The sequence below is a fragment of the Cellulosimicrobium sp. BMG9.23 genome (genome assembly GCF_059159985.1).
The window spans coordinates 57,672-167,762 of record NZ_JBZGBZ010000003.1 but is presented as its reverse complement, the minus strand read 5'-3'; the positions used below and the strand labels follow the sequence as shown (position 1 = coordinate 167,762).

Here is a 110,091-nt window from a genome sequence, read left to right as displayed (position 1 = left end):
AACGTCTCGACGTCGTATCCGTCCTCGGCTTCATCGGCCCAGGCCTGGACCCGCGCGTCGTCGACGTCCTTCCCCCGTACCTTCTTCTCATCGCCCATGGGAATAGCGTATACACAAATCTTTCGGTGTGGCGCTTCCGTCAGCGAGACGCCAGCATCGTGTCCACGACGTGCTCGGCGATCGCGAGGCTCGAGGTCGCGGCGGGCGACGGCGCGTTGCGGACGCTCGTGACGCCGTCGGCCCGGTCGATGCGGAAGTCGTCGACGAGCGTGCCGTCGCGCTCCACGGCCTGGGCGCGGATGCCGACGCCCGCACGCCGCACGTCCGCGGCACCGATCGCGGGGACGTACCGCTGCGCGGCGCGCATGTACGCCCGCACGGACAGAGACCCGAGCAGCTCGCGCGCGCCCGTCCGCCAGTGCGTGCGGGCCATGTGCCACGCCCCCGGCCACGAGGCGATCCCCGCGACGTCGCGCGGGGAGAGCGCGAACCGCCCGTAGCCCTCGCGGTCCAGGGACAGGACGGCGTTCGGCCCGACCTCCAGCCCGCCCCCCACGCGGCGCGTGAAGTGGATGCCGAGGAACGGGTACCTGGGGTCGGGCACGGGGTAGACCATGCCACGCACGAGCTCACGCTTGTCGGTGCGCACCGTCATGTACTCGCCACGGAACGGCACGATGCGCGGCGAAGCCTCGCCGCCCACGAGCGCGCCGAGGCGGTCCGACTGGAGCCCACCGCACAGCACGAGCTCGTCGACCGTGACCTGATCGTCTCCGGTCACCACGTGGACCCGTCCGCCGCGCCGGACGACGCCGGTGACTGGTGTCGACAGCCGGACCTCGCCACCCGCGGCGGCGATCTCCGCGCCGAGCGCCCGGCACACGGCCACGTAGTCCGTGATCGCGGTGCGGGGCGAGTGCAGTGCCGCGATGCCGGCCGCGTGCGGCTCCACCTCGGCGATCTCGCGACCGTCGAGCCGCCGCAGGCCGGGCACGCCGTTCTCGGTCGCGGTCCGCTCGAGGGCGTCGAAGCGCCCGGCCTCGGACGGGTCGACGGCGACGACGAGCTTGCCGCACTCGACGTACGGCACGTCGTGCTCGGCGCAGTAGTCGCGCAGCAGGTCGCGCCCGCGCGTGCACAGCAACGCCTTGAGGCTCCCCGGGCGGTAGTAGATGCCCGCGTGCACGACGCCGGAGTTGTGGCCGGTCTGGTGCGCCCCGAGCCGGTCCTCCTTCTCGAGCACGACGACGCGCGTCCCGGGCCGTCGTCGGATCACCTCGCGCGCCACGGCGAGGCCGACGATCCCCCCGCCGACGACACCCACCGTGCCGAGGTCACCGCTCGTGGCCACGCTGCTCCTCCCGATCGTCGTGCGTGCCCATGCTCCCGCGACCATGCCCGTTGCGCGAGGATGAAACGCGGTGCTCAGTCCGCGACGGTGATGCCGAGGTCGCGCGCGAGGAGGTCGGCGAGCTGCGCGAGCTGCGGCGCACTGATCGTCACGCCGCGCAACGAGCCGACGCCGGCGAGGTCGTGCAGCTCCGCCCCGCGCAGGTCCACGTGGGCGAGCGTCGACGACTGCACGTCGAGGCGCCGCACTCGGGTGTCCGTGAAGGAGACCCGCGTGGCATTCGCCTGCACGAGGTCGAGCTCGTCGATCGTGCAGTCCGTGAACCTGACGTCGTGCAGCACCGTGCCGCGCAGGTTGACGAAGCCGAGCTTGCACCCCACGAGGTGGACGCCCTCCCACGTCGACTCGTACAGCTCGGCCGACCCGATGCGCGCCCCGCGCACCTCGACGTCGCGCCACCGGCTGCGGACCCCGCGCAGCACCGGCACGTCGACGCGCTCGAGCACGACCTCGGTGAGGGTCGCCGCGCGCAGCTCGGCCTGGTCGGCGCGCACGCCCTCCAGCCGCGACCCGAACAGGCTCGCATGGGTCAGCGACAGCTCGTCGAGCTCGAGGTCGACGAACCCGAACCCCTCGAGGTCGGCCTCGTCCTCGAGGTCGTAGCGGTCTCCGGGCGTCAGGTCGGCGAGGACGACGGGGTCCAGCACCGGCGGCTCGGTCGCGGGCTTCTTCGGCGGCATGCCCCGATGGTGCTACAGGCCGCCGACACCCCGACTCAGTCGAGGCAGAACTCGTTGCCCTCGACGTCCTGCATGACGATGCACGACTCCTCCTCGCCGTCGGCGAACATCGTGCGGACGTGCACCGCACCGAGCGCGACCAGCCGTGCGCACTCTGCCTCGAGCGTGGCGAGTCGCTCCTCGCCCTCGAGCCCGGTGCCGGCGCGCACGTCGAGGTGCACCCGGTTCTTGACGACCTTGCCCTCGGGGACGCGCTGGAAGTACAGCCGCGGGCCCGCGCCGGTGGGATCGCTGCAGAAGAACCCCGAGTCCCGGTCCTCCGGCGGGAGCGAGGCGTTGTAGTCGTCCCACGTGACGAAACCCTCGGGCGGCGGCGGCACGACGTACCCCAGCACCTCGCACCAGAAGTGCGCGAGGCGCTCGGGCTCCGCGCAGTCGAAGGTGACCTGCACCTGCTTGACCTGCCTCGTCGATGCCATCGGTCCACCCTAGCGGCGCCATGCTCGGGTGCCGCGAGGGGCCACCACCCAGATTCATGAGTACAAGCACGTATTTGTGTTAAGGTGGCGACGTCTCTCTCGAAGGAGCCCCATGGTCGCCGAACCAGCACCCGATCTCGACCAGGCACTGCGCGCGCTCGCGGACCCGAACCGCCGAGCCATCCTGGCCGCGGTCCGCTCCGGGCCGATGCCGGTCGGCCAGATCGCCGAGAAGGTCGGGCTGTCCCAGCAGACGACGTCCCACCACCTCGGCGTGCTCCGTGCGGCGTCGCTCGCCAGCAGCACCCGCGACGGCACGCGGCACCTCTTCACGGTGAGCACCGACGGGCTCGCCGCCGTGCGCGCGTACCTGGACGAGTTCTGGCCGGCGAGGCTCGCGGCGCTCAAGTCCGCGATCGAGACCGGGGAGGGTGGCGGCGTTGGCTGAGTACGAGACGTCGGTCGAGATCGCGGCTGCGCCGGGGGTCGTCTTCGACCACCTCGTGACCGACGCCGGCATGACCGCCTGGATGGGTCAGCACGCCACGCTCGACGCGCGTCCCGGCGGCGGCTTCGCCGTCGACATCGCCGGGCACGCGGTCCGCGGGGAGTACCTGGTCGTCGAGCGGCCGCGCCGCGTGGTCGTCTCCTGGGGCGTGGCCGGCAGCCCGGACCTGCCGCCGGGCGCCTCGACGGTCGAGTTCAGGCTCACGCCCACCGCGGACGGGACGCGCGTCGACCTGAGGCACTCGGGACTGCCCGACGCCCAGCTGGACGGTCATGCCGACGGGTGGTCGCACTTCCTGCCGCGCCTGCGGCTCGCCGCACCCGGAGGGGACCCCGGTCACGACGACTGGGCGCCCGCCCCGGACACGACCTGACCGAGCACACCGACAAGAATGGAGCGCACCATGACGACGACTTCACGACCGACCGCTGCGGACACCGTCCTCGACTTCCACCGGGCGTGGACCAGCGGCGACATCGACCGTGCCATGACCCTCGTGTCCGACGACGTCGTGTGCCACGCGCCCGGGGAGGACCTGGCGGGCAAGGACGCCTATCGCGGCTACCTGGCGGGCTTCGCCCCCGCCCTGACCGGCCTGAGCGAGGTGACGAGCTTCGCCGACGGCGACCGCGTCGCCCTCTTCTACCACCCGCGCACGGCCGTGACCAGCACGGCGCCCGCCGCCGAGCTCTTCACGGTCCGGGAGGGGGTCGTCGTCGACAACGTGCTCGTGTTCGACCGCCTGTCCTTCGCCCCGAGCCCGGCCTAGCAGGGCCGGTCACCGTGGCGACGGGTCGAGAGACGTTGGCCGCCCGTCTCCGCGCCGCGCTCCCGGCCGGGCGGACGCTGCGCGAGGTGCCGATGTTCGGGGGCATCTCCTTCATGGTGGACGGCGCGCTGCTCCTGGCCGCGGGGCGCGACGGCGATCTGCTCCTCCGCATCGACCCGGCGCGGCGGGACGAGGTGCTCGCCCGCCCGGGCGCCGGCGCGGCCGAGATGGGCACCGGCCGGGACATGGGTCCCGGCTGGCTCCACGTCCGGCGGGAGTCGATCGCCGACGACGCACAGCTCTCCTCATGGATCGACATCGCCCTCCGCTCGTCGCGGTAGACGAACGCCGTCAGGTCGACGGATCAGCGCGGTCCGGACACCCAGCGGAACCCGTCCGGGTCGGTGAAGGTCCCGGTGTCGCCGTGGACGACCAGCCGGTGCGAGCCGGACCCGTCGGCGTCCACGCCGGCGTCCTTCGCCGCCGCGCGGCGCGGGTAGAGCGCCAGCTTGAGGGCCGACCCGGGCGTGTCGAGCTCGACGTACCTGCTCCCGAAGCTCTTGCCCACCGCGAGGCCGTGGTCGACGTAGAACTGCCTGGTCGCCCTGACGTCCTGCACGCCGAGCAGCAGGACGACGTCGTCGACCTCACGCGTGGCCGGGCCGCTGTCCTTCTTCGCCGTCGACGCGACCTTCCAGATCGTGCCGTCAGGCGCGCGGACGACACCGCCGTAGCCCCAGAAGCTCTTCACCACCGGCTTGAGCACGGTCGCCCCGGCGTCGAGCGCCGTGCCGACCAGGCTGTCGACGGTGCTCGGCTGCCCGACCACGAGCGACAGGGCGAAGCCGCGGAAGCCGGACGTCGGTGCGTCCGACTCCCGGACGCGGACGGTGTCGCCGAGCCCGAAGGCCTTGTCGTAGAAGGCCTCTGCGGAGGCGGTGCCGGTCACCTCGAGGGTGACGTGGTCGATGGCGGTGCGGTACGTGGTGTCCATGTATGGAACCGTAGGAGCGGCAGGACGGCGCACGCTTCTCGATTCCTGACCGGTTGCGCGGTCCCGATCGTGTGGGCCTCACCGGCCGGGAGCTTCGCCCACCAGTGGTCTCGTCTGGCGGGTCCGGGCGGCCCGCGTAGCGTGGCTCGTCCACGGGAAGAAGCCCCGTGCCCCTCCTCCGAGGAGGATCGCCATGAGCACCAGCACGAGCGTCCAACCCGCCGGCCGCACGACCGCCGACCCACCCAGCCTCGCTCTCCCCGGCATCGTGCTGGGCGTCGGGCTCGGCGGCTTCGTCGACGGCATCCTCCTGCACCAGATCCTGCAGTGGCACCACATGCTGTCGAGCGCGGGCACCGCGAACATCGACGTCGGCAGCTACCCGCCGACGACCGTCCACGGCCTCCAGATGAACACCCTCTGGGACGGGCTGTTCCACACCGTGACGTGGGTCGCCGTGCTCGTCGGTCTGGGCCTGCTCTACTCGCGCGTCACCGAGGCGCGCGGGCGCGTTTGGACCTCACGCACGCTGTGGGGCTGGATGCTCGTCGGCTGGGGGCTGTTCAACCTCGTCGAGGGCGTGATCGACCACCATCTCCTCGCCATCCACCATGTCGTCAGCGGTCGGTACCAGACGCCGGCCGACGTCGCGTTCCTCGTCCTCGGTGCCCTGCTGGTGCTCGGGGGCTGGCTGCTGCAGCGTTCGGGCCGTCCGGTCGAGCCGTGACGAGCCACGGCGACCACGGGGGTGGTGCGGCGGCCGGTGCGACGGGACTCGACGGCGAGTCGTTGCTCGTGCTCGTCGGGCTGGGGCTCGTCGCGTGGGTGTACCTCGTGCTCGCGCTGCGTCAGCACGGGGACCCGCGCGGCTGGAACCCGTGGCGTACCGCGAGCTTCCTCGGTGGCGTGGCGCTGCTCGCGGCCGCCCTCGTGCCGGCGCTGTCGCCGCTGCCCTCGGGCTCGTTCGCGGACCACGCGTACCGGCACCTCGTCGTCGGCATGTACGCCCCGCTCGCCCTCGTGCTCGGCGCTCCGGTGACGCTCCTCCTGCGGTCCGTCGGCCCGCGGACCGGGCGCCGCGTCGGGCGGCTGCTGCGCCGTCGTCCCGTGCAGGTCCTCACCCACCCGGTGACGGCCCTGCTGCTCAGCGTCGGCACCCTGTACGCGCTCTACCTGACCCCGCTCTACGTCGCGACGACGCAGGACCCGGCGCTGCACCACCTCCTCCACGTGCACTTCCTGGCCGCGGGCTACCTGTTCGCCTCCGCGCTCGCGGGCCCGGACCCGGCCCCGCACCGGCCGTCGGTCCCGGCCCGGCTCGTCGTGCTCGGCGTCGCGATCGCCGCGCACGCCGTGCTCGCCCAGCTCCTGTACGCCGGGGCGTTCGTCGCCGTGCCCGGCCCAGCCGCGGACCGGCAGACGGGAGCGGAGCTCATGTACTACGGGGGCGACCTCGCGGTGGTCCTGCTCGCGCTCGCCCTCGTCTCGACCTGGCGCCCGGTGCGGGCGCGCGCGGCCGACGCCACGGACCAGCTGGTGGCCACGGCGACATCCGGTCCACGACCGGTGCATCCGAACCCGACCTCCCAGGGGAAGTAGTGGTGTCAGCAGCACTCGCGCCCGGCAGCAGCGCCGGGCCGTCACCTGGAGGACACCATGCACCGCACCGCACGACGCAGCGCCGCGCTCGCGGGCGCCGTCGGACTCGTCGCCCTCGGCGCGTTCGCCGCTCCGGCCTCGGCCGACACCGCCGAGAACGCCAGCCTCTCCGTCCTGCACGGCGTCCCGGACACGCCCGTCGACGTCTGGGTGAACGACGAGCTCACCCTCGACGACTTCCAGCCGGGCGACCTCGCCGGGCCGCTCGACCTGCCCGCCGGGACGTACAGCGTCGCCATCACCGCCCCGGACGCGACCGACACGAGCGCGCCCGTCATCGGGCCGATCGACCTGCCGCTCGAAGCCGGCGGGAACTACACCGCGGCCGCGCACCTCGACGCGGCGGGCCAGCCGACCGCGACCCTCTTCACCAACGACACGTCCCCGACCGCCGCGGGCGAGGGCCGGCTCACGGTCCGGCACGTCGCGGCCGCACCCGCCGTCGATGTCCTCGCGGGCGGAACCGCCGTGGTGTCCGGTCTGGAGAACCCCGACGAGTCCGTGCTGAACCTCCCGGCGAGCACCGTGTCCGCGGCCGTCGCCGCGGCCGGGACCACCGAGCCGGTGCTCGGCCCGGTCGACGTCACCGTCGCCGAAGGCGTCAACACCATCGCCTACGCGTGGGGCAGCCTCGAGGCGGGCAACCTCGCCCTCGCCACGCAGACCGTCGAGGGCCTGCACTCCGCGCCTTCCGGCGTCCCGGGCGGGCAGTCCGGGCTCGCGGCGGAGGCGTCGACGTCCTCCGTCTTCACCACCGTCGCCATCGCGTTCGGCGCGAGCCTCTTCGGCCTGCTGCTCGTCGCGGCGGCCGTCATGGGCACGCGGGCATGGCGCGAGCAGCACGTGGCCGCGACCGACCGGACGACGCGCGGGCACCGCTCGGCATGACGTCCCGGCACGCGACGACGCTCGCTCTCCTCGTGACAAGCGTCGTCCTCCTCGTCGGTGGGTGTACCCCTGCGCCTGCCGACCAGCCCGCCGCCGGAGGTCACGTCCCGGCGGCGGGCGCCCCCGCCCGGACCGCCCCGGGTGGGGGCACCGGCGGGACGGACGCGGCGACGTCGGGCCCCGTGCCCGACGTCCCCGTCCGTCCCGCACGGGACCGACCGGCGGAGGCGCCACCGGCGGCCACGCGGGTCGTCGTGCCGTCAATCGACCTGGACATGGCCGTGGTGCCGGCGGGCGTCGACGGCGGAGGCCAGATGGCCCTGCCCGACGACGCGCGCTCGGCGGCGTGGTACCGGTTCGGGCCGGGGCCGTCGAGCACCGCGGGGGCCGTCGTCGTCGCCGCGCACGTCGACGACCTCGACGGAGCAGGACCGTTCGCCCGGCTGCCCGACGTCGCGGCCGGCACGACCGTCGACGTCGTCGACGCGGCGGGCACCACCTACACCTACACAGTGACCGACGTGGAGGACATCGCGAAGGCAGACCTCCCGATCGACACGGTCTTCGACCGCGGCGGCCCTCCTCGGCTCGTCCTCGTCACGTGCGGGGGCGAGTGGGACCGGGAGCGGCGGTCGTACACCGAGAACGTGGTCGTCACCGCAGAGCGGACGGGCGGTGCGTGACGGGCTACGATCGCCCCACGCGCACACGGCCGGCGACGACGAAGACGGCCCCGAAGCACGGAGGACCCGAGCTGAGCTCCCCCGACACCGCGGTCGACGACGCCGACGTCGCCCTCCTCGGCCGACGCTTCGCCGGCGGTGACGAGGAGGCGCTCGCGGAGGCGTACCGCCGCTGGTCGACGCTCGTGCACACCATCGCCCTGCGGTCGCTCGGGAACCGGGCCGACGCCGAGGACGTGACGCAGCAGGTCTTCGTCGGGGCGTGGCGCGGGAGGCACCGGTTCGACCCGGACCGCGCGCGGCTCCCCGCGTGGATCGTCGGCATCACGCGGCACAGCGTCGCCGACGCGCACGAGGCGCGCTCCCGGGTCCGGCGCTCAGAGCAAGCCGTCGCGGCGTCGGCTCCGAACCCTGAGGTGACGGACGACGACGTGCGCCAGGTCGCCGACCGGGTGCTCGTCGCCGACGAGCTGAGACGGCTCGGAGACCCGGGGCGGACGATCCTGGAGCTCGCGTTCTTCCGTGACCTGACGCACGTGCAGATCGCCGAGGAGCTCGACCTGCCGCTCGGTACGGTCAAGAGCCACGTACGACGGAGCCTGATCCGGCTGCGCGACCGATTGGAGGTGGACGGTGCAGCACATCGATGACGAGACCCTCGCGCTCCTCGCGCTCGGGGAGGACGTGCTCGACGACGCCGCGCGCGCCCACCTCGACACGTGCCCGGACTGCGCCACCGAGGTCGACGGGCTCCGGACGGTGGTCGACGACGCGCGGGACGGCGGTCCCGAGCTCGTCGCGCCCGGCCCGGACGTCTGGGACCGCATCCACGCGGAGCTCGGGCTGGGTTCTTCGTCGTCCTCGACCGACCTCGACCCGGCGGGTCCCGGCGTCGCGACCGTGACGCCGATCGCCGGAAGGCGGCGCCGTGCGTGGCTGCCGGTCGCCGCTGCCGCGTGCCTCGCGCTCGTCGTCGGCGTCGCGGGCGGCGTCTGGTGGGAGCGGCGTGAGCTCACGCCCGCGGAGACGACCGTCGCGACGGCCGACCTCGCCCCGCTGCCCGGCTGGGACGACGCGAGCGGCGAGGCACGGGTCGAGGAGACGTCCGACGGTCGGCGCCAGGTCGTCGTCTCGCTCGACGCCCCCGCGCCCGACGGCACGTTCCGCGAGGTGTGGCTGCTCGCGGAGGACGTCAGCGGGCTCGTGAGCCTCGGGGTGCTGGAGGGTTCGGAGGGGCGGTTCGACCTCCCCGCGGGCCTCGACCTCGCGGCGTTCCCGGTGGTCGACGTCTCGGAGGAGCACTTCGACGGCGACCCGGCCCACTCGGGCGACTCCGTCGTCCGCGGACCGCTCGACGTCTGACCCGACGCAGCGCGTGCCGTGAGCGCGAGATCGACCCGCCCGTCCCGAGGTCGACCCTCTGAGGGTCGATCTCGGGACGGACGGGTCGATCTCGGGAACCCGTCAGGACGACGACGGCGACTCCGCGATGCGCCGGATCGCTGCGAGGCGGCGGTCCCACCCGGCGCCGATGGCGTCGAGGGCACGCGCGGTCTCGGAGAGTCGTGCCCCCAGCGCGCGGTACCGGATCTCGCGACCCGCGCGCGACGCCTCGACGAGGCCGGCGTCCGCGAGCACCGCGAGGTGCTTCGCGATGGCCTGCCGGCTCACGGGCAGGCGCTCCGCGAGCGCCGACGCCGAGAGCTCGGCGCCGCCCAGCTCGGTGAGGATGCGCCAGCGCGTGTCGTCGGCGAGGGCGGCGAAGACGGGCGTCAGCGTCTCCCCCGCGGACAGGTCGCTCACGCCGACGCGCCCGACGGGGGGACGGTCGCCCCGTCCGGCAGCTCGAGCAGCTCGACGAGCTCGTCGAGCTCGCTCGTCCAGCCCTGGCGGTGGTCCTCGAGCGCGGCGCGGGTGTCGGCCAGGTGCTCGAACCCGGTCTCGACGACGGTGAGGACGGTCGAGCCGCCGTCGGGCTCGAGCGTGAAGCGCGCAACGGTGGAGTTCTCCTCGGTCAGCGGCTCACCGGCAGGAGCGCTCCAGCGCAGCGCGAAGACGGACGGCTCGTCGTACTCCTCGATGCGGACGGGCGCGTCGGTCTCGCCGTCCCAGCCGAAGACGCCCTCCCCGCCGACGCGCAGGTCCGGCAGCGACGCCCGCTGCCCGAACCACTCGCTGATGAGGTCCTCCTGGGTGAGCGCCGCCCAGACGCGGTCCACGGACGCGCGGACGTGCACCGTGCGGCTCACCGTGAACGTCTCCTGGTCGACGACGGCCGGCTCGTTGGTCGTGGTCATGGTCGTGCTCCTCTCGGAATGGGTTCTCGAACTTGTGCAACTCCACAGTTGCACACACCACCTCGTGAGCGCAACCCCTCGGTTGCACACCGTGCGCATCGAGCGACCCCTGTTGTTGATACAGCGTTCCGTGTACTGTCGTGATCATGGCCGAGACCGTCACCCTGACCCACACCGCGGCGCTCGCCCGGCTGGGCCACGCGCTCTCCGACGAGACCCGCGCGCGCATCATGCTGACCCTGCGCGAGGCGCCGGCGTACCCTTCGGACCTGGCCGACGCGCTCGGCGTCTCCCGTCAGGTCATGTCGAACCAGCTCGCGTGCCTGCGCGGCTGCGGGCTCGTCGAGGCGATCCCCGACGGACGGCGCACGTGGTACCGGCTCGCCGACCCGCACCTCGTGCCCGCGCTCGACGACCTCCTGCGCCTCGTCGTCACCGTCGACCCCACGTGCTGCGCGCCCGAGGGGTGCACCTGCTCATGACGTCGATCTCCCTCGGGCCCCGCCCCCTGCCGGCCGCCCGCCGGACCGTCCTCGAACGCAGGATCCGCTGGGTCGTCGCCGCGACCATCGCCTACAACGTCGTCGAGGCCGTCGTCGCGATCACCGCCGGGCGCCTCGCCTCCTCGGCCGCGCTCGTCGCCTTCGGGCTCGACTCAGTCGTCGAGGTGCTCTCGGCGGCGGCGGTCGCCTGGCAGTTCGCCGCCCCGGACCCGCGCCGCCGCGAGCGCGTCGCCCTGCGCCTCATCGCGGTCTCGTTCTTCGGCCTCGCGGCCTTCGTCACCGTCGACGCCGCGCGCACCCTGCTCGGCGCGGCGGAGCCCGACCACTCCACCGTCGGCATCGCCCTCGCCGCGGTGAGCCTCGCCGTCATGCCGTTCCTGTCGTGGTTCGAGCGACGCACCGGCCGCGAGCTCGGCTCCGCGTCGGCCGTGGCCGACTCGAAGCAGACCCTGATCTGCAGCTACCTCTCGGCGGTCCTCCTCGTCGGGTTGGTGCTGAACTCCACGCTCGGCTGGACGTGGGCGGACCCCGTCGCGGCCCTCGTCATCGCGGCGTTCGCCGTGCGCGAGGGTATCGAGGCCTGGCGCGGCGACGCGTGCTGCACGCCGGTCGGGGCACTCCTCGCGACCGACGACGAGGACGGGTGCGCGGACGGCTGCTGCACTCCAGCACCTCCGGCGCACGAGAAGGGGTGAGCCCAGCTCACCCCTGAGCAGTCTCCGTGAGCACCGCGGCCAGCGCGGTCAGAGCACCGGGGACCACCGAGTAGTACGCCCAGCGGCCGCGCTGCTCGCGGGAGAGCAGGCCCGCCTCGACGAGGATCTTCAGGTGGTGGCTCACGGTCGGCTGCGCCAGACCGACGGGCGCCGTGAGGTCGCACACGCACGCCTCTCCCCCGTCGTGCGCGGCGACGATCGACAGGAGCTGCACCCTCGTGGGGTCACCGAGCGCCTTGAACACCCGCGCGAGGTCGCGCGCGGCCTGGGGGTCCGCGGCGGCACGGACGAGGGGCACGCAGCACGCGCCGGACGCGGGTGCTGTCGGCGCCTCGCGGGCGAGGTCGACGGTCGTCATGCGCCCCATCTTGCCACGCATCGAAAGATGTGGATACGTTGTCTCCTGACGTCGATCGACGTCTGTCGATACGAGGAGTGGCGATGAGCGTGGATCGTGCAGTGCTGCCGGTTGTGGTGATCGGTGCGGGTCCGGTGGGGCTCGCCGCGGCGGCCCACCTGCTGGAGCGCGGCCTGGAGCCGCTGGTGCTCGAGTCGGGCGACGGGGCGGGCGCCGCGATCGCGTCGTGGGGCCACGTGCGGCTGTTCTCGCCGTGGCGCTACGACGTCGACGCCGCGGCCCGGCGCCTGCTCGCACCGTCGGGCTGGGTGGAGCCCGAGCCGGACACCCTGCCGACCGGCGCGGACCTCGTCCGGCGGTACCTCGCACCGCTGGCCGCGATCCCGGCCATCGCCTCGCGACTGCGCACCGGGACCCGCGTGCTGGCGGTGGCGCGCGACGGCGCGGACAAGACCCGGTCCCTCGGGCGCGAGCGGCAGGGCTACCGGGTGCGCACCCTCGGTCCGGACGGGCGGGTGCAGGACGTGCTGGCGCGCGCGGTGATCGACGCGTCGGGCACCTTCGCGACGTCGAACCCGCTGGGCGTCTCCGGGCTCCCGGCGGCCGGTGAGGCCGAGGCGGCGAGCTTCGTGACCGGCCCTCTGCCGGACGTGCTCGGGACACAGCGTGCCCGGTTCGCCGGTCGGCACACGCTCGTCGTCGGGATGGGCCACTCCGCCGCGAACACCCTGCTGAGCCTGGTCGAGCTCGCCGAGGACGTGCCCGGCACGACCGTCACCTGGGCGATCCGCGGCGGCTCGCCGCGGCGCCTGTTCGGCGGCGGGTCCGACGACGAGCTCCCCGCCCGGGGTCTGCTCGGCACGCGTCTGCGGGCGGCCGTCGACGACGGGCGCCTCACCCTCCTCACGCGTGCGTCGATCGAGGAGCTCGTCCCGGGCGAGCGGTCGGTGCGGGTGCGCGGCACGGCTCGGCACGCCGGCGTCGACGGCGCGCTCGAGCTGGACGTCGACGCGATCGTCAACGCCACTGGCTTCCGCCCCGACCTCGACATGCTGCGCGAGGTGCGCCTCGACCTCGACCCGGTGGTCGAGGCCCCGGCCGCGCTCGCCCCGCTCATCGACCCGAACCAGCACTCGTGCGGCACCGTGCCGCCGCACGGCGAGCAGGTGCTGTCCCACCCTGACGACGGGTTCTACCTCGCCGGGATGAAGTCCTACGGCCGCGCTCCGACGTTCCTCCTCGCCACGGGCTACGAGCAGGTGCGCTCGGTCGCCGCCGCGCTGGCCGGCGACCGGGCCGCGGCCGACGCCGTCGAGCTGGACCTGCCCGCGACCGGCGTCTGCTCGAGCGACCTGGCGCTGGAGGCCGAGGGCGAGAGCGTGGGCGGGTCGTGCTGCGGGACGACGTCGGCGGAGCCGCAGCTCGTCACGCTCGGGGTCGGGGTTCCTGCCGGCGCCGGGTTCGCAACGGGCTTGGCGCACGGGCGTTCGGGTGACGGTCACGACGCGTGAGAACGATGCGGACGTGAAACTCACCGGCCGGGACCCCTTCGGGGGTCCCTGGCGGCGTCACGGTGCGGGTGTCAAGCGGTGGCCACCTGCACGGGCGTGACGCCGAGCTCGTCGAGCAGGGTGAGCACGCGGGTGCGGATCTCGTCGCGGATGGGGCGCACGGACTCGATGCCCTGCCCGGCGGGGTCGGCCAGGGCCCAGTCCTCGTAGCGCTTGCCGGGGAAGATCGGGCAGGCGTCGCCGCAGCCCATGGTGATGACGACGTCGGACGCCTGCACGGCGTCGGTGGTGAGGATCTTGGGCTGCTCGGCGCGGATGTCGATGCCCTCCTCGAGCATGGCCTCGACGGCGACGGGGTTGATCTGGTCGGCCGGTGCGGACCCGGCGGAGCGGACCTCGACGGCGCCGCCGGACAGGGCGCGCAGGTACCCGGCGGCCATCTGGGAGCGGCCGGCGTTGTGGACGCAGACGAACAGGGCGGACGGCTTCGTGGTGTCGGTCATGGTGGTCTCCGGTGGCTAGGTCGGTCAGCGGGAAGAGAGGTCGAGGTCGGGCAGGAGGTCGGTGAGCAGGGCGCGCACGCGGGTGTCGAGCTCGGCGCGGATCGCGGCGACCCCGGCCGGGGACGCCAGGGCGGGGTCGCCCACGAGCCAGTCCTCGTACCGCTTGCCGGGAAGGACCGGGCAGACGTCGCCGCAGCCCATGGTGATCACGACGTCCGCGGCGCGGACCGCGTCGTCTGTCAACGGCTTGGGGAACGCCTCGCCGTCGGTGGTGCCGAGCGCGGCGAGCTCGGGGCGCACCGCGGGGTGCACGTCCGCGGCCGGGGTGGAGCCCGCCGAGCGGACCACGACGCGCTCCCCGGCGTACCGGCGGACCAGGGCCGCGGCGAGCTGGGAGCGGCCGGCGTTGGCGACGCAGACGAACAGCACCTGCGGTCGCGCGTCGGCCTCGCGGGACATGTCCGCGAGGCGTTGGCGGGCGAAGCGGTCCGTGAGGGTCAGCAGGTGCGCCGAGACCGTGGCCGAACGGGCCAGGGCGGTATAGGACTCGCGCACGGTACGCAGCACCACCTCGGGGCCGACGTTCGGGTGGCGGGTGGCGAGGTCGGCGGCGAGGTGGTCGAGCGCCGCGTCGACGTCCTCCAGGTCGGTCAGCTCCCGGGGCGCGACGAGGGCCTCCAGCGCGGCGGGCGCGAAGGACTCGAGCAGGGTGGTGACCGCAGCCTTGTACCCGGGGGCGATGCGGTACCAGACCCAGGTGCCGCGCCGCTCGGAGGTGAGCACGCCGACGTCGCGCAGCACCTTGAGATGGTGCGAGACCGTGGGCTGGGAGACGTCCGTGAGCGCGGCCAGGTCGCACACGCACGCCTCCCCGGCCGGGGACGTCGCGATGAACGACAGCATGCGCAGCCGCAGCGGCTCCGCCAGCGCCTTGAGCGTGACCGCGACGGTGCCGGCGATGGTGACGTCGATCGCGTGCGCGGCCGTGATCGGCTGGATCGACATGCCTCTATATTGACATGGATCTATGCGCTCCCCTCACGACGGCGTCGATCGGACCCCTCAGCCCGTCGGGGGCAGCACGACCTCGCGCGTGCTGGTGAGCACCGTGACCGGCTCGTCCGCCGGCAGTCCGTCGACGTGCACGACGCTCGTGCTCGGGGCGACGTCGAGCGTGCAGGGTCGGGTGTCCGTGGCCGCTCGTCGGCCGAACGTGAAGGCGAGCGTTCGCTCTGCGGCGTCCCACTCGACGTCGACCGGGGTGAGCGGGCACGAGCTCGACCCGACGGTCACGACGTTCACGGTCTGCGGCTCGCCACCTCTCGCGAAACCGACGCCGTGCTCCTCCGGGTCGACCGCGGGACGGAGCTCTCCACCCTCCGCGGGGAGCCCGAGGTAGGTGACGTCGGCGACCGACCTGACGTGCACCGCGGGATCCGCCACGCATGCCGTCAGCCCGAGTCCCGCCACGAGGGCGACAGCCGCGCCGACGGCGGTGCGCGCCGTCCGGCGGCGGGTGGTCCGGGTCATGGCTCGTCCCTCCTCGGTGTTCACTGACCGGGCGACGCCCGCCGCGGTCGGTACGGCTCACGCTCGTCCTGAGGACGGCCCCGCCGCATCGGGCGACCGCGCACGACCCGAGCGGTCGCCGCCTCAGCACCGCCTCGGCACCTCCTCAGCACCGCCTCAGCCGAGGGACTGAGTGCCTCAGTCGGGGAGCAGGTCGAAACACGTCGGCCGGTGGTGCATCCGCCCGGCACGCACGGCCGGAAGAGAGGGTGGACGCCGACGTGGCGTCCGGCGGCCCCACGGGGTCGTCCGTGCTCCGACGATGGGACTCGACGATGAACCCCCGACGCACACCCCGACGCACGCTCCGACGCACGACCGCCGCCCTGACGGCAGCCCTGCTCGCCTCGACGGGCGTCGCGGCCACCGCGACCTCCGCCTCCGCGGCGCCCGGGACGAACAGCCTCGCCGCGGTGCTCGCCGCCGACGGCGACACGTTCGACCGCAACTGGTACGACTTCGACATCGTCGACCAGGCGGTCGCGGCCGTGCTCGCCGCGAAGCCGGACAGCCCGGTGGCCGTGCTCGCCGACGGGACCGTCCCGCTCACCGCGTTCCTGCCGAACGACCGCGCCTTCCAGCTCCTCGCGCTCGACCTCACGCACCGCTGGCAGCCGACGGAGGAGCGCGTGCTCACGTCGATCGCCGAGGCCGCCGGCATCGACGCCGTCGAGCAGGTCCTCCTCTACCACGTGGTCCCCGGCGCGACGATCGACGCCCGCACCGCGCTCGCGTCCGACGACGCCGCGCTCACCACTGCGCAGGGCGGCACGTTCCGCGTCGACGTCCTGAGCAAGCGGTTCGCGCTCGTCCGGCTCGTCGACCAGGACCGGAACGACCTCAACCCGTTCCTCGTGACGAGCAAGCTGGACCTCAACGCCGGCAACGTGCAGATCGCGCACGGGATCTCGGCCGTGCTGCGACCGCTCGACCTCTGAGCCCTCGCTCGCGCCGACGGTTCGGCACCACGCGCACCGTGCGGCACCTCGTGCGCTCCTCGGCGTCTGCAGCTACCGAACGAGCGCACGAGGTGCCGAACCGTCCGTCCGCGGGTCAGTCCTCGTCGTCGAGCCAGTACCGCCGCAGCTCGATCCGGCCTCCGCGCGCCATGGGGTGCGACGCGGCGACGGCCACCGCCTCGTCGTGGTCGGCGACCTCGATGACGTCGAAGCCGGCGATCCACTCCGCCGTCTCGGCGAACGGGCCGGCGGTGACGAGCAGGTCGTCGCCCCGACGCCGCACGGTCGTCGCCTCGGCCGCGGGCCGCAGCCGGTTGCCCGTGACCCGCGCGCCCGAGCCGTCGTGCGTCCGGACCCAGCTGTCGGTGTCGGGCTCGCCGGGCCCGGGCCGTTCGCCGGGCACCGCGTCGTCGGAAGTGCACACCAGCATCAGGTAGCGCATGGTCGTCTCCTCGTTCTCGTTCTCGTTCTCGAATGTCGGTCCAGGTCGGCCGGCCCCGGCGACAAGCCGAGGCCCAGGCTGACGCCGGCGCGGTGGCCCGCCCGACACCAGATTGACGCGCGACGACTCCCCGGATCGACAGCGAGTCACCAAGATGCCGACGAGATGCGAGACATTGTCGTCGTGAACCCCCGGTCGACGACAACGTCTCGCAGCTCGCCGGCGATCGCGGCGGCGACGTGCCGCTAGGCGTCGTCCCCGCGCTCCGGTCGGCGCACGCGGTAGCGCAGGTGGGTCACGCGCTCGCCCGGGGTGACGTCCGGACCGTCGAGCACGTACGGGTCGGTGCCGATGCCGTCGAAGAACCGTACGCCGTCGCCCAGGAGGACGGGGACGACGTCCAGCACGACCTCGTCGAGGAGACCTGCGGCGAGCGCCTGGCTCGCCATCTCGCCCGCGTTGACCGCGACGTCGAGACCGCCGGCGAGCTCGTGCCCGGCCGCGACGGCGTCCCCGATCCCCGTCGTCACGAAGCGGAACGGCGCGTCCGGGTGGGCGTCGACCCACTCCTGGGGGACGGAGTGCGTGAGCACGACGACGGGCTTGTCGAGCGGGTGCGTGCCGCCCCACCCGTCGGTCATGTCGAACAGCCGTCGGCCGACGACGAGGACCCCGATCTGCGGCATCACGGTGCTGAGATAGCGGTGGTCGGCCGGCGACAGGTGGAAGTGCACGTCCGGGTTCGCGCTCGGGAAGTCCTCGTCGCCGCCGTCGTACCAGGCGAAGAGGTGCTCGAACCCGGTGCCCTGCGGTCCCGCGATGAATCCGTCCAGCGACACGCTCGCGCTCGTGGTCACGATGCCCATGCCGTCCGCCTCCGTCCGTCGTCGACGGCCCGTGCTCCTGCACAGGCCCACGCGAGGACCGACCGGCCGCGGGTCGCCGACTCATCGGCCGGACTACGGTGGGGGGCGACCCACCCGACTCCCGGAGGCCCGGATGCCCGCGCCCGTCGTGCTCTCGCTGCCGTTCACCGGCCGGTGGCTCGTCCAGAACAGCCCCGCCCGGCGGGTCCCGAGCCACGGCGTCGAGCTCTACGGCATGCGCTACGCGATCGACTTCGTCGGCGTCGACGAGCGGCACCGCACGAGCCCCGTGCGCGACTGGCGGACCGCCCTCGCCACCGAGCCGCCCGAGCGGTTCGTCGCGTTCGGGCGGCCGGTCCTCGCGCCCGGCGCGGGCGTCGTCGTGCACGTGCACGACGGCGAGCCCGACCACGAGGCGCGGCGCTCGCCGTTCGCGCTGGTCCCCTATGCGTTCGGGCAGGCGGGGCGCGTGCGGGAGGGTCGCGACGCGATCGCCGGCAACCACGTCGTCGTCGCGCTGGGCGGGCAGCGCGCGTGGGTCACGCTCGTGCACCTGAAGGCCGGTTCCCTGCGCGTCCGGCCGGGCGACGAGGTCGCCGAGGGACAGGTGCTCGGCGAGTGCGGCAACTCGGGCAACTCGACGCAGCCGCACGTGCACGTGCAGATCACCGACAGCCCTGAGCTCGCCACGGCGAGCGGCCTCCCGACGGCGTTCCGCGACTTCCGCGAGTGGCCGCACCGGGGTGGCCCGGCGGTCGAGCGCGACGTGGGCGTGCCGGACGAGAGGTCCGTCGTCGCGCCGCTCGTCACCGGTCCGGCGCTCTCCTAGCGTGGGTCACGTCTGGCGCAGCTCGTGCGCGCGCTGCCAGGAGCCGACGAGGCGGCCGCCGTCGGTCACGAGCCGGAACGGGGCGAGCGGCAGGTTCCCCGCCCGCAGCCGGGACCGTAGGACCTCGAGCGCCGCGGCGTCGTCGACGGCGCCGAAGACCTCGCCGCGGACCGCGCCGCCGGCCGTGACGACCTGGTAACGCGTGCTGCCGTTGTCGCTCACGTGCACCTCGTGCGCGCACTGCGCGACCTCCTGGGCGACCTCGCGCGTCGGGAGCTCGTGCCACGTGCGGTCGTCGGTCTCGAGCACCCACGTGCCGTGGGCGGTGTCGGGTCGGACGGTGTACGAGCGCTCCGCGGAGGCAGCACCCCACGTGTCGTCGTCCCGCGCGGTCCAGCGCAACGTGCTCATCACTTCCCCCGCCGACGGTCCGTCCTCACCACCGAGCGCCCGACCAGCCGGGCCCCGAACAGTGTGACCCATGAGCGCGCCGGGACGAACTCGACCGGACGGTCGGCATGCGCGACGTGCGTGGGGTGCCCACCCTCTCGTCACGGTGCGCGCGCTCAGGAGAGCCGCGCCTCGAGCAGGTCCGCCGCCGCGCGCGCACCGCCGAGCGACCGGAGCTCCGCGCCGAGCCGTGCGGCGGTCTCGCGGTAGGTCGGGTCCGTCGCGACCGCCCGGTAGGCGTCCCGGACCGCGGCGGGCCGCGGCGTCCCCGTGCGGAGGTTCACGCCGGCCCGGTGCCAGCCGATGCGCGCCGCGATCTCCGGCTTGTCGAGGTCGCCCCCGGCGACCACGAGCGGGACGTCGTGCCGGAGCGCCTGGAGCACCCCGCCGTAGCCGCCGTTCGTGATCATCACCGACGTCCGCGGCAGGAGGTGCGGGTAGGGGACCATCGGCGCGACGCGAGCGTTCTCGGGCAGGGGCCCGGGCAGCGGGTCGGTCCGGTGCCCGAGGCCGACGACGACCAGCACGTCCTCGTCCGCGAGCGCCTCGAGCGCCGGGAGGATCAGGTCGTGCGGGTCGACGTTCGCGGTGCCCTGCGTCACGTGGACCACGGGCACCTCGGCGTCGACGACGTCGCCCCACCACGAGGGCAGGGCTGGCAGACCGGGCAGCGCGGTGGGCGCTGCGGCCGGCTCGGGTGCCGCAGACTCGGGTGCCGCGGTCTCGGCCCCGTCGTCGGTGAGGTCCCCCACGAAGCGGATGTGTCCCGGCAGGTCGTCGCGCGGGTAGTCGAGGCCCGGCGACCCGGCCGCGACGACGAGGAACGGCGAGTACCACATGGTGGCGAAGGTCGCGGTGTCCGGACGGAGCCCGGCGTCACGACGCGTGCGCTGGTAGAGCCGGGTGAGCGCGGCGGTCCCGATGCCGGAGGCGGCCCCGAGGACCGCGTCGCGCGCCCTGCCGAGGACACCTTCCCCGGGGGTGAGCCCCAGCCCGGTCGGCGGGATGCCCTTGCCCGGCAGCCACACCGCGATCGGCGAGACCGACGCCCAGGGCGAGCGCAGCCGCTCGGCCGCGAACCGGGTCCCGAGCGCCATGGGGTCACCGGCGAGGAGGTCCCAGGGTTCGTCGTCGTGCAGCGCGACGAGGTCTTCCGCCTGCGCGGGCGCCGTGCCGAGGAAGAGGTCCTGGAGGTTGACGAGCACCTGGCGGAAGCCCTTGCGGCCCTGCAGGCGCGGGAACGTGGCGGCGAGGTCGCGCTCGTCGAAGTCCGGCGCGGCGTCCCACGGCACGCCCCGGGCCCCGACGTCGTCGAACAGGCGGACGTACGACCTGCCGGTGCATGCGCGGACGTCGTGACCGCGGCGCACGAGCTCCGCCGCCACCGCGCGGATCGGCCGGGCGTGCCCGGCGAACGGCATCGCCGTCATCATGATCGAGGCCATGAGCCGAGTATGGACCGCCGATCACCGCGCGGCCCGTGCCAGCCCGGACCGCGTCCGCGCCGGACCCTCGACAACGGACTGAACACCTGGTTAGCATGCTGAACATGCGTTCAATGACGGGCGAGCAGCCGAGCGGCACGACCTCCGACCTCACGACGCGCGCCCGGATCCGGGACGCCGCGGTCGAGCGGTTCGCGCGCGACGGGTTCGGCGCCCCGCTGCGGGCGGTCGCGACGGACGCCGGGGTCAGCCCCGCGCTCGTCGTCCACCACTTCCGGTCCAAGGACGGCCTGCGCGCGGCGTGCGACGAGCACGTCCTGGAGCAGATCCGCACGGCGAAGCGGGACACGATCGCGCGCACAGACCAGGGCGCCTTCCTCCAGTACTTCGCCACGGCCGACCGGTACTCGACGCTCGTGGCCTACGTCCTGCGCTCCCTGCTCGACGGCAGCCCGCTCGCGCGCTCGTTCGTGGAGCACATGGTCGACGACGCCGAGGGGTACGTCGGGACGGCCGTGGCCACCGGGGTCGCCGTCCCGAGCCGCGACGAGCGGCGGCGCGCGCGCTACCTCACGCTGTCCGCCCTCGGCGCGATCCTGCTGTCGATCACGATCGACCCGCCCGAGGACCTCAGCGACGTGAGCGCCTCCATGCGCCGCATCTTCGACGAGATCATGCTGCCCGCCCTCGAGCTGTACACCGAGGGCTTCCTCACGTCCCGCCGCATGCTCGACGAGTACCTCCTCTACGTGGGCGACCCGCCCGCCGGGCCCGGCGCGCCGTCGGCCTGAGCCGGCCCGAGCCGGCCTGGGCTCAGCCCGTGCCGGTACCGCGCGCCGTCCGCCACGTGCTCCCCCACCGTCGCGAGAAGAGGAACCATGACCACCAGCACCCGGGCCTCCCAGGCCCCCGCCATCGAGGTCCACGACCTGCACAAGTCCTTCGGCGCCGTCGCCGCCCTCGACGGGCTCGACCTCACGGTCCGGCCCGGCGAGGTCGCGGGCTTCCTCGGCCCCAACGGGGCCGGGAAGTCGACGGCCATCCGCGTCCTGCTCGGGCTCCTGCGGGCCGACTCCGGCTCGGTGCGCCTGCTCGGCGGTGACCCGTGGCGCGACGCCGTCGCGCTGCACCGCCGGCTCGCGTACGTCCCTGGCGACGTCACGCTGTGGCCGAACCTCACGGGCGGCGAGGCGATCGACCTCCTCACCCGCCTGCGGGGCCGCGGCCGCGGTGAGAGCACCGCCCGGCGACGCCGGGAGCTGCTCGAGCGCTTCGAGCTCGACCCGACGAAGAAGGCCCGCACGTACTCCAAGGGCAACCGGCAGAAGGTCGCGCTCGTCGCCGCGTTCCTTTCCGACGTCGACCTCCTCGTGCTCGACGAGCCGACCTCGGGCCTCGACCCGCTCATGGAGGCGGTGTTCACCGAGCACGTGCGCGAGGCGAAGGCGGCGGGCACGTCGGTGCTGCTGTCGAGCCACATCCTGTCCGAGGTCGAGAAGGTCTGCGACACCGTGACGATCATCCGCGCCGGCCGCGCGGTCGAGTCCGGCACGCTCGCCGAGCTGCGGCACCTGACCCGGTCCACGGTCACCGCCGTCGTCGACGGCGACCCGGCGCCGCTCGCCGCGATGGACGGGGTCCACGACCTCGCGGCAACGCCCACCGACGCCGGGACGCGCGTCGGGTTCGACGTCGACGACGCGCACGTGGGGCGGGTCCTGACCGCGCTGAGCGCTCTCGGCGTGCACAGCCTCACCGCGACCCCGCCGTCGCTCGAGGAGCTGTTCCTGCGCCACTACGGCGACGACGTCTCCGGCGACGGTCCGGACGGCACGTCCGACGGCGCGACCGACGACGGCGCGCCCGGCCGCCACGGCGCGCGCAGCACGGCAGGTGCGCGATGACGACGACGCTGACACGACCCGCGGCAGCGGGTCCCGTGGACCGCGCCGCCGGGGGGATGACGCTCACGGGCACGTGGACCCTGGTCCGGTCGATCCTGCGGCGCGACCGGGTACGGCTCGCGGTGTGGTCCGGGTCCGTCGTGCTGTTCTACGCCTACTTCACGTTCGCCCTCGACACCCTGTTCGCCGACCCCGCAGCCCAGCAGGGCCGCGCCGCCGTCATGGAGACACCGGCCGGGATCGTCATGGGTGGGCCCGGCTACGGGATCGACCACTACACGACCGGCGTCGCGATGGCGAACGAGGGCATCACGTGGGTCGTGCTCGCGCTCGCGCTGTTCAGCATCCTGCACGTCGTGCGCCATACGCGCGCCGAGGAGGAGTCCAACCGCGCGGAGCTCGTCCGCGCCGCCCCCGTGGGCCGTCACGCGCCCGCCGTCGCGGCCATGATCACGCTCGTGGCCGCCCAGCTCGTCATCGCGACCCTGTCCGCGCTGACGATGGTCGGCACGGGCGGGCTCGCCGTCGTCGACTCCTTCGCGATGACCCTCGGGTCGGCGCTCAGCGCCATGGTGTTCGGCGCGGTGGCCCTGGTGCTGTGCCAGGTCAGCGAGCACGGGCGCACCGCGACGGGACTGAGCCTCGCGGTGTTCGGGATCGCGTTCGTGGTCCGCGCCGCGGGCGACATGCGGGAGCTCGGCGGGAGCGCGCTGTCGTGGTTCTCGCCGATCGCGTGGGCGCAGCAGATGCGCGCGTTCGTCGACCTGCGCTGGTGGCCGGCGCTGCTGAGCGTCGTCGCGATCGCGCTCCTCCTGTGGCTCGCGGCCGTGCTCGCGTCGCACCGCGACTTCGGCGCGGGCCTGCTCGCGGCGCGGGGTGGCCGGGCGACGGCGCGCGCCTCGTTGCGGGGTCCCGTCTCGCTGGCGTGGCTCCAGCAGCGCTCCGCCCTGCTGTGGTCGTGCCTCGGGCTCGGTCTGATGTGGTTCGCGTCGGGCACGATGCTCCCCGACATCGACGAGATGGTCGGCGGGATCGCGCAGGACAACCCCACCGTCGCGGCGATCTTCGGGGCGGACCCCGACCAGTTCACCCTCGGCTTCCTCGGCGTGATGATGCTCTACGGGGCGCTGTGCTGCGCGGCGTACGCCGTCGTCATGGGGCTGCGGCCGAAGGCTGAGGAGTCGACCGGGCGGGCCGAGGTCGTGCTCGCGCTGCCCGTCTCCCGGCCGCGCTGGCTCGGCGCGCAGCTCCTCGTCGCGGGCGTCGGCACGGCCGTCCTCCTCGCCGTGAGCGTCTACGCGGTGTGGCTCGGGGCGGTGGCGGTCGACGGTGGCGGCCCCGACCTGGGTGCGTACACGACCGTGCTCGTGAGCTACCTCCCGGCCGTCCTCGTGTACCTCGCGCTCACCGCGGCGCTCTACGCCTGGGTGCCGCGCGCGACCGGGGCGGGCTGGGCGCTGGTGGCCTACACGTTCGTCGTCGGGATGTTCGGCGGGCTGATCGAGGACCTGCCCGACGCCGCGCGCTGGGTCTCCCCGTTCCACTGGGTCCCCACGGCGTTCAGCGAGGACCTCGACGGCGGCTACCTGCTCGGGCTGTCCGTCGTCGTGGCCCTGCTGCTCGTCGCCGCCCTCGCGGGCTTCCGACGGCGGGACGTCGCCTCGACCTGACGCGCCGCCAACGCGTCCCGCTCGTCGTTCAGACCTGTACGTCGAGCGGGACGTCCAGCGTGAGGTGGTCGGACAGGGCGGCGAGGAAGTCCCGCGCGTCGAAGGCCGCCCCCGCGGAGGCGACGCCCGTCGCCCTGGTCCGGCCCGTGACGAGGCGTTCGACCGCCTCGACCGCGAGCGGTGCGGTGACGGCGTAGATGTCCCGGCCGCTCGCGACGGCGCGCCGCTCGACACCGCCCCTGCGCACCCGCGCGTCGACGACGAACGTCTGGTCGGAGCGACCCTCCGCGTCCACGGCGACCGGGGAGGACGCGCCGGGGGCGGAGAGGTCCGCGGCCGCGACCGCCGCCATGGAGGTGCGCACCTCGGGGACGTCCAGGTGGCTCGGGACCGTCACGACGTCCGCCATGGTGAACTCGCCGATGACGGCCTGTGCACCGAGCGGCTCCGGGAAGACCCACTCCAGCGTCGGCAGCGCGTCGTCGTGGTACTCGAGCCGCCCGCCCGTGTAGCGGACGCGACGCCCACCGCGCCGCCGGCCCGAGACCGCACCCGCCGCGAGCGTGCCCGCCGTCGGGTGCCAGCTGCTCAGCCCGTAGGCGACGTGCACCTCGTCCGCAGAGTCCCAGTCGCCCGCCGCCGTGGTCACGAGCAGATCGCCGAGACCGCCGAAGAACGCCATCGCGGGGACCACGAGCGCACCGGCGGCGCGGGCCTGGTCCCCGAAGTGCGCGAACGTGTCGACGTTCGCCTCGATCTCCGCCGCCACGTCGACGTACGGGATCCCCGCGCGCAGCGCGGCCTCGACGAGCGGGGCGGCGGTCGTGGCGAACGGGCCGGCGCAGTTGATCACGGCGGCCGCGCCGGCGAGGGCGCGGTCCAGCGAGGCCGGGTCCTCCACCGACGCCTGTCGCGCCTCGAGGCCCGGTCGGTCCTGCGTCAGTGCCGCCAGCCGGTCCCGGTCGCGACCGAGCAGGAGCGGCCGGTAACCGCGCCCGGCGAGCTCCGCGACGACGAACCGTCCCGTGTGCCCGGTGGCGCCGTACACCGCGACGACCTGACCGGGACCCTGGCTGTGACCTGCGCGTTCGACGTCGACCATGACGAGGATCATGCCCGATCACCGCGCCGGCTCCCAGGGTCCGGAACGACAGGAACCGTCCATTTCCTGCCAACGCGGTGTCGCGCGTCGCGACGGCGTCCCGCCCGTTGCTACGGTCGTGCGGACGTGCGCCGGGGACCCGGGCGCCGAGGACCATCCCGCACCACCACGGACCACCTGAATCGAGCAGCCATGAGGATCGTCGACGCGCAGGTCGTCGTCACCAGCCCCGGACGCAACTTCGTCACCCTGAAGCTCACGACGGACGACGGCGTCACGGGCCTCGGCGACGCGACGCTCAACGGCCGCGAGCTCGCTGTCGTCTCCTACCTGCGCGACCACGTGGTCCCGCTCCTCGTCGGGCTCGACCCGCACCGGATCGAGGACACGTGGCAGTCGCTCTACCGCGGCGCCTACTGGCGCCGCGGCCCGGTGACGATGGCCGCGATCGCCGCCGTCGACGTCGCGCTGTGGGACATCAAGGCCAAGGTCGCCGGGCTCCCGCTGTACCAGCTGCTCGGCGGCGCCTCGCGCGAGCGGGTCCGCACCTACGGGCACGCCAACGGCCGCGACGTCCCCGAGCTGCTCGACTCGGTCCGCGCGCGGCTCGCCGAGGGCTACCAGGCCGTGCGCGTGCAGACCGGTGTCCCCGGGCTGAAGGTCGTCTACGGCGTGCACGACGGCACGGCGATCGCCGCGGAGTCCGACGGCGCCCGCCTGGACCAGCGGGTCCGTCCCGTCGTCGAGGACTGGGACACCGCCGGCTACCTGCGGCACCTGCCGCGCGTGCTGGAGGCCGTGCGGAACGAGTTCGGCCCCGCGCTGCCGCTGCTCCACGACGCGCACCACCGGCTCACGCCGCAGCAGGCCGCGCGGCTCGGCAAGGAGATCGAGCAGTACGACCTCTTCTGGCTCGAGGACTGCACGCCCGCGGAGAACCAGCAGGGCCTGCGGCTCGTCCGGCAGCACACGACGACGCCCCTCGCCATCGGCGAGGTCTTCAACTCCGTGCACGACTACCAGACGCTCGTCGACGAGCAGCTCGTCGACTACGTCCGGTCGGCCGTGACCCACTTCGGCGGCGTCACGCCGCTGAGGAAGCTCTTCGACTACGCCGCGCTGCGGCAGATCAAGAGCGCGATCCACGGACCCGAGGACATCTCACCGGTCGGCATGGCGGCCGCGATCCACCTCGACCTCGCCATCCACAACTTCGGCATCCAGGAGTACTCCGGGTACACCGACCGGACGCACGAGGTCTTCCGGCACGCGTTCACGTTCGCCGACGGCCACCTCCACCCGGGCGAGACGCCCGGGATCGGCGTCGAGCTCGACGAGGAGCTGGCCGCCGCCCACCCCTACGCGCCGGCGTACCTGCCCGTCAACCGCCTCGCGGACGGGACGGTGCACGACTGGTGAGAGGAGCCGTCCCCGGGCTCGTGCGGTCGGCCGGCGAGGTCAGCCGAACTGCTGCATCGACTGCACGGCCGTGACCGCGCCGAGGATGAAGCCCAGCGCCGTGCAGCCGATCGCCACGCCGAGGGCGATCTTCGCCGTCTTCTCGTTCCGCTTGACCGCGAGCGCGGAGAACACGATCGCGAGCACGCCGAACACGATGGGCAGGAAGAGCACCGCGATCGGGCCGAAGACGTACGCGAGGATCGTGCGCCAGGTCATGGGCCGAGGGCCGGCGGGCGCGGCGTACGGGGCGTAGCCGGCCGGACCGCCGTAGGGCGACCCGTACGGCTGGCCCTGTGCCGGGTAGGCACCGTACGGCTGACCGGGAGCCGCGGGCGCCTGGGGCGCCTGGGGCGCCATCTGCCCGTAGGCCGGCTGCGGCTGCTCGGGCTGCGTGGGCTGTCCGTAGCCAGGCTGCGGCTGTCCGTAGGCGGGCTGCTCGTAGCCCGGCTGGGCCTGCCCGTAGGCGGGCTGCCCGTAGCCCGGCTGAGCCTGCCCGTACGGCGCGGGCGCCTGCGGAGGCTGAGGGGCGTCGCCGCCCTGGTACGGCTGGTACGGGGGCTGGCTCACGGCGTCGTTCCTTCGTCCCGGTGGGTTCTGCGGCAAGCAGGGCAGAGTGCGCCGTTCGGCGCGCTTCGAAGGGTAGCGCCTCCCGGCGTCGCTCCGCGGCCCCCTTTCGCGCCCTCCGGCGCCCGCTCGAGCAGACGTCAGGTGAGCAGCCGACGGCGGTAGCCCTCGCCCACCGCCGAGGCTCGGTCACGGACGCCGAGCTTGTCGTAGATGTGCTGCAGATGGGTCTTGATGCTCGCCTCGCCGATGAACAGCGCCGCGGCGGCCTCGCGGTTGGAGCTGCCGTTCGCGACCAGCTGCAGCACCTCCCTCTCGCGCTCGGTCAGCGTGCCGGCGCCGGGCCTGCGGACCTGCCCCATGAGGTGCTGTGTCACCGACGGCGCGAGCACCGGCTCTCCGCGCGCGGCCGCACGGACTGCTCGCATCAGGTCGTCGGGCAGCGCGTCCTTCAGGAGGTAGCCGATCGCACCCGCTTCGATCGCGGGCAGCACGTCGCTCTCGCTGTCGAAGGTGGTGAGGATGAGCACCCGGGTGTCCGGGGCTCGCGCGCGCAGGGCCGCGGTCGCCGTCACGCCGTCCGTCCCGGGCATCCGCAGGTCCATGAGCACGACGTCCGCCGTCAGCGCCAGCGCACGGTCGACGCCCTCGGCGCCGTCACCGGCCTCACCGACCACGACGATGTCCTCGGCGTCCGCGAAGGTGTCGCGGAGGCCACCCCGCACGACGGGATGGTCGTCGACGATCACGAGTCGGATCATCCGTCGGTCTCCTCTGGTCTCGCACCCGCGCGGCCGATCGCCGGGACGCGCGCGCTGACGGACGTCCCGTCGCCCGGTGCGCTCTGCACCTCGACATGACCGCCGACGCCTCGGATGCGCTGGCGCATGCTCGTCAGGCCGAAGCCGGTACTGCCCTCGTCCGCGAACCCGCGGCCGTCGTCCCGGACGTCCAGCAGGACCTCGGTACCCGTGTAGGACAGCGTGACACCCACGCGCGAGGCCGCGGCGTGCTTGGCCACGTTGGTCAGCGACTCCTGCGCCACCCGGAAGAGCGACACCTCGATCGCCGGGCTCAGGGGCTCTCGGGTGCCGGTGACCTCCATCCGCGTGGCGATCCCCTGGTCCTGCGACCAGCGCTCGGCCAGCGTGCGGAGCGCATCCGGGAGCTGCGCGCTCCCGAGCTCCTGCGGAGCGAGCGCCTGCACGGACCGTCTGGCTTCGGTCAGGCTGCTGCGCGCGAGCCGCAGGGCGCGCGCCACGTGCTCCTCCGTCTCACCCTGCACGGTCGCGGAACGCTCCGCGGCCTGGAGCTGCGTGATGATGCCCGCGAGACCCTGGGCCAGGGTGTCGTGGATCTCGCCGGCGAGTCGCTGCCGCTCGTCCTGGACCCCGGACTCCCGGGCCTGGGCGACCAGCTGCGCATGGAGCCCGGCGTTCTCGTGCAGGGCCGCCTCGAGCCGCTCGACGAGCTCCTCCCGCTTGCGCTCCTCCGGCTCGCTGCGCGCCGTCAGGACGATGCCCACCCCGATGGCCGCGGTCTGCACGGCCACGATGAGGAGGAACTCCGCGAGCACCTCCGAGCTCGGGTCGGCCCACAGGCTCATCGCCGAGCCGTTGAGGACCACGGAGGTGACGAGGACCCCGAGCACCCCTACCGGCCACGGCCTGAGCAGGTACGCCTGGAAGAAACCCGCGACGGTGAAGACGAGGAACACGTCGGAGTACGTCATGAGGGCGACGCACAGCGCCAGCAGCCCGACGAAGTAGACGCCCGCCGCCACGGGCCGGAGGGTTCTCCTCCTGAGGGGCAGCGTCTGGCGGAACAGCACCCACAGCGCCGCGACGGCGACCAGCCCGAGGACGGTGGCCCCCTCGGGCCAGAAGGGCTCACCGGAGGCCGGGAGGACCCGCGAGAAGTAGATCCCCGCCGAGATCGTCAGCAGCAGCCACGGCGTGAACAGCTGCAGGAGGTCCCAGACCCGCAGCTGTTCCTGCTTCCAGGCCAGCCGCGAGCGGTGCGCGATCTCCGCCTCTTCCGTGACCGCGGACTCGAGCGCCCCGGAGACCGGGCGCTCGTCGGCCCCGGCATCCCGCGTCATCGACACCTACTCCCAGCGGAAGAGCTTCGCGGCGATCGCGCTCGCACTCACCGCGATCCCCGCCATTATGGCAATCTGCAGCCAGAACGGCTGGCCAGCGGCGGTGGCCGTGACCTCCCCCGCCTCGACGGACCACGCCGCGGTGAGGGCCTGCAGCCCGGGCGGGACGAGCTCGCCGATCTCGCGCAGCACGTCGGGCATGAGGACACGGGGCAGGAAGGCCCCGCCGAAGAACATCAGCGCGACGAACAGGACGGTGCCGACCTGGTTCGCCGCACTGCTCGTGCGGACCACGGCCGCGGAGACCATGCCGATCCCGAGCAGTGCCGCGTAGCCGACGACGAACGCGACGACGAACTCCAGGGGCCGCTCGGGCGGCGCGATGTCCAGCACCGCCCACCCGATGACGATGAGGAGCACCGCGGAGACGACCACGGAGGCGAACGCGACGATCATCTGCGCGAGCAGGACGCTCCGCGGGTGCGCCGGAGTGGTCGACAACCTGCGCAGGATGCCGCGCTCGCGATACGTGGCGATCACCGCCGGGACGTGCTGCACGGCGATCATCACCATCCCGAACACCAGCGCGGTCGGCGCCCAGACGTCGATGGCCCGCAGCCCGCCGGTCTCCGGCGACGGCTCCCTGAGTGCCGGGATCGCACCCAGCCCGAGCAGGAGTCCCGCCGGGAACAGCACGCCGAAGAGGACGGTGGCGGAGTCCCGGAGGAAGAGCTTCGCCTCGACCGTGATCATCTTCAGGCGAGGACGCGATCCGAGTCCGTGGGTGGTGGACGCGGTCATCGGTCGGCCTTCCGCTCGGAGGGTGCTGCGGACTCCAGGGTGCGTCCCGTGAACGCCACGAACGCGTCGTCGAGGTTGCGCTGGTCGACGCGGAGGTCCTCCGCCACGACCTGCGCCCTGGCGAGCGCGCCCGCGACGCCGCTCAGGAGCTGTCCGGAGCCGGTGACCAGCCAGCGCCCCTCGGTGATCTCGACGTCGGACACCTCGGGGAGCGCGGTGAGGACGCTCCGGTCCAGCGGCCGGCTCACGCGGAACCGGATCTGCTGCACCGCGCTCGACCGCGCGATCAGTCCTGCCGGTGTGTCCACCGCGGCGACCCGGCCCCTGTCGATGACCGCGATCCGGTCGCTGAGCCGCTCCGCCTCGTCCATGAAGTGCGTGACGAGGACGATCGTGACGCCGGTGTCCCGAACCCGCTCGACGAGGCTCCAGGTGTCGCGCCTCGCCTGTGGGTCCAGTCCCGTCGTCAGCTCGTCGAGGATCGCGACCTGCGGGTTGCCGACCAGTGCGAGCGCGATCGAGAGGCGCTGCTTCTGCCCGCCCGAGAGCGCCTTGTACTGCGTGCTGCGCTTCTCGGTGAGACCGAGGAGCTCCATGAGCTCGCGCCAGTCGGCGGGGTCCCGGTAGAACGAGCCGTAGAGATCGAGCGCTTCGGCGACCGTGATCGCGTCGGGGAAGCTGCTCTCCTGCAGCTGCACGCCGAGCCGCTCACGCAGCTCGGCCCGGTCCGTGATCGGGTCGAGTCCCAGCACGGAGATCGAACCCGAGTCGGGCGTGCGCAGGCCGGCGATGCTCTCGACGGTCGTCGTCTTGCCGGCACCGTTGGGCCCGATGATGCCGAAGATCTCCCCCTCCTCGACGGTGAAGGAGACGTCGTCCACGGCGACGTGCTCCCCGTAGCGCTTGTGCAGGTGTCGTACGTCCAACGCGGTCATGCCACGACGCTACGAAGGCACCGTGCCTCGCCACATCGACCGTGGCGTCTCCACCACGGTTGATCCGCATGTCCACCGTTCGGTGGACCTGCACCCTGCGGACCGCACGAACGCTGGTCAGGAGGTCTGGACGAGGCCCGCTGCGTCGACGGCCGAGGGCGAGGAGGGTGCCGCCCGGCACCCTGGGCCGGGCGTACGGACGACACGGAGCAGGACGCCCTGCTCGGGTGCGAGAGGCGGGAGGGGCAGACCCGTCTCCACCAGGGCCGATCCGGGGAGCTCCACCGACCCGCCCTCCCACCACGGTGGTGGCACGTCGCCCACGACGAGCGGCGGACCGGCGAGGTCGACCCGTTCGACCCGGTAGCTCCGCTGGGCGTCCAGGCCCGGCAGCAGCACGGGCGCGGGGACGGCCGCCGGCGACGACGCGAGGGTGACGACCGCGTACAGACCCTCCCCCTGGTCGGGTGCGACGACGCCGTGCACCCAGCAGCCGTCGTCGGGCCGGTCCGCGCGGACCGTGCGGCCGGTGGCGATCAGCCCCCGGGTCTCGCGGACGAGGTGCGTCCACCGAGCGATCGCCGCCAGCTCGTCGGGCGCGAGACGCGTCAGGTCGGACTCGATGCCCGCGTGCCCGAAGGTCGCGGTCAGCAGGCGGAGCCCGAGGGAGTGCGTGCGCCCGGTGGTGTGGGACCGCGCGTCGCCGACGTGGGAACCGACGAGCTCCGGCGGGACGAGGAGACCGGTCCAGCGCTGCACGGCCTGTCGCTCGAGCGCGTCGTTGGTGTCGGACGCCCACACCCGGTCGGTCCGCTCGAGCACGTCCAGGTCGACCCGTCCCCCGCCGGACGAGCAGGACTCGATCTCGAGGCCCGGGAACCGCGCACGCAGCTCGTCCATCAGCCGTCGCGTGGCCAGCACCTGGCCGCGCGACGGTGCGTCGAGCACGTCACGGTTCTGGTCCCACTTGAGGTACTCGACCGGGTACTCGTCCAGGAGTGCGACGAGGGCGTCGCGCACGTGGGCGTACGCGCCGGGGTTCGCGAGGTCGAGCACCTGCTGGTGACGCCAGGGGATCGGTTCGCGGTCGGCCGCTCCACGCAGCACCCAGTCCGGGTGGGCGCGCGCGAGCTCGGAGTCGGCGTTGACCATCTCCGGCTCGACCCAGAGCCCGAAGCCCATGCCGAGACCGGTCACGTGCCGCACGAGCGGGTGCAGGCCGTCCGGCCAGACGACGGCGTCCACCGTCCAGTCCCCCAGCGCCCGCCGGTCGTCGCGGCGCCCGCGGAACCAGCCGTCGTCGAGCACGAACCGCTCCACGCCGACGCCGGCCGCGGCGTCCGCGAGCGCCCGCAGCCGGTCCAGGTCCTGGTCGAAGTACACGGCCTCCCAGGTGTTGAGCGTGACCGGCCGCGGCCGCGTCGCGCGCCCGGGGCGGTCGCGTGCCCACCCGTGGAAGCGTGCGGAGACGCCGTCGAGCCCGTCCTTGGACCAGCACGCGAGCGTGCGCGGGGACTCGTAGGCCTCGCCCGGCGCCAGGACGACGTCGCCCGGCCCCCACAGCTCGCCCGCACCGACGAGCGTGTGGCCGGTCGGCAGGTGCTCGACGCGGACGACGGTGTCGCCGCTCCAGGCGTGGTGGACGGCCCAGACCTCTCCTGTGCCGAAGGCGAAGCCGGGCGTGCCGACGACGGTCACGAACGGGGCGTCGTGACCGGGACGGCCGTGGCGGGTCTCGCGCGACCAGGTGCCGTCGCGGAGCGGGGCGCGCTGCGGCCGACGCTCGCCGGACCAGCGGCCCGTCAGGTCGAGGACCTCGGCCGCCCGAGCCGGGAGCGGCAGGGAGGAGACCACGCGTTCGAGCGCGAACGGGCCGGGTCCGCGGTTCGTCACCGAGGTGCGGCTCTCGAGCACCCCGTACGGACCGAGCGTCAGGTGCACGACGACGTCCAGCCCTGCGTCCGGGTCCGTGAGCCGCACCTCGAGGGTGCCGGGTCCCGGGGTGTCGGCGGAGACGAGCCGCAGGCCGGGGTACCGGGCGGCCCGGGCGCCGGTGGTGTCGGGGGCGCCGTGGGCGCCGGGCCGCCACCCGGCGAGGCCGGGCGACCCCGGCCAGCCGTCGGACGCCAGCGGGACGATCGTCGGGCGCAGCGGGACGTCCACGGAGCTGGCCGTCACCGCGGGGACCTGCGAGTCGGCGAGCGCGGCGAGGGCGGGCTCGTCGAGCGGGCCGAGGCCGGCGCCCCAGTGCACGACGACCGGCACCCCCGTGCCGCGGGCGTCGAGCACGAGGCTCGAGCCCGCGGCACGGAGGTGGTGGATCTCGCCGGTGGACGGACCGGTCACTCGTTCACCGGGATCGACTGGGACTTCAGGGTCTCGATCGTGGCGTCCTCGCCCGCCTGCAGCGCGTCGAGCAGCGTCCCCGACCCGCCGAGCGCGCTGCCGAAGCCGTCCGCGACGTCGTTGTACGTCTGGGCCATGGTGGGACCCCAGGTGAAGTTCGGGTCCGTCGCCTCGGCGGCCTCGGCGAACACGTCGAAGATCGGCTGGCCGCCGTAGAAGTCGAGACCCTCCTTGAGGGCGGGAAGCTCCAGCCCCGCCGTCGTCGCCGGGTACAGGCCGCCGCCCTGGTTGAGCGCCGTGAGGGACTCCTCGGAGGTGTTGAGCCACAGGGCGAACTGCGCCGCCTCGTACGGGTGCTCGGTGCCCTGGAGCACGGCGACCGTCGACCCGCCCCAGTTGCCCGCGGCGTCGCCGCCGTCCTCCCACTGCGGCATCGGCGCGACGGCCCACTTGCCCGCGGTGTCCGGAGCCCCCGACGAGATCGAGTTGCTGCCCCACACCGCGCTGACCCAGGTCCACAGCTGGCCGGTGTTGAGCTCGTTGTTCCACTCGTCGGAGAAGCCGGCGGTGTCCTTGACCAGGTCCTCGTCGATCATGCCCTGCCAGTACTCCGCGACCTCGGTGGACTTCTCGCCCGTCAGGTCGACCGTCCACGCCTCGCCGTCGTTCTCGAACCAGCGGCCCTCGTCCTGCCAGACGAGCCCGGCGAACCAGTTGACGTCCGTGCGCGGGAAGTGCGTGATGTACGCGCCCTGCTCGCGGACCTGCCGCGCGGCGTCGGCGTACTCGTCCCACGTCGTCGGGACGGGGATGCCGGCCTGCTCGAAGAGGTCCTTCCGGTAGAACATGGCCATCGGGCCGGTGTCCTGCGGGATCGCGTAGACGGCGTCCTCCTCGCCGAACGTGACCTGCTGCCAGGTCCAGTCGACGAACTGGTCGCCCGCCTCGAGGACGCCCTCGCACTCCGCGATGTTCACGAGGCCGTCCTGCACCCGGAAGTTGGGGAGCGTGTCGTACTCGATCTGGCCGAGGTCCGGAGCCTCGTCGGCCTCGAGCTGGTTGAAGAAGTCCTGGTACGTCCCGGCGTTCCCCGAAGGGCCCGTGTTGTACGTGACCTGGATGTCCGGGTTCGCCTCGTTCCAGAGGGCGACCGCGTCCTCCATGCCGGGGACCCAGCCGGTGTAGGTCAGCTCGACCGGGCCGTCCGACGGCTCGCAGGCCCCGGCGTCGGGCGCCGCGCCCTCGTCGGGCTCGTCGGAGCCGGAGCAGCCGGCGAGCACGACGGCTCCGGCGACGGCGAGTGCGCTCACGCGGAGCAGGGTGGGGCGTCTCATGATGTTCCTCCTTGAACGGGATGGGTCGTGCAACAGATGGGTGGTGGCGGTCACGCCTTGACGCCGCCGGCGGCGAGACCGCCGCGCCAGAAGCGCTGGAGGCCGAGGAAGGCGAGGATCAGCGGCACGATGGCGACGAAGGCGCCCACGACGACGGCCGTGCGCAGCTCGGGCACGGCGTTCGTCTGCGAGTTCCAGGCGTACAGGCCGAGCGTGACGGGGTAGAGCTCCTCGTCGGAGAGCATCACCAGCGGCAGGAAGAAGTTGTTCCAGATGGTGACGAACTGGAACAGGAAGATCGTCACGAGCGCCGGTGCCATGAGCCGCACCGACACGGTGAAGAACGTGCGCACCTCGCCCGAGCCGTCGAGCCGCGCCGCTTCGAGCAGCTCGCCCGGCACGCTCGCCGCGGCGTAGATGCGGGCGAGGTAGACCCCGAACGGGCTCACCAGGCTCGGCAGGAAGACGGCCCAGTACGTGTTGGTCAGGTCGACCGTGCTGAAGATGAGGAAGAGGGGCAGCGCGAGCGCGGTGGCGGGCACCAGCACGCCCCCGAGGACGACGTTGAAGAGCGCGTCACGGCCCCGGAACGCGTACTTGGCCAGCGCGTACCCGCACATCGACGCGAGCAGCGTGCCCAGCACCGCGCCGACGCCCGCGTAGATCACGGCGTTGCCGAGCCAGCGCAGGTAGATGCCGCCGTCGTAGGTGAAGAGCAGGGTGAGGTTGTCCCACAGGTGCCAGTCCGCGAACCACAGCCCGCCCGACGACGCGAACTGGCCGCGCGACTTGGTGGAGGCGACGAAGAGCCACCAGATCGGCACGAGGAAGTACAGGGTGAAGGCGCCCATGATGACGAACGCCACCGCGCGGGACATCGGTCGCTCGCGCACGCCGCGCCCCTCGCGCTGCGTCGTCGGGCCGTAGCCGTCGGTGCGGGTCAGGATGCTCACTGGAAGGCCCTCCTCTGCGTCAGGCGCAGGAAGACGAAGGACAGCACGAACGTCAGCAGCGCGAGCACCACCGAGAAGGCCGCCGCGAGGTTGAAGTTCGGGACCGTCGAGGTCGTGTAGACGACGAGGTTGGGCGTGAACGTCGAGCTGATCGACGTCGTGAACGAGCGGAAGACCTGTGGCTCGGTGAGGAGCTGCAGCGTGCCGATGATCGAGAAGACGCCCGTGAGCACGAGGGCCGGGATCACCAGCGGGATCTTCACCGACCACGCGATCCGCAGCTGGCCCGCGCCGTCGATGCGCGCGGCCTCGTAGATCTCCCCGGGGATCGACTGCAGGGCCGAGTAGATGATGAGCATGTTGTAGCCGGCGTAGACCCACGTCACGACGTTGGCGATCGACCACAGCACGGCACCGCGACCCAGCAGCTCGACGTTGCTCGTCAGCAGGGTGAAGGGCGAGAGGCTCGGCGAGTACAGGAAGCCCCACATGATCGCGGCGATGACGCCGGGGACCGCGTACGGCGCGAAGAACGCCAGCCGGTAGAAGCGCTTGCCGCGGACGAGGGGTGAGTCGAGCAGCAGCGCGAACAGGAGCGCGAGGCCCAGCATCACCGGCACCTGCACCGCGCCGAAGAGCAGCACCCGTCCGAGCGAGGCCCAGAACGCGTCCGAGGCGAACACCTGCTCGTACTGCGCGAACCCGCCGAACACCTCCGTCGCGGGCCCGAACGTCCCCTCGCGCTCGACCGTGCGGAACGACCGGTACACCGCGTAGCCGATCGGCAGGAGATAGAAGAGGACGAACAGGAGGAAGAACGGGACGACGAAGACCGAGACCGCCCCCAGGTGGTGCGGCCTTCGCCGCTTCGGCGGGTCCGCCTCGCGAGTCGTCTCCTCGGCGACGCGACCTGCGCCGGTGGCCGTGCTCATGCTGTCTCCTCCTCGCTGGATCGCCGTCGATCCGTCGACCGCTCACGGACGACGGCGACGCCGCCGCCCGGCACCTCGTGCGTCTCCGCGTCGCTCCCGGTGAGCAGCTCGACGCCCGGTACGTCGGCGACGAAGGTGTCGTCGCCGTGGTTGACCACGAACAGGTACGACGCGCCGTCGTCCTGCCGCCGGACGACGTCGACGTCGTCGCGCAGGCCGGGCAGCACGGGAACCACCCCCGCGTCGTCGAGCACGGTCCTGACGAGGGCGTCCCGGCCGCTCCGGTCGAGCCGCGTCGCCACGTACCACGCGACGCCGTCCCCGTGGTCGTTGCGCGTCACCGCCGGGCCGCCCGGCAGCGGCCCGTCGACGAACCGGGCGTGCACCGCGGCGCCGCGCGCCTCGAGCCGCTCGGTCCAGACGTGGCCCACGCCCCCGTCGTCGAGCGCGACCACCTGTCCGGCGTCCAGCGGGAAGAACTCGTCCGACCGCGCGCCGAGCACGTCGCGGAACGCGCCCGGGTACCCGCCGAGCCGCACCCGGTCGTCGGCGTCGACGATCCCGGAGAAGTACGTGACGAGCGCGTGCCCGCCCGCGGCGACGAACTCCTCCAGGCCGCGCGCCGCCTCGTCCGTGACGAGGTAGAGCGTGGGCACGACGACGAGCCGGTACGCGGTCAGGTCGGCGCCCGGTGCGACGACGTCCGCCACGACACCCGCCCGGCGCAGCGCCGCGTGCATGGCGTGCACCTCGTCGAGGTAGCGCAGGTCCTGCGTGGGGTGGCCCGCTACGTCGGCGGCCCACCACGCCTGCCAGTCGAACAGCAGCGCGACGTCGCTCGTGACCGTCGTGCCCGCGACCTCGTCGAGGGCGTCGAGCAGCGAGCCGAGGCGCAGGGTCGCGCGCCACTGCTCGGAGTCGGTGCCGGCGTGCGGGAGCAGCGCCGAGTGGAAGCGCTCGGCCCCGGCGCTCGACGCGCGCCACTGGAAGAAGCACACGGCGTCGGCCCCGCGGGCGACGTGCGTGAGCACCATCCGCTCGAGCTCGCCGGGCCGCTTCGCGAGGTTGCGCGGCTGCCAGTTCACCGCGCCGTGCGACGCCTCCATGAGCATCCACGGCGCGCCGCCCGCGAGCCCCCGGGTGGTGTCCGCGGCGAAGGCGAGCTCCGCCCACGGGTCGTCGAGCCGGTGGTCGAGGTAGTGGTCGTTCGCGACGACGTCCATGTGCGGCGCCCACGACCAGTAGTCCTGCGTGTCGATGTGCGCCGTGACCATGAAGTTCGTCGTGACGGGCGCGGACGTCGTCGTACGGAGGATCTCGGCCTCGGCGCGGTACCAGTCGAGCAGCGCGTCGGAGCTGAAGCGACGGAAGTCGAGGGCCTGGCCCGGGTTCTCGGCCGACGCCGTCACGCGCGGGGGCAGGATCTCCTCGAACGAGCCGTAGCGCTGGCTCCAGAAGCTCGTGCCCCAGGCGGCGTTGAGCGCGTCGACCGTGCCGTAGCGCTGCTCGAGCCACCGGCGGAACGCTCGCGCCGACTCGTCGCAGTAGCAGAGCGCGTTGTGACAACCGAGCTCGTTCGACACGTGCCACAGCGCCAGCGCCGGGTGGTCGCGATAGCGCTCCGCGACCTCCCGCACGAGGCGCTCGGCACGGTCGCGGAGGACGGCAGAGCTGGGGCACCAGGCCTGGCGACCGCCCGGGCTCACGGTGACGCCGTCGTGCCGGACCGGCAGGATCTCGGGGTGCTGCGTGGTGAGCCACGGGGGCGGGGTCGACGTCCCGGTGCCGAGGTTCACGGAGATCCCGTGCGCGTGCAGCAGGTCCATGACCTCGTCGAGGTCGTCGAAGCGATACTCCCCCGGGACGCGCTCGATCTCGGCCCAGCCGAAGACGTTGACGGCGACGAGGTCCACCCCGGCCTCGCGCATGAGGCGCGCGTCCTCGTGCCACGTCTCGCGCGGCCACTGCTCGGGGTTGTAGTCGCCGCCGAACGCGATCCCGCCGTGCGGGAGCGGGAGGCGTGCTCGGTGCTGGTCGCGGTCCACGTCGACTGCTCGTCCTCGTCGTCGAAGGTGTGTGTGCACGTGCACACATTGGTGGACCCTACACCGCTCACACCCTGTGTGTACACGTGCACACACAGGTCGGTGGGCGGATACCCTGAGGCGCATGAGCTCACCTGCGCGCGCACGGGCGACGGTCCACGACGTCGCGGCCCGCGCGGGCGTCTCCCGCGGCACCGTCTCGCGCGTGCTCAACGGCGTCGGGTACGTCTCGGCCGAGGCGCGATCGCGGATCGAGGCGGCGATCGCCGAGGTGGGGTACGTACGCAACAACGCCGCCCGCAACCTCGTGATGCGCAAGACGTGGGCCGTCGGGTTCGTCGTCCACGAGCCGCACCAGCTCTTCCTCGAGGACCCGAACATCGGTTCGATCATGCTCGGCACGAACGAGGTCGTCGCCGAGGCCGACCATCAGCTCGTCGTGCTCGTCGTCGACTCCGAGAGCGACGCCGCCCGCGTCTCGAGCTACCTGCGCGGCGGTTTCGTCGACGGGGCCGTGCTCGTCTCGTCCCGCTCGCACGACGCGGTCGCCGACGCCGTCGAGGAGATCGGACTCCCGGCCGCGTTCGTCGGACACCCGCAGGGCCGCCCCTCCGTCCCGTACGTCGGCATCGACAACCGCACCGCGGCGCGCACCCTGACCGAGCGGCTCCTCGCCACCGGGCGCCGCCGGGTCGGCATGCTCGCGAGCGCCCTCGACCGCGACTCGGGCGCCGACCGCCTCCAGGGCTTCAAGGACGCGCTGGGCCCGCAGTACGACGAACGGCTCGTCGTCGCCGACCCGCTCTACTCCTACGGGGCCGGGGTCGCCGGCATGGCGGAGCTCCTGCGACGGGACCCCACGGTCGACGGCGTGCTCGCGGCGTCCGACGCCGTGGCGGCCGGGGCGCTGGAGACGTTGCGGTCGGCCGGGCGCGCCGTTCCGCAGGACGTCGGGCTCGTCGGTTTCGACGACAGCGCCTGGGCGCTGCGGTGCAACCCTGCGCTGTCCACGGTACGGCAGCCGGCGCGCGAGATGGGGCGCGCCGCCGCGACGCTCGTGCTCGGTCAGCTCTCCGGCGGCGAGCCGGTCAAGAGCGTCACGCTGCCCACCGAGATCGTCTGGCGCGACTCGGCCTGACGCGGTCAGGTGCGTGCGCGCGCCGCTCCGGCGACCGTCGTTCCCACTCCTCGCCATCCATCCTGAGATCGGATTGGTACGAACCACTTTCGCCGGATCGCTTGACGCGTGCCGCAGACCTTCCTAGAGTCCTGCGCATTGGTACGGACCACTCGCCTCATCGCCGAGGCGTCAACGTCGACTCAGGAGTGACATGACCCCCAACCGTCGCCGGCATGCAGCACTGCCCGCGATCACCGTCCTCGCGCTCTCCCTCACCGCCTGCGGCCTCGGCGGGGGCGAGCCGGCCTCCGACGCCTCCGCCGAGAACGGGGCGCCCGCCGAGATCACCGGCAAGATCACGTTCTCGACGCTGCAGCTCAAGCCGACCTTCACCGAGTACATCGAGGGCGTCATCGACGACTTCGAGACCGAGCACCCGGGCACCGAGGTCGAGTGGATCGACGTCCCGTTCGAGGGCGCCCAGGAGAAGATCGCCGCGGACGCCGCGGCCGGCACGCTCCCCGACGTCATCAACCTCAACCCGAACTTCGCCCAGCCGCTCGAGGCAGAGGGCATCTTCCTCGACCTCGACCAGGAGGTCCCCGAGCTGCGCGACGCCTACGTGCCCGGCGCCTGGGACGCCTTCCAGGTACCCGGCCAGGTGGGCTCTTTCGGCTTCCCGTGGTACCTGACGTCCGAGGTCACGATGTACAACACCGCGATGTTCGAGCAGGCCGGCCTCGACCCCGAGACCCCGCCCGCCACGTTCGACGAGCTGTACGCCGCGGCGGAGAAGATCACCGAGGCCTCGGGCGGCACGACCTGGGGCATGCACCCCGCGCTCGAGAACAGGTTCCTGCTCGACCTCGCCAAGGAGGGCGTGCCGCTCCTGTCCGACGACGGGACCGAGTGGGTCTTCAACACCCCGGAGGCCGTCGCGCACGTCGAGCGGCTCACGAAGGCCTACCAGGACGGCGTCTTCCCGCCCGACTCGATCACGGAGAACCACCAGAAGGAGACGGAGGCCTACCAGGCCGGTCGCGTCGCCCTGTTCCCGTCCGGGCCCAACTTCCTCACCATCGTCGAGGAGAACGCGCCGGACATCGCAGCCACGACCGGCGTCGGCTCGCAGATCACCGGTGCCTCCGACGCCGCGAACATGTCCGTCATGGGCCTGCTCGTGCCGCGCACCACCGAGAACAAGGCCACGGCGCTCGCGTTCGCCGAGCACATCACGAACGCGGAGAACCAGCTCGAGTTCTCGAAGATCGTGACGATCTTCCCCTCGGTCACCGAGGCGCTGCAGGACCCGTACTTCACCGACGACTCCGACGGCACCGTCGAGTCCCAGGCCCGCCGCCTCTCCGCGGAGCAGCTCGAGAACGCCCGCAACCTGCTCCCCGTCCAGTACGACGACCGGGTCAAGGCAGCCGTCGTCGGCAAGGTCCAGCTCGCCATGAAGGGTGAGCTGAGCGCCCAGGACGCCCTGGACCAGGCCGTCGCCGAGGCGAACGCGATCACCGGTCAGTGACCCACACCGGGGCGGGCGGTCCGGCCGCCCGCCCCGGCCGCACGCAGGACGGAGACACCGTGACACGCCGGCTCAGACTCGCCCCGTGGCTGTTCCTCGCCCCGGCCCTCCTCGTGGCCGTGGTCTTCCACATCTGGCCCTTCCTCAATACCGTCGTGCTGTCGTTCACCGACGCCCGCGCGCTCGGTGGCGGGACCTTCGTGGGGTTCGAGAACTACGCGCGGCTCGCCGACGACGCGAGCTTCTGGCTCGCGACGCGCAACACCGTGCTGTACGTGGTCGTCGTCGTCCCGCTCCTGGTGCTGCTGCCCCTGCTCCTCGCGGTGCTCGTCCAGCCGCAGGTCCGCGCGATCGGCTTCTTCCGCTCCGTCTTCTACTCCCCCGTCGTCGCGTCGATGGTCGTCGTCGGCCTCATCTGGACGTGGATGCTCGCGAGCGACGGCGTCGTGAACCAGGTGCTCGAGGCGATGCGGATCATCGACGGCCCGCTGCCGTTCCTCACCGACTCGTCGCTCCTGCTCCTCAGCTGCATGCTCGTCACCGTCTGGAAAGGGCTGGGGTACTACATGGTGGTCTACCTCGCCGCGCTCGGGAGCGTCTCGCGGGACTACCACGAGGCCGCGCAGATGGACGGTGCCGGGCCGGCTCGCCGGTTCTGGTCCGTGACCGTCCCCGGCGTGCGGGCGACGATGTTCCTCGTCGGGCTGCTGTCCGCCATCGCCGCGATGAAGGTCTTCGCCGAGGTGTACGTCATGAGCTACGGCTCCGCGGGACCCGGCGGCCAGGCGCGCACCCTCGTCTACACGATCCGCGAGGTCGGGCTGGGGCTCGGCGGCGAGATCGGCTACGCGTCGGCGATGAGCCTCGCGCTGTTCGTCCTCACCATCGGACTCTCCGCGGGCTACCTGCGGGCACAGCGGGCGGAGGCCCGATGACCGCGACCCTCGCCCCGGACCGCGCCACGCGCCCTGCCCCCCAGGTGCTGCGCCCGGACCGGTCGAAGCACACGCGCGCCGGCCTCGTCCTGCGGTACACACTGCTCGCGCTGATGTTCGTGCTGCTCGTCGGCCCGTTCCTCTGGCAGCTCTCCACCTCGCTCAAGGGCGCCGGCGAGTCGATCTACACGGCCAGCCCGTTCCCCAGCCAGCCGACCCTGGACAACTACCGGACGGTGGCCGAGACCATCCCCGTGCTCCGCTACGTCGGCAACTCGCTGCTCGTCGCGACGGCGTCCGCGCTGCTCAACGTCCTGCTCGGGTCGATGGCCGGCTACGCGCTCGCCCGCCTGCCGTTCCGCGGGCGGACGGCCGCAGACCTTCTCTTCCTCGCGACGATCATCATCCCGTTCGAGGTCATCATGGTGTCCGTCTTCCTCACGATGCGCTCGATCGGGCTCGTCGACTCGCTGGCCGGCGTGGTGCTGCCGGCAGCCGCCTCGGGCCTGTCGATCGTCCTGATGCGCACCGCGTTCCTCGGCCTCCCGCGCGAGACGGAGGAGGCGGCCACGCTCGACGGCGCCAACGCGTGGCAGCGGTACCGCCGCATCGCGATGCCGTCGGTCAAGGGCACCCTGACCGTCGTCGGCATCTTCGCGTTCGTCTTCGCGTGGGACGACTTCCTGTGGCCGCTCGTGATCCTCAAGAATCCGGACAACTACACGCTCACGGTCGGGATCCAGTACCTGTCGGGGACGTTCAGCGCCAACCAGCGCGTCATCGCCGCAGGGACGATGATCGCGGTGATCCCTCTCCTGGCGCTGTTCTTCTCCCTGCAGCGCTGGTTCTTCCGGGGCGTCGGCGAAGGAGGGATCAAGGGATGACGACAGAGCTCCACGAACCCAAGTACGAGGCGCTGCGCGCCCGGCTCGAGGAAGACATCCGCGCGCGGCTGAGCCCTCACGACCCGCTGCCGTCGGAGCGCAAGCTCATGGCGACGTACGAGGTCTCGCGCATGACGGTCCGGCAGGCGCTGAGCCTTCTGGCCGACGACGGGCTCGTCTACCGCGTGCAGGGATCCGGGACCTTCGTCGCGGACCCGACGATGATCTCGAAGTCGCTCACCCTGACGTCGTTCAGCGAGGACATCGCCGCTCGCGGGATGCGGCCCGGCTCGCGGTCCCAGCGGGTCGAGCGCATCGAGGCCGAGGCGGAGGTGGCGCAGGACCTCGGCATCTCACCCGGCGCACCCGTGGTGCACGTCGAGCGCGTCCGCACCGCCGACGGCTCACCGATGTGCATCGAGGACGTGTGGGTCCCCGCCGAGCTCCTCCCGGACGACTTCGGCACCGAGACGGTCACGAGCCTGTACGCGACGTTCGAGTCGCTCGGACACCAGCCTGACGTCGCCGAGCAGACGATCCGCGCGTCGGTGGTCGACAGCGCCCAGGCGGCGCTGCTCGACGTCGCCCCGCACTCGCCGGCCTTCGTCGTCTCGCGCGTCACCTACACCGCCGACGCCCGGCCGATCGAGCGCGGACGCAGCGTCTACCGCGCCGACCGCTACGACTTCCGCGTCTCCGTCCAGCGCAGGCGGCGCCCGTGAGCGTGCAGCACGTGGCCGCCGTCGGGCTTGACGTGGGCGGGACGAAGACGTGCGCCGTGGCTCTGGCGGCCGACGGGACGGTGCTCGCGACGCGCGAGCGCCCGACGCCCGCGACCGCCGGGCCCGACGCGATCCTCGACGCGGGGGCCGAGCTGGTCCGTGCCGTCGTCGGGGCCGTGACCCCCGCTGGGGTGGGGTCCGGCCGGTCCGGGTCGGCGCACGCGACCACCGGGGTACTGGGTGCGCCCCGTGCAGGTCGCGTGCGCCGGCTCGGGGTCGGCTCGGCGGGCGTCGTGGACCGGGCGACCGGGCGGATCCTCGCGGCGACGTCGGCGCTGCCCCGCTGGGCCGGGACCGACGTGCGCGCCGGGCTCGCCGCCCGTCTCGAGGACTGCCTCGACGACGTCGCGATCCAGGTCGTGAACGACGTGCACGCCTTCGCGCTCGCCGAGGGCGCCTGGGGTGCCGCGGCGGGTGCGCGCTCCTACATCGTCGTCACCGTCGGTACCGGGGTCGGCGGCGCGGTCGTCGTCGACGGTTCCGTCGTCGACGGCGCGAACCATCGCGCGGGCCACCTGGGTCACCTCGTGGTGCTCGAGGCTGCCGGCGTGACCTGCCCGTGCGGGCGCTCGGGGCACCTCGAAGCCGTCGCGTCAGGTCCTGGCATGGTGGCCGCGTACGCAGCGCTCGGCGGCACGGCGCGCACAGGCCACGACGTCGCACGCGCCGTCGCCGCCGGTGACGCGCGCGCCACGGAGTCCGTCCGCCGCGCGGGCGCGGCCCTTGGCACGGCGATCGCCTCGCTCGCCGCGGCGCTCGACCCCCAGCTCGTGGTCGTCGGCGGCGGGGCGCTCGCCGTCGGGGACGTGCTGCTCGACGCCGCCCGCGCGTCCCTGGCCGCCGGCGCCCTTCCCGGGCTCGGGACCCTGCCCGTCGTCCGCGCCGTCGTGCCGGACGCGGGCGCGGTCGGCGCCGCCTCCCTCGTCCTTCCCTCGTCCTCGGCGCGCGCGTCCACTGCGCCCGCACCCGCCGCCGGACCTCACCAGGCACCGGGGGTCTCGTGGTCCGCCTGACGCTCCTGCCGCTCGACGACCGTCCCGTGAGCGGCGACCTGCCGGCGCAGATCGCCGCGATCGCCGGGGCGGTGGTGGAGTCGCCACCGCCCGCCCTGCGCCCCCACGCCCGCCGTGCACCGGACGTCGCCGCACTCTCGGCGTGGTTCGCCGCGTCGCGCGGCCGCACGGACGCGAGCGTCGTGAGCCTCGACGCGCTCGGCTTCGGCTCCCTCATCGCCTCGCGGACCGGTACGGAACGCGTCGACGAGGTGCTCGCCGCCTGGGGACCCGTGACCCGCCCCGGCCCTCCGGTGCACGCCGCGGTCGTCGTGCCGCGCACCCCGGACAGCGCGGACGCGACCGAGGAGCCCGCCTACTGGGACCCGCACGGGCCGGCGCTGCACCGTCTGTCGGCGACGCTCGACGCGCCCACCGACGCGGCCGTCGACCTCGACGCCGCCCGCGCGCTCGTGGCCGGTTCGGTGCCCCGGGACGTGGTGGCCGACTGGACGGGACGCCGCGTGCGGCAGCACGCGCTCGCGCTCTGCGCGCTCGACCTCCACCGCCGGGGTCTGCTCACCACGCTCGTCGTAGGCGTCGACGACGCCGCCGAACGGTCCCTGTCCGCGCACGCCCAGCGCGACCTCGCGCACTGGGTCCAGGTGCTCGGTACCGGGGCGCGGGCGCTCGTGCACCCCGGCGCAGACGAGACGGGGGCCGTGCTCGTGGCACGGGCGGTGCTCGCCTCGACCGGCGCCACCGCCCCGCGCGTCGCCGTCCGCTGCGCCGTCGACGGCGGGCTCGCCCGCACCGCCCCGTACGAGACGGGGCCCGTCGGGCACACCGTCGCGCGCCAGCTCGAGGCCGCAGGAGCGGCGCTCGCGGCGACGGACGACGACGCCGGGTGTCACCTCGTCGTGCACGCTCCCGCCGTCGGCGCGTCCCGCGGCGACTGGGCCGTCGCGCCGCCGAGCGTGCTCGACACCGTCGCGGCCGAGGCGACCGCGCACGCGGTCGCCGACCTCCTCGACGCCGGACGCGCGGTGGCCGTCGCCGACGTCGCGCACCCCAACGGTGCCGACCCCGCACTGGTCGACGCGCTCGCCGCCGTCGGTGCCTGGCCGCACCTCACCGGCTACGCCGCCTGGAACACCGCAGGGAACACGCTCGGCACCGTCGCCGCCCAGGTCGTCGTCACCGCGGCGGCCCGGCACGCCGGCACGTTCGACCGCGCGGCGCACCGGCGCGTCGTCGCGCGCCGCGTCGTCGAGGACGCCGGGTGGATGAGCCGCGTGCGCGCCCAGGTGCGGACCGAGCTCGGCTCCGACCCGACCCGGCACGACGTCGTGCACCCCACGGACGCGCAGCGCGCGGACTGGGAGGAGCGGCTGACCGCGGTGCTCGCCTCCACCCGCGGTCTCGAGGACGCACGTGTCGTCCCGGGCAGCCTCGCGCTGCCCTGGGACCGCACGTTCGAGGTCGACCTCGACGTGGAGCCGGCCCGATGACGCCGCTGCACCTCGCCGTCGTCGGCGGCGGCCTCGGCGGGATCGCCGCCGCGCTCGCGGCGGCGGACGCGGGCGCCACGGTCACGCTCACCGCGGCCGAGCCGGTGCTCGGCGGACAGGTCACGGCCCAGGCCACGAGCCCGCTCGACGAGCACCCGCTCATCGAGACGACCGGTGCGCCGGGCAGCTACCACGAGTTCCGCCGTCGCGTCCGCGAGCGCCTCGGCGGACGCGCGAACCCCGGTGGCGGGTGGGTCTCGCGGCTCTGCTTCGAGCCCGACGTCGGCCGTCGGGTCCTCGAGGACATGCTCGCCAGCCACGTGGCGGCGGGGAAGGTCCGGGTGCTGCTCGACCGCGAGCCCGTCGCAGCGCGCACCGGCCTCGACGCCGAGGGGCGAGCCGTGGTCCGCGCCGTCGAGCTCGCGGGTCCCGGCGGGGTCCGCGACGTCGTCGAGGCGGACACGTTCGTCGACGCCACAGAGCTCGGCGACCTCCTGCCGCTGGTCGGCGCCGACTGGGTCGTGGGGTCCGAGGGCACCGACGCGTTCGCCGAGCCGCACGCGGTCCCGGGCCCGCCCGACCCCCGTGCCGAGCAGTCCTGCACGTGGGTGGCGGCGCTGCGCCTCGACCCCGTCGCCGGCCCCGTGGGCACCGCGCCGGCGGGGTACGCCGGGCACGCCGCCGGGCAGCCGTTCGGCCTGGACATCGCCGGCTGGGACGGGTCGGTCCACCGGTACGCGATGTTCCGCGAGAGCGACACCGGGAACCCGCCGTTCTGGACCTACCGCCGCGTGCGGGACGCCGCGCAGCTCGGGGGGCGCGACGCCGTCGTGCTCAACTGGGCCGGCAACGACTACGCGACCACCGGGCTCGTGGCGGACCGCGAGCGCACCCACCGGGGCGCGCGCGAGCTGACGCTCGCGTTCGTGCACTGGCTGCGGACCGAGGCGCCCCGCGACGACGACGGTCGCGGCTACCCGGAGCTGTCCCTCGCACCCGACGTCACCGGGACGCCCGACGGGCTCGCGCTCGCCCCGTACGTGCGCGAGTCACGTCGGCTCGCGTCGGGCCGGCCGGTCACCGAGCACGACGTCGCCGCGCGCGCGGGCACGGAGCGGGCGACGCCCGTGCCCGACTCGCTCGGCACCGCGTGGTACCACGCGGACCTGCACCCGCGTGTCGGGCACCCGGCCAGCGTGTACGCACCGACGGCACCGTTCCAGGTGCCCGCGCGCGCCCTCGTGCCCGATGCCGGCCGCGGCCCCGTCAACCTGCTGGCGGGCGCGAAGAACCTCGCCGCGACGCAGGTGGCGGCCGCCGCGTACCGCGTCCACCCCGGCGAGTGGTCCGTCGGCGAGGCCGCCGGCGTCCTCGCCGTCGAGGCGCACGCGAGCGGCACGACGCCGGCCGACGCCGCGCGGTCCCGCGCGACCGTGCGCCGCGCCCAGGACCGGCTCCTGGCGCGCGGGACACCCCTCGTGTGGGCGCGCGACCTGCCCGCCGACCACCCGGCGTTCGGCGCGGCGACCCGTTGCGTCCTCGCGGGCGGCCTGGCTGGTGCCCGCGCGACGACGCTCGACCTGCGGCCCGACGAGGGCCTGGACGACGCCGAGCGGGTTGCCGTGGCCCGGTCGCTGGGCCTCGGCACACCCCCGGAGGGGCGCACGTGGGCCGAGGTCGCGCTCGCCGCGGACGCCGCTGCCGGGCGCCGCACCCCTTGGATGCCCCAGACCCATCGCACGCCCCGGAACCACCCGAACCGCCCCCAGGAGATCGCATGACCACCCCCCGTCCTCTCGCCACGCGCGACGTGATCGGCGCCCTGCGGGGCCGACTCGTCGTCTCGTGCCAGGCACGCGAGGACGAACCCTTGCACGGACCCCTCCACATGCGGGCCATGGCGCTGTCCGCGCTCGCCGGGGGCGCGGCGGGGCTGCGCCTCGAGGGCCCCGACGACGTGGCGGCGGTGCGTGCCGTCACCGACGTCCCGGTGATCGGGCTGTGGAAGGTCGGGACGTCGGGCGTCTACATCACCCCGACGATGGCCGCCGTGCACGCGGTCGCCACGGCGGGCGCCGACGTCGTGGCCGTCGACGCCACCGGCCGCCCGCGCCCCGACGGCAGCACGCTCGCGGACGTGGTCCGGGTGGTGCACGAGACGTACGGTCGGCTCGTCATGGCCGACGTCGCCACGGTCGAGGAGGCGCTCGTCGCGCAGGAGGCCGGGGTGGATCTCGTGGGGTCCACGCTGTCCGGGTACACCGGTGCGGCACCCGTGCCGGCGGGACCGGACCTGCACCTCGTCGGCGAGCTCGTCGCGGCGCTGCGCCTGCCGGTCGTCGCCGAGGGCCGCATCTCCACACCCGAGCAGGCTGCCGAGGCGCTGCGCCGCGGGGCGGCGACCGTCGTCGTCGGGGGCGCGATCACGCGCCCGGCCACCATCACGGCCCGCTTCGCCGACGCCCTCGCCGCCGTCCTCCCCGCCGTCCCGTCGACGGAGGTCGCACGATGAGCGTCACGTGCCACGTCGTCACCCACGTCCACTGGGACCGCGAGTGGTACCGGCCCTTCGAGGGCTTCCGGTCCCGGCTCGTCGAGCTCGTCGAGCGCGTGTGCGACGACGTCGACGCGGGACGTCTCGAGTCGTTCCACCTGGACGGCCAGACCGTCACGCTCGACGACGTCGCCGCCCTGCGGCCGGACCTCGCCGACCGCGTCCGACGCCTCGCGGCCGACGGTCGCCTCACCATCGGCCCGTGGCACGTCCTCGCGGACAACCAGCTCGTGTCGGCGGAGAACCTCGTGCGCAACCTGCTGCTCGCTCGTCGCACCGCGGGCGACGTGCTCGGCGACGTCGGCTACTCGCCCGACGCGTTCGGCCACCCCGCGGACCTGCCGCGCGTCCTCAACGGTTTCGGCATCGACACCGCGCTCGTCTGGCGCGGCGCCCCGCCCGAGCACGCACGTTTCCGCTGGCGCGGCCCCGACGGCTCCGAGGTGTTCGCCGTCAACCAGGCGTACCACCAGGCCGAGGTCCTCTGGGACGCGGAGACCGCCGCCGACGCTCTCGGCGCGTTCGTCGGGCGCGAGTCCGAGCGCGTCCCCGGCGGTCCCCAGCTCCTGCTCAACGGGGGCGACCACCTCGTCCCGGTCGCGCCCGGGGAGCGCGCCGAGGCGCTCTCGGCGGTCCGCGCGACGACCGGCGTCGATGTCCGGCCCTCGACGCTGCCGGACTTCTTCCGCGACGCCCGCGAGGCGGCAGGTCCCGACCTGCCCGTCGTCGAGGGCGAGCTGCGCCACCTCGGCGACCGGCTCACGTTCCTCCTGCCGGGCACGCTCTCGGCGCGCGCGTACGTCAAGACGCTCAACGACCGCGCGCAGAGCCTCCTCGAGCGCTTCGTGGAGCCCGCGCTCGTGGTCGCCGCCGGGTCCGGACGGCCGCCCGCGAACGCCGCCGAGACGCTCGCGCACGCCTGGGACCTGCTCGTGAAGAACGCCCCGCACGACTCGATCTGCGGCTGCTCGGTGGACGAGGTCCATCGCGAGACGACGGTCCGCGCAGAGCGCGTCCTCGAGAGCGGCGACCAGCTGCTGCGTCGGGCCGGTCTGGCCGCGGGTCTCGACGACCGCGGCCTCGGCGCCCCCGCCGAGGAGACCGTCGAGGTGCTCGTCCGCTCCGGCTCCGGCCACGACACGGGCGGCCCCGTCGTCGTCGAGGTCGTCACCGCGGCCGACCGCTACGTCGTGGCTCTCCGCGGCCCGGACGGTGCGGAGGTCCCCGTCGAGGCCGATCACCTGGGCGCCGCGCAGTGGTTCGAGGCCGACCTCGACCTGCTCCCGGACACGCGTCGCGGGTCCCGGCACCGGCTCGCCTTCATGGCCACCGGGGTCCCGGCGTTCGGGTGGGCCGTCTGGACCGCCGTGCTCGGGCCGCGACCGGTATGCGCTCCGGTGCCCGAGGACCGGCGCGACGCGGAGGTCGACGGCGTGCAGATCGCCGTCGACGACGACGCGTCCGTCACGGTCACCGGCCGTGACGGCTCGGTGCGGCACGGACTGGGCCGGCTCGTCGACGGCGGCGACCGGGGCGACAGCTACACGTACGACCCGCCGCTGGACGACACGCTCGTCACGCCGCGCACCCGCTCCGTCACGACGCTCGCGTCGCCGGTGCGGACGCGCCTCGTCGTGGACGCCGTGCTGGATCTGCCAGCCGCTCTCGACCCGTCCCGCGACGCCCGCTCCACGACGACGCTCGACACCCCCGTGCGACTCGTGGTCGAGCGCTGGGCGGGGGACCCGGTCCTGCGGTGGAGCATCGAGCTGGACAACGCCGCGGACGACCACCGCCTGCGGTTCCACGTCCCCGTCACCGGCGCGCCCCGCACGTGGAGCGCCGACACGCACTGGTCGGTGCAGGAGCGGGACTTCGGCCCGGTCGTCGGTGACCTCCCCACCGCGCCCGGCCTCGAGGCCGCGATCGGTACGTCCCCGGCGCACACCTACGCCGTCGCGGGGACGGGCGCCGACCGCGTCGCCGTGCTGCTGGACGCGTTGCCCGAGGTGCAAGGACTCGCCACGGACGGTGCTGCGGGCGAGCGCGCCGGCGAGCACGAGATCGCCGTGACGCTCCTGCGCTCGGTCGGGTGGCTCTCGCGGTTCGACCTGCGCACCCGCACGACGGGAGCCGGGCCGGCTTTCGAGGTGGCCGAGGGCCAGTGCCACGGTCCTCGCAGCGCACGGCTGGGCGTCCTCCTCGGCGACGACGTCGGCGACGGGCTCGCGCTCGCGGCGACCGCCGCCGCACACCACGTGCCGCTGCGCGCCGAACAGCTGCGCGCACCTGCACCCGCCCGTCGCTCCGCACCCGGTGCGGCGCCCTCGGTCGACGGCGCGCTCGCCTCCGCGCTCAAGCCCGCGGAGGCCGGCGACGGCGCCGTGCTGCGCGTGGCGAACCCGACCTCGGAGCCGCGCACCGCCGTCGTGCGGCTGCCGGACTGGGCGCTGGCGGTCGACGAGGTGCGCCTCGACGAGACGCCGCTCGACGCACAGCTCGACGCGCTCCACGTGGAGCGGGACCTGGACGCGGCAACCGGGACGGCCGGGTCGCTGCGGCTCCAGCTCGCCCCGTACGGGGTGCGCACCCTGCACCTGTCCGTCGCGGACCGCACGACGACACGCACGGCGGCGCCACGCCCGTAGGGCACGACGCTCGGAGCGCTGGGCCGCACGGGCGACCGGCGAGGGACCGTCCCCGCCGGCAAGGAGAGGATCGACGATGATCGGATTCCGACGACGCACCACGACCCGAGCGCTCGCCGCGCTCGCCGCGGGCGGGCTCCTGCTCACCGGTGCGGCCGCGGTGGCCCCTGCCGGCGCACTCGAGAGCTCGGTCGAGCGCGCCCCCCGGAGCGCCGTCGACGCGGACGGGCTTCCTGAGGTCGGCGACGTGGTCGTCGCCGCGGGCGGCGAGGAGCTGGCCGTGACGGCGGTGAACCCGCCGAGCCGCACTTCCGGCACCGTCGCCGTGTACACGCCCGCGTTCGGGACGACGACGCGGACGAATGCGTTCGGCGGCGAGGCGGTCCTCGTCGCGGCCGACGAGCCGGGCGCCTACGAGGTGGTGAGCGTCTGCACCGCGCTCGCCGCGTGCGCCGACCCGGCGTGGAGGCCCGGCGACAACGCCGTCCCCGCGGACGGTGTCGTGCTCTCCGCCTCGCCGGGCGGATCGCCCGACGTCCGCGCGTTCCTTCGCGACCACCTGGCCGCGGGCGACGTCGTCCGGTTCCGCGAGGTCGTCGAGCGCACCGCGACGACGACGCTCGACGCGGTCGACCCCGCACCGGCGACCAACCCGCCGGGCGTCGACCCGGGCAGCGGCGAGTGCTATCCCGGCTGCCGCGGGGCCGAGCAGCTCGTGCAGTACACCGCCGCGTCCGGCCGGCCCACGACCGGGACGAACGACTTCGGGTACGAGGTGACCGTCGTCGGCGGCGTCGTCGTGGAGGGGGGCGGCAACGACCGCGCGATCCCCGCCGACGGCTACGTGCTCTCGGGGCACGGCTCGCGCGGCACGTGGCTCCAGGCCAACGCGCCGGTCGGGGCGAACGTCCAGGTCGACGGGACGACCGTCGTGGCGACCGTGGACGAGCGGACCGCCGTCTACGCAGCGGAGCAGGGCATCGCGGACGCCCGCGCCGCCGTCACCGCGGCCGACGCCGCGTGCCTGGCCTTCCCGCAGGACGCTGCCGAGTCAGCCCTCGCCGACGCGCAGGGCGCGCTCGACGACGCCCGCGCCGCCGCCGCAGCAGGTGACGCCGCCGCCGCGACCGCGCTCGCGCAGGACGCCGCCGCCGCCGCGTCCCTCGCCCGGTACCGCACGGCCGAGTCGCGACCCGCCGAGGGCCGCGGCGTCTGGGTCCGACCCGAGGAGACGACGCCCGACGCGATCCGCGCCACGCTCGACCGCATCGACGCGTCGGGCTTCAACGTCGTCTTCCTCGAGACGTTCTTCCAGGGCACGACGATCTACCCGTCGCAGGTCGCCGCGTCCGCGGGCGTCGCCGCCCAGCGTCCCGAGATGGTCGGCTTCGACCCCCTCGCCGTCTGGATCGACGAGGCACGCGCGCGCGGCATCGAGGTCCATCCCTGGATCCACACGTTCTTCGTCGGGTCCGACGGCGCCACGGGCGGCCCCGGACCGATCCTCCAGGCGCACCCCGACTGGGCGGCGGTCGAGCGCGAGGACGTCGGCGCGGGTCGGCCCATGCCGTCGTCGCAGGAGCCGGGCTACTACTTCGTCGACCCCGCGCACCCGGAGGCGCGGACGTACGTCGCCGCGATCCTCGAGGAGCTCCTGACCGGCTACGAGGTCGACGGGCTGCACCTCGACTACATCCGCTACCCCGTCTCCCAGCCCTGGGAGACCGCGGGCTACTCCTACAGCGACCTCTCCCGCGCGGCGTTCGAGGCCGAGGCGGGCGTCGACCCGTACACGCTCACGCCCACGGACCCCGCGTGGGAGACGTGGACCGCGTGGCGCGAGCGGAACGTCACCTCGTTCGTGGCCGAGGTCCGCGCGATGCAGCAGGAGGTCGCGCCCGACGTCCCGCTGTCCGCCGCGGTGTTCCCGGACCCGAGCGACGGTCTCGCGAAGAAGTTCCAGAACTGGGGCGACTGGGTCGACAAGGACTACGTCGACGTGCTGACGGGCATGTCCTTCGGCACCTCGGCGACGTCCGTGGCCGCCGACACCGTCGCCATGCGTGACCGCGTCGGGGAGGAGAACCTCCTGTACACGGCGACGTACGGGCCGTTCCGCGGTTCCACGCCGCAGACGATGCTGGACCAGGTCGCGGCGGTCGCCGACGCCGGGTCGGACGGCGAGGCGCTCTTCGCGTACAACCAGCTCTCCGACGCGCAGGCGGCAGCCCTCTCCGAGGGTGCGTTCCGCGAGCCGGCCGTCGTGCCGCACGCCGATCGTGCGGCAGCGGTCGCGGTCGGGCTGGACGACCTGCGCGACGACGTCAGCGCCGCCCGCGGAGAGTGCGTGGGAACCGGTGCGGCCACCGTCGTGGACGTCCAGCTGCGCCTGGCCGGTCGTGCTCTCGACGGCGGTCGACCGGACCTCGCTCTCCGAGCCGTCAGCCGCGTGCAGGCTGCGGTCGGTCGGGGCGTGCTCGACGGCGAAGGGCCCGCCCTGTTCGCCGATCGCGCGCTCCGCGACCTCGCGATGTACGAGCGCTGGCTCGAGCAGGTGCAGGGCGCGTAGCCACGGGTCGCGGCCGTCGTCGTTCAGCTCCTCGCCGTCCTCCCCCGGAGCGCGCGGAACGCCAGGAAGAAGCTGATCGTCCCGACGACGACGATGGCCGCGACCCCCTGCCACAGAGCGGTGACGTCCCAGCCCTCCATGATGAGCGAGCGCAGTGCCGCGAGCAGGTAGGTGACGGGGTTGAACTCCGCGATCGTGGCGAGCCAGCCGGTGAGCGCCTCGAGGGGCAGGAACGTGGTGGTGAGGAAGGCGAAGGGGAAGAACAGCAGAAAGCTGGAGTTCACGGCGGCAGGGTTCCCGGTCCGCAGCGCGATGGCGTACGGGAAACCGGTGAAGGCGAGCCCCCACAGACCTGCGAGGAGGAGGAACAGGAGGACTCCGGCGATGCCGGTCGCGAACTGCACGCCGAGCACGAAGCCGAGGATCAGCACCGGGACGGACAGCGCGACGACGAGCGCGAGGTCCGCGACCATGAGCCCGAGCAACAGGGCGGTGCGATGCATCGGGGTGAGCAGGAGCCGGTCGAAGTACCCGTCGGTGATGTCCGTGACGAGGGCGCTGGCCCGCGATACCCCGGTGACGGCGAAGATGATGGCCACCGGGATCTGGAACGCCTCGAAGTCTTCGATCCCGGTCGCGGTGGCGACGTCGGAGAGCGCGCCGACGTTGACCACGAAGAAGAAGAGCGGGATGACCAGCGCGGGGACGATCGCCTCCGGCTCGCGCGGGATCTGGCGCAGTGCGCGGATCGCCACGGACGTGAGGTCGCGCCAGAACCCCGCGGGGCGGCCGGTGATGGGCATCGATGCACCGGGCAGCGCCCCGCCGCGCGACGCCGCCGACCCGGCGCTCATGCTGCCGCCCCCTCGTCGTCGAGGATCCGTTGTCCGGTGACCCGGAAGAACACGTCGTCGAGGGTCGGGCGGCGCAGCGCCAGCTCGCGCACCTCGACGCCAGCGCGGTCGAGCGCGAGGGCGATGGGGCTGATCGCCTGCGCGCCGTCGGCCACGGACACCATGAGGCGCTGGCCGTCCGCCTCGACCCCCTCCACCCCGGCCACCGTCCCGAGAGCCGAGCGTGCGTCGTCGACCTGAGCCCCGACGTCGATCACGACCACGTCGGTGCCGATCGTGCGCTTGAGCTCTGCGGGGGTTCCTTCCGCGACGATCGTCCCGCGGTTGATGATCCCGACCCTCGTGGCGAGCGCGTCGGCCTCCTCGAGGTACTGGGTCGTGAGGAAGACGGTCATGGACAGCTCGCGGTTGAGCCTGCGCACCTCGGCCCACACGGCGGCGCGGCTCACCGGGTCCAGGCCGGTCGTCGGCTCGTCGAGGAAGAGCACCTGGGGGTTGTGCACGAGAGCGAGGGCGAGGTCGAGGCGGCGCTTCATCCCGCCCGAGTACGTGGCGACCCGGTCCTCGAGGGCGTCACCGATGTCGATGAGCTCGCGCAGCGCCGCGACGCGGTGGTCCGTCTCGCGGGCGTCGAGCCCGTAGAAGCGCCCCTGGAGCCGGAGCATCTCGACCCCCGTCTGCTTGTCGTCGAGGGCGGCCTCCTGCAGGGCGACCCCGATCCTGAGGCGGACGGCGGTCGCGTCGTGGACGACGTCATGTCCCGCGACCGTCGCCGTGCCCGACGTCGGGGAGAGCAGGGTGCACAGCACGCGCGTGAGCGTGGACTTGCCGGCGCCGTTCGGTCCGAGGAACCCGTACATCTCCCCGGCGGGGATCGTGAGGTCTACGCCCGCCACGGCGAGGTTGGCGCCGAAGCGCCTCTCGATGCCGTGCGTGACGATGGCGGCTTCGGTCACGGACTCACTCCCTCTCGAGCTGCCGGCTGCCGTCGGCTGCTGGCGGGGGGACGACGTGGACATGCTCAGTGTGCTGAGGAATGCGCCGGGACGCACGAGGACTGGTGCTCACCGACGAGACGGTGCCTTGTGGCCCGACCGGCCGCCTGACTACGGTCGAGCCATGGCGCAGCCCCGTTCCTGGCAGTCCGCGGCCGATCGTCTCGGCAACGCCGACCCGTCCGACCCGACCGGCTGGTTCGAGCGGCTCTGGGCGTCGGCGCGGGAGGGCGCGGTCACGACGCCGTGGGACCACGACGACCCGCACCCGGCGCTCGCCTCGTGGGCCGGACCGACCGGCCCGGGTCACGCGACGGGGACGGGTCGCGCGACCGGGACGGCCGTCGTCGTCGGGTGCGGGCTCGGTGCCGACGCCGAGCACCTGGCTCGGCTCGGGTACGAGACGACGGCCTTCGACATCTCCCCCACCGCGGTCGCCGCGGCCCGCGAACGGAACGCCGGATCTCCGGTGACCTACGCCGTCGGGGACCTGCTCGACCTGCCGGACGAGTGGACCGGCGCCTTCGACCTGGTCGTCGAGATCTACACCGTCCAGGCGGTGAACCGCAGCGTTCGCGAGGAGCTGACGGCCGGCGTCCGCTCCCTGGTGGCGCCGGGGGGCACCCTGCTGGCGGTCCAGGCCGTCGCCCGCGAGCGCGACGACGACGGCCCGCCCTGGCCCCTGACCCGCGCGGAGATCGAGGCGTTCGGCCAGGACGGGATCTCGGTCGTGTCGATCGAGGAGCTCGCCGTCCCGGGCTCCCCCGGCCGGCCCGGGCTCTGGCGGGCGGAGTTCCGCCGGGCCTGAGCCCGACGTCGCGCAGCACGGTCCGGTGAGGTCGCGGCCCGTGTGGACGCCAGGTGACCACCCGGACACGTATCGGGTGAGAACACCCGTCGAAGGAGGACACCATGAACGACCTCAACACGCTCCTGCGCTCGGCCGACCCGGGCGCCACGAGCGCACCAGTTCGTGACGCCGCCGAGCGGCTCGCCGCCAGCGCCCCGCTGCTCGCCGCCACCGCGCCCGACGACCGGGCGGCCGGGCGGCGCGTCACTCGTCCGGTCCTCGTCACGGCCGTGGGCGGTGCGCTCGTCCTCACGGGCGGCCTGGCGGTCGCCGCGCCCGCTCTGCTCGACCTCTTCGGTCCCGGCTCGCCCGTGGTCGAGACCGTCGAGCTCGAGGTGCCCGGGGACGGGGCCGAGGCGTCGTGCTCCGTGTTCCTCAACGTCGTCCCTGCCGACGGCGCGGTGCACGCCGACTCGTCCGGCGGCCAGACGAGCGGAGGCTCGGCGGAGACCTTCGACCAGGCGGAGTTCGACGCCGTCGAAGGGTTCCTCCGTACGCACGACTGGAGCGACGTCATGGCCGAGGTGGCGCCCTTCGGGAACACCACCGTCACCTCGGACGGGAGCGAGGCCGGCACGGTCGAGGGGAGCTTCACGAGCGTCAAGGAGCCCGTCGAGGAGGTCCTGGCCGCGCACGGACTGAACGCCACAGGATCGGCGATCCTCGTCGAGACCTCCGAGTGCGGCGCGGGGACGCTCCCGTGAGGCACCAGGCGGGCGCGGTGGGTGCGGGCCACGACCAGGCCGCCGAGGAGGCCCTGCGGATCAACGCCGCCGATCTGCTCGCCTACCTCGTGCGCCGGCTCGACCCCCAGGACGCGCCCGACGTGCTGGGTACCGTGTTCGCCACCGCCTGGCGACGGCGGGCGGACCTGCCCGCCGAGCCCGAGAGGGCACGGATGTGGCTCTTCGGCATCGCGCGGCGGTCGACCGCCAACCACCGGAGGTCCCGCGCGCGGGCCGACGCGCTCACGTCACGGCTGTCCGAGGCGCTGCGCCTCGCCCCCGCCCCTGTGGTCGGGGACGACGCCGGCCCCGCCGTCCGTGCCGCCGTCGCCGAGCTGCCCCCGCGCCAGCGGGAGCTGGTGCGGCTCGTCCACTGGGACGGGTTCACCCTCGCTCAGGCCGCCGAGATCGCGGGCATCCGCGCGTCGACGGCGCGCACCCACTACGGCAGGGCGCGGAGCACGCTCGAGACCGCGCTGGGCGGCCTGCGGCCCGGCGCGCGGACGGAGCATCCCGCCACGGAGCACCCCGTCGAGGTGAGCGCCCCGAGGTGAGCGCCCCGAGGTGAGCGCCCCGAGGTGACGTCGGACGGCACTCCTAGTGCACGTTGCCGTGCTCCCGGAACTCGCGCCAGACGTTCTCGAAGAAGTCGTCGTCGGCCGGGAGCGGACGCCGCGGGCGCCACCGGAAGACCGGGACGCCCGCGGCGTCGGCGGCGTCGCGCGGGATCACCGGGATCCACGGGGTCGACGGGGACGCGTCCTCGGCGGTCGGGACGGTCCCGCCGGGCGCGACCCACGCGGTCTCCTGGACCTCCTCGTCGAGCGCACCGCCGTCGAGCCGGAAACGGTAGAGGTCGGGCAGGTCGAGCTCGCGCTGCGCGTCGTCGCCGTACCCGACGAGGGGCAGGTCGCCCTGGGAGTCCGTGTACAGGACCGACCCGCGCGAGCGCCCGCCGTGGGCGACGTAGTCGGCCATGGCCGAGAGGTAGACGTACGCGCTCGTGAGGATGTCGCGGACGAGGAACGTCCGGTTCACCGCGCGGCGCGACCCGGCGTCGGCGCTGACGAGGTCCTCGTAGCCGGTGAGCCACGCGTGCACCTGGTCGAGCGCCTCGTGGATCGACGCCTCCGACCGCACGGGTCCGGCCTTCTCGCTCATGAGCCGCTGCACGTCGCGCAGCAGGTCGCCCGTGTTGTCCGGCACGCCCGCGGCCACGCGGCCCGTCGCGCGGGCCGTGAGGTCCAGCGCGGCGGCGAGCACCGGTGCCGCCACGTCGGTGAACGCGGCCTCGTCGGACGGCTTCTCGTCGCGGCGCGCCGCGATGAACTGCGCGGCGCGCGTCGCGCCGACCTGACCGCTGTTGAGCGCCGCACCGCCCGGCCGGTACACGCCGTGCGCGCCGCCGGCCTCACCGACGGGGAAGAACCCGGCGACGTTCGACTGCCACCACGCGTCGACCACGAGGCCGCCGTTGTTGTGCTGCGCGCACACGTCGACCTCGAGCATCTCCTGCTCGAGGTCCACGTACGGGTTCTTGTCGAGGTAGAACTGGTACGCGGGCTCGTTCATGCGGCGCAGCCGCTCGATCGGCGTGCCGAACAGCACGCCTGCCTTCTCGAGGTACTGGTACGCCTCGGGGGCGAGCGCGGTCGGGTCGAAGTCCTCGCGCACGGGGTTGCGCCGGAAGTCGAGGAACACGCGCCGCCCCCGCAGCACCGTCTCGCGGTACACCAGCAGGTCGATGAGGCTCGACCCGTCGCGGGCCTTGCGGATGTCGAACGGCCACTGGTAGCCCTTGAGGAACACGAGCGTCAGGAGGCGCCCGTAGTCCTCGATCGCCTCGGTGAGGAACTCGCGCTCGTCGCCGCCGTCGGCGTCGGTCGAGACGAACCGCGGCACGACCTGCATGTACGTCCCCGACACGTTCCACCGGGGCTTGGTCGACGCGAGCCCGAACTGCCACTCGGTGAGGTTCTTGCCGTGCACGCCCGCGCGGTAGGCCGCGCCCGACGCGCCCCACTGCCCGTTGGGGAACACGCGCGTCGCGTACATGCCCGCGGGACCGCCCGTGGCGTAGACGAGGTTGGTGCAGCGGAAGAGCAGCCAGGGGCTCGCGGCGCCGTCGTGCGGCACGTCGGTCCGCAGCACGAGCAGGCCCGCGACCCGGCGCGCACCGGGGCCACCGTGCGGGTCGGGTGCCGTGACGACGTCGACGACGCGGCACTCGTCGAACACGCGGGTGCCGTCGGCCTGCACCTTCCGCTCGAGCTTCTCGACCATCGTCCGGCTCGTGTACGGGCCGACCGAGGTCGCGCGACGCCGGGGGTCGTGGTCCGTCTTGTACCCGATGAACTCGCCGAACCGGTTCTGCGGGAACGGCACGCCCAGGTCGACGAGGTGGAGGAACCCGCGCGCCGAGAGGGCGGCCTCCGCGAGCGCGTTGTCGCCGTCCATCGCGCCGCCCGAGAACAGCGTCTGCGCCATCTCGCGCACCGAGTCGTCGTCGCCGCCCGAGAGCGTGAGCTTGTAGTACGTCTGCTTGTCGGACCCGGCGTTGCGCGATGCTCCCGCGTGGATCTTGTCCGCGACCATGACGACGTCGTCGTGGCCGAACTGGACGAGGCGGTCGGCCGCGCAGTACCCGGCCGACCCGGTACCGACGACGACGGTCGTGGCGGTCACGACCGGGACGTCGTGACCGGCGATGCGGACGATCTCGGGATCGTGGCTCATGGGTGCTCCCCTCACAGGACCGGGATGTGCATGCCGCCGTCGACGTGGAACACCTCGCCGGTCGAGTACGGGGTCTGACCGGACGCGAGGATCGAGACGGCGCCCGCGACGTCGGCGGGGCGCCCCCAGCGGTTGATCGGCGCGAGGCCCTGCTCGATGAGGTCGTCGTACTTCGCGGTGACGCCCGCCGTCATGTCGGTCGCGATCACCCCGGGCCGGACCTCGTACACCACGACCCCCTCGGGGCCGAGGCGCGCCGCCCACAGCTGCGTGGCCATGCCGACGCCCGCCTTGGAGATGCAGTAGTCGCCGCGGTTGGTCGAGACCGTGGTCGCCGAGATCGACGAGACGTTGACGACCGTCGCGACCGGGCCGGACGGCGGCTCCGGCAGCTCGTCGAGCGGCCCGCGCAGCTCGATCACGCGGCGCGCGAACTCCTGCGTGAGGAAGTACGGCCCGCGCAGGTTGATGCCGAGCACCCGGTCGAACGACTCGGCCGTCGCGTCGAGCAGGTCGGCCCGCACGCTCGGCGCGACGCCCGCGTTGTTGACCAGCACGTCGAGCCGGCCCCACGTGTCGACGGCGTCCGCGACGTAGCGGCGGTGGTCCTCCAGGTCGGCGACCGACCCTCGCACGTACCGCACGCGCGCGTCGTCCCCCGCGAGCTCGCGCAGCTCCGCGATCACGTCCGTGGGCTCCTCGCGCGTCGCCAGGATCGACACGGCGAAGCCGTCCGCGAGCAGGCGTCGGCTGATACCGAGCCCGATCCCACGGTTCCCACCAGTGACCAGTGCGACAGTCGGCATCGTCGCCTCTCCTCCTCGAGCGTGCGGTCCGCACCCCTACAGCGTGCACGACCTGCGTGCCGCCGGTGCGACGGGGCCGATCCTGCCATGTCCCCGCCGCGTTCGGCAAGCGCTTTCCGCCTGCGCGCCGCGGAAGGATAGGAGGGTGCGACCCTACGACGAGCTCATCAGCGAGGCCCTGGACGCGGACGTCACCGGCTGGGAGTTCGGCTGGCTCGACGGCCGCGCCACGGAGGAACGACCTCCGTGGCGCTTCGTGCATCTCCTGTCCCGTCGCCTCGCCGCGGTGGACTCGGCGCTCGACCTCGACACCGGGGGCGGCGAGGTCCTGGCCGAGTCGCTGACGCACGCCGACGAACGCGGCGACCCCACTCCCACGACGCTGGTCGCGTCGGAGTCCTGGGGGCCGAACGCCGCCCTGGCCCGCGACCGTCTCGCTCCCTGGGGCGCCCGCGTCGTCGTGCCCGACGGCGGCGCGCTCCCGGTAGACGACGCCTCCTTCGACCTCGTCACGGCTCGCCATCCCGTCGCCCCGGCGTGGTCGGAGATCCACCGCGTGCTGCGCCCCGGCGGGGCGTACGTCGCGCAGCACGTGGGGCCGGCCTCCGCGTTCGAGCTCATCGAGCTCTTCCTCGGCCCGCAGCCCGAGGCCCGCGCGGGCCGCGACCCGCACGTCGAGGCCGAGCAGGCTCGCGCAGCCGGGCTCGACGTCGTCGACCTGCGCACGGCGACGTGCCGCATGGAGCTCTACGACGTCGGCGCCGTCGTGTGGCTCCTGCGCAAGTGCGTGTGGTGGGTGCCGGACTTCTCGGTCGACCGCTACGGCGACGTCCTCGAGGAGCTCGACGCCCGGTTGCGCGCCGGCGCGCGCCACGACGGGACGACGACCACCCCGTTCGTCGCGCACTCGACGCGCCACCTCGTCGAGGCCCGCCGGAACGCCTGACGAGTCCTCCGCGTCCTCCATGCCCGATCAGCCGCTGAACGGGTAGGGGATGCGCCGTGCCTTCTCCAGGTTGGCCCGCAGCTGGTCGCGCGTCTGGTGGGCGTGCGCGAACCAGGCCGGTTGACCCGGACCTGTGCGCCAGGACTCGCTCAACGGGCTGTTGTCGACGGTGTCGAACCCGAGCTCGTCGTAGAGCCGCGTGACGAGCGCGACCGCTTCAGGGTGGTCGCTGGAGACCGACAGCGCGTGGCGACCCGGGGTCCCGGCCGGTCTGGCGGACAGGAAGAGGCGTGGCGCCTGGATGTGGCTGAAGGCCTTGGCCACCTGCGACGTCGGCAGCTGCTCCTGGCGCAGCTCGTGCACCGTCTTCTCGCCCGAGTCGACGGCCGGGTAGCGACCGTCGCGCCACGGCATGTAGTTGTTCGTGTCGAGCACGATCTTCCCGACGAGCTGGGCGACCGGGAGCGTGGTGGCGGGCGTGTACGGCGCGGCGACGATGACGAAATCACCGCCCGCAGCGGCCTCCGCCGCGGTCCCGGCGCGCGCCGCCGGGCCGAGCTCACCGACGAGGTCCCTCAAGGTCTCCGGTCCGCGGGAGTTGGCGATCACGACGTGGTAGCCGAGCGAGATCGTCGCCCGGGCGAGCTGGCTGCCCAGCTCGCCCGCGCCGATGATGCCGATGGTCGTCATGGTCGTGGTCACCAGGCCAGCTGGCCGTACCGGTCGATGACCCGGCCCGTCCCGGCAGAGGCGTCCTCGGTGGCCAGGGTGACGATCGCGTCGGTCCCCTCGGTCACCGTCTGGTGACCGAGGTGGCCGTTGAGGTCGGTCGCGGTGTAGCCCGGGTCGGCACCGTTGAAGCGGACGTCGACGACGGCCTTGGCGTACTGGGTGGTGAGCATCGTGAGAGCCGCCTTGGAGGCCGTGTAGAGGGGCGCGACCACCTGTGACTCGACCCGGTCCGGATCGAGGGTGAGTGCGACGGACCCGAGACCGCTCGTGACGTTGATGACCGCCGGCGCGTCGCCGGCCCGCAGCAAGGGCAGGAAGGCTGTCGTGACACGGACGACGCCGATCACGTTCGTGCTGAAGACCGACGTCGCGTGCTCGCCGCTCAGCGCGTCGGGGGACGCCGGCTCACCAGCAGTGCCGGCGTTGTTGATCAGGAGGTCGACGCGACCCTCGCGCGCCCCGACGTCGGCCGCGGCGGCAGCGACGGAGGCGTCGTCGGTCACGTCGATCTGCACGAAGCGGGCACCGAGCTCGGCGGCGGCCCTCTCGCCGCGCTCGGGGTCCCGCGCGCCGATCAGCACGGTGTGACCGAGAGCGGTGAGCCGGCGGGCGGTCTCGAACCCGAGGCCCTTGTTGGCTCCGGTGATGAAGGTGGTCTTGGACATGCCTCCGAGCCTGCGCCGCTCGGGAAGGATCGACCAGGGATCCTGGTTCCCTGGGAAGGCGAGTACCACCGTGCCGCGACGATCCGGCCGCGGTCCGGCCGCCGTCGGACACCGTCGAACGGGAGGATGGGCGAGTGCACGACGTCGAGAATCGACTCGGGACCACGCTCCGCGCGTGGCGCGACCGCCTCCCTCCCGAGACCGCCGGGCTCCCCCGACGCGCGGTCCGCCGATCGCCCGGGCTCCGTCGTGAGGAGCTCGCCGAGGTCGCCGGGGTCTCGGTCGACTACGTGGTGCGCCTGGAACAAGGACGGGCGAGCGCGCCGTCGGACCAGGTCGTCGCCGCGCTGGCTCGCGCGTTGCGGCTCGATCCCGACGAACGGGGCCACCTGTACCGCCTCGCAGGGCTGCACCCGCCCTCCGCAGGTCGGATGGTCGACCGGTTGCCGCCCGGGATGGCCCGCCTCCTCGCCCGGATGACCGACGTGCCGGTCGCGGTGTTCGCCGCGGACTGGACCCTGGTGTGGTGGAACGGGCCCTGGGTGGGCCTGTTCGGCGACCCGACCACCATCGACCCCGACGTGCGGAACCTCGTCCGGCTGCGCTTCCCGGTGGCCGAGGACCGCGGTCGGCTGACGAGCTGGCCGGTGATCCCGGAAGACGCCGAGGCTGCCGACCGGGCGCTGGTCGCCGACCTGCGCCGGGCGACCGCCCGCTACCCCGACGACCCGCGACTCGCCGCGCTGGTGACCCGCACGCTCGCCGGCAACGCCCGGTTCACCGCCTTCTGGGCGGAGGCCGACGTCGGCCGGCACGCCGAGGCCCGGAAGCTGATCCGTCACCCCCGGGTCGGCGACATCACGGTCGACAGCGACGTCCTCGCGGACGGGGACACGGACCTCAAGGTCGTCGCCTACACCGCCGTCCCGGGCAGCGAGGACGAGGCGAGATTGAGAGCGGTCGCCGACGACGTGGCGGCGTGACACGGCGGGCGCCGTCGGTCGTCACGCGCCCTGGGGCGGCCTGTCGAGCGCGAGTGCTCAGAGGGCAGCCGTGAGAGCTCCCCCGTCGACACGCAGGGCGGCGCCGTTGGTAGCGGACGAGACCGGGCTGGCCAGGTAGGTGGCGAGGCGAGCGATCTCGACGGGCTCGATGAAGCGTTGCAGCAGCGACGTCTGGTTCGCTGCTGCGATCGCACTCTTCATGCTGTCCACGGGCAGCCCTTGGGCCCGCGCGACGCCCTCGACGGCCCGGGCGACGCCGTAGGAGTACGTCGGTCCGCCGAGGATGGAGTTGACCGTGACGTTCGTCCCCCGGGTGAGCTTGGCCAGCCCGTTTCCCAGAGCGATCATCCCGGCCTTGGTCACGCCGTAGTGCGCCATGTCGGCGGGGACGTTCACGCCGGACTCGCTGCTCACGAAGATGATCCGACCCCCACCGCGGGACAGCATGCCTGGGAGCGCGTGCCGGGACAGACGGACGCCACTCATGACGTTGACGTCGAAGTACCGCTGCCAGTCGTCGTCGGAGATCTCCTCGAAGGCGCTGACCCCGAAGACGCCCACGTTGTTCACCAGGACGTCCACCTCGCCGAGCGACCCGAGCAGACGCCGGACCTCCTCGGGGTCAGCGAAGTCAGCCGCGATCCCCGAGACGGCTGCGCCCGGGACGGCGGCCTCCAGCTTCTCCACCGCCGCCGCGACCCCGTCCTCGCTGCGTCCGTTGACGACGACGGTCGCACCTTCCGCGAGCAACGCCTCGGCGATCGCGTAGCCGATCCCCTGCGTCGAGCCGCTGACGAAGGCCCTCTTGCCTGCCAGGTCCAGATCCATCGTTCCTGCCTCTCCACTCCCCTGCAGCGTGTCGTGCGCCGGGTGTCGCGCCTCGGGCCTCGGGCATCGTCTCGGGCATCGACTCGGGCACGGGCTCGATCGCTTGCTCAAACAAGTGAACGGTAGCCCTTACGACTTTCCTGAGCAAGTGGGGTCGGAGCGCTCGCGCTGGCCGCTCGCGTACGCTGACCGCCATGCGCGACTCCGACGCCTCCGCCGTCGTTCCCACCGAGCTCACGGGCGAGGACCTCGAGACCTGGGCCGGCGTCGCGACGGTCCTCGAGTGGTTGCCGTCCGCTCTCGACGCACAGCTCCAGCGCGACGCGCAGCTGTCGCACTTCGAGTACGGGGTCCTGTACGCCCTCGCCAAGGCGCCGGATCGCACGCTGCGGATGAGCGTCCTGGCCGGGTACGCGAACAGCACCCTGTCCCGGCTGTCGCGCGCGGCGACCCGGCTGGAGTCCCATAGATGGTTGAGGCGCACGCCCGACCCCAGGGACGGTCGCTACACCCTGGCGATCCTCACCGACCTCGGACGAGCGAAGGTCGAGGACGCCACCCCCGGCCACGTGCAGACCGTCCACCGGCTCGTCCTCGACCGCCTCACCGAGCGGCAGACGCGCCAGCTGCGGGAGATCACGCAGCGCATCATGCGCGCCATCCGGGAGGACGAGGGTTGGCGACCTTCGTGAGGTCCGGGAGCTGCGGCGACCACGCGCTCGTCGAACGTGGTCCTGCCCCTGCCCCCTCGTGACGGACGGCCCGCTCAGGCGCTCACGACCCCTGCTTCTCCCGACGTCCAGCGGCGAGCTCGTAGGACCCGTGCACGAGGTCCTCGACGAGCCGCTTCGTGACCCCGCGGCCGGCTCCGACGGAGATCCAGTGCTGCTTGTCGAGGTAGTGCCCGGGCGTGATCGACCCGTGGTCGCGGCGCAGCGCGTCGCCGTGGTCGGGGTCGACCTTCACGGTGATGATCTGCAGCTCCGGGTCGTCCTCGGTGACGATGAGGAACACCTTGTCCCGCACCTTCCACACGTCCAGGTGCGGCGTGAACGGGCGCCCGTGACTGACGTGCGCGAGCGACGCCGCAGTGTCGCGGGCCGTCTGCTGCAGCTGCTCCGCGGAGAACGTCACTGCTCGCTCCTTCCGAACGTCGCCGGATCGACGGGGCGCTTGGCTCGAGGCACGTTCTCGACGACGAGCAGGTACGACTCGGTCACGAGGTCTTCGACGAGCTGCCTCTCCAGGCTCCCACCCGGGTGCAGGGTGATCCAGTGCTGCTTGTTCATGTGGTAGCCGGGAGTGATGTCCTCGTGCTGCTCTCGAAGCGCTCTGCCGTCCTCCGGCGCGGCCTTGACGATCACGATCGGTTCCCCGGTGATCTCGGTCAGCAGCATGAACACCTTCTCCCGCACCTTGAACACCTCCCAGTCCGGGCCGAACGGATGCTCGAGCCCGGCGCCAGGAAGTTCTTCCACGCGGTCCTTGGCGTACTGCTGCAACGTGTCGCCGTGCATGTGTCCTCCACGATCGAAAGGAGCAAGGTGACGTACCCATGAGGGTACGAACGTGGCCCACCACGCACCTTGGAACGAGGCGACGACGTCCGTCAGGAGTGTGGATCTCGATCCAGTCCGGCCCGGTGTCGACCGCCACCCCACCGCGCGGAGGTCGCTGCTCCGGCTCCTCGGCCGACCGCTGGGTCAGTCGGCCCGTTGCCCGGTCTGCGCGCTGGCCTGTGTCACGGGCGGCCGACAGCCGGACCCCGCGACCGCCGTCTCTTGCCATCACAGGGACTTGCCTTGACACGACAATGATCGACGCATACCTTCTTTTGCACATCTGTCGTCATAAGTCGCATGACCTTCATCCCAAATCGACAACGCTGTCAATTGAGGAGTCCCATGCAGAACTCGCAGCACTCGACCCGCCCTCGGCGCCTCAGCGCGGTACTCACCGGCGGCGCGCTCCTTGCGGGCACGCTCGCCGCGACCCCGGCCCTGGCGGCCCCGGCGACCGTCGCCGACCCACCACCGACCACCACGGGGGCCCCGACGTGCGGCGAGGACATGGGGATCCCCGACTCCAAGATCTCCATCCAGCTGTACACGCACGTCGGTGAGCTCGGGTCCTCCGGCACACCGTCCCCGGAGACGCTCGACCGCGTGCTGGGCGAGGTCGCCGGTGCCGGGTTCACCAACGTCGAGCCGTACAACCAGCCCTACTCGATGCCGGCCGCGGAGTACAAGGCGATCCTCGACAAGCACGGCCTCGAGGTGTCGTCGAGCCACGGCAGCACGAGCTGGGACACGTGGCCCGAGACCGTCGCCTACGCCGTCGCGCTGGGCCAGGACTACATCGGGACCGGCGGGATGGCAGGTGGCTACGGCACCTATGACGAAGCGCTCGCGACCGCGGCGTACGCCAACCAGCTCGGCGAGTACTCGACCGCCAACGGCGCGGGCAAGTTGATGCTGCACAACCACCAGAGCGAGCTCACCACGCGGTACCCCCACCCGGAGACGGGTGAGATGGTCAGCGCCTGGCAGGTCATCGAGGAGAACACCGACCCGCGCTACGTGACGTTCGAGCTCGACGTCGGCTGGGCCGCCGACGCCGGCATCGACGTCCCGGCGTGGATCGAGGAGTACGGGGACCGCATCGAGCACCTCCACATCAAGGACGCCGTGAACGTCGACGCCGAGGGCGACATGCGGCAGGTCGCGCTCGGCAACGGCGACATCGACCTTCCGGCGATCATCGCCGCGGCCGAGCCGTACGTCGAGTACTACACCTACGAGTGGGACTGGGCGCCGACCTTCGAGACCTCTGCGGAGTCCTACCAGTACCTGCGCTGCTACCTGTCCGACGACGACGGTGGCGGCGGCGGCGACGACGAGGAGTCGCTGGCACTCGGCCGACCGGTGACGGCCTCCAGCATCGACGAGCCCGGGCACGAGGCCGAGATGGCGGTGGACGGCAACGCCGGCACCCGGTGGGGCAGCGCGTGGAGCCAGCCCGAGTGGATCGCGGTCGACCTCGGCGCGAGCTACGACCTGGACCGCGTCGTGATCGACTGGGAGACCGCCTTCGCGTCGGGGTACGAGATCCAGACCTCGCCTGACGGCGAGACCTGGACCACGGTGCACACCGTCACCGACGGTGACGGCTTCTTCGACGAGCTGGACGTCTCGGGCACGGGCCGGCACGTGCGCCTCTACGCCACGGAGCGCGCGACGCAGTGGGGGTTCTCCGTCTACGAGCTCAAGATCTACGGCACGCCGAGCGGCGGACAGCCGGAGCTCGACCTCGACGTCGAGGTCCAGCCGCGGTGCATCGCCGGCCAGGCCTACCTCGCCGTCCGCGCGACCAACGGCGAGGACTCACCGGTCGACGTGACCCTCGCGACGCCGTTCGGCACCCGCGAGTTCGCGGACGTCAGCCCCGGCACGAACGCGTACCAGGCGTTCCCCGTGCGCTCGGCCTCGGTCGCGGGCGGCTCGGTGACCGTCACGGGTACCGGGGCGGTCGACGGCGAGGACGTCACCTCGACGTTCGACCTCGACCACGACGAGCTCGCCTGCTCCTGACCAGCCCCTGGATCGCTCGATCCTCTCGAAGGCCCTGAACGTCGGGGTCGTGCGAGAGCTCTGACCCGGGACCCGCCGGCCTCCGCACGAGGCCGGCGGGTCCCGTCGCCGCGCCGCGCCGCCGCAGGGCCGAAGGCACCGAGGTGGCCGGGACGCAACGTGCGACTCACTCGGGACGGCCGGATGTCCAGCGAACCCGACCTCGTCCTCACCGCGGCTGGGTATCGGCCAGGTCGTCGTTCGACCACAGGGCCGCCGAGGCGTGTCCGAGCAGCAGCTTGGGGTAGTAGGCCCAGGCGAACCACGGCGCATGACGCGACGGGCCCAGGGCGCCGTCCAGCGCGAGTCCCCCGACGGTGAGGGCCACTCCCAGTGCGCGCCGTCGGGCGGGGTAGCGGCGGATCACGACGGTCGAGGCCATCATGTACGCGTAGTGTGCCGCGGCCCAGGCGGCGGGGTGGACGCGGCGTCCCGGCGACTCCACGTCGAGCCACGCGACCGCCGCCGGGTGCACGTGCAGTGCGGCGAACGAGACGTGCGCGGCGAATCCCTGTCCCGGGCGCTCGTACCAGCGGGCGCACGCCCGCGTGTTGTTGACGTAGACGCCCCCGGCGAGGTCTACGGCCAGCAGGCACGCAACGCCCACGCGCGCTGGACTCCCAGCGTGCGCCCGGGCCACCAGCGCCGCCCCCACTGCACCCACCGCCGTGGCCGCCGCGGTCAGCACGTTGTTCACCGGTGTGGCCTCCGGGCCGACGAACTCTCCCCAGGCGCGGCGCAATGCTGCGCCCGTCCCTGTCGCCCCCGCTCGGTCGAGGCGACGTCGTTCGCGTCGTGCCAGGTGATGGTCCCCCATGTGCCTCACACTTACCCCCGCCTGCGGGTTCGGCACACTGAACGCGGCCGCGCGAGCGCTCCCGGTATCGACGACGTCGCAGTCAGACGACCAGAGCCTCCGTCAGACCCCAGGACGGTTCACCCGCCTCTCGATGTCGACGCCGGACGAGTCTGCAGCGACAGTGAAGTGAGGCTCGGTCCGCTCGCGCACCTGCTGCACGCTGACGTCCGGGGCGAGCTCGACGAGCTCGAGCCCGTGAGGCGTGATGTCGAAGACGGCGAGATCGGTGATGACTCGGTCCACGACCGACTTTCCCGTCAACGGCAGCGAGCAGAGGTCGACGATCTTCGCCGAGCCGTCCTTGGCGGTGTGCTCCATCAGCACGATGATGCGCCTGGCCCCCTGGACCAGGTCCATCGCCCCGCCCGGGCCCTTGATCATCTTGCCGGGGATCGTCCAGTTCGCCAGGTCTCCGGTCGCGGAGACCTGCATCCCCCCGAGGATCGCGATGTCGATCTTCGCTCCCCGGATCATCCCGAACGAGGTCGCGGAGTCGAAGAACGACGCTCCCGGCAGCACGGTGACCGTCTCCTTGCCGGCATTGATCAGGTCGGGGTCGACGTCGTCCTCGGCCGGGTACGGGCCCACCCCCAGGATGCCGTTCTCCGAGTGCAGCATCACGTGCCGGCCGTCGGGGAGGTAGTTGGGTACCAGCGTCGGCAGACCGATGCCGAGGTTGACGTAGTCGCCGTCGGAAAGCTCGGCGGCCGCCCGTGCGGCCATCTGCTCACGTGTCAGTGCCATCGCGGACCTCCGCCTCCCGTACGGTGCGCTTCTCGATCCGCTTCTCGATCTCCGTGCCGACGACCACCACGCGATGGACGTAGACGCCCGGCAGGTGCACCTGGTCGGGATCGATCTGTCCGGGTTCGACGAGCTCCTCGACCTGGGCGACGCACACCCGTCCAGCCATCGCCGCGACCGGCGAGAAGTTCCGGGCCGCCTTGGAGAAGACCAGGTTCCCGTAGTGGTCTCCTCGGGCCGCGTGGACGAGGGCGTAGTCGGTGGTGATCGACTCCTCGAGCACGAACTCCCGAGCCACGCCCGCCGTCGTGAACCGGCGCACCTCCTTCGGCGACGATGCCAGCGCGACCCGTCCTTCGCCGTCGTAGCGCTGCGGCAGGCCGCCCTCGGCGACCTGCGTCCCCACTCCCGTGCGGGTGTAGAACGCCGGCACGCCGGCTCCTCCCGCACGCAGCTTCTCCGCGAGCGTGCCCTGGGGGACGAGCTCGAGCTCCAGCTCGCCGGAGAGGTACCGGCGGGCGAACTCACGGTTCTCCCCGACGTACGACGAGGTCATCTTCCGGATCATGCCGGCAGCCAGGAGCAGACCGAGTCCCCAGTCGTCCACGCCGCAGTTGTTGGACACGACCGAGAGATCGCGGACCCGCCGCGCCAGCAAGGCCTCGATCAGCGCCATCGGATTCCCCGAGAGCCCGAACCCCCCGACGGCCACCGATGCTCCGTCGGGTACGTCGTCCACCGCACGAGCTGCGGACGGTACGACCTTGTCCAGCCCTGCACTTCTCGCGAGGGTCATCGCGTCCGGACCGGCGTGACGGTCTGCGGTGGCTTGGGGCCCCGGTTCGCTCCCTTCGTCGGGCAGCTCACCGCACCCTCGCTCGACACGACGACCTCGAGGCGGCCAAGCCGGGTGATCTCTACGGCGATCCGGTCGCCGTCGACGACCTGACCGATACCAGCTGGCGTCCCCGTCGCGATGATGTCGCCCGGGTGCAGGGTCATGACCGAGGAGGCGTACGCGACGAGCCGGGGGACGTCCCAGATCAGATCGCTGACGTCGGCGTCCTGGCGCAGTTCCTCGTTGACCCAGGTCCGCAGCCGCATCGCGTCCGGAGACGCCACGTCGTCCGGCGTGACCAGGTACGGGCCGACGGGCGTGAAGGAGTCGAAGGACTTCCGCGTGGAGCGGTCCTCTCCGCCACGCATCGTCATGTCGAGCAGCATCGTGTATCCCGCGACGTGGTCGAGCGCCGCCTCGACGGGCACGTGCGACGCCGTGCGGCCGATGACGAGCGCCAGCTCGCCCTCCTGGTCGAAGCGTCGGTCCGAGTAGGGCAGGCGCACCGTCCCGCCCGACCCGAGGACCGACGAGGACGCCTTGAGGAAGATTCCCAAGGAATCGATGTGGAAGTCCTCCTGCATCTCCGCCTGGTGGTCGCGGTAGTTGACCGGGGCGGCGACGATCTTGCTCGGGTCCGGGACGACCGGTGCGAACCGCACCTGCGACACCGGCACCCGGTCGCCCTCGAGGTCGAGGTCACCGAGGACGACCGCGGGCGGCTCGGGGCGTGAGAGCAGGGCGCGCATGGGACTGACGCCCGCGTGCCGGAGCTGCTCCCCCAGCCGTGCGGTCACGTCGACGACGTGCTCACCGTCGACGACGGCGAGCCGGGGCTCGCCGTCGGGGGTGAGGATGCTGGCCAGCTTCATCGGCGGGGCTCCAGTTCTCGTCGTGCGGGTCCGAGCAGGTTCTCGAGGGCGTCGTCGTACAGCCACGCCAGCTCGCTGTAGTCGTCCGGTGCACGCATCCGCAGGTAGCGGTCGCGGTACGCGCGCAGCATCGGATCCTGCGTGTGCCACGAGGCACCCCACGGGCGGGCAGCCCGCTGGCAGCGCGTGGTCCGCGGCACCCGGAGGGCGTCGTACCGCGCCAGGCCGGAGACGTCGTCGACCTGACCGTCGAGGACCGCCGCGAGGGTCAGGCCGTCCTCGAGCGCCTGGCACGCCCCCTGTCCCAGGTACTGCAGCATCGGGTGCGCGGCGTCGCCGATCAGGACCGCGCGGCCGGCGACGAACGTGCTCAGCGGGTCCTTGTCGAAGTTCGGGTACGCCGTGGCGTCGGCGTGGGCGGCGACCGCGGTCCGGACCGCCTCGCACATGGGGGCGAACCGTTCGAGCAGCTCCTCGCTCGACCCCCAGCCGTCACGACCCACGGCCTGGCGGGCGGTGCGGAAGACGGCGACCTGGTTGTACATCGACCCGCTGCGCACCGGGTACTGCATGAGATGGGCATCCGGGCCGATCCAGAGGCGGACGTCGGACAGGTCCTCGCGCGCCGACGTCGGCTCGATCGGGGTCGCGGCCCGGAACGCGACGTATCCGCTGAAGACGGGCTCGTCGACGGCGATCAGCCGGCGCACCGTCGAGTTGAGACCGTCGGCGCCGACGACGAGCCGCGCCGTGACCTCGTACCCGTCCTCGCAGCGCACCCGCATCCGGTCGCCCTCATCGGTGACCTCGACGACGGCGCTGTTCGTCTCGAGCGTGACGTCGGGGTGCTCCCGGCACGCGTCCAGCAGCGGGGTGAGCACGTCGTTGCGGTGCAGCACGACGTAGGGGTAGCCGAACCGCTCGGTGAACGCGTCGCCGAGGTCGAGGGTGCTCAGCACCTCGCCGGTGACGGCGCTGGACAGCACGCCGCGCCGCGGGAACACCGCCGTGGCGTAGATGGCGTCGAGCACGCCCAGCCGGTCGAGGGCGCGGACGGCGTTGGGCCCCACCTGGAGCCCTGCCCCGACCTCGGAGAACTGCGGTGCCCGCTCGAGGACGCGCACCCGCAGGCCGGTGCGCGCGAGCGCCAGGGCGGTGCCCAGGCCACCGATCCCGCCCCCGACGACGACCGCGTCGTGATCTTCGTGCGTCATGACTGCTCCTTCACGCTAGACCGAGGACGTCGACGCGGCGAGATGCCGACGCACGACCTGTGGCAGCACGTACCTGGGCCCCCTGCTCGACGGCGAGCCGCTCGAGCAGGTCCGGGGGGAGGTCGGCGAACCGTCCGCCGTTGCCGAGGTCGACGGCGGCGAGCCAGGTCTGCCGGGCCCGCAGCCACGGCGTCCGGTCGACGCGCAGGGGTGCGCCGTCCCCGTCGCGGCCCTCGCCGTCCCAGGCGTCGGCCGGCAGGTCCCGCCACTCCACCGCGAGATGCACCGCCGCGTGCTCGACCAGGTGTCTCAGGCCTCGCGGGGGCAGCGTGGCGCCCGACGAGATCGCGGCCTCGCGCTCCCCCGGAGCGAACGACGTCGGGACCGGGCGCCCTTCGCGCAGCGCCTGTGCGAGGTGGGCCCAGCCGCGGGCGTCGTAGCCGACCGTCGCGATCGTCGTCCGACGATCGTCGGGGGCGTCCGGGTGACCAGGTTCGTCGTAGGCGCGCTCGGGCAGCAGGGCGAGCTGACGCAGGAAGTACGCGGTGCCGCGGTACGCGAGCAGCAGATCCTGTGCCGGTCCGCCGAGCGCCGTGCGCGCCCCCGTCATCGCTCGCCGTCCACGACGTGCGTGCGGGCGAACCCGAGGCGCTCGATCACCGGCCCGTCGTTGAAGCGGAAGAGGTCGAACTGTGCCTCGGCCTCGATCGACCACGGCACCCACGACGGGACGACCGCCAGGTCGCCCCTGCGCACGGCATGCCGGACGCCGTCGATCACGAAGGTCCCGTGGCCGTCGAAGACCTGCCACACCGACGACCCGACCTCGTGCCGCGTCGGGGTCGTCGTACCCTCCCGCAGCCGGTGGAACTCCGCCCGCAGCGTCGGCATGACGTCGCCGCCCGTCGTCGGGTTCACGTACCGGATCGCGGCGTGGCCCTGCTCGACGGTCGCGGGGTGCCCCTCGTCCTCCAGCCGGAGCTGCTCGGCGACGGCCCGGTCCGTGTACTCCCAGCGGTAGGCCGCGATGGGCGAGCTCACCCGGTCGTCGAGCCCGGACAGCGGCCGCAGGCCGGGGTACGCCCACAGTCGTTCGGACCGTGAGATCTCCGGGCTCGACTCGTCGGTGACCCGCTCGGTGCCGTACTCGAAGAACCCGACGTCGATGTGGTCCGAGAGCGGGACGTCGAGGCCGTCGATCCAGGCCATCGGCGCGTCGGTGTCGTTGTGGTGGCCGTGGAAGTTCCAGCCCGGGGTGAGCAGGAAGTCACCCCGGCGCATCGCGACCGGGTCACCGTTGACCACGGTCCACACGCCCTCGCCCTCCACGACGAACCGGAACGCGTTCTGGGCGTGGCGGTGCTCGGGCGCGGTCTCGCGCGGCCCGAGGTACTGGATCGCGGCCCAGATCGTGGGGGTCGCGTACGGAGCACCTCCGAGGCCGGGGTTCGCCAGCGCGATCGCCCGCCGCTCCCCACCCCGTCCCACGGGGACGAGCTCGCCGGAGCGCGCCGCCAGCGGGTACAGGTCGTCCCAGCGCCAGACGAACGGGACGGCGTCGGAGCGCGGGTGGAAGGTGAGCACCTCCGACGCCTGCGTCCACAGCGGCGCGAGGTGGTGGGCGGCGAAGTCGGCGTAGAGCTGCTCGAGCTCGGGGGTCGGATCGAGCTCGGCGTTCTGCAGGTTCTCGAGGTCAGAGCTCACGGGCCACCCCCGTCTCCAGGACGACGAGCTCGGCCGGGACGAGCGCGCGCAAGAGCCCGTAGTGCAGCTCGCGGTGCACGTCGGCCAGACCGCCCTGGTGGATGGGCACGACGACGCGCGGGCCGACGGCGCGCGCGAAGTCGATGGCCTCGGAGATCTTCATCCACGGGCCGCCCACGGGGAGCAGGAGCACGTCCACCGGCCGAGGATCGGCGTCGAACGCGTCACCGGGGTGCCACACCTGCCCGTCGAGGACGAACCCCGTGTTGGCGACGGGTGGCAGCGCCGGGTGGATCGTCCCGTGGGTCCGGCCGGTGGGTTCGACGCGGGCACCGGCGATGTCGAGGGCCGACCCGTCGACGACCACCCGGTCGCCCTCGCGTCGCGGCCCGGCTGCGGCGGACGCCTCCTCGTTCGCTACCAGGACCGCGCCAGGGCTCGCTTCCCGCAGCGCAGGGAGTCGCCCGGCGTCGACGTGGTCGGGATGGGCGTGCGTGACCAGGATGAGGTCGAGGGCGTCCACCTCCTCGAACCCACGGGCGTAGGTGCCGGGGTCGAACAGGGCCCGCACACCCTCACCGGTCTCGACCAGGACGGTGGCGTGCCCGAAGTGCGTGACGATCATCGGATCCGTCTCCTCGCTCGATGTGATGGGTCAGAACCAGGGACGGCCCGCGAGCACGGGAAGGTCCGCGCCCGCCAGGTCGACGTCGGCGGTCCGGCCGGACGCCCAGGCCAGCAGGAGGCGCGGGTCGCCGGTGACGACCGTCCCGCCGTCGTCCGACCCCCGGGCGTCGAGGGCAGCGCCCGGGCGGGCGCGGAGCCGGACGTCTTCGAGGTCCTCCGCCTGGACGGTGCCGAGCTGCGACACCGCGATGGCGGCGTCGTCGTGGGGCACGGCGTCCCACGGTCGCCGCAGGTCGGCGTGGTGGACCACGACCTGGACCAGCCGGCGACCCGGGACGGCGCGGGCGGCCGCGTCGAGATCAGCCCACTCGCGTACGCCGGAGACCGCCTGCGTCAGACGCGCACTGGCTTCGATGAGGTCGTCGACGAGGACGGCTCCCGGGCGCAGGCCGCCGTACTCCACGTCCCACCGGCGCTCGCCGTCGTCCGGCGGGACGGCTCGACCCGTGGCGAGCAGGAGCTCGTCGGCCATCCGGTCCGCCTCGCGTGCCAGGTACGTCAGGACGTGACCCCCCGTGATCCCGGGCCGGACCTGCTCACCCTGCAGGTCCAGCTCGAGGAACCCGTCGAGCATGTGGCCGAGCAGCGCAGCCGTCTCGCGGTCGAGCGCTTGCACGACGACGTCGGGCTCGACGACGGTCGCCTCCACGCGCGGGCCCGTCACCGTGACGCCCGTCGACGGACGAGATAGCGAAATCCCGCCTCGAGCTGCGCGGAGGTCCAGACCTCGTCGCGCTTGGCCGCGGTCTCCTCCTCGTCCGACCAGATCCGCGGCCCACCGGCGGCGAGAGCGGCGAGCTCGGTCCGACAGGCGCGCTCGAGCAGCACCGCGTACATGACCGCGGACGCGACGTCGGGTCCGACGGTGACCGCACCGTGGGCGGGCAGCAGCACGCCGTTCGCCGCGCCGAGCGCCGCGGCGGTCGCCGCACCGAGCTCCGACGTCGAGATCAGCGACCCGGTCACCGACGTCAGGCGCGCGAGCGGCGGTCGGGTGAAGGGGACCGCGTCGTGGGACAGCGGGTGCAAGGGGACGTCGAGCGAGGCGAATGCGGCCAGCGACGGCGCGTGGGTGTGCACGACCGCCTGCACATCGGGGCGCGCGCGGTAGATCTCGGTGTGGATCGGATGCTCCAGGTGCCGTCGCCCGGAGCCCGCGAGCACCTCGCCGGTCCACGACACGAGCACCACGCGGGCGTCATCGATTTCGTCGAATCCGTAGCCGGCGGCCTTCATCCACGCCCCCCGACCATCGTCGTCGCGCACCGACGGGTGGCCCCACACGAGGTCGCCCAGGCCGGCGGCCTCGAGCGCGGCGCAGGCCGCCACGACGTCGTCGGCTCGGGTCGTCGGCGCCGTCACGAGCCCGCTGCTCGTCGGGCGACCAGGGGCGTGTCCACACCCAGCGGGCCGAGACTCGAGGCACCGCCCGGATCGCCGACCGGCTCAGGCCTTCCGGGCAGGGTGAGCATGAAGAAGTCGGCGTTGTCCTGCTCCCAGACCGGGTCGTGGCCGTCCTGCGGTGCGGTGATCGCGGTGACCGGGCAGACCGTCAGGCACGCCCCGCAGTCGATGCACTCGGCCGCGTTGATGTAGCGCTTCTTGTCCCCCTCGTAGATGCAGTCGACAGGGCAGACGTCCACGCAGGACCCGTCCATCTCGTCGATGCACGCCTCGCCGATCACGTACGCCACGTTCAGCCTCCGATCGCTGCGGCCGTCAACCGGGGCAGCTCGGACGAGTGCCCCGGGAAGATGTCCTCGTCCGGCCGCAGGACGACGGCGATGTTGTTCACGGCCGTCGCGGCCTCGCCGAACCCGACGACCATCAGCCGCACCTTTCCCGGGTAGTCGGTGATGTCGCCGGCGGCGTAGACACGTCGTCTCCCGGTCGCCATGTCCGTGCCGACCTGGATCTGTCGCCCGGTGATCTCCAGGCCCCACTCCAGGAGGGGGCCGAGCGACGCGATGTGGCCGAGCGCGGGGATGACGACGGACGCCGCCAGGACCTCGGGGGTCGCCGTCTTCGCGTCCCGCACCACGACGTGCTGCACCTCGGGCGCTCCGCCGACCTCGAGGACCTCGGCTCCCGTGATGATCCGGGCGCCCGAGGCTCGCAGCAGCTCGACCGAGGAGGGGTGTGCCGTGAAGCGTTCGCGGCGGTGGACCACCGTGACCGACCTGGCGGTCGCGGCGAGCGAGTTCGCCCAGTCGACCGCGCTGTCCCCTCCGCCCACCACCACCACGTCGTGCCCGTCGTAGTCCTCTGCCGGGCCGACCACGCGATGGATGCCGCCGCCCGGGTACGTGTCGACGGCGGGGAGCGGGCGGGGCGTGAAGCGCCCGATCCCGCCCGTGACGAGGACAGCGCCGGCCTGGATCCTCGTGCCGCCGGCGGTCGTGACCACGACCGACCCGTCGGGCTCGTCGGTCAGCGTCGCGCACTCCTCGCCGAGGAGGACCCGCGGATCCGCGCTCATCGCCTGCTCGACCAGGCCCAAGACGAGGTCGCGTCCGCGCACCGCCGGCATGCCCGCGACGTCGTAGATGAGCTTGTCCGGGTACAGGGCGGCCACCTGCCCGCCCAGGTGCGTGAGGCTGTCGACGAGCACGACGTCGAGTCCTCGCATGCCGGCGTAGTAGGTGGCGAACAGACCCGCGGGTCCGGCGCCGATGATCAGCAGCTCGCAGCGCATCGTCACGTCAGCTCCACAACAGGCCGTCGGTCAGGGGCCCCTCGTCGGCGAGGTCGGTGTACGCGCGCGCCGCACTCGCATGCAGCGGCACCGGGGTCCTGCGCATCTCTGCCGGGTCGAGGGGGTAGCCGACCGGGGTGCGATCGGCGGGGATGTGCTGGTACTGCGCCTCGAGCGCGAGCCTCGTCTTCACCATGCACCAGGCGGCCAGGTAGGCGACCTCGTCGTCGAGGTCCTCGCGGCACAGGAGCAGGAAGTCGGCGAAGTCCAGCGTCCGCAGGTCCTGGTCCAGCATGGGCAGGTAGCCGGCCTCCACGATCGCGCTGGGCCACCCGAGCGCCGCGAACCCGTCGAGGACGTCCTCGCCCCACTCGAGGTACCGCACGGCCCGTCGGTCCGCGATGCGCTGCCACGCCGGCATCATCACGGCCTCGGTGATCAGCACGTTGATCGACGCGTTCGCGAACGCGTGCACCAGAGGGAACGGTCGCTCGTCGTAGCGGAAGCGCGCACCCGATCGCCGAAGATCGTCCGGGGCGGCGCCGGCCAGCGTCAGCGCGTGGTGCGCCGCCAGGCCGATCGCGTTGACGCCGTCGTCGGCCGAGGTCCCGATCACCAGGTCGGCGGCGACGTCCGCGAGATCGGCGACGGTGTGCACGGGCAGGTCCGCGTCGACGGCGACGACGAGCCGGTCACGGTGCGCGATCGTGCCGAGCGCCCGCAACCACGGTGCCGGAGGGTGCCCTGCGGGACCGGTCCCGTCGAAGAGCAGCCGGCCCGCCGCCGCCGGGGTGACCAGGGCGATGTCGGCCCTCCCCTCGCGGAGCGCGTCCACCGCGTCGGCCCCACCCCTGCCGGCGTGGATCGAGAACTCGGACCCGCTGGGTGCCCGGTCCCCGATCTCCTGCGCCAGCCAGCCGGAGATGCGCGTCAGGTTCGCCTGTCCCCAGTCGGCCTTGAAGCGCAGCGTGACCGGCGACGACAGGCGCGGCGCGTCCGTGCGCTGGCTCGTGGGCGTCATGTCGCGGAGATCGCCGCGAGCCCTGCGGCGTCGACCGAGAGGTGGACCTCCGTGACGGTGTCCACCGGCCAGCCGATGCGGTCGAACTCGTTGCGGACCGCCTCCTCCGAGTCGCCCTCGTACACCGTGACGATGTAACCCTGCTCGAGGTTGATGAAGCACTGCTGGAACTCGGCGAACGTGTTCTGCTGGATCTCGGGCACGTAGGAGGCGACCTCCTCCGGCGCGAGCGCGGGAGCCTGGTGGACGCTGACGTAGGTGGTCATCTGCTGCTTCTCTCTTCGGCGGACGGTCTCGGAAAGATCACGAGGCGGACGGGCGTGCGCCCTCCCCACGGTGCTGCGTTCAGACGGCCAGCGGCTCGGAGGCCCAGCCGAGGCGGTCGAACGAGACTTCCGCGGCCGTCGTGCCGCACGTCCGGCACGACCGGGCCTCGACGTCCTCGTTGAACCTGCGCGAGACCTCCGTGTAGATCGCGACCGCGTCGACCTCGAGGTCCTGCTGCCACTCCAGGCGGTGCAGCTCCTCGCCGCACCGCTCGCACGCGAAGATCGCGGCACGGTAGGCGGGCTCGTTGCCGATGTAGCGGATCAGCACGCTCTCCTCGACCGGTTCGAGCCGGTGCGGCGTCCCCGCCGGGACGTAGACGTGGTCCCCCGCGATCATGGACCAGCTGTTGACGTTCGAGTCGCGCAGCCGGACCGTCGCCCGGCCGGACATCAGCGCGATCACCGTGTCCTCCTCGAACGCGAGGTAGAACGGCTGCGTCTCGGTGTTGCGTGACAGCGTGATCTGGGGGTCGACGTCAGCCGGCATCACGGGGACGTCCGCGTAGTTCCCCACGCTCTTCGCGGCCTGGAAGGCCTGCACCATCCGTCGTCGTGCCATCAGCCGAGCACCTCCTTCGCGCTCGACCGCAGTGCGTGGAAGGCGGCGTTGGAGACTCGCGTCTGGTTGACCAGCCGGTCCCAGCCCCACGGCTTGAGATCGAACACGTAGTTCTCATGGCCGCAGTGCCGGCAGATGCGCACGTCGTCGGAGTTGCGCTGCCGGACGAACTCCGTGCCGCCCCACTGGGTGGAGAACTGCCGGAAGACGTCGTCCTCGTCACCGAAGGCGGTCGCGTCGAAGTCCGGCGCGCCGAAGGGCGCGGCGTCGTACTCGAGCTTGAGGATGTCCTGCTTGCACTTCTCGCACTTGGCCGAGAGGGCCTCGCGCTGGCCCGCCTCGGACGACTGCCGCTGCGTGATGGTGACCAGCGCGAACGCGCCCTCCTTCGTCTCGTCCCGCATGAACGAGTTCACGCCGTGGAACGGCTGCGTCGCCATGAGCGATCCGGTCGGGATCATCGCTTCGTTCGACCCCCAGGCGACGAGCAGCTCCGAGGCCGTGTTCCAGTGGAAGAAGTGCCCGTGGAAGCGTTCGTCCCCGCCGTACAGCATGGCGCCGCAGGGAACCATGGCGCCTGCCTCCTCGTAGGGGAAGATCGGCATCAGCTGCGCGTTCGACTTCGACATGCGCTCGTACACGCTGACCTTGAGCGGCTCGCGCTCGCCGGTCGGTGGCCTGACGTGGTTTGTCGGCGTGATCTCCGGCAGCACCACGGCGGCCTCGGGGGGATTCACGGTTGCCGTCACGAGAGTCTCCTTTGACTTCCGAACATGTGTCACCTGAAGACACATGGATCGCTCGTTGCAACAACGATAGCCTGCGTTCCGCGTCGCAGCAAGCACGGCGTGCGCGAATCGCGGGAGCCGCCCGAGCATCGGACCGGAGCCTGCGATCGCCGACCGGGTCGGCACCCCCGGCGTCGACCGGAGCACGGGGCTGCCGTACCTGCGGCCGGCACAGGCTGCACCCCGCCGTGTGGCGGGGCGATCCCGACGGGCGGCGGTGGTGTCGTGGCTTCGTGGGATGAGTCAATCGGTCGGTACTCGACCCGACGACGTGGGAGGCACAGCGTGAGCGACACACGTGGACCTGAGAAGATCGGCGCACCCGTACCGTTCGATCCGGAGCTCGCAGCAGCACTGGCTGTCGTGAGCGACTATGTCCCGAAGTTTCCGAGTCTCGACTCGATCGCGACGGGCCGTCAGATGGTCATGGCGGGGATGGACACGTCCGGGCTCGACCGGCGTGTGGAGGCCGGCACGCTGAAGGTGAGCGAGAGGACCATCCCCGGACCGGCCGGAGAACCTGTCGTCGGGCTGTTCATCGTGCAGCCGACCGCTGTCGCCGGACCGACCCCGGCGCTGTACTACACCCACGGCGGCGGGATGATCCTGGGCACTGCCCGCGGGGTCTCCGAGGAGTACCTGGACTGGGTGGAGCAGCTCGGGTGCGCCCTCGTCTCGGTGGAGTACCGGTTGGCGCCTGAGACCCCGCACCCCGGCCCGGTCGAGGACTGCTACGCCGGCCTGGTGTGGGTGGCGGAGCACGCCGACGAGCTCGACGTCGATCCTGCGCGGATCGTCGTGTTCGGCAGCAGCGCGGGTGGCGGTCTCGCGGCTGCTACGGCGCTCATGGCGCGTGACCGGCAGGGCCCGAAGATCGCCGGGCAGCTCCTGATGTGTCCGATGCTCGACGACCGGAACGACACTGCCTCGGCGATCCAGGGTGAGGGACGCGGAACCTGGGACCGTCGCGACAACCTGACCGGATGGACCGCTCTGCTCGGCGACGCCCGGGGCGGACCCGACGTGTCGCCGTACGCGGCACCGGCGCGCGCGACAGACCTGACCGACCTTCCGCCCACCTTCATCGATGTCGGCTCGGCCGAGACCTTCCGGGACGAGGCGGTCACCTACGCCAGCCGACTATGGCGCGCAGGTGCCGACGCGGAGCTGCACGTCTTCGCCGGTGGGTTCCACGGCTACGACGCGCTCGCTCCGTATGCCGCAGTGTCGAAGGACACCCGCGACGCGCGGACCAGGTGGCTCACCCGGTTCTTCGAGCGGGCCGGCGTCGCACAGCCCGATCCCGGGAACGGTTCCCGCGGCTGAGCCGGCCGGCTTCCACCGATCGCGGCAAGGAGAAGGGTGCCGGGGCGGGGCAGGATGGACGAATGAGAGACCTCACCGCGCGGATCACCGCACTGGCGCCGGAGGCGGCCGAGGCGCTGAAGGCCATCGCGTACTTCGACGAGCTCGGTCAGCACGGTGCCGGTGCTCGATCCGTCGTCCGCGCGGCCGCCGCGCTGTCGGGCATCCCGGCGAACCTGATCGACAGGACCGGAGGCACCTCGATGCGGGTGACCGCCGACGGCACCTCCACCCCCATCGCGGTGGACGTGGATCCATCATGGCCCCGCGCCGTGACCGCGGACGGTGCCCTGGAGGTTCTGCTCGAACGTCCCGCGCCGAACGAGACCCATCTCGACGCGCTGGTCGCGGAGCGGGCGCTCCTCGCTATCGCGACGGCCATCGGTCGCCCCGTAGAGGCCAGACCGCGGGACGAGAACCTTGCGATCAGGACCGCCGTCGACCCGAGAGCGCCTCAGCATCTGAGGCATCAGGCGCTCGACCGACTCGGGCTGACCCCTCGGACCGCGGTGTGCGTCACCGCCGTGCGCGGGGCTGTACCGATGATCGCGAGCACCATCGCGGAGGCACGCGCGCGAGCAGCCTCGAGCAGGGCCGGGATCGGGCCGGTCCTGCCGGCAGACCACGCGCCCAGGTCGTGGAAGCGTGCATGGTCGGCACTCACCCTCACCGCGGAAGGGACCCGCATCGACCCCGGGGATCGGATCGTCGTGGCCGACGAGGCCGGCACGCTGGTCTGGCTCGCTGAGAGGACTCCGCTCACTGCCGACGACCCGGACGACGTGCGGACGATCAGGATTTACGCGGCATCCACGCCCTGGCTGCTGGAAACCCTCCATGCCGTCAGCACCACCGACAGCATCCGTGATGCCGCGGCGACGCTCGGCCTGCACCACTCCACCGTGCAAGAACGCGTCACCCGCGCCTCCCACCTCCTCGGATGGACGGTCGCCGACCAGCAGGGAAAGTTCCGCACCCAGCTCGCACTCGCCATGCGGCGCATCGGCAACGCACATCGGACGAACCCGACGACGCCGTAGGCCGCCCGGACTCTTCTACTTCCGGGGACGTACCTAGGCGACGACGCCGCGGAACTCGTCCGCGATGGCGACCGCTGTCTTGGCAGTGGCACGCATCCAGGTCTCGTCGGCCCGGGTGCGAGGAGCCGTGACGGACAGCGCGGCCAGTGCGCGGTCCTGACGGTCCCGCAGGACCACGCCGACCGCGCTCACGTCCGGCTCGCTCTCGCCGAAGTTGGTGGCGTAGCGGCGGGTCCGCACGGTCTCGAGCGAAGACAGCAGGTCGCTGCGACGAAGCGCCGGCGTCTGCCCCGTCGCGGGGATCGTCTCGCGGGGAAACAGCGCCGTCACCTCGTCGGCCGACAGCTCGGCCAGCAGCGCTCGTCCCGCCGCGGTGGCGTGCGCCGGCAGGGTCCAGCCGAGCCGGCTCCCGGTGCGCACCGTCTGGCGGCTCTCGATGCTGTCGACGCACACGATCTGGTCGCCCCGCAGGACGCTCAGGTGCGAGGTCTCGTCGGTCTGCCGGGCGAGCTCGGACAGGGCCGCCCGTCCGACGGTCCGCAGGTCGTTGCTCGTGACGGCGACCAGCCCGATGCCGGCCAGCACCGGCCCGGGCCGGTACACCCGCGAGACCGGGTCGTGCACGACGTAGCCGTAGGCACCGAGCGTGCTCAGGAGCCGGTGGACGGTGGACCTCGACAGTCCCAGTCGCTTGCTCGCGACGCCGACCTGGATGCTCGAGCCGTCGAGAAAGAGGCGCAGCAGCTCGAGCGCCTTGGCGACGGCGCTCACGGCTTCGGGTCGCCGCTCGGCGTCCTCGGTGCCGTGCTCTGCGTCGTCCATCGAAGGGAGTATGCCAGACTGCCGAGCGTCGGCCCTGGCCCCTGTCGCCGCGGTCTCGCCCCCGACTACGCGCGGCGCACCCCGCTGAACCTGGAGGCGGGAAGGAACCTCATCTTCCCCGTCCCGGTGAACGCGTCGGGACTCCCGAGCGTCAGCTCGACGTCCGCCTTCCCCTTGATCGGCTTGGCCAGGTGCGTCGTCAACGTCAGGTTCTCGTCGTCGCACCGGACGTCGGAGACGGTGCAGACGACCTGCGGGGAGTCGAAGACGACGTCCACCACCCCCGCGTCCTCCGTCACGGTCATGTCCATCGTGAAGGTGCCGACGATCGAGGACTGCTCGACGTCCCACACCCCACACCATCTGTTCATGCGATTCCTCTCCGAGTGGTCGATCGTTCAGCCGGCGACGGCGGGAGCGGCGGATCCGCTCGCGGCGTCACCGGTAGCGGTCAGCGTCGTCACGTAGGCCTCGGCGAGCCGCCGAGCCGCCCCGGCTCCGGACTCGGTGCCGAAGACGTACAGGTCCGGTCGCACGAGGACGGCGTCGGCGCCGACCTGCGCGAACCAGTCCGCGTAGGTGCCGTTCGCGTCGCGAAAGGCTGCGACACCGGGGGACCCGGTGAAGCGGGGGTCGAAGCACACGACCGCGATCCCGAGCGTGCCCAGCCGCTCGATCTGCTCGACGGACAGCTCGGCGGCCTCGTCGCCGGGCCGGATGATGAGCGCGGCGGGTCCGAACACGTCGTCGAAACGGACACCGCGCCGGTCCTCGACGTCGATGGTTCCCTGCCAGGAGAGGTAGCCGCCCTGCTCACCCTGGTAGAGACCGTTGCCCAACCGGGGACGCGGTGGTGGCTCGGGCGCCCTGCCCGACGCGAGCGCGGCCGTCATGGCCGTATCCCGCTGCGCCGCCTCGTCGGGGTCCAGGATGCAGATGATCCTGCCCAGCGAGATCGAGAAGTCGATGAAGTCCGACACGTGCGCCGCCCGCTCGGACCCGTAGGTGTCCAGCACGGCGTCGTCGAGCACGCCTCGCAGGACCAGATCGAGCTTCCAGGACAGGTTGAGACAGTCCCGCAGGCCCGCGGCCAGGCCCTGGCCGGCGAACGGCGGCATGAGGTGCGCCGCGTCGCCCGCGAGCAGCACCCTGCCGCGGCGGAACTCCGAGGCCCAGCCGGACGCGAAGGTGTACACGACGCCGCGCTCGATCCGGGCGTTGTCGGGAGTCACGTCGAACGGCCGCAACAGCTCCCAGATGCGTTCGGGTTGCGTCAGCTCCTCGCGCGTCTCCCCCTCCAGGCGCATGAACTCCCACCGCCGTCGGCCCGGCCCCGCCGGGACCACGGTCGTCGGGCGCACCGGGTCCGCGACCTGCTTCGCGATCGTCAGCGTCGCCATGTCCGGGCCGGGCAGGACGTCGACGACGAGCCAGTCGAAGAAGTACCCCAGGTCCGTCCATTCGATCCCGAGCTGCCGGCGCGTCGCACTGTTGGCACCGTCGGCGGCCACGACGTAGCGCGCCCGGAACGCCCCGTCCGGTCCGGAGACCGTGACACCGCCCTCGTCCTGGTCCTCGACGACGCCATGGAACCCTCGACGCATCGTCACGCTCGCGCAGGCGTCCAGCGCGGCCTCCAGATGACGCTCGAGCGCCGGCTGGTTGTAGAAGTAGGTGTTGTTCCACCCCGAGGTGTCGATGCCCCGCCAGTCGACCAGGTGCAGGGTCTCTCCCGCGGCGTTCACCCAGACGTAGAGGTCGTCATACGGCTCGACGGCGTCGGGGATCGAGTCCACGGGCATGCCGACGCTCTGGAACAGGCGCGCGATCTCCGCGTCGTGCGCGACCGCGCGCGGGAGCGGATAGGTGTCGTCCTTGCGTTCGAGCACGAGCACGGAATGACCCCGTCGGCCGAGCATGAGCGCGGCCATCTTCCCCACGGGACCACCACCCACGACCACGACGTCGTAGTCCGCCTCGCTCCTCCCGATCGCCATTGATCCGGATGCCATGTGTCAGTTCCCTTCGGGGATCGAAGTCGTCGGCGGCTCGAGAAGCCGGGAGAGCCGGGGCTGCTGCTCGTCGGGAAGCTCTGCGAAGACAGACTCGAGCGTCCGGTTCAGGTGCGAGACCAACGCGTGCGCGCACGTCTCCGGATCGCCGTCGATCGCGGCCTGGAGCAGGTCGCGATGCTCCTGCTGCGAGACGGCGAGCCGTTCGCCGGACGCCTCGCGGAGGTCGCCGACCTCGGCATGCAGGTAGCGCAGGCGGTACCGCTCCGAGTGGTCCCACAGCTCACCGACCAGCCTGACGACCCGGGCGCCCGCGTGGGCCCCCAGGCCGAGGTGGAACGACCGGTGGTTCTTCCGGAAGTCCGCCATGTCCGCGTGCGTCATCGCAGCGTCCATGCCGGCGACGTAGGAGGCGAGCCGAGACTTCTCGGCGTCTCCCAACCTCGGGACGGTGGCCCGGATCGCCTGCGGCTCGATCACCATCCGCAGGGCGTAGATCTGGTCGAAGTCGTCCAGGTCGAGCTCCGTGACCCGGAGCCGGTGGTGGAAGTTCCCCGCGACGAGACCCTCCGACGCCAGCTGCCGAAGGGCTTCGCGCAACGGCGTCCGGCTGATCTGCATCGACCGCGCGAGCGTGACCTGCGACAGCACCGCTCCCGGCGCGAGGGTTCCGTCGAGGATCTGTCGGCGGAGCGCGTGGTAGGCGAAGGCCACCGCGTCGTCCGAGACGTCGCCGACGACGCGCGGGTCACGGTCCATCAGCCGACGATGCTCTGCGTGATCGGGTAGAGCTGGTCGATCTCGGTGCGGAGAGTGCTCCCGGCCTCGAGGAACTCCTGCGGGTCACGGCCGAGACCGACCCCGGAGGGGGTGCCCGTGAAGATGAGGTCGCCCGGCCGCAGCTCGACCACGGCGCTGAGCCTGCTGATGATCGCCGGGACCGGGAACACCATGTCGGACGTCGTGCCGTGCTGCAGGACCCGCTCGGTGCCGTCGGGACCGATGAGCGTGCACGTGATCCGTAGCGCATCCCGACCCGCGATGTCGGCGAGCGGCAGCACCGGGCCGACCGGCGCGAACCCGGCGAACGACTTGCCGAGGCTGAACTGCGCGGGCTTGCCGCGCTGCTGGACCGTACGGTCGCTCAGGTCCTGCCCGACTGCCAGACCCGCCACGTGGTCCCATGCCTGTGCCTCGTCGATGTCCCGGCCCCCGCGGCCGACGACGACGACGAGCTCGGCCTCCCAGTCCACGGTCGACCCGGTCAGGCGCACGTCGGTGCGGGCACCCGCGAGGCTCGAGCCGAACTTCGTGAAGACGACCAGGTGTTCCGGCAGGTCCATCCGGGACTCCGAGGCGTGGTCGGCGTAGTTGAGCCCGATCGCGAAGATCTGACTCGGCCGTGGGACCGGGGTCAGGATCTCCTCCTCCGTCACGGGCGTGCGCGCGGACGTCGCCAGCTCGACCGTGCGCATCCACGCCGCGAACTCGTCCCACTGCTCGTAGGCGTCGGCGGGCGACGGCCCGAATCGGCCGTCACTGGCACGCTCCACGTCGACCGCCCCGGTGCCGTCGAGAAGGCTCAGCCGCCCGCCGACGTTCGCGACGAACCGCGCGCTCACCAGAACTCCGGGAGGTAGACCTCAGGGATGACGTCCGGCAGGTACTCCCCGGCGGTCGCCCTCGCGTGGATCTCGTCGAAGCTGAGCCCCTCGCGCCGCGCGGCAGAGACCTTGGCCGGGTCGAAGTGCACGCCGATCGGGTTCTCGTCGAACTGCTGCGACGCCCACATGAACTGCTTCGACCTCGCCCAGTCGCCGAAGGCGTCCACCTGGATCTCGACGCCGTTGCCCTCGGGGTCCTGGTAGTACATCGACATCGTCATGCCGTGATCGAGGTTGAGAAAGGGTTCGATGCCGTCGGCGGCGAGCCGGTCGTAGTTGTCGATCCACTGCTCGAAGCTCGCGTACTCGAAGGCGGTGTGATGCAGCCCGATGGTGTGGCCCTTGTCCTCGGGCTCCTTCAAGCCGGGCAGCGCGAGCAGGGCGATGCGATGGTTCGCCGCGTCGTTGGTCAGCCAGGCCGCGCCCGGCCCGTGATAGACGGGTTCGAGCCCCGCCACGTTCTCGTAGAACGCGACCATCTCGTCGAGCTTCAACGTCGCGAAGGTCGTGTGGTGGAAGACCGGCCGAGTGATCGGCCTCGGTCGGCGCCGGCGGTTGTCCGACATGATCGCTCCTCCATTGGAGTTCATGGACACCGAACGACCATAGGGCAGCCGGCCGCTTTCTGTCTACAGTTTGCTCTGACCTGCACCTTCACCTGGTCGTGTCGCAGCGAGCAGCCGACACGAGATCGACGCGCAGTGTCGGGAGCGAGCGCCGTCCATAGCCCGGTCGGCATGCCGCCGCGCAACCCGTCGGCCTCGACACGCCCGGCGCAGGCGATGCACGACCGGCGACCGGCCGATCTCGGAGGGCCGGGCGCTCGCCCGTCGGCCGTTGTTCGTGGCGCCATTCTGAATCGACGGCAAAACTTCCATGCTCACTGCACGTCGTCGTCGACACGAGCGTGTGGCGCGGCTCGATGATGCGCCGGAAGGGAGCAGTGGTGTGAGACTCGTGGGCGCCCGTTTGCGGTCCGCTGTCGCCCGACCATCGAGCACCGGACGCACCATCACGAGCCGCCAGCGCCTTGCGGGTCGACTCGATGAAGGATCGGTCAAACTGGCCCGCATCTCGACAGCTGTCGAGACGCAGGACAGATCGACGGCGAGCGAGCGCCCTACCCTGGCTCAAGTCCGTCCCAAGCGCGACGACGTTCAAGCTACGAGCCCGTCGTCGGGACCGTGGCAGGCGCCCCGCCTCACGGGGATACCTCGGAGAGCCACCCCCGCTCCAAGCCGACGTCCGGATGGCACGATGGCCAGCATGCTCAAGTTCCCGCAGCCGCTCAAGCCGGGCGACCGCATCGGTGTCACGTCTCCCTCGTCCGGAGTCGAAGGGCAAGCAGCCGCCCGGATCGCCTTCTGCGTCGACTGGCTGCGCGAGGCAGGGTTCGACGTCGTCGTCGGAAACCTGATGGACGGCACAGGCGTCACCGCCGGGCCGGCGGCCGACCGTGCGGCTGAGCTCACCGCGATGCTCTGCGACCCGACCATCCGCTGTGTCATCCCACCGTGGGGTGGTGAGACCGCGATCGACCTGGTGGATCTCCTGGACTGGGACGCTCTCGCCGCCGCGGAGCCGACGTGGCTCGTGGGCTTCTCCGACCTGTCCACCGTCCTGGTTCCGATCACGACCCGGTTGGGCTGGGCAACCGTGCACGGGGACAACCTCGCCGATACCCCTTACGAAGTGCCTCCAGGTCTGGTGAGCTGGCTCGATATCGTTGCCGCGACCGGCCCGCACGTGCAAGGAGACTCGGGCTTGATCGCCGACTGGTGGCGGTTCGAGGATGACGCACGCGCCACGACATGGAAGTCGGTCGGTGAGGGGCGATGGGCACTGCACGGACCCGAGTCGCTTCACGTGAGCGGGCGGCTGATCGGCGGGTGCGTCGAGACCTTGTGCAACATCGCCGGCACGCCGTACGGCGATGTGGCGGCGTTCGGTCGTGAGCACTCCCAGGACGGGCTCATCGTCTACGTCGAGGCGGCCGAAGCCGATGCCGCCACGGTCTGTCGTCACCTCCACGGCCTGCGTCTCGCAGGGTGGTTCGACTACGCCCGCACGGTGCTGGTCGGCCGAACGCGCGCACCCGACCACGTGAAGATGACCCAGGGGGAAGCCGTCCTGGACGCGCTCGGCCGACTTCGCATCCCGATCCTCTTCGATGTGGAGATCGGGCACGTCCCGCCACACCTGTCGCTGGTCAACGGGGCGCTGGCAACCCTGACCGTGGATGGGGACCACCGAGAGATTCGGCAACTGCTCCGCTGAGCTGCGTGCTTAGAGAATTCAGGCCGATTCTCAAAGAGACTTCCACCTTTACAGCAGCACGCGCGTCATTCAAAAGACGGATCGGCCAAACCAGCCACATCTCGACAACAACATCGTCATCTGTTGATGTGCACCGTAGATTGCGCGGACACGCCGCAGTACTTTGCATGATTTCGGGCGTGTCTCCCGGGTCGCGAAAAGTAGGTTGCGGGGCGATCGGCCGCTTGCTGCGAGCGCTGTGGTCCGGTCAGCGTACGCGCTGCCAACCCTGGGTCGGTTCCTCAAGTTCGGTCGGCAGTGCCCCGCCGAGGTTCCATCCACTCCTGGGGCGTGGCGCCTTCAACGCAGACCTCGAGGTACTCCTCTGGGGTCATCCCAATCGGCTTGGGGTTCAGCGGTCCGCGGTCGTAGCCGTAGAACGGCTACGTGCTCTTCACCCGTGACTGAATGTCCCGCGCCTGGGAGGTCGGGCCGTCGGCAGAACCGCCGACTTGGAACTTGCGGAAGTACGCGATGTTGCGTGCCGACGGCCACGTCCTCCACGCCCTGTAGAACGCGCCCTCCCACGCGTGATGAGCCCAGCGCCACGGTCCCTCGAAGCCGACCGCTGCCAGACCGGCCAGCAGGCCCTCGGCGGTGTTCCTGAGCTCTTGCTGTTTGTTCATCGTCACGAGCCCAGATCGTCCGGTCCCTCCGACACCAGCGGGGCTTCGCCCGGTCGCCAGAAATCCCCGCTGGTGGCGGATGGTCGGTCACCGGATCCGGCGATAGAGATGAGCCTTGATCGTCTCCCCGACCCGCCGCCAGGGGTGTGGCTGATGCATCGCCTCGGCGAGGCTCGGGTGAACGCTGAAGTAGTCGTACACGCCGCCGCTGCGGAATGCGATGCGCAGCGTCCCGGTGCTTGGGTCGTAGCCGAACGCGCGGACGTTCTCTGAGATCACGGGCGTGAGGTTCATGACTGACCTTCAGGTTGGGCGTGGCGGATGTCGTGGGTAGGTCAGGAGCCGCCGAGGCGGCGTCGTAGCGCGCGGACGGACGAGAGCGCGCGATCCCAAAGGCGTGCGAGGGTCCCGCGGTTCGCGAAGTGAGTCTCCAAGGCCTGGTGATCACGGCCGAGAGCTGCGCGGGTGGCCGTGTCGGAGATCGGCATGAGCCAGACGACTTGGTTGGACCTGATGAGGTAGTGCGACTGGCAGGTGAACTGACCGTTTCCCACCGAGGGTCGGAGTGTGATGGTCCCGTCGAACGTAAGCTGCCAGTCGGCGGGGCCGAAAGGCGTGAAGACCTTGGTGCCGCAGCCGCACGCGCAGAGGTGCGCAGCGGTGGCGTAGTCCATGGAGACGTAGAGGTAGCCGTGCTCTAGCTGAGCGGGGATGTACTCGCCGAAGACGGGTTCGAGCGTGGACATGCTCATGCTGTGGCCTCGCCCGTCGTGATGCGGTCGCCGCCGTCAGGGAACACCGTCAGCACGTTGGTGGTGTCGGACATGTGGCCAGTGATGCCGTAGCTCGTCAGGATCTCGCTCGTGTCGACCCGGTACAGGGCGTTCAGTTCGCGCTCCTGGTCGGCGTAGAACCCGAGTTCCTTCTTGAAGCGGATCACCGCCATGGCGGCGGCGAGAGCGTTGAGCTCGACAACCTGCACGTTTGACTCGTATTCCTGGTCGTCCCCGGCGACGTAGGAGATCAAGCCGTCGTTCTCGATGTGTTCCGACGCTCCTGGGAACCCGGCCGTGATCCGGATCTGCCCGCCGATCCCGCTAGCGTCGTTGCTGACCCCGATGCCCGTGTCGATGAACGGCACCCGGGCGTTCACGAGGGCGTCGACGATCGCCTTCTTGTCGTCGTTGGCGTCCATTGAGATGAACACGAAGTCGGCGTCGAGGATCTCTGACACGTTCGCCGAGGTGAGGTAGTGCGGATGCGGCACGAGCCCGCGGCGCATGGGGTCGTACATCTGGGCGTAGTACTCGACCTTCGGACGCTCCGCGTTCAGGTCCTCGATGCTCGCTGCGGCTGGAGCTCGGAAAGCGTTGTGGGTCGCGAAGACGTCGGCGTCGTACAGGTGGATCGCGGTGATGGGGACCTTGGCGAGGAAGTCGAGGAGATACGCGCCGGTGCCGCCGAGCCCGATGATGACGACCTTCGTGAGGGCGAGCCGCTCGCTCCGGGCCACGATGCCTGCTCTGCTCGAGAAGGTGTCGACGTAGCGGAACACCGAGTCACCCTCGTCGGTGACGACGGGCTTGTGTCGGAGGGCTGTGGCATTGGGGTCTATCGCTTGAGCATGGCCCGTGATCATGGCGGCGTAGTAGGTGACCTTGTCGTAGTAGTCCTTGTAGCCGTCGGCGGGCTTCTGCGAGAAGGCGCAGTCCGCAGTGAGCCCACTCGTCAGGGTGAGCGGAACCGCTGTGTTGACCAGACCGGCAATCGCCCGGCCGCTGCGGTCGTGTGGCACACCCCCTATGAACCACATGACGTGCGACTGAGGGCGCGCCGTGCGCCCACCCTGCAGGTCGACAGGGCACACCAGGCAGCCATCGATGTGCACCTTCCCGTCCGCGCCCACGAACGGAAGGCCGTCGATGAAGAGGTGGCCCTGCCCGATGCGCAGCGTGTACCCCTCCGCCACGAGCTGGGAGAGGTCGGGGCTGTCAAGAACGAGTCGTGAGGCGAACATCGAAGCTCGTCCCCTTCTGCTTGACGCGCACGGACATGCCGGCGACGAGCTGGCCGCTACCCCCGTGCGGTGCGATGGCGTTGCGGAAGGCGACCGTGAAGATCGCACCCGTCTCCTGGGTCGGGTAGGCCAGCCGAACCAGCTGCTCGTACGTGACCGTCTGGTCCTCGACCGTGACCGGCGTCCCGTTGATGACGATCACGTAGCCCTTGGCCTTCTTAGTCTGCGACTCCACAGATCACACCTCCGTAAGTGCTCTGCCACATGGCATGTCTGCCAGCGACCGGCCACCCTCCGGCGACCCGAGATCAAGGTACCACGTACCCGCGATCACCCTAGGGGTGATGCGCGGTGTACGATTACAGCGCCTCGCGGCTGCCTCACGTATCGACTATCCTCACTCTGATAAGGGTCATCAGCCCATGGGTGATGGAGACGAGCCGGTTGCTGCTGGAGTACCTCAACGAGAGCCTGCGGCGCCTCGCTTCCGACCCAGACTTCGCACCCGACGGCTGGGACCGCACCGAGATCGCCCACTTCAGGCGCTTGGTGCAATGCACGTTTGCCGCGCTCTATGCGTCCGACGTCCTGAACCTGCGCCACCTTCGACTCGTCGAGTACTCCGAAGGTGGCCAGGACTGTTGGTCGGTCCTGCTGAGCGGCAACCGAAGGCTGATCGTCACCTTCAAGACGGACGGAACGCCGATGACGGCTGTGTTTGACCTCTTGTCACCCGGAACGGAAGCACTCCGATGAGCAGACCCACAGGGACTTTCCCGCAGTTCGCACCAGATGCCGTGGGAGCAGTGCTCAGCGATGAGATCGAGAGCCGAGGCTGGACTCAGGCCGACTTCGCGGCCGTGCTGGGCCGACCAACGCAGTTCGTCTCGGAGATTGTCACGGGCAAAAAGGAGATCACGCGCGAGTCCGCTGCCCAGATTGGCGTCGCTTTGGGCACCTCCGCTGAGACCTGGCTCCGGATGCAGGATCAGTACCTGCTGTGGAAGCAGTCCCGCAACACCGAGACTCAACAAAAGCTCGACGACGTGCGCCGTCGGGCCGCCCTAAACAGCAAGGGCCCGATCGCGCTCCTCCAGAAGCGCAAGATCCTCACCGGACGCTCGCTTGACGAGTTGGAATCTGAGGTCCTCGACCTCTTCGAGATCCCGTCGCTAGAGCACGAATCCCGCTTCGTCCTTGCCGCTCGCCGCAGCAACGGCAACGAGGCCATCTCGCCGGCGCAGAAAGCGTGGGTGGCTTGTGTCAGGCGCAAGGCCCGTCAGAACGTCCCGTCAGCGCCACTCTCGGAGGCGGGCCTTGAGAAGTTGGGCGCCGCGCTTCCTCAAGCGCTGCGTCGGCCTGAGGAGTTCAGCAAGCTCCCCCAAATCGCCGCCCGAGCTGGTGTTAGTCTGGTGTACGTCGAGGCATTCCCAGGAGCGAAGATCGACGGCTGCGCGCTATTCATCGACGGCATGCCCGTGATCGGTCTTTCGGGCCGCGGCAAGCGGCTCGACAAGATCCTCTTCACGCTGCTTCACGAGATCGCCCACCTCTCGCTCGGACATGTCACGGAAGACTCGGTGATCGTCGAAGCCATCGATGACGATCATGACGACGAAGCGTCAACAAGCGGCACGAAGGAGCACGAGGCCAACGCTCTAGCGGGGAAGTGGATACTCCCCGAAGGGCTGCCCGAGGTTCCTCAGCGGATCGGGGCGCCCTGGGTCAACGGATTCGCCGCCACACTCGGTGTTCACCCGATTGTTGTCGTCGGACAACTACAGAAGCGCGGCGTACTTGAGTGGCGTACGACGCTTGCGCGCAACGCACCGAGCGTGTCCGACGCACTTGAGTCCTGGTGACCGGCAATCTCCGTCGACATCGTCCGACGTCACATCTGCATGTCCGCAAACCGTTGGTAATGGCCCTGGAACGCCACAGTGATGGTGTCCGTCGGGCCATTACGGTGCTTGGCGACGATCAGGTCTGCCTCGCCCGCGCGTGGTGACTCCTTCTCGTAGGCGTCCTCACGGTGCAAGAGGATCACCACGTCAGCATCCTGCTCGATGCTGTTGTGGGCAGCGATCCCGTTGGCGATGAAGTTGTGCCCGTCGAGCACCGTGGCGTCGAAGACCTGCTTCTCCCCCATCGGCTCGATCGCGACCACCTCGTCCCACAGCAGGTCGTTGACGGCCATGATCTCGAGTTCCTCGCTCTCGAGCACCGCCGCGATCTTGCCGAGCCGGTGCCGGGAGGGTGCGTTCTTCCACAAGGCGCTCCCGCAAAACTGGGTGCCGATCGCCGAAGCGAACTCCCGGTGCGTCATGCCACGCTCGACGAGAATCCCGCGCACGTCCTCCCAGACCTGGCGAGGCACGGTGTCGACATTGGTGTTCGAACGCGTATCCCGGATGATCGCCAACAACTTCTCGGCGATGTCGCCGCGGTCTCCGTGCACGCCGATCTCTTGGAGGAACCGGCGCTGGTCGTCCACACCACTGACATCGAGCGTGAAGCCGGGGCGGTAGTCGCCCTTGAGCGTCGTCCGGCGTAGCCGCGTCGAGATGCCGAACCGGAGCAGGAGCCGCGACAGGCCGTCGACGAGTTCACGCGAGGTGGAGGCGTAGTAGATACGCCCGCTGCGTCCGTTCTTGTTCACCGTCACCGAACCGTCAGTGGCCCAGATGTGTTTGATGAAGAGCGCGATCTGACGCTTCGGCAGGTGGAAGACGCTCGTCGGGATGAACTTCTCGTGGCTCCGCGCGCCGAACAGACCCATCTCGTCCAGCCACTCGGCGATCGGGTTCCGTCGACCGCGGGCGAGCCGGAACGGCGCCGGGAGCCGGAGGGTCGTCACACGGGCAGCGGCGTACTCATCACGGATGGGGGTGATCCCGAACGCCGTCGCCGCGTCGCTGACGGCCGTGAGGTTTCGCTCGTCGATCGAGGCGTAGCGGATCGGCTGACGCTTGACGAACGACCCGTCACCGAGGAGATGAGCCAGCATGACGACCTTCCGGTCGTCCCACTCGGCGTTCCGCTCGGGTCCGGGGACGTGGCGCGGCACGCCGATGCGCGAACCCACCTCGAGCTCTCCGAGCGGCGTCCACCCGTCATAGGTGAGGAACGGGTGGTTCGCCGTCGCCTCGATCTCCTTGCCGGACGCGAGCCGCATCCGGAAGACGGGCTTCACGCCCGTCGGGAACACGTGCGTGAGGTGCCGGCGCACGTACTGCAACCGGTCGTTGAGCGCCCACACCGGGACGTCCTTGGCGTTGAGGGCGAAGAGCTCCCCCATCGTCGTCTCGGCACCCGTGTCCGCACGCAGGATCTTCGTGTCCTCCGTCAGGCAACCCGACTCACGAAGGTCGCTCATCTGCGGCTTCTTGTCGCCGCGCTGTTCAGGACCACGGTTCAGCTGCGAGATCGCGATGACCGGCACCTCGAGCTCCTTCGCGAGCAGCTTGAGTGCGCGAGAGAACTCCGAGACCTCCTGCTGTCGCGACTCGACGCGCTTGCCGGAGGACATGAGCTGGAGGTAGTCGATGACGACGAGCTTGAGGTCGTGCCGCTGCTTGAGCCGCCGGCACTTCGCGCGGATCTCCATGAGCGACATGTTGGGCGAGTCGTCGATGAACAGCGGCGCCTCGGCGACCTTGCCCATCGTGCCGGCGAGCTTCTGCCAGTCGCCGTCGTCCATCTTGCCGGAGCGCATGCGCGTCAGCGGCACCCGTGCCTCGGCGGCGAGCAGACGCATGGTGATCTCGTTGCGGCTCATCTCCAGGGAGAAGATGACGGACGCCATCTGGTGGTGCACCGCGGCATGTGTTGCGACGTTGATCCCGAGCACGGAGTTGTGCGTCGGCACCATCGACCGACCCGCCAGGTACAGGTGGGAGGGGTGCTCGACCTCGACGCAACGCACCGGCACCGACTCGACCCGCCGCACGTCGACGACGAAGCGCGACGTCAGCCTCGCCGTACCCGGGCGCCGCCGCTCCTTGTGGGCGAGGCGCTTGCGCTCCAGCGCGAAGACGTCGTCATCTGTCGTGAAGGTGATCGTGTAGGCCGTCGATGACGCCTCGCTCCGACCCTTCACCGCCCTCGTTGACCAGCCCGTGCGATAGCCGAGCGTGTGCACCAGCTCCCGCGTCTCGGACGCGAGGCGCTCGTTCGTCAGCGTGATCTGCACGCTGCCCGTGGGATCCACCGTCCCGTCCGCGTCCAGGAGGCCCGCCAGCAGCTCTCGTCGCTGGGCCTCACTGGCCCGCAGGTACGGCTCCGGAATGCGCGACGTCGCCGCCTCACCGAGGGCACGCAGCTGCTCGTCGGTCGGCTCCGTCGAGTAGCCCAGGCCCTCGATCCGCATCGCGATCTCGGGATCGGCAGAGGTGAACTCTGCCCGACGTGAGCTCCCGTCACCCAGCCAGACGCCCAGCGCGTAGGGGTGGATCGGCAGCTCGGCCTTCGGGAGATCCAACGGGCCAGCCGTCGCGACCGAGTGGTTCACCCGCCGTTCCGCCGTCGCGCACCGCACCGTGGCGGCGAGCTCCTCGGTCGTCCTCACCGACGAAGACGGTGTCTCGCCACCGCGCACCACGCGACGCTGCGCACGGGTCGAGGTCACCCACTGGTGCTGCGCGTCCGCGACGATCACGGTGCCGTCGTCGAGCTCGACCTCGTAGCACGGGCGGTCGACCATCACCTCGGTGGCGGCGACGACCCGCGTCGGCGCCCCGTCGGCCGCGACGAGCAGGTCACCGACCGCGACGTCGCCCATCGTCGTCCAGCCGGACGGCGTGGGGAGCGGCGTGTCCAGGGCGAGGGCCTTGCCGATGGCCGGACGCGCCGCGACGACGATCATCTGGCCCGGATGCAGGCCGTTCGTCAGCCGGTCGAAGTCGGAGTAGCCGGTCGGCACGCCCGTCATGCCCTCGCCACGCCCCTGCGCGGCCTCGATCTCGTCGAACGTCGGGCCGAGGATGTCGGACAGCGGCGCGTAGTCCTCGGTCGTCCGGCGCTCGGTGACGGCGTAGACCTCGGCTTGGGCGTTGTTGACGATCTCGTCGACGTCGCCGCCGTCGGTCGCGTACCCGAGCTGGACGATGCGCGTCCCGGCCTCGACGAGGCGGCGCAGCACGGCCCGCTCGCGCACGATGCGTGCGTAGTACCCGGCGTTGGCGGCCGTCGGGACGCCGGCCATGAGGTCGTGGATGTACGGGGCGCCGCCGATGCGCTGCAGCTCGCCGCGCTTCGTCAGCTCGGCCACGACCGTGATGGCGTCGGCCGGCTCACCGCGCCCGTAGAGGTCGATGATCGCGTCGTAGACCAGCTCGTGCGCCGGGCGGTAGAAGTCGTTGCCGCGGATCTGCTCGATGACGTCGGCGATCGCGTCCTTGGAGAGCAGCATGCCGCCGAGGACGCTCATCTCGGCCGCGACGTCCTGAGGCGGCGTGCGGTCGAACCCGGACGACCGGGATCCCCCGTAGCTCTCCTCGAGCTCGTCGATCGACATGCGCCCCTCGTTCCCCCGGGGACACGGCCCTCTCGGGGGCGCCCCGGGCATCGCCCGCGTCGTACACGTGTTCTACAGCGGGCCACCCACACGACTGTCCCGGTGGCCGCACCTCCTGTTCCCGACAGGCACGACCCCGCGACACTAGATCCGCCTCCGGAGCACCGCAAACGTGCCTGTGCACAGGCCGGTGGACAGACAGGGGGCAGCCTGTGGACACAGCCCCTCATGCTGTGCACACCCGGTGGACAACCATGTGGACAACGAGGGGATCTCCCTGTGTACAGGACCCCGCAGCCCGCCTGACCAGCCGTTTCATTACCCTCAGGGGTGTGGACGAAAGAAAGTTCGACGACACGCCGACGACACGCCGATCGCTCCTCGACCGGCAGATCCTCGCCCTCGCCGTGCCGGCACTCGGCGCCCTCGTCGCGGAGCCGCTCTTCGTCCTCGTCGACTCGGCCGTCGTCGGACACCTCGGCACCGCGCAGCTCGCCGGGCTGTCCCTCGCCTCGACTCTCCTCGTCACCCTCGTCGGCCTCTGCGTCTTCCTCGCGTACGCGACCACCGCGGCCGTCGCTCGACGCCTCGGCGCCGGCCAGGAGCGCGAGGCCCTGCAGTCCGGCGTCGACGGCCTGTGGCTCGCGCTCGGCCTCGGGATCCTGCTGGCGAGCCTCCTGTGGATCACCGCGCCCTGGGCGGTCGGCGCGATGGGCGGCACCGGAGACGTCGCGGAGCACGCCGTCGTCTACCTGCGCTGGTCCGCGTTCGGCCTCCCCGGCATGCTGCTCGTCCTCGCCTCGACCGGCGTCCTGCGCGGCCTGCAGGACACCCGCACCCCCCTGTGGGTCGCCGCCGGCGGCGCGACCGCCAACGCCGTGCTCAACGTCGTCCTCGTGTACGGGGTCGGCCTGGGGATCGCGGGGTCCGGCATCGGCACCGCGGTGGCCCAGCTCGGCATGGGCGCGATTCTCGTCGCGGTGGTCGTGCGCGGTGCCCGACGGCGCGGCGCGGGTCTGCGCCCCGCGGCCGGTGGCATCTGGGCCAACGCGCGCGCGGGCACCCCGCTCTTCGTCCGCACCCTCTCGCTGCGCCTCGCGATCCTCCTCACCGTCTTCGTCGCCACCGGCCTCGGCGAGGTCACCCTCGCCGGCTACCAGGTCGTCGCGTCCGTCTGGGGACTCGCCGCGTTCGCGCTGGACGCGCTCGCCATCGCCGCGCAGGCGCTCGTCGGCCACGGCCTCGGCGCCGACGACGTCCCTCGCGTCCGCGCGGTCCTGCGCCGCACGCTGCAGTGGGGTGTCGCGGCCGGGGCCCTCCTCGGTCTCGTCATGGCAGCCGGCGGCTGGTGGTTCGCGCTGCTCTTCACGTCGGATCCCGACGTGCGGACCGCCGTCGCCCTCGGCATGGCCGTCTGCGGCCTGCTCCTGCCCATGGCCGGCTGGGTGTTCGTCCTCGACGGTGTCCTCATCGGCGCCGGCGACGGCCGCTTCCTCGCCTGGGCCGGCATGCTGACGCTCGTCGTCTACGTCCCGGTCGCGCTCGCCGTCCGGCACTGGGCGCCCGACGGCGCAGCGGGCCTCGCGTGGCTCTGGCTCGCTTTCGCGGGGGTCTTCATGGCCGCGCGCGCCGTGACCACGGGCCTGCGCGCCCGCGGCTCCCGCTGGATGGTCACCGGCACCGCCTGACCCGCGAGGTGTCAGCACCCCACGGGTCCCTGAGCCTGCGCAGCGCTGACAACCCTGAGGGCCCTCGAGCTGTCAGCACCCCACGGGTCCAGAGGCCGGTGCAGCGCTGACAACGCGCTCGCCGGATCAACGCAGCACGAAGGCCCGGCCCCTCCGGAGAGGGACCGGGCCTTCGACGTCCGAGCCCGAGGGCTCAGAGGTACCGCTCGATCAGGCAGCGACGACCTTCACCGCGACGGTCGCGGAGACCTCGGGGTGCAGGCGGACGGAGACGGTGTAGTCCCCCGTCGACTTGATCGGCTGACCGATCTCGATCTTGCGCTTGTCGACCGACGAGCCGGTAGCGGCGACCGCGGACGCGATGTCCGACGTCGTCACGGCACCGAAGAGACGACCGGCGGCGCCGGCCTTCGCCTCGACGACGACCGGCTTCGACTGCAGTGAGTCACGGATCGCCTTCGCGTCGTCGAGCGACGCGATCTCGCGGGTCTTGCGCGCCTTGCGGATCGCGGAGACCTGCGACTCGGCACCCTTCGACCACGGCGTGGCGAGCTTGCGCGGGACGAGGTAGTTGCGGGCGTACCCGTCCTTGACCTCGACGACGTCGCCGGGCTCACCGAGACCGGTGACCTCGTGCGTCAGGATCAGCTTGGCCATGAGTTCTTCCCCTTCCCGCTCAGCGAGCCGTCGACGTGTACGGCAGCAGAGCCATCTCGCGGGCGTTCTTCACCGCACGAGCGATCTGGCGCTGCTCCTGGACGGAGACGCCGGTCACGCGACGCGCGCGGATCTTTCCGCGGTCGGAGATGAACTTGCGCAGCAGCGCCGTGTCCTTGTAGTCGACCGACTCGATCTTGGCCGACTTCAGCGGGTTGGACTTCTTCTTGGGCTTGCGCACCACAGGCTTTGCCATGGTGTTGCTCCTCTACAAGGTGCGATCTGCGCCCTGGCCGCTCACGCGGCGTCGGGCACCAGATGTCGGGTGTTCTGGGTGAGGCGAACGGTCAGAACGGGGGCTCGTCCGAGAACGAACCACCGGACGACGCGGGGCCTGCCGTGGCCCACGGGTCGTTCTGCTGCTGACCGCCGCCGGAAGCGCTGAATCCGCCACCGCCGGAGGCTCCGCCGGAGCCTCCGAAGCCGCCACCGCCGCCGCCACCGCCACCCGAGCGCTGGGCCCGGGTGACCTTCGCGGAGGCGTAGCGCAGGGACGGACCGATCTCGTCCACCTGCAGCTCGACGACGGTGCGCTTCTCTCCCTCACGGGTCTCGTACGAGCGCTGGACGAGACGGCCCTGCACGATGACGCGCATGCCCTTCGTCAGCGACTCCGCGACGTTCTCCGCGGCCTCGCGCCAGATCGAGCAGCGCATGAACAGCGTGTCGCCGTCCTTCCACTCGTTCGACTGGCGGTCGAAGGTCCGCGGCGTCGACGCCACCGTGAAGTTGGCCACCGCTGCACCCGCGGGGGTGAAGCGCAGCTCCGGGTCACCCGTGAGGTTCCCGATCACCGTGATGACGGTGTCACCTGCCATGGCCTGCTCCTTCGTGGTTCGTCGGTGTCGTCGGCGTCGTGTCTCGACTCGTACGATCTCTCGCCGCTCGCGCGTCGGCCCATCCCATCACGCGGCGCCCACACGCGCTACGGCGTGGGGACGACCCGTGGACGAGGACCGAGAGGGGGGTGCGGGGAGGGTCAGCGAGCGTCCGTGCGCAGGATCTTGGTGCGCAGCACGACCTCGTTGAGGCCGAGCTGACGGTCCAGCTCCTTGGCGGTGTCGGACGTCGAGGTGAAGTCGACGACCGCATAGATGCCCTCGGACTTCTTCTTGATGTCGAACGCCAGGCGGCGACGACCCCAGATGTCCACCTTGTCGACGGTGCCGCCGTCGGTCTTGATGACCGACAGGTACTTGTCGAGCGACGGGGCGACGGTGCGCTCCTCGATCTCGGGGTCGAGGATGATCATCAGTTCGTACTGGCGCATGCGGGTAACCCACCTCCTCTGGTCTTCGCGGTCACGGTCCATCCGTGACAGGAGGGTTGTCATGCACTGCTGTGCGCTCTCGCGCACCTGCTGCCCGACGACGTCGCTCGCCCAGGTGGGCGTGCGGCAGCGCGGACAGCAGCTCCCCAGGCTACCCGCACGGAGCGGGGCCCGGGAAATCGGTGGGCTGCAGGACCGACGGCGTCAGCCGCCGCCCCCGCCGCCGCCGCCGTTGTTGCCGCCGCCGTTGTTGCCCCCGCCCTCGCCGGGTTCCTCCGTGGGCGGCGGCTCGGTGGGCTCGGGCTCGGTCGGTTCCGGCTCCGGCTCCGGCTCCTCGGTCGGCTGGGTCGCCGGGTCGGGCCCCTTCGACACGACGATCGAGATCGTCGAGCCCGGTGGCACCTCGGCCATCGCCGACTGGCTCAGCACGTACCCGCGCGGCTGCTGGTCCGAGAACTCCTCGGTGACCCGCACCTTGAGCCCTGCTGCCTGGAGCGCCGAGCGCGCGGCGCCCTGCTCCATGCCGACGACGCCCGGGACGGCGACGTTCTCCGGCTGCTCGACCGGCGGCGGCTCCTCCGTCGGTTCCTCGGTGGGTGTCTCCGTCGGGGTCTCGGTCGGGGTCTCGGTCGGCTGCGGCTTCTTCGGCGGGGTGTACGCCGGGAACTCCTGGACGGGCATGTTCGCCGTCGCGGCCTGCATGTACGACGTCCACGCCTCGACCGGCCACGTGCCACCCGTCATCGCGGGGTCTTGCCACGTCGCCCACTTGCCGAACGGGGTGATCGACTCCTGCGCACCGTCTTCCGCGCCCGACTGGTACAGCCCGACGACGGTCGCGAGCTGCGGGGTGTATCCCGCGAACCACGCCGACTTGTTGTCGTTCGACGTGCCCGTCTTGCCGGCTGCCGGACGCCCTAGCGCCTTCGCCGGCTCGCCCGAGCCTTCCTCGACGACCTGCGTGAGTGCGTAGGTAGCACCCGCCATGACGTCGGGCTCGAACGCCTTCGTGCGCTTGTCCGCTCCGGGCGCCTCGTAGACGAGGCGTCCCTGCGCGTCGACGACGGACGCCACGATGTGCGGCGTCGACCGCATGCCCTGGGCGGCGAACGTCGCGTAGGCGTTGGTGAGCTCGAGCGGGGTGACCGTCGCCGTCCCGAGCACGTTCGCCGCGTTCGCGGCGACCTCTGTCGTCTCGCGGATCCCCGCACGGTGGGCGACCTCGGCGGTCTTTCCCGGACCGACCTCGATGTTGAGCTGCGCGTACACGGTGTTCACCGAGTTCGCCGTCGCCGTGACCAGGTCGATGTTCCCCCACGAGTTGAACCCGAAGTTCGTGACCTTCCAGTCCGCGCCGTCGTTCGCCTCCGGGAACGTCTGCGGTTGGTTGCCGTCGAAGCGCTCGTCCAGCGTGTGCCCGTCCTCGAGCGCGGCGACGAGGGTGAACGGCTTGAAGGTCGACCCGCCCTGCGCGGCACCGCGCGTCGCGTTGTTGTAGGCCTGTTCCACGGCGTCCGGGCCGCCGTACAGCGCGCGGATCGACCCGTCGTTGGGGTCGATCGACACGATGGCCGCACGCAGGTTCGGCGACGCCGGGTTGGCGTCCTGCTCGGGCGTGCGCGGGATCGAGTTCGCCGTGTCCACCGCCGCCTGCTGCATCGCGGGATCGATGGTCGTGGTGACCTTGTACCCCTTGCTCTGCAACATGTCCTCGGTGATGTCGTTCTCTGCCAGCTCCGCCTCGACCATGCCGAGGAGATACCCCGTCGGGCCGGCGTACTTGTTGGACTTCACGTACTCGATCGGCTGGGGGAACCCCGCGGCGATCGCGGCTTCGTGGTCGGCCTTCGAGATGTGGCCGTCCTCTTCCATCTGCCGGAGCGTGCGCTCCCAGCGATGCGTCGCCTGATCGAGGTCGTTCGCCGGGTCCCAGTTGGTCGGGCTCGGGATGATGCCGGCGATCATCGCGGACTCCGACAGCGTCAGCTCCGCGGCAGGCTTGTTGTAGTACTTCTGCGACGCGGCCTCGATGCCGTACGCCCCGCGCCCGAAGTAGATCGTGTTGAGGTAGTTCCCGAGGATCTCGGACTTCTCCTGCTGCTGCGTGATCTTCAGCGCGAGGATCGCCTCACGGGCCTTGCCCGCGTAGTCGGTCACCGTGTTGGTGTAGTAGCGCTCGACGTACTGCTGCGTGAGCGTCGAGGCGCCCTGACGCCCGCCGCCCTTGACGTTGTTGTAGAAGGCGCGTGCGATGCCCCTGACGTCGACGCCCGAGTTCGTCCAGAACGTGCGGTCCTCGGACGCCACGACCGCGTCGCCCACGTACGCGGGCAGCGTCGAGTAGTCGACGATCTCGCGGTTCTCGACGGCGTAGGTGCCCATCGTCGTCGTCCCGTCACCCCAGTAGACCGTGGACGTCTGTGCGTCGACGTTCGGCAGCTCGTCGGGCACGTCGGTCGTGAACCACGCGGCCACGAGCACGCCCGCGACGAGCGCGACGCCGGTCAGCATCGTCCCGACGACGACGCGCCACGACGGCAGCCACCGACGGAAGCCCTGGACGCGCGAACGCGGGTAGTCGAAGAAGCGACGACGCCCGCTGGCGGTCGTCCGTCCCTTCGTCCTCGTGGATCGCGCCACGGTCTACCTTCCTCTGGGGGACAAGCGGAGAGCGGCAGGATGCGCGCTCGTGGCCCGTCACGACCCGGCCCGGGGGCCGACGCCGCGTCCCCGCCTGAGGCGAGGAACGTCGTCGGGCACGGGGCCGGCACACGGCGGACCACCCTGAACAATAGGGCGTCGCCCTGCGCGCACAAGGGCCTGTGGACCTCGTCGCGCGATGCTGCCCCATTGATTCGCCCCGGCGTCCCCGCGCCTCCCCGGCTCCTTCACAAACCCCGGCGACCCCGTGACGCGCGTCTCACCGGCGAGCCGGCATTGCGCGACGCGTCGAGAGGACCTAACCTCTCGATGTATCGACTCGATACATCGAGTTCTTCGGCCGTTCGGTCGGCGACGCAAGCAGCGGGCAGGAGGTGGGATCGTGCGCAGCAAGACACCGGTGCTCGAGACCGCGATCCTCGGCCTGCTCAACGAGTCGCCGCTGCACGGGTACGAGCTGCGCAAGCGGCTCAACATCATGCTCGGATCGTTCCGCGTGCTGTCGTACGGCTCGCTGTACCCGGCGCTGAAGTCGCTCGTCGCGCGGGGCCTCATCACGGGGACCCAGCAGACGGCGGCTCAGACGGCGCTCGCCCCGGCCCTGTCGGGCAAGCGGGCGCGCATCGTCTACGAGCTGACCGCCGAGGGCAAGGAACACCTCCAGGACGTGCTGGCCTCCTCAGGGCCCGCCGCATGGGAGGACGAGAGCTTCGACGTCCGGTTCGCGTTCTTCGCGCAGACCGACGCCGAGACCCGCATCCGCATCCTCGAGGGCCGGCGCACCCGGCTCACGGAGAGGCTGGAGGCGGTCAGGGAGTCCGCGGCCCGCACCCGCGAGCGGCTCGACGAGTACACGCTCGAGCTGCAGCGCCACGGACTCGAGCAGGTCGAGCGCGAGGTGCGCTGGCTCGACGGTCTCATCACCACCGAGCGCGACCGGACCTTCGGGCACCCCCGAGGGAGCGGTCGCGCACGACCCAGCAGCACCCCGCATCCTGCGGAACCACCCGAGCAGGAGCCCGACGGCGCACGGCGACCCGAGGACCCTGGAACTTCGAACACCAAGGAGCGAGGATGACCTCCATCCGCGTCGCCATCGTCGGCGTAGGCAACTGCGCATCGTCTCTGGTCCAGGGCGTGCACTTCTACCGTGACGCCGACCCGAGCAGCACCGTCCCGGGCCTCATGCACGTGCAGTTCGGCGACTACCACGTGTCGAGCCTCGAGTTCGTGGCGGCGTTCGACGTCGACGCGAAGAAGGTCGGCTTCGACCTCTCCGAGGCGATCAACGCCTCCGAGAACAACACGATCAAGATCGCGGACGTCCCGCCGCTCGGCGTGACCGTCCAGCGCGGCCCGACGCTCGACGGCATCGGCAAGTACTACGCCGAGACCATCGAGGAGTCGGACGCGGAGGCGGTCGACGTCGTCGCCACGCTGCGCGAGACCCAGGTCGACGTGCTCGTCTGCTACCTCCCCGTGGGCTCGGAGCAGGCCGCGAAGTTCTACGCGCAGGCCGCGATCGACGCCGGCGTGGCGTTCGTCAACGCGCTCCCCGTCTTCATCGCGTCCGACCCCGAGTGGGCCGCGAAGTTCGAGGAGGCCGGCGTGCCGATCGTCGGCGACGACATCAAGTCGCAGGTCGGCGCCACGATCACGCACCGCGTGCTCGCCAAGCTGTTCGAGGACCGCGGCGTCGTGCTGGACCGTACGTACCAGCTCAACGTCGGCGGCAACATGGACTTCAAGAACATGCTCGAGCGCGAGCGCCTGGAGTCGAAGAAGGTCTCCAAGACGCAGGCCGTGACCTCCAACCTCACCGGCGCCCTGGCCGGCAAGACGGAGGACCGCAACGTCCACATCGGCCCGTCGGACTACGTCGCGTGGCTCGACGACCGCAAGTGGGCGTACGTCCGCCTCGAGGGCCGTGCGTTCGGCGAGGTCCCCCTGAGCCTGGAGTACAAGCTCGAGGTCTGGGACTCCCCCAACTCCGCCGGCATCATCATCGACGCCGTGCGCGCCGCGAAGATCGCCAAGGACCGCGGCGTCGGCGGCCCGATCCTCTCGGCGTCGACCTACTTCATGAAGTCCCCGCCGGTCCAGATGGAGGACACGAAGGGCCGCGCCCAGCTCGAGGCCTTCATCGCCGGCGAGGTCGAGCGCTGATCCGGAGCGCAGCAGGATCAGCGCGAGACGCATCACCGCGCGCTGACCTGAACCCTCCGAGGTAGAACGCTGGTCCGCGGGTGGGGGCGCTCTCGGTGCTCGGGCTGCCGCGCCCTCACCGTGGTCATTCGACCGCGGCTTCAGGAGCGCGGCTCTACGCCCTTCGCATCCGAGACCGCCCCCACCCGCTCGCACGTCGTCTCGCCCGGGTACTACCTCGCGCGACCCGCGTCGTACCTCGCGCGACCGGGGTATTACTTCGCGTGGACGACGCCGGCCACGGCGCCAGGTGAGACGGCACCGGGAGGGCGGGTGGGCGCGCCGCGTCGTGGTGGGTCTGGCGGGAGCCGCGAGGAACGAGCGGCGGATGGTAGACGCGGCGCGCCCACCCGCCCGACCTCCCAGGGCGACCTGCGACCTGCGACCGACCGACCGCCGTCGGCCAGGACCACGAAACGTAGGGTGGACGCGTGGGTGTGATCTCCGAGCTCCGGGCGCTGCTGCGCCTCGAGGGCTTCCGTCGACTGTTCGCGGTGCGACTCGTGTCGCAGGCGGGCGACGGCATGTTCCAGGTCGGTCTGGCGTCCCTGCTGTTCTTCTCCCCCGAGTCGCAGGGCACGGCGGCGGCGATCGCGGGCGCGTTCGCAGTGATGCTCGCGCCGTTCACGATCGTCGGGCCGTTCGCGGGCGTGCTGCTCGACCGCTGGCAGCGCCGGCAGGTCCTCGTGTGGGGCAACGCGGTCCGCGTCGTCCTCACGCTCGGCATGGCCGTCCTCATGCTCTCGGGCGGCGTGAGCGGCTGGATCTACGCAGTCGGCCTCGCCGCCCTGTCCGTCAACCGCTTCCTCCTGGCCGGTCTGTCCGCGGGGCTCCCGCGCGTCGTCGACGGCCCGCTGCTGCTCACGGCCAACTCGCTGACCCCCACGCTGGGTGCCGGCGCGGCGTTCGTCGGCGGCGGCATCGGGTTCCTCCTCGGACTGACGTTCGAGCCGGGCCGGGTCAAGGACTCGTCGGCCCTGGTGTGCGCAGCCCTCGTCTTCGGCGTCGCGTCCCTCCTCGCGCTCCGGCTGGGCCGCACGCAGCTCGGTCCGGACCGCCCCGCCGAGGCCGCGATCACGAGCGAGATCGCCAAGGTCGCGCGCGGGCTGGTCGACGGCGCGCGCTACCTCGTCGCGCGCCGCACGCCCGGTCAGGCGCTTCTCGCGATGGCGACGCACCGGTTCCTCTACGGGGTCGCGTTCATCGCGTCGATCCTCATCTCGCGCAACCTGCTCGACCCGGGGAACCAGGACGCCGGCATGGCGACGTTCGCGATCGTCGTCGGGCTCACGGGCGTCGGCGGTGCGGGCGCGATGGTCCTCACCCCCACGCTCTCGCGGTACACCGGCCCGCAGGTGTGGATCGCCATCATGCTGCTGCTCGCCGCGGCGAGCCAGCTCCTCCTCGTCACGACGCCGTCGCGCGCCGTGGTCTACACGGGCGCGGCCCTGCTCGGGCTCGCCGCGCAGGGCACGAAGATCGCGGTCGACACGATCGTCCAGCGCGACACCGAGGACGGGTACCGCGGCCGCGCGTTCGCGTTCTACGACGTCCTGTACAACGCGGCCTTCGTCGGTGCCGCAGCCCTCGCGGCGTTCACCCTGCCCGACACGGGCTGGTCACGCGGGGTGTTCGTCGCTCTCGCGGTCGCCTACGTGCTCGCCGCGCTCGTCCTGGGGACGCGCGGGGCACGCCGTCCCGCTCCGGCGGGGCGCGCCGTCGTGCCCGACGCCGCAGCGACGTCGGGCACGACCCGCACCTGATCAACCGGTCGGCGCGGCCGTCCGGTCGAGCTCCGCGGCGAAGGCTCGCAGGTCGTCGGCGACGAGCTGCGGCTCCTCGAGCGCGGCGAAGTGCCCCCCGCGCGGCATCGTGGCGAAGCGGCGGACGTCGAAGAAGCGCTCCGCGTACTCGCGCGGCGGCTGGGCGATGTCGCGCGGGAAGACCGCGAACGCCGTCGGCACCTCGATGCGCGCGGACCACGCGGCGTCGTCCCCCGTGCCGGACCACGCGGCGTCGTCCCCCGCGCCGGACCACGCGGCGTCGCCCTCGCCCTCCGCGCCGGCCCACGACTCCGCACCCGACGCGTCGCCCCAGTCGGCATCGGCGCCCTCGTTGTACAGGCGCATCGACGACCGGACCGAGTTGCCGACCCAGTAGAGCATCACGTTGGTGAGCAGGTCGTCGTCGGACGGCATCGTCTCGGACAGGTACGCGAAGTGGTCCACGAGCCACGCGGCGAGCCCGACCGGCGAGTCGCTCAGCCCGTAGGAGAGGGTGAGCGGACGGGTCGACTGGATCGCGACGTACCCGCCGTGCTTCGCGCTCCACGCCTCGACCGCCGCGAACATGGCCTGCTCGGCGTCGCTCGCGGTCTCGCGGTCGACGAGGAAGAGGTTGGGGAACGGGACGTCGGTGAGGTGCAGGCCGGCGACGCGGTCGGGGTGGGCACGGGCGACCTCCTGCGCGACGACGCTGCCCCAGTCGCCGCCGTGCACGAGGTAGCGGTCGTACCCGAGCCCGGCCATGAGGCTCGCGACGACCTCGGCGCTCTGCGTGCCGCTGAAGGTCCCGGCGTCGGGCTGCTCGGAGTAGTCGAACCCGGGGAGCGACGGCACGACGACGTCGAACACGGGGGCGTCCGGCCCGACAGCGGGGTCGCGCCCGGTGAGGAGATCGACCACGTGGTCGTAGCGGTGGAACGAGTCCGCCCAGCCGTGCAGGAGCAGGACCGCGGGGGCGTCCGGTCGCACGGCGCGCTCGTGGATCGCGTGGACCTCGCGACCGTCGACCGTCGCGACGACGTGGTGGAGCCGGTTGAGGCGGGCCTCCTGCGCGCGCCAGTCGTAGCCATCGGCCCAGTACTCCGCGAGGCGACGCATGGTCGAGAGCTCGGTGCC

Annotated in this window: 115 protein-coding genes (2 of these 115 running past the window's edge); 46 read left to right on the top strand and 69 right to left on the bottom strand. The window is 72.2% G+C overall.

The annotated features are described in order from the left end of the window. The 4 genes from AC4H2G_RS05135 to AC4H2G_RS05120 form a co-directional block, all read right to left on the bottom strand. Window positions 1-98, bottom strand: partial view of a ribbon-helix-helix protein, CopG family gene (locus tag AC4H2G_RS05135; RefSeq protein WP_494364673.1) — the 5' end (the start) only. 169 nt of this gene lie to the left of the window's left edge; the window shows 98 of its 267 coding nt (coding positions 1-98); it begins with the start codon at window positions 96-98; its stop codon lies beyond the left edge, outside the window. Between the two features lie 41 nt (window positions 99-139). Further along, a complete protein-coding gene (gene lhgO / locus AC4H2G_RS05130) occupies window positions 140-1,351 on the bottom strand; it encodes an L-2-hydroxyglutarate oxidase (RefSeq protein ID WP_494364672.1) in 1,212 nt (403 codons plus the stop codon). A 74-nt stretch (window positions 1,352-1,425) separates the two neighbouring features. After that, a complete protein-coding gene (locus AC4H2G_RS05125) occupies window positions 1,426-2,091 on the bottom strand; it encodes a pentapeptide repeat-containing protein (protein ID WP_494364671.1) in 666 nt (221 codons plus the stop codon). A gap of 35 nt (window positions 2,092-2,126) precedes the next feature. Continuing rightward, complete coding sequence (locus tag AC4H2G_RS05120) at window positions 2,127-2,570, bottom strand: VOC family protein (protein WP_494364670.1); 444 nt, start codon at window positions 2,568-2,570, stop codon at window positions 2,127-2,129. A gap of 112 nt (window positions 2,571-2,682) precedes the next feature. Between AC4H2G_RS05120 and AC4H2G_RS05115 the strand changes: the two genes are divergently transcribed. The 4 genes from AC4H2G_RS05115 to AC4H2G_RS05100 are packed head-to-tail and all read left to right on the top strand — an operon-like array spanning window position 2,683 to window position 4,188. Further along, a complete protein-coding gene (locus tag AC4H2G_RS05115) occupies window positions 2,683-3,018 on the top strand; it encodes an ArsR/SmtB family transcription factor (protein ID WP_494364669.1) in 336 nt (111 codons plus the stop codon). Beyond that, complete coding sequence (locus tag AC4H2G_RS05110) at window positions 3,011-3,451, top strand: SRPBCC family protein (protein WP_494364668.1); 441 nt, start codon at window positions 3,011-3,013, stop codon at window positions 3,449-3,451. Before AC4H2G_RS05115 ends, AC4H2G_RS05110 begins: the two co-directional genes overlap by 8 nt. A gap of 30 nt (window positions 3,452-3,481) precedes the next feature. After that, on the top strand, window positions 3,482-3,847 hold the full coding sequence (locus tag AC4H2G_RS05105; protein ID WP_494364667.1) for a nuclear transport factor 2 family protein: 366 nt from the start codon (window positions 3,482-3,484) through the stop codon (window positions 3,845-3,847). A gap of 35 nt (window positions 3,848-3,882) precedes the next feature. Then, window positions 3,883-4,188: a TfoX/Sxy family protein gene (locus AC4H2G_RS05100; RefSeq protein WP_494364666.1), complete on the top strand. Its 306-nt coding sequence runs from the start codon at window positions 3,883-3,885 to the stop codon at window positions 4,186-4,188. Between the two features lie 23 nt (window positions 4,189-4,211). On the opposite strand, the gene AC4H2G_RS05095 is transcribed toward AC4H2G_RS05100, so the two are convergent. Beyond that, on the bottom strand, window positions 4,212-4,841 hold the full coding sequence (locus tag AC4H2G_RS05095) for a glyoxalase (RefSeq protein WP_494364665.1): 630 nt from the start codon (window positions 4,839-4,841) through the stop codon (window positions 4,212-4,214). Window positions 4,842-5,034: 193 nt separating this feature from the next. Here AC4H2G_RS05095 and AC4H2G_RS05090 point away from each other — a divergent pair, with 193 nt between their 5' ends. The 6 genes from AC4H2G_RS05090 (at window position 5,035) to AC4H2G_RS05065 (ending at window position 9,433) form a co-directional block, all read left to right on the top strand. After that, window positions 5,035-5,568 carry a DUF2243 domain-containing protein gene (locus AC4H2G_RS05090; RefSeq protein WP_494364664.1) on the top strand — a complete coding sequence of 178 codons (534 nt, stop codon included), beginning with the start codon at window positions 5,035-5,037 and terminating at the stop codon, window positions 5,566-5,568. Continuing rightward, a complete protein-coding gene (locus tag AC4H2G_RS05085) occupies window positions 5,565-6,440 on the top strand; it encodes a cytochrome c oxidase assembly protein (protein ID WP_494364663.1) in 876 nt (291 codons plus the stop codon). The genes AC4H2G_RS05090 and AC4H2G_RS05085 overlap by 4 nt, the downstream gene beginning before the upstream one ends. A 57-nt stretch (window positions 6,441-6,497) precedes the next feature. Further along, on the top strand, window positions 6,498-7,388 hold the full coding sequence (locus tag AC4H2G_RS05080; RefSeq protein ID WP_494364662.1) for a DUF4397 domain-containing protein: 891 nt from the start codon (window positions 6,498-6,500) through the stop codon (window positions 7,386-7,388). Further along, window positions 7,385-8,071 carry a class F sortase gene (locus AC4H2G_RS05075; protein WP_494364661.1) on the top strand — a complete coding sequence of 229 codons (687 nt, stop codon included), beginning with the start codon at window positions 7,385-7,387 and terminating at the stop codon, window positions 8,069-8,071. Before AC4H2G_RS05080 ends, AC4H2G_RS05075 begins: the two co-directional genes overlap by 4 nt. A gap of 71 nt (window positions 8,072-8,142) precedes the next feature. Beyond that, a complete protein-coding gene (locus AC4H2G_RS05070) occupies window positions 8,143-8,721 on the top strand; it encodes an RNA polymerase sigma factor (protein WP_494364966.1) in 579 nt (192 codons plus the stop codon). Beyond that, the gene (locus tag AC4H2G_RS05065; protein ID WP_494364660.1) at window positions 8,705-9,433 is read left to right on the top strand and encodes an anti-sigma factor domain-containing protein; all 729 of its coding nucleotides are present in this window, start codon (window positions 8,705-8,707) and stop codon (window positions 9,431-9,433) included. Before AC4H2G_RS05070 ends, AC4H2G_RS05065 begins: the two co-directional genes overlap by 17 nt. A 102-nt stretch (window positions 9,434-9,535) precedes the next feature. On the opposite strand, the gene AC4H2G_RS05060 is transcribed toward AC4H2G_RS05065, so the two are convergent. Together AC4H2G_RS05060 and AC4H2G_RS05055 are read right to left on the bottom strand one after the other, a co-directional pair. Continuing rightward, window positions 9,536-9,874 carry an ArsR/SmtB family transcription factor gene (locus AC4H2G_RS05060; protein WP_494364659.1) on the bottom strand — a complete coding sequence of 113 codons (339 nt, stop codon included), beginning with the start codon at window positions 9,872-9,874 and terminating at the stop codon, window positions 9,536-9,538. After that, window positions 9,871-10,368: an SRPBCC domain-containing protein gene (locus tag AC4H2G_RS05055; protein WP_494364658.1), complete on the bottom strand. Its 498-nt coding sequence runs from the start codon at window positions 10,366-10,368 to the stop codon at window positions 9,871-9,873. Before AC4H2G_RS05055 ends, AC4H2G_RS05060 begins: the two co-directional genes overlap by 4 nt. A gap of 146 nt (window positions 10,369-10,514) precedes the next feature. On the opposite strand from AC4H2G_RS05055, the gene AC4H2G_RS05050 reads away from it, so the two are divergent. Then, on the top strand, window positions 10,515-10,850 hold the full coding sequence (locus tag AC4H2G_RS05050; protein ID WP_251152887.1) for an ArsR/SmtB family transcription factor: 336 nt from the start codon (window positions 10,515-10,517) through the stop codon (window positions 10,848-10,850). Beyond that, window positions 10,847-11,566, top strand: a complete 720-nt coding sequence (locus AC4H2G_RS05045; protein WP_494364657.1) for a cation diffusion facilitator family transporter — start codon at window positions 10,847-10,849, stop codon at window positions 11,564-11,566. Before AC4H2G_RS05050 ends, AC4H2G_RS05045 begins: the two co-directional genes overlap by 4 nt. Before the next feature lie 7 nt (window positions 11,567-11,573). Here AC4H2G_RS05045 and AC4H2G_RS05040 read toward each other — a convergent pair whose 3' ends face one another. Further along, on the bottom strand, window positions 11,574-11,966 hold the full coding sequence (locus AC4H2G_RS05040; RefSeq protein ID WP_494364656.1) for an ArsR/SmtB family transcription factor: 393 nt from the start codon (window positions 11,964-11,966) through the stop codon (window positions 11,574-11,576). A 62-nt stretch (window positions 11,967-12,028) separates the two neighbouring features. Here AC4H2G_RS05040 and AC4H2G_RS05035 point away from each other — a divergent pair, with 62 nt between their 5' ends. Continuing rightward, window positions 12,029-13,456 carry an FAD-dependent oxidoreductase gene (locus AC4H2G_RS05035; RefSeq protein ID WP_494364655.1) on the top strand — a complete coding sequence of 476 codons (1,428 nt, stop codon included), beginning with the start codon at window positions 12,029-12,031 and terminating at the stop codon, window positions 13,454-13,456. A 71-nt stretch (window positions 13,457-13,527) separates the two neighbouring features. Here AC4H2G_RS05035 and AC4H2G_RS05030 read toward each other — a convergent pair whose 3' ends face one another. From AC4H2G_RS05030 to AC4H2G_RS05020, 3 genes are read right to left on the bottom strand one after another with little or no spacing between them, the layout of a single operon-like run. Then, entirely contained in the window at window positions 13,528-13,959 is a 432-nt protein-coding gene (locus tag AC4H2G_RS05030; RefSeq protein WP_472866141.1) for an arsenate reductase ArsC, read from the bottom strand. 24 nt (window positions 13,960-13,983) lie between these two features. Next, window positions 13,984-14,964, bottom strand: a complete 981-nt coding sequence (locus tag AC4H2G_RS05025) for a metalloregulator ArsR/SmtB family transcription factor (protein ID WP_494364654.1) — start codon at window positions 14,962-14,964, stop codon at window positions 13,984-13,986. 57 nt (window positions 14,965-15,021) lie between these two features. After that, window positions 15,022-15,489, bottom strand: a complete 468-nt coding sequence (locus tag AC4H2G_RS05020) for a hypothetical protein (RefSeq protein ID WP_494364653.1) — start codon at window positions 15,487-15,489, stop codon at window positions 15,022-15,024. Between the two features lie 248 nt (window positions 15,490-15,737). Here AC4H2G_RS05020 and AC4H2G_RS05015 point away from each other — a divergent pair, with 248 nt between their 5' ends. Continuing rightward, on the top strand, window positions 15,738-16,466 hold the full coding sequence (locus AC4H2G_RS05015; protein WP_494364652.1) for a fasciclin domain-containing protein: 729 nt from the start codon (window positions 15,738-15,740) through the stop codon (window positions 16,464-16,466). Window positions 16,467-16,581: 115 nt separating this feature from the next. Here the strand turns inward: AC4H2G_RS05015 and AC4H2G_RS05010 are convergent, their stop codons facing one another. Further along, the gene (locus AC4H2G_RS05010) at window positions 16,582-16,929 is read right to left on the bottom strand and encodes a YciI family protein (RefSeq protein WP_494364651.1); all 348 of its coding nucleotides are present in this window, start codon (window positions 16,927-16,929) and stop codon (window positions 16,582-16,584) included. A 245-nt stretch (window positions 16,930-17,174) separates the two neighbouring features. Beyond that, a complete protein-coding gene (locus AC4H2G_RS05005) occupies window positions 17,175-17,795 on the bottom strand; it encodes a dihydrofolate reductase family protein (RefSeq protein WP_494364650.1) in 621 nt (206 codons plus the stop codon). Window positions 17,796-17,928: 133 nt separating this feature from the next. Here AC4H2G_RS05005 and AC4H2G_RS05000 point away from each other — a divergent pair, with 133 nt between their 5' ends. Then, on the top strand, window positions 17,929-18,624 hold the full coding sequence (locus tag AC4H2G_RS05000) for a M23 family metallopeptidase (protein WP_494364649.1): 696 nt from the start codon (window positions 17,929-17,931) through the stop codon (window positions 18,622-18,624). A 6-nt stretch (window positions 18,625-18,630) separates the two neighbouring features. Here the strand turns inward: AC4H2G_RS05000 and AC4H2G_RS04995 are convergent, their stop codons facing one another. Continuing rightward, the gene (locus AC4H2G_RS04995; RefSeq protein ID WP_494364648.1) at window positions 18,631-19,035 is read right to left on the bottom strand and encodes a hypothetical protein; all 405 of its coding nucleotides are present in this window, start codon (window positions 19,033-19,035) and stop codon (window positions 18,631-18,633) included. 155 nt (window positions 19,036-19,190) lie between these two features. After that, the gene (locus AC4H2G_RS04990; RefSeq protein ID WP_494364647.1) at window positions 19,191-20,519 is read right to left on the bottom strand and encodes a glycosyltransferase; all 1,329 of its coding nucleotides are present in this window, start codon (window positions 20,517-20,519) and stop codon (window positions 19,191-19,193) included. Window positions 20,520-20,623: 104 nt separating this feature from the next. Between AC4H2G_RS04990 and AC4H2G_RS04985 the strand changes: the two genes are divergently transcribed. The 3 genes from AC4H2G_RS04985 (at window position 20,624) to AC4H2G_RS04975 (ending at window position 24,093) form a co-directional block, all read left to right on the top strand. Beyond that, window positions 20,624-21,310, top strand: coding sequence for a TetR/AcrR family transcriptional regulator (locus tag AC4H2G_RS04985; protein ID WP_494364646.1), 687 nt, complete (start codon window positions 20,624-20,626; stop codon window positions 21,308-21,310). A gap of 87 nt (window positions 21,311-21,397) precedes the next feature. Next, window positions 21,398-22,423 (top strand): ABC transporter ATP-binding protein, encoded by a 1,026-nt coding sequence (locus AC4H2G_RS04980; RefSeq protein ID WP_494364645.1) that lies wholly within the window; start codon window positions 21,398-21,400, stop codon window positions 22,421-22,423. Further along, window positions 22,420-24,093 carry an ABC transporter permease gene (locus AC4H2G_RS04975; RefSeq protein WP_494364644.1) on the top strand — a complete coding sequence of 558 codons (1,674 nt, stop codon included), beginning with the start codon at window positions 22,420-22,422 and terminating at the stop codon, window positions 24,091-24,093. The genes AC4H2G_RS04980 and AC4H2G_RS04975 overlap by 4 nt, the downstream gene beginning before the upstream one ends. 28 nt (window positions 24,094-24,121) lie before the next feature. Here AC4H2G_RS04975 and AC4H2G_RS04970 read toward each other — a convergent pair whose 3' ends face one another. Then, entirely contained in the window at window positions 24,122-25,207 is a 1,086-nt protein-coding gene (locus tag AC4H2G_RS04970) for an NAD(P)H-binding protein (protein ID WP_494364643.1), read from the bottom strand. 180 nt (window positions 25,208-25,387) lie between these two features. Between AC4H2G_RS04970 and manD the strand changes: the two genes are divergently transcribed. Continuing rightward, window positions 25,388-26,614, top strand: coding sequence for a D-mannonate dehydratase ManD (manD, locus tag AC4H2G_RS04965; protein ID WP_494364642.1), 1,227 nt, complete (start codon window positions 25,388-25,390; stop codon window positions 26,612-26,614). A 39-nt stretch (window positions 26,615-26,653) separates the two neighbouring features. Here manD and AC4H2G_RS04960 read toward each other — a convergent pair whose 3' ends face one another. The 10 genes from AC4H2G_RS04960 to AC4H2G_RS04915 all read right to left on the bottom strand — a co-directional run bounded on the left by AC4H2G_RS04960 (window position 26,654) and on the right by AC4H2G_RS04915 (window position 38,667). Continuing rightward, a complete protein-coding gene (locus AC4H2G_RS04960) occupies window positions 26,654-27,223 on the bottom strand; it encodes a hypothetical protein (protein WP_494364641.1) in 570 nt (189 codons plus the stop codon). A 137-nt stretch (window positions 27,224-27,360) separates the two neighbouring features. Further along, window positions 27,361-27,981, bottom strand: a complete 621-nt coding sequence (locus tag AC4H2G_RS04955; RefSeq protein ID WP_494364640.1) for a response regulator — start codon at window positions 27,979-27,981, stop codon at window positions 27,361-27,363. Beyond that, window positions 27,978-29,321: a sensor histidine kinase gene (locus AC4H2G_RS04950; protein ID WP_494364639.1), complete on the bottom strand. Its 1,344-nt coding sequence runs from the start codon at window positions 29,319-29,321 to the stop codon at window positions 27,978-27,980. The genes AC4H2G_RS04955 and AC4H2G_RS04950 overlap by 4 nt, the downstream gene beginning before the upstream one ends. Window positions 29,322-29,327: 6 nt before the next feature. After that, window positions 29,328-30,122, bottom strand: a complete 795-nt coding sequence (locus AC4H2G_RS04945; RefSeq protein ID WP_494364638.1) for an ABC transporter permease — start codon at window positions 30,120-30,122, stop codon at window positions 29,328-29,330. Continuing rightward, a complete protein-coding gene (locus AC4H2G_RS04940; RefSeq protein WP_494364637.1) occupies window positions 30,119-31,057 on the bottom strand; it encodes an ABC transporter ATP-binding protein in 939 nt (312 codons plus the stop codon). The genes AC4H2G_RS04945 and AC4H2G_RS04940 overlap by 4 nt, the downstream gene beginning before the upstream one ends. A 117-nt stretch (window positions 31,058-31,174) precedes the next feature. After that, a complete protein-coding gene (locus AC4H2G_RS04935; protein ID WP_494364636.1) occupies window positions 31,175-33,403 on the bottom strand; it encodes an alpha-galactosidase in 2,229 nt (742 codons plus the stop codon). After that, a complete protein-coding gene (locus AC4H2G_RS04930) occupies window positions 33,400-34,737 on the bottom strand; it encodes an ABC transporter substrate-binding protein (protein ID WP_494364635.1) in 1,338 nt (445 codons plus the stop codon). Before AC4H2G_RS04930 ends, AC4H2G_RS04935 begins: the two co-directional genes overlap by 4 nt. A gap of 50 nt (window positions 34,738-34,787) precedes the next feature. Beyond that, on the bottom strand, window positions 34,788-35,690 hold the full coding sequence (locus tag AC4H2G_RS04925) for a carbohydrate ABC transporter permease (RefSeq protein WP_494364634.1): 903 nt from the start codon (window positions 35,688-35,690) through the stop codon (window positions 34,788-34,790). Continuing rightward, window positions 35,687-36,622 (bottom strand): carbohydrate ABC transporter permease, encoded by a 936-nt coding sequence (locus AC4H2G_RS04920; RefSeq protein ID WP_494364633.1) that lies wholly within the window; start codon window positions 36,620-36,622, stop codon window positions 35,687-35,689. The genes AC4H2G_RS04925 and AC4H2G_RS04920 overlap by 4 nt, the downstream gene beginning before the upstream one ends. Beyond that, on the bottom strand, window positions 36,619-38,667 hold the full coding sequence (locus tag AC4H2G_RS04915) for a beta-galactosidase (RefSeq protein WP_494364632.1): 2,049 nt from the start codon (window positions 38,665-38,667) through the stop codon (window positions 36,619-36,621). Before AC4H2G_RS04915 ends, AC4H2G_RS04920 begins: the two co-directional genes overlap by 4 nt. Window positions 38,668-38,791: 124 nt before the next feature. On the opposite strand from AC4H2G_RS04915, the gene AC4H2G_RS04910 reads away from it, so the two are divergent. From AC4H2G_RS04910 to AC4H2G_RS04860, 11 genes are all read left to right on the top strand, one after another. Next, window positions 38,792-39,805 (top strand): LacI family DNA-binding transcriptional regulator, encoded by a 1,014-nt coding sequence (locus AC4H2G_RS04910; protein ID WP_494364631.1) that lies wholly within the window; start codon window positions 38,792-38,794, stop codon window positions 39,803-39,805. Between the two features lie 193 nt (window positions 39,806-39,998). Beyond that, window positions 39,999-41,318, top strand: a complete 1,320-nt coding sequence (locus AC4H2G_RS04905; protein WP_494364630.1) for an ABC transporter substrate-binding protein — start codon at window positions 39,999-40,001, stop codon at window positions 41,316-41,318. A 59-nt stretch (window positions 41,319-41,377) separates the two neighbouring features. Next, window positions 41,378-42,253 carry a carbohydrate ABC transporter permease gene (locus AC4H2G_RS04900; RefSeq protein ID WP_494364629.1) on the top strand — a complete coding sequence of 292 codons (876 nt, stop codon included), beginning with the start codon at window positions 41,378-41,380 and terminating at the stop codon, window positions 42,251-42,253. Further along, window positions 42,250-43,137: a carbohydrate ABC transporter permease gene (locus tag AC4H2G_RS04895; protein WP_494364628.1), complete on the top strand. Its 888-nt coding sequence runs from the start codon at window positions 42,250-42,252 to the stop codon at window positions 43,135-43,137. The genes AC4H2G_RS04900 and AC4H2G_RS04895 overlap by 4 nt, the downstream gene beginning before the upstream one ends. Beyond that, entirely contained in the window at window positions 43,134-43,859 is a 726-nt protein-coding gene (locus AC4H2G_RS04890) for a GntR family transcriptional regulator (protein ID WP_494364627.1), read from the top strand. Before AC4H2G_RS04895 ends, AC4H2G_RS04890 begins: the two co-directional genes overlap by 4 nt. Further along, entirely contained in the window at window positions 43,856-44,932 is a 1,077-nt protein-coding gene (locus tag AC4H2G_RS04885) for an ROK family protein (RefSeq protein WP_494364626.1), read from the top strand. The genes AC4H2G_RS04890 and AC4H2G_RS04885 overlap by 4 nt, the downstream gene beginning before the upstream one ends. Further along, window positions 44,920-46,422 (top strand): DUF4127 family protein, encoded by a 1,503-nt coding sequence (locus tag AC4H2G_RS04880; protein ID WP_494364625.1) that lies wholly within the window; start codon window positions 44,920-44,922, stop codon window positions 46,420-46,422. The genes AC4H2G_RS04885 and AC4H2G_RS04880 overlap by 13 nt, the downstream gene beginning before the upstream one ends. Continuing rightward, on the top strand, window positions 46,419-48,203 hold the full coding sequence (locus AC4H2G_RS04875) for an FAD-dependent oxidoreductase (RefSeq protein ID WP_494364624.1): 1,785 nt from the start codon (window positions 46,419-46,421) through the stop codon (window positions 48,201-48,203). The genes AC4H2G_RS04880 and AC4H2G_RS04875 overlap by 4 nt, the downstream gene beginning before the upstream one ends. Next, entirely contained in the window at window positions 48,200-48,934 is a 735-nt protein-coding gene (locus AC4H2G_RS04870) for an N-acetylmannosamine-6-phosphate 2-epimerase (RefSeq protein WP_494364623.1), read from the top strand. The genes AC4H2G_RS04875 and AC4H2G_RS04870 overlap by 4 nt, the downstream gene beginning before the upstream one ends. After that, the gene (locus tag AC4H2G_RS04865) at window positions 48,931-51,624 is read left to right on the top strand and encodes a glycoside hydrolase family 38 N-terminal domain-containing protein (RefSeq protein ID WP_494364622.1); all 2,694 of its coding nucleotides are present in this window, start codon (window positions 48,931-48,933) and stop codon (window positions 51,622-51,624) included. The genes AC4H2G_RS04870 and AC4H2G_RS04865 overlap by 4 nt, the downstream gene beginning before the upstream one ends. Before the next feature lie 76 nt (window positions 51,625-51,700). Continuing rightward, complete coding sequence (locus AC4H2G_RS04860; RefSeq protein ID WP_494364621.1) at window positions 51,701-54,193, top strand: glycoside hydrolase family 10-like protein; 2,493 nt, start codon at window positions 51,701-51,703, stop codon at window positions 54,191-54,193. Between the two features lie 23 nt (window positions 54,194-54,216). Here AC4H2G_RS04860 and AC4H2G_RS04855 read toward each other — a convergent pair whose 3' ends face one another. Further along, window positions 54,217-55,047 carry an ABC transporter permease gene (locus AC4H2G_RS04855; protein WP_494364620.1) on the bottom strand — a complete coding sequence of 277 codons (831 nt, stop codon included), beginning with the start codon at window positions 55,045-55,047 and terminating at the stop codon, window positions 54,217-54,219. After that, on the bottom strand, window positions 55,044-56,003 hold the full coding sequence (locus AC4H2G_RS04850; RefSeq protein WP_494364619.1) for an ATP-binding cassette domain-containing protein: 960 nt from the start codon (window positions 56,001-56,003) through the stop codon (window positions 55,044-55,046). Before AC4H2G_RS04850 ends, AC4H2G_RS04855 begins: the two co-directional genes overlap by 4 nt. A 163-nt stretch (window positions 56,004-56,166) precedes the next feature. Between AC4H2G_RS04850 and AC4H2G_RS04845 the strand changes: the two genes are divergently transcribed. The 3 genes from AC4H2G_RS04845 (at window position 56,167) to AC4H2G_RS04835 (ending at window position 58,171) form a co-directional block, all read left to right on the top strand. Next, window positions 56,167-56,850, top strand: coding sequence for a class I SAM-dependent methyltransferase (locus AC4H2G_RS04845; RefSeq protein WP_494364618.1), 684 nt, complete (start codon window positions 56,167-56,169; stop codon window positions 56,848-56,850). A gap of 104 nt (window positions 56,851-56,954) precedes the next feature. After that, window positions 56,955-57,596 carry a hypothetical protein gene (locus AC4H2G_RS04840; protein ID WP_494364617.1) on the top strand — a complete coding sequence of 214 codons (642 nt, stop codon included), beginning with the start codon at window positions 56,955-56,957 and terminating at the stop codon, window positions 57,594-57,596. Then, window positions 57,593-58,171 (top strand): RNA polymerase sigma factor, encoded by a 579-nt coding sequence (locus tag AC4H2G_RS04835; protein WP_494364616.1) that lies wholly within the window; start codon window positions 57,593-57,595, stop codon window positions 58,169-58,171. The genes AC4H2G_RS04840 and AC4H2G_RS04835 overlap by 4 nt, the downstream gene beginning before the upstream one ends. 43 nt (window positions 58,172-58,214) lie before the next feature. Here AC4H2G_RS04835 and AC4H2G_RS04830 read toward each other — a convergent pair whose 3' ends face one another. Both AC4H2G_RS04830 and AC4H2G_RS04825 read right to left on the bottom strand, forming a co-directional pair. After that, on the bottom strand, window positions 58,215-60,353 hold the full coding sequence (locus tag AC4H2G_RS04830) for an FAD-binding protein (protein ID WP_494364615.1): 2,139 nt from the start codon (window positions 60,351-60,353) through the stop codon (window positions 58,215-58,217). An 11-nt stretch (window positions 60,354-60,364) separates the two neighbouring features. After that, window positions 60,365-61,159, bottom strand: a complete 795-nt coding sequence (locus AC4H2G_RS04825; protein WP_494364614.1) for a 3-ketoacyl-ACP reductase — start codon at window positions 61,157-61,159, stop codon at window positions 60,365-60,367. Between the two features lie 145 nt (window positions 61,160-61,304). On the opposite strand from AC4H2G_RS04825, the gene AC4H2G_RS04820 reads away from it, so the two are divergent. Further along, window positions 61,305-62,105 (top strand): class I SAM-dependent methyltransferase, encoded by an 801-nt coding sequence (locus AC4H2G_RS04820; protein WP_494364613.1) that lies wholly within the window; start codon window positions 61,305-61,307, stop codon window positions 62,103-62,105. A gap of 27 nt (window positions 62,106-62,132) precedes the next feature. Here AC4H2G_RS04820 and AC4H2G_RS04815 read toward each other — a convergent pair whose 3' ends face one another. Both AC4H2G_RS04815 and AC4H2G_RS04810 read right to left on the bottom strand, forming a co-directional pair. Beyond that, window positions 62,133-62,795 carry an NADPH-dependent F420 reductase gene (locus AC4H2G_RS04815; protein ID WP_494364965.1) on the bottom strand — a complete coding sequence of 221 codons (663 nt, stop codon included), beginning with the start codon at window positions 62,793-62,795 and terminating at the stop codon, window positions 62,133-62,135. An 8-nt stretch (window positions 62,796-62,803) separates the two neighbouring features. Further along, on the bottom strand, window positions 62,804-63,502 hold the full coding sequence (locus AC4H2G_RS04810) for an SDR family NAD(P)-dependent oxidoreductase (RefSeq protein WP_494364612.1): 699 nt from the start codon (window positions 63,500-63,502) through the stop codon (window positions 62,804-62,806). Between the two features lie 134 nt (window positions 63,503-63,636). Here AC4H2G_RS04810 and AC4H2G_RS04805 point away from each other — a divergent pair, with 134 nt between their 5' ends. Then, entirely contained in the window at window positions 63,637-64,485 is an 849-nt protein-coding gene (locus tag AC4H2G_RS04805) for a helix-turn-helix domain-containing protein (RefSeq protein WP_494364611.1), read from the top strand. A 57-nt stretch (window positions 64,486-64,542) separates the two neighbouring features. Here the strand turns inward: AC4H2G_RS04805 and AC4H2G_RS04800 are convergent, their stop codons facing one another. Beyond that, window positions 64,543-65,334, bottom strand: coding sequence for an SDR family NAD(P)-dependent oxidoreductase (locus AC4H2G_RS04800; RefSeq protein WP_494364610.1), 792 nt, complete (start codon window positions 65,332-65,334; stop codon window positions 64,543-64,545). A gap of 194 nt (window positions 65,335-65,528) precedes the next feature. Between AC4H2G_RS04800 and AC4H2G_RS04795 the strand changes: the two genes are divergently transcribed. Next, window positions 65,529-66,026, top strand: a complete 498-nt coding sequence (locus AC4H2G_RS04795) for a MarR family winged helix-turn-helix transcriptional regulator (protein WP_494364609.1) — start codon at window positions 65,529-65,531, stop codon at window positions 66,024-66,026. Between the two features lie 82 nt (window positions 66,027-66,108). Here AC4H2G_RS04795 and AC4H2G_RS04790 read toward each other — a convergent pair whose 3' ends face one another. Further along, a complete protein-coding gene (locus tag AC4H2G_RS04790) occupies window positions 66,109-66,468 on the bottom strand; it encodes an MmcQ/YjbR family DNA-binding protein (RefSeq protein WP_494364608.1) in 360 nt (119 codons plus the stop codon). After that, window positions 66,465-66,851 carry an MmcQ/YjbR family DNA-binding protein gene (locus AC4H2G_RS04785; protein WP_494364607.1) on the bottom strand — a complete coding sequence of 129 codons (387 nt, stop codon included), beginning with the start codon at window positions 66,849-66,851 and terminating at the stop codon, window positions 66,465-66,467. The genes AC4H2G_RS04790 and AC4H2G_RS04785 overlap by 4 nt, the downstream gene beginning before the upstream one ends. A gap of 387 nt (window positions 66,852-67,238) precedes the next feature. Here AC4H2G_RS04785 and AC4H2G_RS04780 point away from each other — a divergent pair, with 387 nt between their 5' ends. Further along, window positions 67,239-68,924 carry a discoidin domain-containing protein gene (locus AC4H2G_RS04780; protein ID WP_494364606.1) on the top strand — a complete coding sequence of 562 codons (1,686 nt, stop codon included), beginning with the start codon at window positions 67,239-67,241 and terminating at the stop codon, window positions 68,922-68,924. 208 nt (window positions 68,925-69,132) lie between these two features. On the opposite strand, the gene AC4H2G_RS04775 is transcribed toward AC4H2G_RS04780, so the two are convergent. The 16 genes from AC4H2G_RS04775 to AC4H2G_RS04700 all read right to left on the bottom strand — a co-directional run bounded on the left by AC4H2G_RS04775 (window position 69,133) and on the right by AC4H2G_RS04700 (window position 81,234). Beyond that, window positions 69,133-69,780, bottom strand: coding sequence for a hypothetical protein (locus tag AC4H2G_RS04775; RefSeq protein WP_494364605.1), 648 nt, complete (start codon window positions 69,778-69,780; stop codon window positions 69,133-69,135). 102 nt (window positions 69,781-69,882) lie between these two features. After that, window positions 69,883-70,566 (bottom strand): CoA transferase subunit B, encoded by a 684-nt coding sequence (locus AC4H2G_RS04770; RefSeq protein WP_494364604.1) that lies wholly within the window; start codon window positions 70,564-70,566, stop codon window positions 69,883-69,885. Next, complete coding sequence (locus AC4H2G_RS04765) at window positions 70,550-71,362, bottom strand: CoA transferase subunit A (RefSeq protein WP_494364603.1); 813 nt, start codon at window positions 71,360-71,362, stop codon at window positions 70,550-70,552. The genes AC4H2G_RS04770 and AC4H2G_RS04765 overlap by 17 nt, the downstream gene beginning before the upstream one ends. Then, window positions 71,359-72,276, bottom strand: a complete 918-nt coding sequence (locus AC4H2G_RS04760) for a fumarylacetoacetate hydrolase family protein (protein ID WP_494364602.1) — start codon at window positions 72,274-72,276, stop codon at window positions 71,359-71,361. The genes AC4H2G_RS04765 and AC4H2G_RS04760 overlap by 4 nt, the downstream gene beginning before the upstream one ends. Beyond that, complete coding sequence (locus AC4H2G_RS04755; RefSeq protein ID WP_494364601.1) at window positions 72,273-73,490, bottom strand: FAD-dependent monooxygenase; 1,218 nt, start codon at window positions 73,488-73,490, stop codon at window positions 72,273-72,275. Before AC4H2G_RS04755 ends, AC4H2G_RS04760 begins: the two co-directional genes overlap by 4 nt. Before the next feature lie 10 nt (window positions 73,491-73,500). Continuing rightward, on the bottom strand, window positions 73,501-74,100 hold the full coding sequence (locus AC4H2G_RS04750; protein WP_494364600.1) for a maleylpyruvate isomerase N-terminal domain-containing protein: 600 nt from the start codon (window positions 74,098-74,100) through the stop codon (window positions 73,501-73,503). Beyond that, window positions 74,097-75,194, bottom strand: coding sequence for a cupin domain-containing protein (locus AC4H2G_RS04745; RefSeq protein ID WP_494364599.1), 1,098 nt, complete (start codon window positions 75,192-75,194; stop codon window positions 74,097-74,099). The genes AC4H2G_RS04750 and AC4H2G_RS04745 overlap by 4 nt, the downstream gene beginning before the upstream one ends. After that, window positions 75,184-75,819, bottom strand: a complete 636-nt coding sequence (locus AC4H2G_RS04740) for an MBL fold metallo-hydrolase (protein WP_494364598.1) — start codon at window positions 75,817-75,819, stop codon at window positions 75,184-75,186. Before AC4H2G_RS04740 ends, AC4H2G_RS04745 begins: the two co-directional genes overlap by 11 nt. Before the next feature lie 30 nt (window positions 75,820-75,849). Next, complete coding sequence (locus tag AC4H2G_RS04735; protein WP_494364597.1) at window positions 75,850-76,545, bottom strand: DinB family protein; 696 nt, start codon at window positions 76,543-76,545, stop codon at window positions 75,850-75,852. After that, the gene (locus tag AC4H2G_RS04730; protein WP_494364596.1) at window positions 76,542-77,243 is read right to left on the bottom strand and encodes a class II aldolase/adducin family protein; all 702 of its coding nucleotides are present in this window, start codon (window positions 77,241-77,243) and stop codon (window positions 76,542-76,544) included. The genes AC4H2G_RS04735 and AC4H2G_RS04730 overlap by 4 nt, the downstream gene beginning before the upstream one ends. Next, a complete protein-coding gene (locus AC4H2G_RS04725) occupies window positions 77,240-77,575 on the bottom strand; it encodes a ferredoxin family protein (protein WP_494364595.1) in 336 nt (111 codons plus the stop codon). The genes AC4H2G_RS04730 and AC4H2G_RS04725 overlap by 4 nt, the downstream gene beginning before the upstream one ends. A 2-nt stretch (window positions 77,576-77,577) precedes the next feature. Then, window positions 77,578-78,576, bottom strand: coding sequence for an NAD(P)/FAD-dependent oxidoreductase (locus AC4H2G_RS04720; protein WP_494364964.1), 999 nt, complete (start codon window positions 78,574-78,576; stop codon window positions 77,578-77,580). 7 nt (window positions 78,577-78,583) lie between these two features. Beyond that, window positions 78,584-79,597 carry a TAXI family TRAP transporter solute-binding subunit gene (locus tag AC4H2G_RS04715; RefSeq protein WP_494364594.1) on the bottom strand — a complete coding sequence of 338 codons (1,014 nt, stop codon included), beginning with the start codon at window positions 79,595-79,597 and terminating at the stop codon, window positions 78,584-78,586. Beyond that, window positions 79,594-79,863, bottom strand: a complete 270-nt coding sequence (locus tag AC4H2G_RS04710; protein WP_494364593.1) for a hypothetical protein — start codon at window positions 79,861-79,863, stop codon at window positions 79,594-79,596. The genes AC4H2G_RS04715 and AC4H2G_RS04710 overlap by 4 nt, the downstream gene beginning before the upstream one ends. Before the next feature lie 79 nt (window positions 79,864-79,942). Next, window positions 79,943-80,485 carry a cupin domain-containing protein gene (locus AC4H2G_RS04705; RefSeq protein WP_494364592.1) on the bottom strand — a complete coding sequence of 181 codons (543 nt, stop codon included), beginning with the start codon at window positions 80,483-80,485 and terminating at the stop codon, window positions 79,943-79,945. After that, entirely contained in the window at window positions 80,485-81,234 is a 750-nt protein-coding gene (locus tag AC4H2G_RS04700) for a hypothetical protein (RefSeq protein WP_494364591.1), read from the bottom strand. The genes AC4H2G_RS04705 and AC4H2G_RS04700 overlap by 1 nt, the downstream gene beginning before the upstream one ends. Before the next feature lie 324 nt (window positions 81,235-81,558). Here AC4H2G_RS04700 and AC4H2G_RS04695 point away from each other — a divergent pair, with 324 nt between their 5' ends. Continuing rightward, window positions 81,559-82,599: an alpha/beta hydrolase gene (locus AC4H2G_RS04695; protein ID WP_494364590.1), complete on the top strand. Its 1,041-nt coding sequence runs from the start codon at window positions 81,559-81,561 to the stop codon at window positions 82,597-82,599. Further along, on the top strand, window positions 82,530-83,678 hold the full coding sequence (locus AC4H2G_RS04690) for a helix-turn-helix domain-containing protein (RefSeq protein WP_494364589.1): 1,149 nt from the start codon (window positions 82,530-82,532) through the stop codon (window positions 83,676-83,678). The genes AC4H2G_RS04695 and AC4H2G_RS04690 overlap by 70 nt, the downstream gene beginning before the upstream one ends. Before the next feature lie 33 nt (window positions 83,679-83,711). Here AC4H2G_RS04690 and AC4H2G_RS04685 read toward each other — a convergent pair whose 3' ends face one another. The 6 genes from AC4H2G_RS04685 to AC4H2G_RS04660 all read right to left on the bottom strand — a co-directional run bounded on the left by AC4H2G_RS04685 (window position 83,712) and on the right by AC4H2G_RS04660 (window position 88,742). Beyond that, window positions 83,712-84,500: an IclR family transcriptional regulator gene (locus tag AC4H2G_RS04685; protein WP_494364588.1), complete on the bottom strand. Its 789-nt coding sequence runs from the start codon at window positions 84,498-84,500 to the stop codon at window positions 83,712-83,714. Between the two features lie 65 nt (window positions 84,501-84,565). Next, on the bottom strand, window positions 84,566-84,871 hold the full coding sequence (locus AC4H2G_RS04680) for a hypothetical protein (protein WP_494364587.1): 306 nt from the start codon (window positions 84,869-84,871) through the stop codon (window positions 84,566-84,568). A 27-nt stretch (window positions 84,872-84,898) separates the two neighbouring features. Beyond that, window positions 84,899-86,497, bottom strand: a complete 1,599-nt coding sequence (gene mhpA, locus AC4H2G_RS04675; RefSeq protein WP_494364963.1) for a bifunctional 3-(3-hydroxy-phenyl)propionate/3-hydroxycinnamic acid hydroxylase MhpA — start codon at window positions 86,495-86,497, stop codon at window positions 84,899-84,901. Between the two features lie 18 nt (window positions 86,498-86,515). Beyond that, window positions 86,516-87,271, bottom strand: coding sequence for a GntR family transcriptional regulator (locus AC4H2G_RS04670; RefSeq protein WP_494364586.1), 756 nt, complete (start codon window positions 87,269-87,271; stop codon window positions 86,516-86,518). Then, window positions 87,271-88,134 carry a fumarylacetoacetate hydrolase family protein gene (locus tag AC4H2G_RS04665; protein WP_494364585.1) on the bottom strand — a complete coding sequence of 288 codons (864 nt, stop codon included), beginning with the start codon at window positions 88,132-88,134 and terminating at the stop codon, window positions 87,271-87,273. The genes AC4H2G_RS04670 and AC4H2G_RS04665 overlap by 1 nt, the downstream gene beginning before the upstream one ends. Next, a complete protein-coding gene (locus tag AC4H2G_RS04660; protein WP_494364584.1) occupies window positions 88,131-88,742 on the bottom strand; it encodes a VOC family protein in 612 nt (203 codons plus the stop codon). The genes AC4H2G_RS04665 and AC4H2G_RS04660 overlap by 4 nt, the downstream gene beginning before the upstream one ends. 700 nt (window positions 88,743-89,442) lie before the next feature. Here AC4H2G_RS04660 and AC4H2G_RS04655 point away from each other — a divergent pair. Beyond that, a complete protein-coding gene (locus AC4H2G_RS04655; RefSeq protein ID WP_494364583.1) occupies window positions 89,443-90,453 on the top strand; it encodes a S66 family peptidase in 1,011 nt (336 codons plus the stop codon). Window positions 90,454-90,875: 422 nt separating this feature from the next. Here AC4H2G_RS04655 and AC4H2G_RS04650 read toward each other — a convergent pair whose 3' ends face one another. From AC4H2G_RS04650 to AC4H2G_RS04630, 5 genes are all read right to left on the bottom strand, one after another. Continuing rightward, window positions 90,876-91,124 (bottom strand): hypothetical protein, encoded by a 249-nt coding sequence (locus tag AC4H2G_RS04650; protein WP_494364582.1) that lies wholly within the window; start codon window positions 91,122-91,124, stop codon window positions 90,876-90,878. 81 nt (window positions 91,125-91,205) lie between these two features. After that, window positions 91,206-91,412, bottom strand: a complete 207-nt coding sequence (locus tag AC4H2G_RS04645; protein ID WP_494364581.1) for a KTSC domain-containing protein — start codon at window positions 91,410-91,412, stop codon at window positions 91,206-91,208. Window positions 91,413-91,453: 41 nt separating this feature from the next. Continuing rightward, the gene (locus AC4H2G_RS04640) at window positions 91,454-91,864 is read right to left on the bottom strand and encodes a ubiquitination-like system serine protease family protein (protein ID WP_494364580.1); all 411 of its coding nucleotides are present in this window, start codon (window positions 91,862-91,864) and stop codon (window positions 91,454-91,456) included. Window positions 91,865-91,866: 2 nt separating this feature from the next. Beyond that, complete coding sequence (locus AC4H2G_RS04635) at window positions 91,867-93,135, bottom strand: ThiF family adenylyltransferase (RefSeq protein WP_494364579.1); 1,269 nt, start codon at window positions 93,133-93,135, stop codon at window positions 91,867-91,869. Then, on the bottom strand, window positions 93,110-93,370 hold the full coding sequence (locus AC4H2G_RS04630; protein ID WP_494364578.1) for a multiubiquitin domain-containing protein: 261 nt from the start codon (window positions 93,368-93,370) through the stop codon (window positions 93,110-93,112). The genes AC4H2G_RS04635 and AC4H2G_RS04630 overlap by 26 nt, the downstream gene beginning before the upstream one ends. A gap of 116 nt (window positions 93,371-93,486) precedes the next feature. Between AC4H2G_RS04630 and AC4H2G_RS04625 the strand changes: the two genes are divergently transcribed. Then, a complete protein-coding gene (locus tag AC4H2G_RS04625) occupies window positions 93,487-93,891 on the top strand; it encodes a hypothetical protein (protein WP_494364577.1) in 405 nt (134 codons plus the stop codon). Next, window positions 93,888-94,997, top strand: coding sequence for a HigA family addiction module antitoxin (locus tag AC4H2G_RS04620; protein ID WP_494364576.1), 1,110 nt, complete (start codon window positions 93,888-93,890; stop codon window positions 94,995-94,997). Before AC4H2G_RS04625 ends, AC4H2G_RS04620 begins: the two co-directional genes overlap by 4 nt. A gap of 29 nt (window positions 94,998-95,026) precedes the next feature. Here AC4H2G_RS04620 and AC4H2G_RS04615 read toward each other — a convergent pair whose 3' ends face one another. Beyond that, on the bottom strand, window positions 95,027-98,650 hold the full coding sequence (locus tag AC4H2G_RS04615; protein ID WP_494364575.1) for a replicative DNA helicase: 3,624 nt from the start codon (window positions 98,648-98,650) through the stop codon (window positions 95,027-95,029). 254 nt (window positions 98,651-98,904) lie between these two features. Here AC4H2G_RS04615 and AC4H2G_RS04610 point away from each other — a divergent pair, with 254 nt between their 5' ends. Next, on the top strand, window positions 98,905-100,338 hold the full coding sequence (locus AC4H2G_RS04610; protein WP_494364574.1) for an MATE family efflux transporter: 1,434 nt from the start codon (window positions 98,905-98,907) through the stop codon (window positions 100,336-100,338). A gap of 210 nt (window positions 100,339-100,548) precedes the next feature. Here AC4H2G_RS04610 and rplI read toward each other — a convergent pair whose 3' ends face one another. From rplI to AC4H2G_RS04585, 5 genes are all read right to left on the bottom strand, one after another. After that, window positions 100,549-100,995 carry a 50S ribosomal protein L9 gene (rplI, locus tag AC4H2G_RS04605; RefSeq protein WP_494364573.1) on the bottom strand — a complete coding sequence of 149 codons (447 nt, stop codon included), beginning with the start codon at window positions 100,993-100,995 and terminating at the stop codon, window positions 100,549-100,551. Window positions 100,996-101,014: 19 nt separating this feature from the next. Then, on the bottom strand, window positions 101,015-101,251 hold the full coding sequence (gene rpsR, locus AC4H2G_RS04600) for a 30S ribosomal protein S18 (protein WP_021481584.1): 237 nt from the start codon (window positions 101,249-101,251) through the stop codon (window positions 101,015-101,017). Window positions 101,252-101,342: 91 nt separating this feature from the next. Beyond that, window positions 101,343-101,873: a single-stranded DNA-binding protein gene (locus tag AC4H2G_RS04595; protein WP_494364572.1), complete on the bottom strand. Its 531-nt coding sequence runs from the start codon at window positions 101,871-101,873 to the stop codon at window positions 101,343-101,345. Window positions 101,874-102,034: 161 nt separating this feature from the next. Further along, window positions 102,035-102,325 (bottom strand): 30S ribosomal protein S6, encoded by a 291-nt coding sequence (gene rpsF, locus AC4H2G_RS04590; protein WP_435737754.1) that lies wholly within the window; start codon window positions 102,323-102,325, stop codon window positions 102,035-102,037. 204 nt (window positions 102,326-102,529) lie between these two features. Further along, complete coding sequence (locus AC4H2G_RS04585) at window positions 102,530-104,965, bottom strand: transglycosylase domain-containing protein (RefSeq protein ID WP_494364571.1); 2,436 nt, start codon at window positions 104,963-104,965, stop codon at window positions 102,530-102,532. Window positions 104,966-105,368: 403 nt separating this feature from the next. Between AC4H2G_RS04585 and AC4H2G_RS04580 the strand changes: the two genes are divergently transcribed. The 3 genes from AC4H2G_RS04580 (at window position 105,369) to AC4H2G_RS04570 (ending at window position 108,954) form a co-directional block, all read left to right on the top strand. Then, window positions 105,369-106,064 carry a PadR family transcriptional regulator gene (locus AC4H2G_RS04580; RefSeq protein WP_251152939.1) on the top strand — a complete coding sequence of 232 codons (696 nt, stop codon included), beginning with the start codon at window positions 105,369-105,371 and terminating at the stop codon, window positions 106,062-106,064. Then, window positions 106,061-107,152, top strand: a complete 1,092-nt coding sequence (locus tag AC4H2G_RS04575; protein WP_494364570.1) for an inositol-3-phosphate synthase — start codon at window positions 106,061-106,063, stop codon at window positions 107,150-107,152. Before AC4H2G_RS04580 ends, AC4H2G_RS04575 begins: the two co-directional genes overlap by 4 nt. 470 nt (window positions 107,153-107,622) lie before the next feature. Further along, entirely contained in the window at window positions 107,623-108,954 is a 1,332-nt protein-coding gene (locus tag AC4H2G_RS04570; RefSeq protein WP_494364569.1) for an MFS transporter, read from the top strand. Here AC4H2G_RS04570 and AC4H2G_RS04565 read toward each other — a convergent pair whose 3' ends face one another. Next, on the bottom strand, window positions 108,955-110,091 hold the 3' portion of the coding sequence (locus tag AC4H2G_RS04565) for an epoxide hydrolase family protein (RefSeq protein WP_494364568.1). It continues 114 nt past the right edge of the window; only the last 1,137 of its 1,251 coding nucleotides appear in the window; its start codon lies beyond the right edge, outside the window; its stop codon occupies window positions 108,955-108,957.

Excerpts from the sequence above, each read along its gene's own strand:
- rpsF (WP_435737754.1), bottom strand. The coding sequence starts at position 102,325 with ATGCGCCAGTACGAACTGATGATCATCCTCGACCCCGAGATCGAGGAG.
- AC4H2G_RS05020 (WP_494364653.1), bottom strand. The coding sequence starts at position 15,489 with ATGACCCGGACCACCCGCCGCCGGACGGCGCGCACCGCCGTCGGCGCG.
- AC4H2G_RS04640 (WP_494364580.1), bottom strand. The coding sequence starts at position 91,864 with ATGTCCACGCTCGAACCCGTCTTCGGCGAGTACATCCCCGCTCAGCTA.
- AC4H2G_RS04610 (WP_494364574.1), top strand. The coding sequence starts at position 98,905 with ATGTGGACAACGAGGGGATCTCCCTGTGTACAGGACCCCGCAGCCCGC.
- AC4H2G_RS04825 (WP_494364614.1), bottom strand. The coding sequence starts at position 61,159 with ATGCCGACTGTCGCACTGGTCACTGGTGGGAACCGTGGGATCGGGCTC.
- AC4H2G_RS04635 (WP_494364579.1), bottom strand. The coding sequence starts at position 93,135 with ATGTTCGCCTCACGACTCGTTCTTGACAGCCCCGACCTCTCCCAGCTC.
- AC4H2G_RS04995 (WP_494364648.1), bottom strand. The coding sequence starts at position 19,035 with ATGAGCACGTTGCGCTGGACCGCGCGGGACGACGACACGTGGGGTGCT.
- AC4H2G_RS04760 (WP_494364602.1), bottom strand. The coding sequence starts at position 72,276 with ATGAAGCTGGCCAGCATCCTCACCCCCGACGGCGAGCCCCGGCTCGCC.
- AC4H2G_RS04780 (WP_494364606.1), top strand. The coding sequence starts at position 67,239 with ATGCAGAACTCGCAGCACTCGACCCGCCCTCGGCGCCTCAGCGCGGTA.
- AC4H2G_RS04775 (WP_494364605.1), bottom strand. The coding sequence starts at position 69,780 with ATGGGGGACCATCACCTGGCACGACGCGAACGACGTCGCCTCGACCGA.
- AC4H2G_RS04875 (WP_494364624.1), top strand. The coding sequence starts at position 46,419 with ATGACGCCGCTGCACCTCGCCGTCGTCGGCGGCGGCCTCGGCGGGATC.
- AC4H2G_RS04720 (WP_494364964.1), bottom strand. The coding sequence starts at position 78,576 with ATGCGCTGCGAGCTGCTGATCATCGGCGCCGGACCCGCGGGTCTGTTC.
- AC4H2G_RS05095 (WP_494364665.1), bottom strand. The coding sequence starts at position 4,841 with ATGGACACCACGTACCGCACCGCCATCGACCACGTCACCCTCGAGGTG.
- AC4H2G_RS05010 (WP_494364651.1), bottom strand. The coding sequence starts at position 16,929 with ATGCGCTACCTGATGCTGGTGTGCACTTCCGACGACGCGGTGCCCGGC.
- AC4H2G_RS04740 (WP_494364598.1), bottom strand. The coding sequence starts at position 75,819 with ATGATCGTCACGCACTTCGGGCACGCCACCGTCCTGGTCGAGACCGGT.
- AC4H2G_RS05030 (WP_472866141.1), bottom strand. The coding sequence starts at position 13,959 with ATGACCGACACCACGAAGCCGTCCGCCCTGTTCGTCTGCGTCCACAAC.
- AC4H2G_RS04680 (WP_494364587.1), bottom strand. The coding sequence starts at position 84,871 with ATGAACAGATGGTGTGGGGTGTGGGACGTCGAGCAGTCCTCGATCGTC.
- AC4H2G_RS04840 (WP_494364617.1), top strand. The coding sequence starts at position 56,955 with ATGAACGACCTCAACACGCTCCTGCGCTCGGCCGACCCGGGCGCCACG.
- AC4H2G_RS04865 (WP_494364622.1), top strand. The coding sequence starts at position 48,931 with ATGAGCGTCACGTGCCACGTCGTCACCCACGTCCACTGGGACCGCGAG.
- manD (WP_494364642.1), top strand. The coding sequence starts at position 25,388 with ATGAGGATCGTCGACGCGCAGGTCGTCGTCACCAGCCCCGGACGCAAC.
- AC4H2G_RS04710 (WP_494364593.1), bottom strand. The coding sequence starts at position 79,863 with ATGACCACCTACGTCAGCGTCCACCAGGCTCCCGCGCTCGCGCCGGAG.
- AC4H2G_RS04750 (WP_494364600.1), bottom strand. The coding sequence starts at position 74,100 with ATGACGGGGGCGCGCACGGCGCTCGGCGGACCGGCACAGGATCTGCTG.
- AC4H2G_RS05045 (WP_494364657.1), top strand. The coding sequence starts at position 10,847 with ATGACGTCGATCTCCCTCGGGCCCCGCCCCCTGCCGGCCGCCCGCCGG.
- AC4H2G_RS05055 (WP_494364658.1), bottom strand. The coding sequence starts at position 10,368 with ATGACCACGACCAACGAGCCGGCCGTCGTCGACCAGGAGACGTTCACG.
- AC4H2G_RS04815 (WP_494364965.1), bottom strand. The coding sequence starts at position 62,795 with ATGACGACCATCGGCATCATCGGCGCGGGCGAGCTGGGCAGCCAGCTC.
- AC4H2G_RS04830 (WP_494364615.1), bottom strand. The coding sequence starts at position 60,353 with ATGAGCCACGATCCCGAGATCGTCCGCATCGCCGGTCACGACGTCCCG.
- AC4H2G_RS04930 (WP_494364635.1), bottom strand. The coding sequence starts at position 34,737 with ATGAGACGCCCCACCCTGCTCCGCGTGAGCGCACTCGCCGTCGCCGGA.
- AC4H2G_RS04660 (WP_494364584.1), bottom strand. The coding sequence starts at position 88,742 with ATGTCGGACAACCGCCGGCGCCGACCGAGGCCGATCACTCGGCCGGTC.
- AC4H2G_RS04670 (WP_494364586.1), bottom strand. The coding sequence starts at position 87,271 with ATGGACCGTGACCCGCGCGTCGTCGGCGACGTCTCGGACGACGCGGTG.
- AC4H2G_RS04795 (WP_494364609.1), top strand. The coding sequence starts at position 65,529 with ATGCGCGACTCCGACGCCTCCGCCGTCGTTCCCACCGAGCTCACGGGC.
- AC4H2G_RS04905 (WP_494364630.1), top strand. The coding sequence starts at position 39,999 with ATGACCCCCAACCGTCGCCGGCATGCAGCACTGCCCGCGATCACCGTC.
- rpsR (WP_021481584.1), bottom strand. The coding sequence starts at position 101,251 with ATGGCAAAGCCTGTGGTGCGCAAGCCCAAGAAGAAGTCCAACCCGCTG.
- AC4H2G_RS04845 (WP_494364618.1), top strand. The coding sequence starts at position 56,167 with ATGGCGCAGCCCCGTTCCTGGCAGTCCGCGGCCGATCGTCTCGGCAAC.
- AC4H2G_RS04705 (WP_494364592.1), bottom strand. The coding sequence starts at position 80,485 with ATGGCACGACGACGGATGGTGCAGGCCTTCCAGGCCGCGAAGAGCGTG.
- AC4H2G_RS04985 (WP_494364646.1), top strand. The coding sequence starts at position 20,624 with ATGCGTTCAATGACGGGCGAGCAGCCGAGCGGCACGACCTCCGACCTC.
- AC4H2G_RS04685 (WP_494364588.1), bottom strand. The coding sequence starts at position 84,500 with ATGGACGACGCAGAGCACGGCACCGAGGACGCCGAGCGGCGACCCGAA.
- AC4H2G_RS05105 (WP_494364667.1), top strand. The coding sequence starts at position 3,482 with ATGACGACGACTTCACGACCGACCGCTGCGGACACCGTCCTCGACTTC.
- AC4H2G_RS04990 (WP_494364647.1), bottom strand. The coding sequence starts at position 20,519 with ATGGCCTCGATCATGATGACGGCGATGCCGTTCGCCGGGCACGCCCGG.
- mhpA (WP_494364963.1), bottom strand. The coding sequence starts at position 86,497 with ATGGCGATCGGGAGGAGCGAGGCGGACTACGACGTCGTGGTCGTGGGT.
- AC4H2G_RS05025 (WP_494364654.1), bottom strand. The coding sequence starts at position 14,964 with ATGTCGATCCAGCCGATCACGGCCGCGCACGCGATCGACGTCACCATC.
- AC4H2G_RS04575 (WP_494364570.1), top strand. The coding sequence starts at position 106,061 with ATGACCTCCATCCGCGTCGCCATCGTCGGCGTAGGCAACTGCGCATCG.
- AC4H2G_RS05120 (WP_494364670.1), bottom strand. The coding sequence starts at position 2,570 with ATGGCATCGACGAGGCAGGTCAAGCAGGTGCAGGTCACCTTCGACTGC.
- AC4H2G_RS04895 (WP_494364628.1), top strand. The coding sequence starts at position 42,250 with ATGACCGCGACCCTCGCCCCGGACCGCGCCACGCGCCCTGCCCCCCAG.
- AC4H2G_RS05115 (WP_494364669.1), top strand. The coding sequence starts at position 2,683 with ATGGTCGCCGAACCAGCACCCGATCTCGACCAGGCACTGCGCGCGCTC.
- AC4H2G_RS05125 (WP_494364671.1), bottom strand. The coding sequence starts at position 2,091 with ATGCCGCCGAAGAAGCCCGCGACCGAGCCGCCGGTGCTGGACCCCGTC.
- AC4H2G_RS05090 (WP_494364664.1), top strand. The coding sequence starts at position 5,035 with ATGAGCACCAGCACGAGCGTCCAACCCGCCGGCCGCACGACCGCCGAC.
- AC4H2G_RS05050 (WP_251152887.1), top strand. The coding sequence starts at position 10,515 with ATGGCCGAGACCGTCACCCTGACCCACACCGCGGCGCTCGCCCGGCTG.
- AC4H2G_RS04770 (WP_494364604.1), bottom strand. The coding sequence starts at position 70,566 with ATGGCACTGACACGTGAGCAGATGGCCGCACGGGCGGCCGCCGAGCTT.
- AC4H2G_RS05075 (WP_494364661.1), top strand. The coding sequence starts at position 7,385 with ATGACGTCCCGGCACGCGACGACGCTCGCTCTCCTCGTGACAAGCGTC.
- AC4H2G_RS04655 (WP_494364583.1), top strand. The coding sequence starts at position 89,443 with ATGCTCAAGTTCCCGCAGCCGCTCAAGCCGGGCGACCGCATCGGTGTC.
- AC4H2G_RS04785 (WP_494364607.1), bottom strand. The coding sequence starts at position 66,851 with ATGCACGGCGACACGTTGCAGCAGTACGCCAAGGACCGCGTGGAAGAA.
- AC4H2G_RS04955 (WP_494364640.1), bottom strand. The coding sequence starts at position 27,981 with ATGATCCGACTCGTGATCGTCGACGACCATCCCGTCGTGCGGGGTGGC.
- AC4H2G_RS05040 (WP_494364656.1), bottom strand. The coding sequence starts at position 11,966 with ATGCGTGGCAAGATGGGGCGCATGACGACCGTCGACCTCGCCCGCGAG.
- AC4H2G_RS04615 (WP_494364575.1), bottom strand. The coding sequence starts at position 98,650 with ATGTCGATCGACGAGCTCGAGGAGAGCTACGGGGGATCCCGGTCGTCC.
- AC4H2G_RS04970 (WP_494364643.1), bottom strand. The coding sequence starts at position 25,207 with ATGATCCTCGTCATGGTCGACGTCGAACGCGCAGGTCACAGCCAGGGT.
- AC4H2G_RS05000 (WP_494364649.1), top strand. The coding sequence starts at position 17,929 with ATGCCCGCGCCCGTCGTGCTCTCGCTGCCGTTCACCGGCCGGTGGCTC.
- AC4H2G_RS05005 (WP_494364650.1), bottom strand. The coding sequence starts at position 17,795 with ATGGGCATCGTGACCACGAGCGCGAGCGTGTCGCTGGACGGATTCATC.
- AC4H2G_RS04715 (WP_494364594.1), bottom strand. The coding sequence starts at position 79,597 with ATGACGCCCACGAGCCAGCGCACGGACGCGCCGCGCCTGTCGTCGCCG.
- AC4H2G_RS04620 (WP_494364576.1), top strand. The coding sequence starts at position 93,888 with ATGAGCAGACCCACAGGGACTTTCCCGCAGTTCGCACCAGATGCCGTG.
- AC4H2G_RS04860 (WP_494364621.1), top strand. The coding sequence starts at position 51,701 with ATGATCGGATTCCGACGACGCACCACGACCCGAGCGCTCGCCGCGCTC.
- AC4H2G_RS04855 (WP_494364620.1), bottom strand. The coding sequence starts at position 55,047 with ATGAGCGCCGGGTCGGCGGCGTCGCGCGGCGGGGCGCTGCCCGGTGCA.
- AC4H2G_RS04810 (WP_494364612.1), bottom strand. The coding sequence starts at position 63,502 with ATGTCCAAGACCACCTTCATCACCGGAGCCAACAAGGGCCTCGGGTTC.
- AC4H2G_RS04950 (WP_494364639.1), bottom strand. The coding sequence starts at position 29,321 with ATGACGCGGGATGCCGGGGCCGACGAGCGCCCGGTCTCCGGGGCGCTC.
- AC4H2G_RS04765 (WP_494364603.1), bottom strand. The coding sequence starts at position 71,362 with ATGACCCTCGCGAGAAGTGCAGGGCTGGACAAGGTCGTACCGTCCGCA.
- AC4H2G_RS04980 (WP_494364645.1), top strand. The coding sequence starts at position 21,398 with ATGACCACCAGCACCCGGGCCTCCCAGGCCCCCGCCATCGAGGTCCAC.
- AC4H2G_RS04595 (WP_494364572.1), bottom strand. The coding sequence starts at position 101,873 with ATGGCAGGTGACACCGTCATCACGGTGATCGGGAACCTCACGGGTGAC.
- AC4H2G_RS05035 (WP_494364655.1), top strand. The coding sequence starts at position 12,029 with ATGAGCGTGGATCGTGCAGTGCTGCCGGTTGTGGTGATCGGTGCGGGT.
- AC4H2G_RS04910 (WP_494364631.1), top strand. The coding sequence starts at position 38,792 with ATGAGCTCACCTGCGCGCGCACGGGCGACGGTCCACGACGTCGCGGCC.
- AC4H2G_RS04645 (WP_494364581.1), bottom strand. The coding sequence starts at position 91,412 with ATGAACCTCACGCCCGTGATCTCAGAGAACGTCCGCGCGTTCGGCTAC.
- AC4H2G_RS04755 (WP_494364601.1), bottom strand. The coding sequence starts at position 73,490 with ATGACGCACGAAGATCACGACGCGGTCGTCGTCGGGGGCGGGATCGGT.
- AC4H2G_RS04975 (WP_494364644.1), top strand. The coding sequence starts at position 22,420 with ATGACGACGACGCTGACACGACCCGCGGCAGCGGGTCCCGTGGACCGC.
- AC4H2G_RS04945 (WP_494364638.1), bottom strand. The coding sequence starts at position 30,122 with ATGACCGCGTCCACCACCCACGGACTCGGATCGCGTCCTCGCCTGAAG.
- rplI (WP_494364573.1), bottom strand. The coding sequence starts at position 100,995 with ATGGCCAAGCTGATCCTGACGCACGAGGTCACCGGTCTCGGTGAGCCC.
- AC4H2G_RS05080 (WP_494364662.1), top strand. The coding sequence starts at position 6,498 with ATGCACCGCACCGCACGACGCAGCGCCGCGCTCGCGGGCGCCGTCGGA.
- AC4H2G_RS04870 (WP_494364623.1), top strand. The coding sequence starts at position 48,200 with ATGACCACCCCCCGTCCTCTCGCCACGCGCGACGTGATCGGCGCCCTG.
- AC4H2G_RS04890 (WP_494364627.1), top strand. The coding sequence starts at position 43,134 with ATGACGACAGAGCTCCACGAACCCAAGTACGAGGCGCTGCGCGCCCGG.
- AC4H2G_RS04800 (WP_494364610.1), bottom strand. The coding sequence starts at position 65,334 with ATGGATCTGGACCTGGCAGGCAAGAGGGCCTTCGTCAGCGGCTCGACG.
- AC4H2G_RS04920 (WP_494364633.1), bottom strand. The coding sequence starts at position 36,622 with ATGAGCACGGCCACCGGCGCAGGTCGCGTCGCCGAGGAGACGACTCGC.
- AC4H2G_RS04940 (WP_494364637.1), bottom strand. The coding sequence starts at position 31,057 with ATGACCGCGTTGGACGTACGACACCTGCACAAGCGCTACGGGGAGCAC.